General features: G+C 52.6%; 87 protein-coding genes and 2 tRNA genes (1 of these 89 running past the window's edge). 29 read left to right on the forward strand and 60 right to left on the reverse strand.

Annotation, left to right across the window (positions count from 1 at the left end):
* Positions 1 to 527: 527 nt before the first annotated feature.
* From truA to ABDW36_RS00015, 3 genes are all read right to left on the reverse strand, one after another.
* A complete protein-coding gene (gene truA / locus ABDW36_RS00005) occupies positions 528 to 1,268 on the reverse strand; it encodes a tRNA pseudouridine(38-40) synthase TruA (RefSeq protein ID WP_343699825.1) in 741 nt (246 codons plus the stop codon).
* A gap of 86 nt (positions 1,269 to 1,354) precedes the next feature.
* The gene (locus ABDW36_RS00010) at positions 1,355 to 2,860 is read right to left on the reverse strand and encodes a DUF4476 domain-containing protein (RefSeq protein WP_343699826.1); all 1,506 of its coding nucleotides are present in this window, start codon (positions 2,858 to 2,860) and stop codon (positions 1,355 to 1,357) included.
* A gap of 20 nt (positions 2,861 to 2,880) precedes the next feature.
* Positions 2,881 to 3,390, reverse strand: a complete 510-nt coding sequence (locus ABDW36_RS00015) for a biotin/lipoyl-containing protein (protein WP_343699827.1) — start codon at positions 3,388 to 3,390, stop codon at positions 2,881 to 2,883.
* Positions 3,391 to 3,515: 125 nt separating this feature from the next.
* On the opposite strand from ABDW36_RS00015, the gene ABDW36_RS00020 reads away from it, so the two are divergent.
* The 5 genes from ABDW36_RS00020 to ABDW36_RS00040 all read left to right on the forward strand — a co-directional run bounded on the left by ABDW36_RS00020 (position 3,516) and on the right by ABDW36_RS00040 (position 10,974).
* The gene (locus ABDW36_RS00020; RefSeq protein WP_343699828.1) at positions 3,516 to 6,107 is read left to right on the forward strand and encodes a M1 family aminopeptidase; all 2,592 of its coding nucleotides are present in this window, start codon (positions 3,516 to 3,518) and stop codon (positions 6,105 to 6,107) included.
* Between the two features lie 823 nt (positions 6,108 to 6,930).
* Entirely contained in the window at positions 6,931 to 8,256 is a 1,326-nt protein-coding gene (locus ABDW36_RS00025; protein ID WP_343699829.1) for a gluconate:H+ symporter, read from the forward strand.
* A gap of 22 nt (positions 8,257 to 8,278) precedes the next feature.
* A complete protein-coding gene (locus ABDW36_RS00030; protein ID WP_343699830.1) occupies positions 8,279 to 8,743 on the forward strand; it encodes a RidA family protein in 465 nt (154 codons plus the stop codon).
* 10 nt (positions 8,744 to 8,753) lie between these two features.
* On the forward strand, positions 8,754 to 9,893 hold the full coding sequence (locus ABDW36_RS00035; RefSeq protein ID WP_343699831.1) for a D-TA family PLP-dependent enzyme: 1,140 nt from the start codon (positions 8,754 to 8,756) through the stop codon (positions 9,891 to 9,893).
* A 4-nt stretch (positions 9,894 to 9,897) separates the two neighbouring features.
* Positions 9,898 to 10,974, forward strand: coding sequence for a membrane dipeptidase (locus ABDW36_RS00040; RefSeq protein ID WP_343699832.1), 1,077 nt, complete (start codon positions 9,898 to 9,900; stop codon positions 10,972 to 10,974).
* A gap of 107 nt (positions 10,975 to 11,081) precedes the next feature.
* On the opposite strand, the gene ABDW36_RS00045 is transcribed toward ABDW36_RS00040, so the two are convergent.
* From ABDW36_RS00045 to ABDW36_RS00065, 5 genes are all read right to left on the reverse strand, one after another.
* Entirely contained in the window at positions 11,082 to 11,555 is a 474-nt protein-coding gene (locus tag ABDW36_RS00045) for a CHRD domain-containing protein (protein WP_343699833.1), read from the reverse strand.
* Between the two features lie 53 nt (positions 11,556 to 11,608).
* Positions 11,609 to 12,538 carry a hypothetical protein gene (locus ABDW36_RS00050; protein ID WP_343699834.1) on the reverse strand — a complete coding sequence of 310 codons (930 nt, stop codon included), beginning with the start codon at positions 12,536 to 12,538 and terminating at the stop codon, positions 11,609 to 11,611.
* 77 nt (positions 12,539 to 12,615) lie between these two features.
* Positions 12,616 to 13,434, reverse strand: coding sequence for a TPM domain-containing protein (locus ABDW36_RS00055; protein ID WP_343699835.1), 819 nt, complete (start codon positions 13,432 to 13,434; stop codon positions 12,616 to 12,618).
* A gap of 27 nt (positions 13,435 to 13,461) precedes the next feature.
* Positions 13,462 to 13,917: a TPM domain-containing protein gene (locus ABDW36_RS00060; RefSeq protein WP_343699836.1), complete on the reverse strand. Its 456-nt coding sequence runs from the start codon at positions 13,915 to 13,917 to the stop codon at positions 13,462 to 13,464.
* Positions 13,918 to 13,997: 80 nt separating this feature from the next.
* Positions 13,998 to 14,576 carry a LemA family protein gene (locus ABDW36_RS00065; protein WP_343699837.1) on the reverse strand — a complete coding sequence of 193 codons (579 nt, stop codon included), beginning with the start codon at positions 14,574 to 14,576 and terminating at the stop codon, positions 13,998 to 14,000.
* Between the two features lie 326 nt (positions 14,577 to 14,902).
* Between ABDW36_RS00065 and ABDW36_RS00070 the strand changes: the two genes are divergently transcribed.
* Both ABDW36_RS00070 and ABDW36_RS00075 read left to right on the forward strand, forming a co-directional pair.
* Complete coding sequence (locus tag ABDW36_RS00070) at positions 14,903 to 15,367, forward strand: response regulator (RefSeq protein ID WP_343699838.1); 465 nt, start codon at positions 14,903 to 14,905, stop codon at positions 15,365 to 15,367.
* Positions 15,368 to 15,607: 240 nt separating this feature from the next.
* The gene (locus tag ABDW36_RS00075) at positions 15,608 to 16,981 is read left to right on the forward strand and encodes a dipeptidase (RefSeq protein ID WP_343699839.1); all 1,374 of its coding nucleotides are present in this window, start codon (positions 15,608 to 15,610) and stop codon (positions 16,979 to 16,981) included.
* 73 nt (positions 16,982 to 17,054) lie between these two features.
* Here ABDW36_RS00075 and ABDW36_RS00080 read toward each other — a convergent pair whose 3' ends face one another.
* Positions 17,055 to 18,251, reverse strand: coding sequence for a phosphoglycerate kinase (locus ABDW36_RS00080; protein WP_343699840.1), 1,197 nt, complete (start codon positions 18,249 to 18,251; stop codon positions 17,055 to 17,057).
* Between the two features lie 94 nt (positions 18,252 to 18,345).
* Positions 18,346 to 19,362, reverse strand: a complete 1,017-nt coding sequence (gene gap, locus ABDW36_RS00085; RefSeq protein WP_343699841.1) for a type I glyceraldehyde-3-phosphate dehydrogenase — start codon at positions 19,360 to 19,362, stop codon at positions 18,346 to 18,348.
* 143 nt (positions 19,363 to 19,505) lie between these two features.
* On the opposite strand from gap, the gene ABDW36_RS00090 reads away from it, so the two are divergent.
* Positions 19,506 to 19,580, forward strand: a tRNA-Glu gene (locus tag ABDW36_RS00090).
* 259 nt (positions 19,581 to 19,839) lie between these two features.
* A complete protein-coding gene (locus ABDW36_RS00095) occupies positions 19,840 to 20,415 on the forward strand; it encodes an N-acetyltransferase (protein ID WP_343699842.1) in 576 nt (191 codons plus the stop codon).
* 83 nt (positions 20,416 to 20,498) lie between these two features.
* Here ABDW36_RS00095 and ABDW36_RS00100 read toward each other — a convergent pair whose 3' ends face one another.
* The 10 genes from ABDW36_RS00100 to ABDW36_RS00145 form a co-directional block, all read right to left on the reverse strand.
* Positions 20,499 to 21,383 (reverse strand): glycerophosphodiester phosphodiesterase family protein, encoded by an 885-nt coding sequence (locus ABDW36_RS00100; protein ID WP_343699843.1) that lies wholly within the window; start codon positions 21,381 to 21,383, stop codon positions 20,499 to 20,501.
* Between the two features lie 174 nt (positions 21,384 to 21,557).
* Positions 21,558 to 23,408: an FG-GAP-like repeat-containing protein gene (locus ABDW36_RS00105; RefSeq protein ID WP_343699844.1), complete on the reverse strand. Its 1,851-nt coding sequence runs from the start codon at positions 23,406 to 23,408 to the stop codon at positions 21,558 to 21,560.
* 124 nt (positions 23,409 to 23,532) lie between these two features.
* Positions 23,533 to 25,008, reverse strand: a complete 1,476-nt coding sequence (locus ABDW36_RS00110) for a glycosyl hydrolase family 39 (RefSeq protein WP_343699845.1) — start codon at positions 25,006 to 25,008, stop codon at positions 23,533 to 23,535.
* A gap of 68 nt (positions 25,009 to 25,076) precedes the next feature.
* Positions 25,077 to 26,624: a RagB/SusD family nutrient uptake outer membrane protein gene (locus ABDW36_RS00115; protein WP_343699846.1), complete on the reverse strand. Its 1,548-nt coding sequence runs from the start codon at positions 26,622 to 26,624 to the stop codon at positions 25,077 to 25,079.
* Positions 26,625 to 26,631: 7 nt separating this feature from the next.
* Positions 26,632 to 29,694 carry a TonB-dependent receptor gene (locus ABDW36_RS00120; RefSeq protein WP_343699847.1) on the reverse strand — a complete coding sequence of 1,021 codons (3,063 nt, stop codon included), beginning with the start codon at positions 29,692 to 29,694 and terminating at the stop codon, positions 26,632 to 26,634.
* Positions 29,695 to 30,235: 541 nt separating this feature from the next.
* Entirely contained in the window at positions 30,236 to 32,983 is a 2,748-nt protein-coding gene (locus ABDW36_RS00125) for a trehalase family glycosidase (protein WP_343699848.1), read from the reverse strand.
* Positions 32,984 to 33,051: 68 nt separating this feature from the next.
* Complete coding sequence (locus ABDW36_RS00130) at positions 33,052 to 34,515, reverse strand: RagB/SusD family nutrient uptake outer membrane protein (RefSeq protein WP_343699849.1); 1,464 nt, start codon at positions 34,513 to 34,515, stop codon at positions 33,052 to 33,054.
* 31 nt (positions 34,516 to 34,546) lie between these two features.
* A complete protein-coding gene (locus ABDW36_RS00135) occupies positions 34,547 to 37,936 on the reverse strand; it encodes a TonB-dependent receptor (RefSeq protein ID WP_343699850.1) in 3,390 nt (1,129 codons plus the stop codon).
* A 178-nt stretch (positions 37,937 to 38,114) separates the two neighbouring features.
* A complete protein-coding gene (locus tag ABDW36_RS00140) occupies positions 38,115 to 39,200 on the reverse strand; it encodes a FecR domain-containing protein (protein WP_343699851.1) in 1,086 nt (361 codons plus the stop codon).
* A gap of 60 nt (positions 39,201 to 39,260) precedes the next feature.
* Positions 39,261 to 39,857 carry an RNA polymerase sigma-70 factor gene (locus ABDW36_RS00145; RefSeq protein ID WP_343699852.1) on the reverse strand — a complete coding sequence of 199 codons (597 nt, stop codon included), beginning with the start codon at positions 39,855 to 39,857 and terminating at the stop codon, positions 39,261 to 39,263.
* Between the two features lie 219 nt (positions 39,858 to 40,076).
* Here ABDW36_RS00145 and ABDW36_RS00150 point away from each other — a divergent pair, with 219 nt between their 5' ends.
* Positions 40,077 to 40,295, forward strand: coding sequence for a hypothetical protein (locus ABDW36_RS00150; RefSeq protein WP_343699853.1), 219 nt, complete (start codon positions 40,077 to 40,079; stop codon positions 40,293 to 40,295).
* Positions 40,296 to 40,313: 18 nt separating this feature from the next.
* Here ABDW36_RS00150 and ABDW36_RS00155 read toward each other — a convergent pair whose 3' ends face one another.
* Positions 40,314 to 41,216, reverse strand: a complete 903-nt coding sequence (locus ABDW36_RS00155) for an SDR family oxidoreductase (RefSeq protein WP_343699854.1) — start codon at positions 41,214 to 41,216, stop codon at positions 40,314 to 40,316.
* A gap of 92 nt (positions 41,217 to 41,308) precedes the next feature.
* On the opposite strand from ABDW36_RS00155, the gene ABDW36_RS00160 reads away from it, so the two are divergent.
* Entirely contained in the window at positions 41,309 to 42,922 is a 1,614-nt protein-coding gene (locus tag ABDW36_RS00160) for an alpha-amylase family glycosyl hydrolase (protein ID WP_343699855.1), read from the forward strand.
* 5 nt (positions 42,923 to 42,927) lie between these two features.
* Here ABDW36_RS00160 and ABDW36_RS00165 read toward each other — a convergent pair whose 3' ends face one another.
* Positions 42,928 to 44,124, reverse strand: coding sequence for an ROK family transcriptional regulator (locus ABDW36_RS00165; protein WP_343699856.1), 1,197 nt, complete (start codon positions 44,122 to 44,124; stop codon positions 42,928 to 42,930).
* 492 nt (positions 44,125 to 44,616) lie between these two features.
* Here ABDW36_RS00165 and ABDW36_RS00170 point away from each other — a divergent pair, with 492 nt between their 5' ends.
* The 3 genes from ABDW36_RS00170 (at position 44,617) to ABDW36_RS00180 (ending at position 50,369) form a co-directional block, all read left to right on the forward strand.
* Entirely contained in the window at positions 44,617 to 47,529 is a 2,913-nt protein-coding gene (locus ABDW36_RS00170) for a TonB-dependent receptor (RefSeq protein WP_343699857.1), read from the forward strand.
* A 19-nt stretch (positions 47,530 to 47,548) separates the two neighbouring features.
* A complete protein-coding gene (locus tag ABDW36_RS00175) occupies positions 47,549 to 49,153 on the forward strand; it encodes a RagB/SusD family nutrient uptake outer membrane protein (protein ID WP_343699858.1) in 1,605 nt (534 codons plus the stop codon).
* A gap of 178 nt (positions 49,154 to 49,331) precedes the next feature.
* Positions 49,332 to 50,369: a methylated-DNA--[protein]-cysteine S-methyltransferase gene (locus tag ABDW36_RS00180; RefSeq protein WP_343699859.1), complete on the forward strand. Its 1,038-nt coding sequence runs from the start codon at positions 49,332 to 49,334 to the stop codon at positions 50,367 to 50,369.
* A 39-nt stretch (positions 50,370 to 50,408) separates the two neighbouring features.
* Here the strand turns inward: ABDW36_RS00180 and ABDW36_RS00185 are convergent, their stop codons facing one another.
* The 6 genes from ABDW36_RS00185 to ABDW36_RS00210 all read right to left on the reverse strand — a co-directional run bounded on the left by ABDW36_RS00185 (position 50,409) and on the right by ABDW36_RS00210 (position 58,407).
* Entirely contained in the window at positions 50,409 to 53,714 is a 3,306-nt protein-coding gene (locus ABDW36_RS00185; protein ID WP_343699860.1) for an AsmA-like C-terminal region-containing protein, read from the reverse strand.
* 95 nt (positions 53,715 to 53,809) lie between these two features.
* Entirely contained in the window at positions 53,810 to 54,634 is an 825-nt protein-coding gene (murQ, locus tag ABDW36_RS00190) for an N-acetylmuramic acid 6-phosphate etherase (protein WP_343699861.1), read from the reverse strand.
* A gap of 12 nt (positions 54,635 to 54,646) precedes the next feature.
* Positions 54,647 to 56,098, reverse strand: a complete 1,452-nt coding sequence (locus ABDW36_RS00195; RefSeq protein WP_343699862.1) for a sodium:solute symporter — start codon at positions 56,096 to 56,098, stop codon at positions 54,647 to 54,649.
* Positions 56,099 to 56,133: 35 nt separating this feature from the next.
* A complete protein-coding gene (locus ABDW36_RS00200) occupies positions 56,134 to 56,880 on the reverse strand; it encodes a DeoR/GlpR family DNA-binding transcription regulator (RefSeq protein ID WP_343699863.1) in 747 nt (248 codons plus the stop codon).
* Positions 56,881 to 57,034: 154 nt separating this feature from the next.
* Complete coding sequence (locus ABDW36_RS00205; protein ID WP_343699864.1) at positions 57,035 to 57,607, reverse strand: pentapeptide repeat-containing protein; 573 nt, start codon at positions 57,605 to 57,607, stop codon at positions 57,035 to 57,037.
* A gap of 65 nt (positions 57,608 to 57,672) precedes the next feature.
* A complete protein-coding gene (locus ABDW36_RS00210; protein WP_343699865.1) occupies positions 57,673 to 58,407 on the reverse strand; it encodes a CHAD domain-containing protein in 735 nt (244 codons plus the stop codon).
* A gap of 108 nt (positions 58,408 to 58,515) precedes the next feature.
* On the opposite strand from ABDW36_RS00210, the gene ABDW36_RS00215 reads away from it, so the two are divergent.
* Positions 58,516 to 59,370 (forward strand): glycerophosphodiester phosphodiesterase family protein, encoded by an 855-nt coding sequence (locus tag ABDW36_RS00215; RefSeq protein WP_343699866.1) that lies wholly within the window; start codon positions 58,516 to 58,518, stop codon positions 59,368 to 59,370.
* Between the two features lie 73 nt (positions 59,371 to 59,443).
* Here the strand turns inward: ABDW36_RS00215 and ABDW36_RS00220 are convergent, their stop codons facing one another.
* A complete protein-coding gene (locus ABDW36_RS00220) occupies positions 59,444 to 60,118 on the reverse strand; it encodes a hypothetical protein (RefSeq protein WP_343699867.1) in 675 nt (224 codons plus the stop codon).
* Between the two features lie 66 nt (positions 60,119 to 60,184).
* On the reverse strand, positions 60,185 to 61,201 hold the full coding sequence (locus ABDW36_RS00225) for a LacI family DNA-binding transcriptional regulator (protein ID WP_343699868.1): 1,017 nt from the start codon (positions 61,199 to 61,201) through the stop codon (positions 60,185 to 60,187).
* 156 nt (positions 61,202 to 61,357) lie between these two features.
* Here ABDW36_RS00225 and ABDW36_RS00230 point away from each other — a divergent pair, with 156 nt between their 5' ends.
* From ABDW36_RS00230 to ABDW36_RS00255, 6 genes are all read left to right on the forward strand, one after another.
* Positions 61,358 to 64,462, forward strand: coding sequence for a SusC/RagA family TonB-linked outer membrane protein (locus ABDW36_RS00230; protein WP_343699869.1), 3,105 nt, complete (start codon positions 61,358 to 61,360; stop codon positions 64,460 to 64,462).
* Between the two features lie 19 nt (positions 64,463 to 64,481).
* Positions 64,482 to 66,026: a SusD/RagB family nutrient-binding outer membrane lipoprotein gene (locus ABDW36_RS00235; protein ID WP_343699870.1), complete on the forward strand. Its 1,545-nt coding sequence runs from the start codon at positions 64,482 to 64,484 to the stop codon at positions 66,024 to 66,026.
* Between the two features lie 6 nt (positions 66,027 to 66,032).
* Positions 66,033 to 67,973 (forward strand): acetylxylan esterase, encoded by a 1,941-nt coding sequence (locus tag ABDW36_RS00240; protein ID WP_343699871.1) that lies wholly within the window; start codon positions 66,033 to 66,035, stop codon positions 67,971 to 67,973.
* Between the two features lies 1 nt (position 67,974).
* Positions 67,975 to 69,411 (forward strand): Gfo/Idh/MocA family oxidoreductase, encoded by a 1,437-nt coding sequence (locus ABDW36_RS00245; protein ID WP_343699872.1) that lies wholly within the window; start codon positions 67,975 to 67,977, stop codon positions 69,409 to 69,411.
* A 13-nt stretch (positions 69,412 to 69,424) separates the two neighbouring features.
* Positions 69,425 to 70,177 carry a glucosamine-6-phosphate deaminase gene (locus ABDW36_RS00250; protein WP_343699873.1) on the forward strand — a complete coding sequence of 251 codons (753 nt, stop codon included), beginning with the start codon at positions 69,425 to 69,427 and terminating at the stop codon, positions 70,175 to 70,177.
* A 365-nt stretch (positions 70,178 to 70,542) separates the two neighbouring features.
* Positions 70,543 to 73,704, forward strand: coding sequence for a carboxypeptidase regulatory-like domain-containing protein (locus ABDW36_RS00255; RefSeq protein WP_343699874.1), 3,162 nt, complete (start codon positions 70,543 to 70,545; stop codon positions 73,702 to 73,704).
* 65 nt (positions 73,705 to 73,769) lie between these two features.
* Here ABDW36_RS00255 and ABDW36_RS00260 read toward each other — a convergent pair whose 3' ends face one another.
* The 6 genes from ABDW36_RS00260 to ABDW36_RS00285 form a co-directional block, all read right to left on the reverse strand.
* Positions 73,770 to 75,482, reverse strand: coding sequence for a glycoside hydrolase domain-containing protein (locus ABDW36_RS00260; RefSeq protein WP_343699875.1), 1,713 nt, complete (start codon positions 75,480 to 75,482; stop codon positions 73,770 to 73,772).
* 28 nt (positions 75,483 to 75,510) lie between these two features.
* Entirely contained in the window at positions 75,511 to 78,660 is a 3,150-nt protein-coding gene (locus ABDW36_RS00265) for a DUF5107 domain-containing protein (protein WP_343699876.1), read from the reverse strand.
* Between the two features lie 98 nt (positions 78,661 to 78,758).
* Positions 78,759 to 80,573, reverse strand: coding sequence for a RagB/SusD family nutrient uptake outer membrane protein (locus tag ABDW36_RS00270; protein WP_343699877.1), 1,815 nt, complete (start codon positions 80,571 to 80,573; stop codon positions 78,759 to 78,761).
* 33 nt (positions 80,574 to 80,606) lie between these two features.
* Positions 80,607 to 83,951, reverse strand: coding sequence for a TonB-dependent receptor (locus tag ABDW36_RS00275; RefSeq protein ID WP_343699878.1), 3,345 nt, complete (start codon positions 83,949 to 83,951; stop codon positions 80,607 to 80,609).
* 322 nt (positions 83,952 to 84,273) lie between these two features.
* On the reverse strand, positions 84,274 to 85,446 hold the full coding sequence (locus ABDW36_RS00280) for a FecR family protein (RefSeq protein WP_343699879.1): 1,173 nt from the start codon (positions 85,444 to 85,446) through the stop codon (positions 84,274 to 84,276).
* Positions 85,447 to 85,558: 112 nt separating this feature from the next.
* Positions 85,559 to 86,158, reverse strand: a complete 600-nt coding sequence (locus tag ABDW36_RS00285) for an RNA polymerase sigma-70 factor (protein ID WP_343699880.1) — start codon at positions 86,156 to 86,158, stop codon at positions 85,559 to 85,561.
* Positions 86,159 to 86,280: 122 nt separating this feature from the next.
* Here ABDW36_RS00285 and ABDW36_RS00290 point away from each other — a divergent pair, with 122 nt between their 5' ends.
* Positions 86,281 to 86,667: a response regulator gene (locus ABDW36_RS00290; protein ID WP_343699881.1), complete on the forward strand. Its 387-nt coding sequence runs from the start codon at positions 86,281 to 86,283 to the stop codon at positions 86,665 to 86,667.
* Here the strand turns inward: ABDW36_RS00290 and ABDW36_RS00295 are convergent.
* Together ABDW36_RS00295 and ABDW36_RS00300 are read right to left on the reverse strand one after the other, a co-directional pair.
* Positions 86,641 to 87,231 (reverse strand): sigma-70 family RNA polymerase sigma factor, encoded by a 591-nt coding sequence (locus ABDW36_RS00295; RefSeq protein ID WP_343699882.1) that lies wholly within the window; start codon positions 87,229 to 87,231, stop codon positions 86,641 to 86,643. The two genes, ABDW36_RS00290 and ABDW36_RS00295, sit on opposite strands and share 27 nt — an antisense overlap.
* A gap of 245 nt (positions 87,232 to 87,476) precedes the next feature.
* Complete coding sequence (locus ABDW36_RS00300; RefSeq protein ID WP_343699883.1) at positions 87,477 to 88,601, reverse strand: FecR domain-containing protein; 1,125 nt, start codon at positions 88,599 to 88,601, stop codon at positions 87,477 to 87,479.
* Between the two features lie 487 nt (positions 88,602 to 89,088).
* Between ABDW36_RS00300 and ABDW36_RS00305 the strand changes: the two genes are divergently transcribed.
* Entirely contained in the window at positions 89,089 to 89,529 is a 441-nt protein-coding gene (locus tag ABDW36_RS00305) for a hypothetical protein (RefSeq protein ID WP_343699884.1), read from the forward strand.
* 86 nt (positions 89,530 to 89,615) lie between these two features.
* Here ABDW36_RS00305 and ABDW36_RS00310 read toward each other — a convergent pair whose 3' ends face one another.
* Both ABDW36_RS00310 and ABDW36_RS00315 read right to left on the reverse strand, forming a co-directional pair.
* Positions 89,616 to 91,454: a M1 family metallopeptidase gene (locus ABDW36_RS00310; protein WP_343699885.1), complete on the reverse strand. Its 1,839-nt coding sequence runs from the start codon at positions 91,452 to 91,454 to the stop codon at positions 89,616 to 89,618.
* Positions 91,455 to 91,482: 28 nt separating this feature from the next.
* Positions 91,483 to 93,057 (reverse strand): beta-N-acetylhexosaminidase, encoded by a 1,575-nt coding sequence (locus tag ABDW36_RS00315; RefSeq protein ID WP_343699886.1) that lies wholly within the window; start codon positions 93,055 to 93,057, stop codon positions 91,483 to 91,485.
* 75 nt (positions 93,058 to 93,132) lie between these two features.
* Between ABDW36_RS00315 and ABDW36_RS00320 the strand changes: the two genes are divergently transcribed.
* Positions 93,133 to 94,182: a PLP-dependent aminotransferase family protein gene (locus ABDW36_RS00320; RefSeq protein ID WP_343699887.1), complete on the forward strand. Its 1,050-nt coding sequence runs from the start codon at positions 93,133 to 93,135 to the stop codon at positions 94,180 to 94,182.
* A gap of 22 nt (positions 94,183 to 94,204) precedes the next feature.
* Here the strand turns inward: ABDW36_RS00320 and ABDW36_RS00325 are convergent, their stop codons facing one another.
* From ABDW36_RS00325 to ABDW36_RS00345, 5 genes are all read right to left on the reverse strand, one after another.
* Positions 94,205 to 95,068, reverse strand: coding sequence for an RteC domain-containing protein (locus ABDW36_RS00325; RefSeq protein WP_343699888.1), 864 nt, complete (start codon positions 95,066 to 95,068; stop codon positions 94,205 to 94,207).
* A 40-nt stretch (positions 95,069 to 95,108) separates the two neighbouring features.
* Positions 95,109 to 96,299, reverse strand: coding sequence for a hypothetical protein (locus ABDW36_RS00330; protein WP_343699889.1), 1,191 nt, complete (start codon positions 96,297 to 96,299; stop codon positions 95,109 to 95,111).
* Between the two features lie 196 nt (positions 96,300 to 96,495).
* Positions 96,496 to 97,338 carry a hypothetical protein gene (locus tag ABDW36_RS00335; protein ID WP_343699890.1) on the reverse strand — a complete coding sequence of 281 codons (843 nt, stop codon included), beginning with the start codon at positions 97,336 to 97,338 and terminating at the stop codon, positions 96,496 to 96,498.
* A 447-nt stretch (positions 97,339 to 97,785) separates the two neighbouring features.
* Positions 97,786 to 98,871 (reverse strand): acyl-CoA desaturase, encoded by a 1,086-nt coding sequence (locus ABDW36_RS00340; RefSeq protein WP_343699891.1) that lies wholly within the window; start codon positions 98,869 to 98,871, stop codon positions 97,786 to 97,788.
* A gap of 103 nt (positions 98,872 to 98,974) precedes the next feature.
* The gene (locus tag ABDW36_RS00345) at positions 98,975 to 99,715 is read right to left on the reverse strand and encodes a 3-oxoacyl-ACP reductase family protein (protein ID WP_343699892.1); all 741 of its coding nucleotides are present in this window, start codon (positions 99,713 to 99,715) and stop codon (positions 98,975 to 98,977) included.
* An 88-nt stretch (positions 99,716 to 99,803) separates the two neighbouring features.
* Here ABDW36_RS00345 and ABDW36_RS00350 point away from each other — a divergent pair, with 88 nt between their 5' ends.
* The 3 genes from ABDW36_RS00350 (at position 99,804) to ABDW36_RS00360 (ending at position 100,950) form a co-directional block, all read left to right on the forward strand.
* Positions 99,804 to 100,172 (forward strand): helix-turn-helix domain-containing protein, encoded by a 369-nt coding sequence (locus ABDW36_RS00350; RefSeq protein WP_343699893.1) that lies wholly within the window; start codon positions 99,804 to 99,806, stop codon positions 100,170 to 100,172.
* Positions 100,173 to 100,254: 82 nt separating this feature from the next.
* Positions 100,255 to 100,326, forward strand: a tRNA-Glu gene (locus tag ABDW36_RS00355).
* 123 nt (positions 100,327 to 100,449) lie between these two features.
* A complete protein-coding gene (locus ABDW36_RS00360) occupies positions 100,450 to 100,950 on the forward strand; it encodes a hypothetical protein (RefSeq protein WP_343699894.1) in 501 nt (166 codons plus the stop codon).
* Between the two features lie 89 nt (positions 100,951 to 101,039).
* Here ABDW36_RS00360 and ABDW36_RS00365 read toward each other — a convergent pair whose 3' ends face one another.
* From ABDW36_RS00365 to ABDW36_RS00390, 6 genes are all read right to left on the reverse strand, one after another.
* Positions 101,040 to 101,489 (reverse strand): SRPBCC family protein, encoded by a 450-nt coding sequence (locus ABDW36_RS00365; RefSeq protein WP_343699895.1) that lies wholly within the window; start codon positions 101,487 to 101,489, stop codon positions 101,040 to 101,042.
* 166 nt (positions 101,490 to 101,655) lie between these two features.
* Positions 101,656 to 102,120, reverse strand: coding sequence for a hypothetical protein (locus tag ABDW36_RS00370; protein ID WP_343699896.1), 465 nt, complete (start codon positions 102,118 to 102,120; stop codon positions 101,656 to 101,658).
* Positions 102,121 to 102,186: 66 nt separating this feature from the next.
* A complete protein-coding gene (locus tag ABDW36_RS00375; protein ID WP_343699897.1) occupies positions 102,187 to 102,777 on the reverse strand; it encodes a TetR/AcrR family transcriptional regulator in 591 nt (196 codons plus the stop codon).
* Positions 102,778 to 102,877: 100 nt separating this feature from the next.
* Complete coding sequence (locus ABDW36_RS00380; protein WP_343699898.1) at positions 102,878 to 103,396, reverse strand: hypothetical protein; 519 nt, start codon at positions 103,394 to 103,396, stop codon at positions 102,878 to 102,880.
* 56 nt (positions 103,397 to 103,452) lie between these two features.
* Positions 103,453 to 103,911, reverse strand: a complete 459-nt coding sequence (locus ABDW36_RS00385; protein WP_343699899.1) for a DUF6644 family protein — start codon at positions 103,909 to 103,911, stop codon at positions 103,453 to 103,455.
* The gene (locus ABDW36_RS00390; protein WP_343699900.1) at positions 103,911 to 104,264 is read right to left on the reverse strand and encodes a DUF6152 family protein; all 354 of its coding nucleotides are present in this window, start codon (positions 104,262 to 104,264) and stop codon (positions 103,911 to 103,913) included. Before ABDW36_RS00390 ends, ABDW36_RS00385 begins: the two co-directional genes overlap by 1 nt.
* A 133-nt stretch (positions 104,265 to 104,397) precedes the next feature.
* On the opposite strand from ABDW36_RS00390, the gene ABDW36_RS00395 reads away from it, so the two are divergent.
* Positions 104,398 to 105,837, forward strand: a complete 1,440-nt coding sequence (locus tag ABDW36_RS00395) for an amino acid permease (RefSeq protein ID WP_343699901.1) — start codon at positions 104,398 to 104,400, stop codon at positions 105,835 to 105,837.
* Here ABDW36_RS00395 and ABDW36_RS00400 read toward each other — a convergent pair.
* From ABDW36_RS00400 to ABDW36_RS00435, 8 genes are all read right to left on the reverse strand, one after another.
* The gene (locus ABDW36_RS00400) at positions 105,834 to 106,397 is read right to left on the reverse strand and encodes a nucleotidyltransferase family protein (RefSeq protein WP_343699902.1); all 564 of its coding nucleotides are present in this window, start codon (positions 106,395 to 106,397) and stop codon (positions 105,834 to 105,836) included. The two genes, ABDW36_RS00395 and ABDW36_RS00400, sit on opposite strands and share 4 nt — an antisense overlap.
* A complete protein-coding gene (locus ABDW36_RS00405; RefSeq protein ID WP_343699903.1) occupies positions 106,394 to 107,476 on the reverse strand; it encodes an XdhC/CoxI family protein in 1,083 nt (360 codons plus the stop codon). The genes ABDW36_RS00400 and ABDW36_RS00405 overlap by 4 nt, the downstream gene beginning before the upstream one ends.
* 41 nt (positions 107,477 to 107,517) lie before the next feature.
* Positions 107,518 to 108,675 carry a cysteine desulfurase family protein gene (locus ABDW36_RS00410; RefSeq protein WP_343699904.1) on the reverse strand — a complete coding sequence of 386 codons (1,158 nt, stop codon included), beginning with the start codon at positions 108,673 to 108,675 and terminating at the stop codon, positions 107,518 to 107,520.
* Positions 108,672 to 110,798 (reverse strand): molybdopterin cofactor-binding domain-containing protein, encoded by a 2,127-nt coding sequence (locus ABDW36_RS00415; protein ID WP_343699905.1) that lies wholly within the window; start codon positions 110,796 to 110,798, stop codon positions 108,672 to 108,674. The genes ABDW36_RS00410 and ABDW36_RS00415 overlap by 4 nt, the downstream gene beginning before the upstream one ends.
* A gap of 10 nt (positions 110,799 to 110,808) precedes the next feature.
* Positions 110,809 to 111,282, reverse strand: coding sequence for a (2Fe-2S)-binding protein (locus tag ABDW36_RS00420; RefSeq protein WP_343699906.1), 474 nt, complete (start codon positions 111,280 to 111,282; stop codon positions 110,809 to 110,811).
* A 3-nt stretch (positions 111,283 to 111,285) separates the two neighbouring features.
* Positions 111,286 to 113,376 (reverse strand): molybdopterin cofactor-binding domain-containing protein, encoded by a 2,091-nt coding sequence (locus tag ABDW36_RS00425; protein ID WP_343699907.1) that lies wholly within the window; start codon positions 113,374 to 113,376, stop codon positions 111,286 to 111,288.
* A 6-nt stretch (positions 113,377 to 113,382) separates the two neighbouring features.
* On the reverse strand, positions 113,383 to 113,823 hold the full coding sequence (locus ABDW36_RS00430; RefSeq protein ID WP_343699908.1) for a (2Fe-2S)-binding protein: 441 nt from the start codon (positions 113,821 to 113,823) through the stop codon (positions 113,383 to 113,385).
* Positions 113,824 to 113,906: 83 nt separating this feature from the next.
* Positions 113,907 to 114,233 carry a LytTR family DNA-binding domain-containing protein gene (locus ABDW36_RS00435; protein WP_343699909.1) on the reverse strand — a complete coding sequence of 109 codons (327 nt, stop codon included), beginning with the start codon at positions 114,231 to 114,233 and terminating at the stop codon, positions 113,907 to 113,909.
* A 418-nt stretch (positions 114,234 to 114,651) separates the two neighbouring features.
* On the opposite strand from ABDW36_RS00435, the gene ABDW36_RS00440 reads away from it, so the two are divergent.
* On the forward strand, positions 114,652 to 115,221 hold the full coding sequence (locus ABDW36_RS00440; protein WP_343699910.1) for a hypothetical protein: 570 nt from the start codon (positions 114,652 to 114,654) through the stop codon (positions 115,219 to 115,221).
* Positions 115,222 to 115,270: 49 nt separating this feature from the next.
* Here ABDW36_RS00440 and ABDW36_RS00445 read toward each other — a convergent pair whose 3' ends face one another.
* Positions 115,271 to 115,343, reverse strand: partial view of a Fic family protein gene (locus ABDW36_RS00445; protein WP_343699911.1) — the end only. 1,028 nt of this gene lie beyond the right edge of the window; only the last 73 of its 1,101 coding nucleotides appear in the window; its start codon lies off the right edge, out of view; its stop codon occupies positions 115,271 to 115,273.

Consider the following 115,343-nt stretch of genomic DNA (forward strand, 5'->3'; position numbering starts at 1 on the left):
TGTTACAATTGCTTGTAACGTGCTGTTGTTTCCAATCTTTCAAAGACCTTTTCTAACCCCAGTCTGCATCCGCAGTCTATCCCGGTTAAAATTGCAAGATGCCAAGGTTGCGAACCTCCAGACCCTAACGCCTGCATCCTTCATGATGTTTTTAAGAACTTTTTCCACCCTCTACCGCCTCACACCGTTTCGCTCCGTTTTAACGGGAGTGCAAAGGTAGTGAACGTTTTATTTTCAACCAAATTTTTCTAAAGAATTTTTTGACTTTATTTTTTTGTCAGTATCCCCGGAAAACCCCTGCCAGCAACAATTTGAGCTATGCAGAAAGGAAGAAAAATGTTGTAAAGAACTACGTGTTTTCCGTTGTTAGCGGGATGCAAAGGTAGAGACTTTTTCGCTTCACTTCCAAATGTTTTACAAAAGTTTTTCCCCAAAAACTGCCCGGAACAAATTCAGAACAGCTGTAAAGCCCTCCCACAAAGGGATTCAGCAACAATATTTTTTTTGAAAAAAGTATGGGGAACAACTCAAAAAGTGCCTTCGGGATACTTTACCTGCATTAAACACAAACCCTGCGGCGGCACCGCAAAATCTGCCTGCCGGCAATCCTTGCTCTCTATCACCGCCCTGAATTCCGCCAGGGTAAGCTTTCCGCGGCCCACACGCAACATAGTGCCCACCAGCCCCCGTACCATACCACGCAAAAAACGGTTGGCACTCACGTTGTAGACTATACGCCCGTCTCCTTCCGTCCAGCGGGAATGCTCAATAGTGCAGTTGAACGTTTTCACCTGCGTATTCCGTTTTGAAAAAGTGCTGAAGTCGCGGTACTCCTTCACTATCTCCGCAGCGGCATGCAAATCGTCCATGTTCATCCGGTAAGGGAAATAATAACCGCGGTCACGCATGAACGGGTCTTTAAACGTATACAAGGTGTATTCATAAGCGCGGCTGGTGGCGGCAAAACGGCTGTGCACCGCCTCTCCTACCGGGTAAACGCCCTTCAGCACAATATCTGGCGGCAGAATGGCATTCATCTTATACACAAACTGCGGATGCAGCGGCAGCTCCAGATCAAAATGCAGAAAATTCTGCCGGGCATGCACGCCGGCATCGGTACGGCTGGAGCCTGTGGTCACCACCGGCACCCGCATCAGCAGGCTTGCCGCGCGGTCTATTTCAGCCTGCACTGTATGCGCATTTTCCTGCACCTGGAAACCGCTGTAACGTTCCCCCATGTAAGCAACTTCTAAAAAATACCTGGCCATGATGCGCGAAAGTAGGGATTTTAAAACGACAAATGGTGAACAAAGCCAGGCTTCCGTTCACCATTTGCAGTATTGAATGCTTGTGATTATCTTTTGATCAATGCTTTGAAACGCCCTTTGTAATAATCGTCCTTCAGCAGGTCTTCCAGGCCGCCGTAATTCTGGGAATCGTACGTGCGGGGATAGGCCGCGTCCAGCAACTGGTAACGGTTGTCTTCCGTAGATATCAACTGCGTCAGCGCCCGTATCTGCTCCGTGCTCACGCACACGTTGCGGATGCTGCGGCGGAACGCGTCTACCATATCTTCATCTTTCTTTTTACTGTTCATCGTGCGCAGCAGTTTGCGGAAAGCGTCTACTTCCAGCACCTTGCCGCAATCAGAGTTCACCATTTCTATGGAAGGTTTCTTCTCTTTCTCTTCTTTTTTGGTTTTGGTGCTCACCGCTTCGGTATTGCCGTAAAATTCGGCGTTGGCCAGGCTGTCTTTCAGAATAGCTTCCCTGTCTGCCGCCTCGCGCTCCGCCTTTCTTTTCTGCTTGCGGGCCTCACGGGCTTCCTTGGCGCTCACTTCGGGCTTCTCTTCCCCATCTACTGCCACGGGCACTGCTTCCTCCACTGTTTCCGCTGCCTTGGCTGCTGCCGCGGCCGGAGCCGCGCCGGATTCCCCGAAGTCGATGAACTCCGGCTCAGGCGCATCTTTTTTCTTTTTGGCCTTCTTTTCCTTTTTTACCGGTGGAGGGGCCGCTTCTTCGCTAACAGCGGGCTTTTCAGCGGCGGCTTCTGCCAGCGCCTCATCTGCCGCTGCTTTCTTTTCATCTTCCAGCACACTGCTCAGCAGCTCTCTTTCCTCTTCTGTCAGCGCCTCCCGCTCTTTGGAACGGTTGCGTTTATTGCGTGCCGGCTTTTTAGCAGGCGTTTCGGCTACTTCTTCCACCACTGAAACCACGGGCGCCGTTTCTACAGGCGGGGCGGCCGGTTTGGCTTTAGGTTTGGGGGCTTCCAGCGGCATGTTCTCCGGCCGGTCATCTATCACTACTTTATCAAGGGCTTCGGCAAAACTGCTTTTTTTACGGGGACCGCTATCTGCTGATTTGTTCAGCGCAGCCTCCACATCGGCCTGCACATTGTCCATCATGGCCTTTTGCTCCGGCGTGGCCGTATCACTGGAAATACGGGCTACGGTTACGCTTTGGGTTTCCTCAGGCGCTTCCTCTTCCGCAGCGGCGCCGCCGCCGGCAGACTTCAGGGAGGCGAAGGTTTGCAGGTCATACAAGGCATAATCCTTGTCACCATTGCCTTTCAGCAGGAAACCGTAGTCTCTTTTGCCGGTAAGGCGTATCACATAATGCTGCTCCGGCGCCTCATTTTTGGGGAACCCGATGGTAACGGGCACTTTGCCGGCCTGCAGGCGGGGCAGTATCACGTAGCCGCGGGTAGAGGAGCTGAGCAGCTTGCCGTTGAGCTTTACGTAGAAGGGTTGCTGCTTCTCATGCTGGATGTATACAAAATACGACGCGTCCTGCGCCGCCAGGCCGGTGGCTACCAGCAGGCAACAGCACAGATATAACAGTTTCAGTTTAATTCGATCCATAATGTTACTTGTAACAAATATTATTCCAGCACAATTAATACCTCTCCTTTCTCCACGGCAGTGCGCTCCGCCACCCTGATCTCTTTCACCACCGCGTCTGCTGCGGCCTTGAAGACGTTTTCCATTTTCATGGCTTCCAGTATCAGCACCGGGTCTCCCTTTTTGATGGCCTGGCCCGGCGTTACCAGCACTTTCAGCACCATGCCGGGCATGGGCGCCTTGATGTCATTCAGCTTGCGGGAAGAGGCTTCAGAAATGCCCATAGAGGCCAGCAGGCGGTCTATCGGTTCCTGCAGGGCCACCTCATACAGCGCCTGGTTGATCTGGAGCGTAATGGTTTTAGTGTCCGGATCAGTTTTTACCACTTCCGCCACCAGGCTTTTCCCATCCATTAAAATGCTGAAACCTCCTGACGGCAGGGCGGTAGTGCTCCAATCTACTTGTTTCCCGTTACATTCCACATGCCCGGGACCGTCTCCGGCCGGGGTAATTTCAAACGGCCGGGCGCCGTTCACTGTTGCTTTGATCATATATTACCTGTCCTATCCCTACAAAAATAACAATTTTAACCGCTTGCGTCGTATTTGGGCCATTTGTTTAAATTTGACGTTTCCCCTCCCCGCAGGAGGCTATTTTTGTCCAAAATAACAATTGCATGCATCATCAAACCAGAAAATCACTGGGTATATGGCTGGCAGGGCTCGCGCTTATGGGGCTCTGTACCAGTGCTTTGGCCCAGTCGGGAGACAACCGCAAAGACGATCCCGCACTCAAGATCTATCGAGCCACCCCTACCAAAATCAACAACCTTGTTCATACCAAACTGGACGTACGTTTCGATTACGCCAAACGCCACCTCAACGGCAAAGCCTGGATTACCCTGCAGCCGCACTTCTACCCTACTGACAGCCTCACGCTTGACGCCAAGGGAATGGACGTGAAAACCGTTACCCTCATCCAGGGCGGCGGCCCCGGCACCCTCCGCTACCCTACGGAGGCCATGCTCAAAACGGCTAAACAAACGCCCCTCCAGTATAAATACGACGGCCAGGAGATCAGCGTAAAACTTAATAAAACGTATAAATCCGGCGAATCTTATACCGTGTTCGTGGAATATACCGCCAAGCCTGACGAGCTGGAGGTGAAAGGCAGCGCCGCCATTACGGACGCCAAAGGCCTCTATTTCATCAACCCTGACGGTAAAGACCCCAAAAAGCCCATCCAGATCTGGACACAGGGCGAAACGGAAGCTTCTTCCGTATGGTTCCCCACCATAGACAAAACCAACCAGAAAACCACCTCGGAGATCAGCATGACGGTAGACAAAAAATACGTGTCTCTCTCCAACGGTAAGCTGGTGAGCCAGAAAAACAATGCGGACGGCACCCGTACAGATACCTGGCGGATGGACCTCCCCCACGCCCCCTACCTCTTTATGATGGCCGTGGGAGACTTTGCCGTTGTGAAAGACAAATGGCGCAACAAGGAGGTGAACTATTACGTGGAAAAGGAATATGCGCCCCACGCCAAAGCCATTTTCGGCAATACGCCCGAAATGATGACCTTTTTCTCCAAACTGCTGGGGTATGACTACCCCTGGGTGAAATACTCCCAGATAATTGTGAGGGACTATGTATCCGGCGCCATGGAGAACACCACCGCCACCATTCACGGCGATTTCCTCCAGAAAACGGACCGCGAGCTGCTGGACGACGAAGAGCGCCTGGGCGAGTCCGTTATTGCGCATGAGCTGTTCCACCACTGGTTTGGGGACCTGGCCACCTGTGAATCATGGAGCAACCTTACCATGAACGAGTCTTTTGCGGACTACAGCGAGTACCTCTGGTTTGAGCATAAATTCGGGAAAGATGCGGCAGACGAGCACGGCTACAACGCCATGAACAACTACATGGAGTCTGCAGAATACCAGGGAGACCGCCACCTGGTGCGGTTCCACTACCACGACAAGGAAAATATGTTTGACGCCGTGAGCTACCAGAAAGGCGGCCGCATCCTCCACATGCTCCGCAACTATGTAGGTGACGAAGCGTTTTTCAAAGCCCTCAACCTTTACCTGAAACAAAATGCCTTCAAGGCTACGGAATCTCACCACCTGCGCCTGGCCATGGAAGAGGTAACCGGCCAAGACCTCAACTGGTTCTTCAACCAGTGGTACTTCGGCCAGGGCTACCCCACGCTTGATATCAGCTATGACTACAGCCAGGCCGGCCTTGCCAGGGTGATCATCAACCAGAAGGGAGACAAGGTGTTTGACCTGCCTTTTGCCATAGACGTGTACGCGGGCGGCAAGAAGGAACGGCACAACGTCCGCCTCACGGAAAAAACAGACACCTTCGCCTTTGCGGTCAGCACCAAGCCTGATTTTATCAATGTGGACGCGGACAAAATACTGATCCTCAAAAAATCTGACCGCCGTGACCTGAACACCTACGTGTTCCAGTATAAAAACGCGCCCAATTACCTCGACCGCCGGGAGGCCATAGAAGCCGCATTGAAGCAGCATACCGGCAACCCTGCCGCCCGCGCCACGGTAATTGCCGCGCTGAAAGACAAGTACGAAGGCCTGCGCGCCCTCACCATTTCCGGCCTGAAGCTGGATAACAACGAGGTAAGGACCGCCGCCCTGCCCATTCTGCTGGACCTGGCCAAGAACGACCCCGTTGCCTGGGTGCGCGCCGCCGCCATCAAACAGCTGGGCCGCCTGGAAGACGCGCAATATGCGCCCTTGTTCGAAGCAGCGCTGAAAGACCGCTCTTACCTGGTGGAAGGCACCGCCCTCAACGCACTGGCGGAGCTTGACATCAAAAAGGCCTACCAGCTGGCCAAAGCCATGGAGAAAGACGCCCGCGGCATGCTCAGCAGCGGCATTGCCAGCGTGTACGCCAAAAACGGCAATGAGAGCGATGTTCCCTACTTCTCCACCCGCCTGGCCGAAACTACCGGCCAGGAAAAGATCGGCGCAGCCATTCTCTACCTGAATTTCCTTGCCGGCGTAGATAATACCGCCATGGTTACCAAAGGCGTGGATGAAGTGGTAGATGTGGTAACCGGCTTCAACAATTCCTGGGTGAACAGCTACATGGTTAACCTGCTGGGGCCCATTGCCCAGAAGAAGCAGCAAAAAGCCGCCCAGGCCTCCGGAGAGCCGCGCAACGAGCTGAACAAACAGGCGGAGCACATCCTGCAGGCCGTCAAGAAAATAAAAGAAAGTAAAACTGAGGAGTAGTCAGCGGCAGTAAGGCGGCTCAGCCGCCGTTGTGTCACTCACTTCAACCGCAAACCGCTATAGGGCTGATCGAAAAGTAATAATCTGCTTTTCGGTCAGCCCTTTTTAATATCCTTTTCACTGATTTTCATTGTGTTAGCATTCCCCAGCCGGCCCGCTGCGCCACCGCAGGCCGGAAGTATTGCCGCCCACCGGCGCCCACCCTGTCTACACCCTGTTCTCACCCTGCTTTCATTGTGTAGACAGGGTGTAGACAGGGTCAGAACAGGGTCGGAACAGGGTTAGATGGGCCTGAATGGGCGGTGTTCTGCTGACATACTACTGACAACCCTTCGATAACCCCTCGGGGGGTTCGGTTCCTATACGGTTTGAGGATGTTTTGCCGAAGGTTGGTAGCAGCGGGGTGGTAACGGAGATTTGTGACCTGCGCAAGGAATAATGAGTAGCAGCCAGGGGCGGTAACGGGGATTTGCGACCTGCGTAAGGAATAATGAGTAGCAGCCAGGGGCGGTAACGGGGATTTGCGACCTGCGTAAGGAATAATGAGTAGCAGCCAGGGGCGGTAACGGGGATTTGTGACCTGCGTAAGGAATAATGAGTAACAGCCGGGGGTGGTAACGGGGATTTGCGACCTGCGTACGGAATAATGAGTAGCAGCCAGGGGCGGTAACGGGGATTTGTGACCTGCGTAAGGAATAATGAAACAGCCGGGGCTTGCCGACCGGAGCAGACCAGAAACAGGCCAGCGCTTCACCAACAAATCCCCCTCCGGCAAAAAATTCTTCCCTATATTGAGTGGATATACCAAAATTCCACCGTCTCCATGATTTCTCCTGTTTTACTGGTCATACTGTCCATTCTGCTGTTGATTGCGCTGATTATGTGGGTGAAGCTGGACACATTCCTTTCCTTCCTGGTAGTGAGCATTCTGCTGGCATTAAGCTGCGGCCTCAATGGCCCCGAAATAGGCAAATCCATCTCCTCCGGCATTGGCAGCACCCTGGGCTCGCTGGTTACCATCCTGGGCTTTGGCGCCATGCTGGGCAAGCTGGTGGCAGACAGCGGGGCCGCCCAGCGCATCACTACTTCCATGATCGGCCTTTTCGGCACCTGCCGCATCCAGTGGGGCATGGCCCTGGCCGGCCTGCTGGTGGGCATCCCCATGTTTTACACGGCCGGCTTCGTAATAGTGGTGCCGCTCATCTTTGCCACCGGCATGGCCACCCGCCTGCCCTTGCTGTATGTGGGCATACCCATGATATCCGCCCTTTCCACCGCGCACGGCTTCCTGCCGCCTCACCCTTCGCCCACGGCCATCAGCCAGCAACTGGGCGCAGACATTGGCAAAACGCTGTTATACGGCCTCATTATTTCCGTTCCTACTATTGCCATTGCTGGGCCGCTCTTCGGCAGCCGGTTGAAGAAAATGCTCATTACGCCGGAACAGGGGCTGCTCAATATATCCTTCCGGCCCAATGAAGAACTGCCCGGCCTGGGCATCAGCCTGTTCACAGCCTTGCTGCCCCTCATTCTGCTGACCATCACCACCGTGGCAGACCCGTTCATTACAGCGGGCAGCGCGGTGCAAAAAATAATTGCCGTAATCGGAGACCCCAACATTGCCATGCTGCTATCTGTACTGGTGGCGGTTTGGCTGCTGGGCCTGCGCCGCGGGCAGAGCATGAAGCAGGTAATGAAATCTATGGAAACGGCCTTTAAAGACGTGGCGCCCATTATGCTCATTATTGCCGGCTCCGGCGTGTTCATGCAGGTGATCAAAGACGGCAACATCAACACCTACATCGGCGAAGCGCTGCGCCACCTGCCGGTATCTCCGCTGGTACTGGGCTGGATCATTGCCGCGGTGATACGTGTTTGCGTAGGTTCCGCCACGGTAGCAGGCCTCACCACGGTGGGCATATTGCTGCCGCTTATTCAAAACCAGGCTGCGCAGCCTGAATTGATGGTGCTTTCCATCGGCGCGGGCAGCCTGATGTTCTCTCATGTGAACGACGGCGGCTTCTGGCTGTTCAAAGAATACTTCAACCTCAGCCTCAAACAGACATTTGCCACCTGGTCAGTAATGGAAACCATTGTATCTGTTTGCGGCCTGGCGGGCGTATTGGTATTGCAACAATTTATTGGATAACTTTAAAGCAAAAACAGAGGAGATGAACGCAGCAGAAAACTTCGCGGCGCTGGGCCTTGAGCTTCCGCCCGCACCCGCGCCCAAAGGCGTATACAAACCGTTATTGATAGTAGACAAACTGGTATATGTTTCCGGCCACGGCCCGGTGCTGCCCAACGGCGAGCTGCTGTTCGGCAAGGCCGGCCTTGACGTGAACGCAGACGGGGCCAAGCTGGCCGCGCAGCAAGTGGGGCTCACTATTCTTTCCACCCTGGTATCTCAACTAGGCTCCCTCAATAAAATAAAACGGGTTATCAAAGTGCTGGGCATGGTGAACGCCACGCCGGACTTCGGCAAACATCCCTTTGTGATCAACGGCTGCAGCGAGCTGTTCGTGAAGATCTGGGGGCCTGATAACGGCGTAGGCGTGCGCAGCGCCGTAGGCATGGGCTCCCTGCCTGATAACATCACCGTAGAAATAGAAGCGGTATTTGAACTGGCAGATTAATCAAACAACCATGTACGAACTGAAAGAACCGGCCACCCTGGCCTCTCCCGCCCTGCTGGTATACCGCGAGCTGGTGGAAGACAATATCCAAAAAATGATTGCCATGGCGGGCGGCCCGGAGCGGCTGATGCCCCATGTAAAAACACATAAAATGGCGCAGGTGGTGCAAATGCAGCTGAAGCAGGGCATTACCCGCTTTAAATGCGCCACCTTTGCCGAAGCGCAGATGCTGGCGGAAAGCGGCGCGGCAGACGTGCTGCTGGCGTACCAGCTCAACTCCCCCACTGCAGAAGCCTTTGCAGAGCTGACCGTCCGTTTTCCCAAAACGAGGTTCGCTTCGCTGGTAGACAATGAGGCCTCCGCCAACCTGCTGAACAATCTTTTTGAAGACCTCCGGCAATCCCGCAAACCCATCGGCTTTGCCCGTGAGCAAGGCGGTAGCAAAGCGGAAGTGTATATTGATGTTGACAACGGCATGCACCGTACCGGCATAGCGCCGGAAAAAGCGCTGGCCCTCAGCCGGTACATCCAGGCCCTGCCCTTTGTACACCTGCGCGGCCTGCATGTGTACGATGGCCACATCCGCCAGCCAGACCTGGCGCTGCGCACGGCGGAATGCAATGAAGCTTTTGCCCCCGTGGCCGCTCTGGCCGCGGAAATAGGGGATGTTGAAATAGTGGCCGGCGGCAGCCCCACTTTTCCCATTCACCTGCAGCGCCCCGGCGTAACCTGCAGCCCCGGCACCTGCCTCCTCTGGGATGAAGGCTACGGCAGCTCCCTGGCAGAACAGGCCTTTACGCCCGCCGCCCTGCTGCTCACCCGCGTTATTTCCAAACCGCAGGCAGGACATGTTACGCTAGACCTGGGGCATAAAGCCGTTTCAGCAGAAAACCCCATTACCAAACGGGTGTTTTTCCACAGCCTCGGTGAATACGAAGTGGTTTCCCAGAGTGAAGAGCACCTGGTGGTAAAAACACCACAGTCAGACCAGTTGCAGGTGGGAGACATACTGTACGGTACGCCCTGGCACGTATGCCCCACTGTAGCGCTCTACAATGAAGCATTGGTGATCAGCAACGGCGTACATGCCGCTACCTGGCCTATTGCACGCGGCCGCAAAATTCTCAGCACCCGTTTATCAACCAGATAACTATATGCAATCATTCATTTTCGATGCGCACCTGGACCTGAGCATGAACGCCCTGGAGTGGAACCGTGACCTCACCAGGCCGCTGCAGGCCATCCGTGACCGGGAAAAGGGGCTGACAGATAAACCAGACCGCGGCCGCGGCACCGTATGCCTGCCGGAAATGCGCAAAGGGCGTGTAGGCATTTGCGTTGCTACGCAGATTGCCCGTTATGTAGGCCCCGGCAACCCGCTGCCCGGCTGGCACTCGCAGGAGCAGGCATGGGCGCAAACGCAGGGCCAGCTGGCCTGGTACCAGGCTATGGAAGAGCGCGGTGAAATGAAGCAGATCACCAACGCCGCCGAGCTCACTGCTCACCTTCAGCTCTGGGAAAACGCCGCAGACACCAGCTCCCTCCCCATCGGGTTTATATTAAGCCTGGAAGGGGCAGATTCCTTCTTTGAACTGGCCTGCGTGGAAAAGGCCTATGCTGCGGGCCTGCGGGCCGTTGGCCCCGCTCACTACGGTCCTGGCGTATATGCATATGGAACAGATTCCAGCGGCGGGCTGGGTACCAAAGGCCGCGCCCTGCTCAAAGAGATGGAACGGCTGGGCATCATCCTGGACGCCACCCACCTCTGCGACGAGAGTTTCTTTGAGGCCATGGACCATTTCTCCGGCCCCGTATGGGCCAGCCATCATAATAGCCGCAAGCTGGTACCCCACAACCGCCAGTTCTCAGACGAGCAATTTTCCATGCTCATTGCCCGCGGCGCCGTAATAGGCACCGCCTTTGACGCCTGGATGCTGACGCCCGGCTGGCAAAGAGGCGTCAGCCAGCCAAAAGAAATGGACGTTTCCCTGGAGAAAGTGGCAGACCAGATAGACCATATCTGCCAGCTGGCCGGCAACAGCCGCCATGCCGCCATTGGCTCAGACCTTGACGGCGCTTTTGGCACGGAACAGTCTCCCTACGACCTGGAAAGCATTGCCGGGCTGCAAAAAATACCCGGCATTCTCCGCGGGCGCGGCTACAAGGAAGAAGATATTGACAACATCACCCACAAAAACTGGGTGCGCTTTCTGCTGGAAGCGTGGAAATAAAAAAAGGCAGGCCCCGACAAGCCCGCCCTCTATGCCGGTTACCGAAAGCAGCAAGCGTAACCGGCATTTTCTTTTTCGGTTGTTCTCTTCAGTAGGCATTGAACTCTTTAGTACACCAGCTCTATTTGCCCGCGTATTTCCCCACCCGGGTTAGCGGCTGTATGGATATTGACATACCATTTACCCGCCAGCAAGTCTGCCTCCGTTTGCGTGGTACCGTTCAGCACAAAGCTGGTGGTGAAACTGCCAGCCGGCGCCGAGGCAAACAGGGTGGCAAAGTTTTGCAGCACGCCTGCATTCACGCCCTTGGCGGCGGGGCCATGAATATGCATGAGCGTGGCATTACCGGAAAGATTAGACCAGCGGACGGTGATGGTCATTTCTTTTGAATCGGGGTTATAACTGGCATCGAAGCTGCCGGTGCCGGTGGTGGTAACCGCGGGGTTTTCCTGCGCGCCGCTCATGGGAGCGTTCTTGACGGTATACAGGTTGTCTTTCTCGTCTTTGTCTTTTTTGCAGGAAACGGCTGCCAGGCAAAAAATGCCCATGGCCAGAAATACCAGGAGATGTAAATTTTTCATAGCGCTCTTCTTTAGGGGAGTATACGGGAGAACGCTGCGTGGGGTTGCTTGGGTCAGATATGAATTACGCGGCCTTCATCCCCGTCCCAGCGCCAGGGCGTTTGCTCCAGGGGAATACCGCCCAGCCACAGGTTTTGCTGGGTTGCAAAGGAAAGATAGTTTTGTTCATTGTTCAGCACTTCGCGGCCCAGGCTGGTGATGCTCAGCATTTCACTGTCCCGCTGCACTACGCCCGCCCGCTGCAGGCGTTGAATATATATGTCCAGCTGAAAATCTCCGAAACCATAGATCTTTTGTTCATTCCAGAACTGGTAATAGAGCGCTCTTTCGCTGAGTTTACCTAATGCCAGGCGGTCAAGGAAAAAGTGCTCCACTGCGTTCAGCCCATTGGCCGCGCCGGGCAGGCGTTGCAGGTGAGCTTGCAGGGCTTTGCCCAGGTAAGGCAGATGTTTGGCGGAACGGTGGCTGAGGGCTTCCAGCGCCAGGGGATCTGCGCCGCTGTACGCTTCCCGGCTCTGAAGCGCCAGCTGCCAGTCTTCCGCCTGCAGGCGCACCCTGCCTTCAAACAGGGGCGGGAGATGCTCCGGTTTCAGCATGCCCATGCCCCGGAAGCCGGGCACCTCAGGGTGCTCATGCAACTGAACAATACTTACAGGGGGTAATGATATGGAAAGATGGTGCAGGTAATACAATACAAACAGCAGGTTCACCTGGCAAAAGAGGTCAAATTCAAACCAGAGCACAATTTCTTCGTAGGCGGCCGCATTGTTGAGGCGCTGGGTGGTTTCAGGCAGGTCACGCATGTAGGCATCACTGTCTATACCGTATTGCTGCTGCAGGTATGCCGCCCTTTCCCGGAAGAATTGCTGCATATCTGTAGCGGGCGGGGTTTTACCCTCGCAAAGCATTTCCCGCCAAACTACCTTTTCCCCGGGAATACCGCTGTGGTCAAAGATCTCGCGGGTAGCATCGCCATTTAACACATGAAGTATCAATTGTACATGCAGTTAGTGGCAAACGGCGGCATGCGTTTGCCTGGTCACGAATAATATGCCTTCTTCTACCAGCTTCCTCCTGCGCCTCCGCCGCTGCTGGAGCCGCCGCCGAAGCCACCAAAGCCGCCCCCGCCGAAACCTCCTCCACCGCCGCCGAAGCCGCCGCCAAAACCACCACCGCCGCGGCCCAGTGAGCTGCCTATCATGCCGCCCAGGATGCCGCCGAACACGCTGTCTCCCCTGCGGCTGATTACCCGGCCACCGCCGCGCCCGCCGCCGCCACCGCGGCCAAAGAGCACCAGCAGGATGATGATAATGATAATAATGCCCAGTATGTTACCGCCGCCGGGGCCCTGCTTGCTGCGCGGAACACCTTTGTACTCGCCGGCAGCCGCTTTTACCAGCGCGTCTGCCGCTGCATCAAGCCCCTGGTAATAATGCTCTTCCCGGAAAGATGGTTTAATGATCTTGTCAATAATGCCCCAGGCCACCGCATCAGGCACCGCGCCTTCCAGCCCGTCTCCCGTAATGATTCTCACCCGCCGGTCTTTAATGGCGGCAAATATGAGTATACCGTTGTTCTTCTTTTTCTGGCCAATGCCCCAATCCCGGAAAATCTGCAGCGCATAGTCAAAATCGTCATACTCCCCGGTGGTATTGACCAGTACAATGGCAATTTGTGAGGAGGTACTGTCGTCATACGCTACCAGCTTCCTTTCCAGCTCATTTGCCTCAGACTGCAACAGTACATGCGCATAGTCGTTCACCAGCCGCGGCGGATTGGGGCGGGCGGGGAAATCTCGCCCACCGGGAAAATCCTGCGCAATAGCACTACATCCGATCAGTATAAAACTCCATAAAATTAACCAGCGGAAAAACTTCATTTGTTTGTTGCTTATGAATCAATGTATTTATCTCCCGAACACAATGTCGTCCGGCAGCTCATTGGCGTCACCGGCTTCAAAGGGGAAATAATGTAACAGGGATTCTCCGATCTCTTTCACGCATACCTCTATGCCTTCAATGATCTTGTTAGATGAAAAATGGTCTTTCAGCAGGAGGGCTTCCTTTTGCCAGAAATCCGTGCCTACTTTTTCGTGAATCCCCTGGTCTCCCAGGATGGCAAACTGGTGGTCTCGCAGGGCAATGTACAGCAGTACGGCGTTCCGTTGCTTTGTTTTGTCCATGCCCAGTGACAGGAACGCTTCCCTGGCCCGGTCCATAGGGTCTACATATTCACAGCGGTTCTCCACAAACAGCCTGATCTCGCCTGATGTAAGGCGCTCCGCCTGGCGGATGGCATGTATGATCCTGTTTTTTTCCTCTTCTGTGAAGATCTCTTTCTTTCTGAATGAAAATAGGCCCATGGATGCATGATATTACGAACTACGGACCAGGATGCGCGGTGCAAACAGTTGCGGATGACGCATCGTGGTCCGTAGCGGAATTAGAATTGTACTTTCGGGGCTTTCTCAGCGCCTTCGGCAGCCTTGAAGTAGCCCTTGGCGGAAAAGCCCGTGATATTGGCGATCACATTATTGGGAAAGGTGCGTATACTGCTGTTAAAATCGTTCACAGCCCCGTTGAAATCATTCCTGCTTACGGCAATGCGGTTCTCCGTGCCCTCCAGTTGCGCCATAAGGGTCTGGAACTGTTCCGTAGTACGCAGCTCCGGGTATTTTTCTACCGTTACCAGCAAACGGCTGAGCGCGCCGCTTAACTCGCCCTGTGCCTGCTGGAACTGTGCCACTTTTTCAGGTGTAAGGTCTCCGGGGTTAATTTGTACGGAAGAAGCCTTTGAACGTGCTTCAATTACCTTCGTAAGGGTTTCCTGCTCAAAGTTGGCAGAACCTTTCACTGTGTTCACCAGGTTGTCTACCAGGTCAGCCCGGCGCTGGTACTGGGTTTCTACGTTCCCCCACGCTTTGTTTACCGCTTCGTCTTTTGTTGCCATCCCGTTGTACTTGCTGCAACCGAAAAAGCCCAGGAGTACCAGGACAATGATCACAATGATTCCAGTTTTCATATTCTATCTTTTTTTAATAAAGTTAGGAAAGGGTATATTCAAACCTACAAGAAATAACGGAAAGCGCAAAACAAGGTTTAAATACCATAACGATAAACTGGTTAGTTCCAGCGGTTACCAATTAAGTAATAGCGGTCATCGAAAAGTTAAGAACCCGTTAACAAAAAATCTCTATGTTTGGTTCGGATTTCACCGGTCTTGATTTCGTGTGGCCAGGGCCGGTAATTCGTTAAAGGGGAATGCAATGCATGCGGTATATCCGCCCGCAATCATTTTTTCCGACTCATTTATTTTTATTATATTACAATTACTCTACTGCGTTAATAATGAGTGCACAACACATTCACATCCTCTATATCGATGATGAAATACATAACCTGAATGCGTTCAAGGCATCTTTCAGGAGGATTTATACGGTGCAAACAGCCGAATCTGCGGAAGATGCGTACAAATTGCTGGAGGAACATGCATTTCACATCATCATTTCGGACCAGCGGATGCCGAAGATGACCGGGATAGAGTTTTTTGAATCCATCCTGACCAAATACCCGGAGCCCATCCGCATACTCCTTACCGGGTATGCAGATATCAACGCGGTGATAGACGCCATCAACAAAGGCCAGGTATACAAATATTTTTCCAAGCCCTGGAACGATGAGGAGCTGCGCCATAATATAGAAAAGGCCTACGAAGTATACGCCTTGCGCAAGGAAAACCGGGAGCTGACCGAAAAGCTGCTGGACGTGAATGAGAAGCTGGAGTTTTTGCTGCGGCAGAAGCTGATCTCGTAACGGCGGCTGGATGTAAGATCTTTGCCGGCTGAAGGTAGCTTCAGCCGGTTTTTTTGTGGCCGTAATACGCTCAACCCTCCTGCCCGATAGCCCCTCTGCCGTTGAAGTGAGTGACACAACGGCGGCTGACCATTTGTTCCTCCGCCCGTCCCCCCTCTCATCAATTTTCTGCCTTAATTCACGGGCAGTCATCCATTTTCCTTTAAATTGCGTCCATTGTGAACGTTTAATAGCTCAATCATGCAAGTTTGGAAAGATTACCAGGCACAGCATAAAGACCGTTTTCTGAACGAATTGCTGGACCTGTTGCGGATTCCCTCAGTGAGTGCCGACTCCCGGCACAACGATGATACGAAGCGCTGCGCGGAAGCCGTGAAACAAAGACTGGTGGAGGCTGGAGCAGACAATGTGGAGGTTTGCCCCACTGCCGGCCACCCCATAGTGTATGGCGACAAAATTATTGACCCTTCCCTGCCTACCGTGCTGGTGTACGGCCACTATGACGTGCAACCGCCTGACCCGCTTGACCTCTGGACCAGCCCCCCGTTTGAGCCCGTGATCAAAGACGGTAAAATATATGCCCGCGGCTCCGCGGACGACAAAGGCCAGTTTTACATGCACGTGAAGGCTTTCGAGACCATGATCAAAACCAATACCCTGCCCTGCAATGTGAAATTCATGATTGAAGGGGAGGAAGAAGTGGGCTCCAACAACCTGGGCATTTTCCTGAACGACAATAAAGAACGCCTGAAAGCGGACGTAGTGCTGATTTCGGACACCTCCATGATCAGTATGGACACCCCTTCCATAGACACCGGCCTGCGCGGCCTGGCCTATATGGAAGTGGAAGTGACCGGCCCCAACCGGGACCTGCACTCCGGCGTATACGGCGGCGCCGTAGCCAACCCGGCTACCATACTGGCCCAAATGATAGCGTCTCTGCACGATGAGAACAACCACATCACCATACCCGGCTTTTATGACGGCGTGCAGGAGCTGAGCGCCGCAGAGCGGGAAAATCTGAACAAAGCGCCCTTTGATGAGGCGGAATACAAGCAAGACCTGGGCGTAGACGAGCTGTGGGGTGAAAAAGGGTATACCACCATTGAAAGAACGGGCATACGCCCCACGCTGGAGGTAAACGGCATCTGGGGCGGCTATACCGGGGAAGGCGCCAAAACCGTGCTGCCTTCCAAGGCCTTCGCCAAAATTTCCATGCGGCTGGTGCCCAACCAGGACTGGGTTAAAATATCCGACCTGTTTAAAGCGCACTTCGAGAAAATAGCGCCCAAATCCGTAAAAGTGAAGGTAACTGCTCACCATGGCGGCTCTCCCTACGTAACGCCGACAGACCATGTGGCGTTCAAAGCCGCCAGCAAGGCCATTTCCGCCACTTTCGGCAAAGACCCCATTCCCGTACGCGGGGGCGGCAGCATTCCCATTGTGGCGCTGTTTGAAAAAGTGCTGGGCCTGAAAACCGTGCTGATGGGCTTTGGGCTGGATAGTGACAACCTGCACTCTCCCAATGAAAAATATGAACTGGTAAACTTTTACAAGGGCATTGAAACCATTCCCTACTTTCACCAGTATTTTGCTGAAATGAGCCGCCAATAAGGCTCCTGGCATTATAAAGTAAAACGGGCGTACCGGTTATCCGGCACGCCCGTTTTTTATGAGTGCGGGTTTTCTATCCTTTAATGGCCGCAATGCCGGGCAGCACTTTACCTTCAAAGTACTCCAGCATGGCGCCGCCGCCGGTAGATACGTAGCTCACCTTGTCTGCCAGCCCAAACTGGTTCACCGCGGCTACGGAGTCACCACCGCCTACGAGAGAGAACGCGCCGGCAGCCGTTGCTTTCACAATGGCTTCTGCCACCGCTTTGGTGCCGCCCTGGAAGGCAGGCATTTCAAACACGCCCATAGGCCCGTTCCAGAGAATGGTTTTGGAAGCGGCTATCACTTCGCTGAACTTCGCGATAGATTTCTTGCCTATGTCAAGCCCCATCCAGCCGGCAGGAATATTGTCGTTGCTTACTTCCTGCGTGTTGGCGTCTGCCGCAAATTTATCTGCTGCCACAGAATCTTCCGGGATCAGCAGCTGTACCCCGAGAGATTTGGCCTTGGCCAGCAGCTCCAGCGCCAGGTCAAGCTTGTCATTCTCCACCAGGGAGTTGCCTATCTCTTTGCCCTGCGCCTTGAGGAAGGTGTAGGCCATGCCGCCGCCAATGATGATGTTGTTGGCTTTGTTCATGAGGTTTTCTATGATGAGTATCTTGTCACTCACCTTGGCGCCGCCCAGGATGGCGGTAAAAGGCTTCTCTGCGCTGTGGAGCACTTTTTCGGCGCTGAGAGTTTCCGCTTCCATGAGGAGGCCGAACATTCTCCTATCTCCGGGGAAAAATTCAGCAATCACCGCAGTGGAGGCGTGGGCGCGGTGGGCCGTGCCAAAGGCGTCATTTACGTATACGTCTCCCAGTTTGGCGAGCTTTTCAGCAAAGGCCTTGTCTCCTTTTTCTTCTTCTTTATGGAAACGCAGGTTCTCCAGCAGCAGCACTTCCCCCATTTGCAGGTTGGAAGCGGCTGTTTCCGCAGGCTCGCCCACACAGTCTTCCGCAAACTTTACCGTAGCCCCGCCCAGCAGGTTAACCAGGTGGTATACCAGGTGTTTGAGGGAATATTTGTTGGTAGGCCCTTCCTTGGGACGGCCCAGGTGGCTCATGAGAATAACGGCGCCGCCGTCTGCCAGTATTTTCCTGATGGTGGGTACGGCGGCCTGCATGCGGGTATCGTCCGTGATCTCGAACTTGTCGTTAAGGGGCACGTTGAAATCCACGCGGATAAGGGCTTTCTGGTCTTTGAAGTTATGGTCTGAGAACTTGCTCATGATGAACTATTTAGGAATTGTAAGAAAAAAACCCTCCGGAGAGCGCTGTCTGATCAGCGTTTCGCGGAGGGTTGGCAATATCTGTAAGATCCGCTTATTTGCTGATCAGACCTGCAAAATGTTTAACGGTACGTACCAGCTGGGATACGTAGCTCATTTCGTTATCGTACCAGGACACGGTTTTCACGAGCTGGAGGTCACCCTGGGTCATCACCCTGGTTTGGGTGGCGTCAAACAGGGAGCCGTAGTTGATGCCGATGATGTCTGAGCTTACAATTTCGTCTTCAGTATAACCGAAAGACTCGTTGGAAGCGGCTTTCATGGCAGCGTTCACCTCTTCTGCCGTTACTTTCTTGCTGAGGATGGTGGTGAGCTCTGTGAGGGAGCCGGTGATGGTGGGTACGCGTTGGGCGTTACCGTCCAGCTTGCCTTTCAGTTCAGGCAGCACCAGGCCAATGGCCTTGGCAGCGCCGGTGCTGTTGGGCACAATGTTGGCGGCAGCGGCGCGGGCGCGGCGCAGGTCACCTTTGGGATGCGGGGCATCCAGGGTGTTCTGGTCATTGGTGTAAGCGTGGATGGTGGTCATCAGGCCGGTTACGATGCCGAATTTGTCGTTCAGCACCTGGGCCATCGGAGCCAGGCAGTTGGTGGTGCAGGAAGCGCAGGAAATAACGGTTTCGCTGCCGTCCAGGATGTTGTGGTTTACATTGTATACCACGGTTTTCAGGTCGCCGGTGGCGGGGGCTGAGATCACCACGCGCTTGGCGCCGGCGGTGATGTGGGCTTCTGCCTTGGTTTTGTCAGTAAAGAACCCGGTACATTCAATTACCACGTCAATGTCATGGTTTTTCCAGGGAATCTGGGTAGGGTCTTTCTGGGCATATATTTTCACTTCCTCACCGTTTACGGAGATGGAATTGTCACTGTGCGTCACTTCCTGTCCAAATCTACCTTGTGCGGAGTCATATTTCAGCAGATGCGCTAAAACGGCGGGGCTTGTAAGGTCATTGATAGCCACAACATCTATACCGGGCATATTGTAGATCTGGCGGTACACCAGGCGGCCGATACGCCCGAAGCCGTTAATACCAATTTTGAGAGTCGTTCCCATTTTACACTGTAGTTTGTAGATGAAAAAATCGAAAGGCGAAAATACATGCTCTGCCGGTATTAATCAACAGATATTTAGGTTAAGTAAATTTTTTTTGGAAATTGTGAAATGGATTATACCTTTGCAATCCCAAATGAGGGAATGCCGCGTTGGTCAATCGGCTAAGACGCCTCCCTTTCACGGAGGAATGACGGGTTCGACTCCCGTACGCGGTACCAGGAAAAAAGGGCTCTTCATTGAAGGGCCTTTTTCTTTGATTACAGCTTTACTTCAGGAAAACTTCTGCGCCATTGGGGATGTCAGCCCTGCTATTGCTCCTCCCAAATTTCAGTCATTCGGTACGCACCAACCCTAACCGCAGGGTTTGGTATCCCGCAACGGCAACTTTCCGGATTGAACAGACCCGTACTATTAATTGTTACTATTAACAAACACAGGTAGTCGATTTGAAAAGGAAATTTATATAAAGGTGTTGATATGAAAGTTAGAACAGCTTTAGCAGCGGATGAAGCCGGCGCCATTGGCGTATTAACGTTGGCATTCGACGTTGATCCGATGGCCCGGTGGTCTCTGCCTGACCCGGCAAGATATTTGGCAATTTTCCCTTTAATAACTAAGGCTTTCGGCGGAAGCGCATTCGGGAAGGGAACAGCTTACGTTACCGATGGTTTCACCGGTGCAACCCTATGGTTGCCGCCCGGTATTGACTCGGATGAAGAATCTTTAAAAAGACTGTTCAACGAGAACACAGATGACGACATAAGAGAGGATATGCAGATAATTTTTGAGCGAATGGGAAAATTTCACCCGGCTGAGCCGCACTGGTACCTGCCGATGATAGGTGTTGACCCGGTACATCAGGGCGCGGGGATAGGCTCCGCACTGATGACTGAAGCGCTCAAGGCCGTTGACCGTGATGGATTGGCCGCATATCTTGAATCTTCAAATCCCAGAAATATTCCGCTATACGAACGTCACGGTTTCGAGGTTATCGGCGAAATTCAATCGGGCAGCTCGCCTGTTTTACGGCCCATGCTGAGAAAAGCACGGTAAAGGGAAAGCTCGTCAGAACAACGAGCTTTCCCTTTAATATCAACCGCCTGCAATCAAAAAAAGACAAGTAGCCTTCAAGGCTGTTATTTGTTCTTAATTGCAGCAGCCACCTCTATCGGCAAGTCTGATTCCAGGATATCCGCCCCTTCGGCAAAAATAGCGCGATAGCCGCCGGCACGTTCCTTTTTGTCCGTCAATTTGTCTGTTGTGGGCGCTGCGGAAATCATGCACATCACACCTTTGCTGTGTAATAACTTCAAAAGTTCCTTGTTCTCCGGAGTGAATTTCGGACCGATGTAGGCGATCATATTCTTCCATGGGATACCCGCTGCTTCATACGCATCAAAAGCCTTTTTAGAAAGGATATGCACCGAGAACAGGATTTCCGGGTTCTGGTCCAGGTAGAACCGCGCCTGTTCCGGATTATGAATGGTGAGCATCACCAGCGGGTTTCCGCTCTCTTTGATGATCTTGTATATGATCTCGTAAGGTACGCCCTTGTTGTCCAGGTTGAGGATGGTTTTGCCCTTGCTCCATTTAATAGCATCCATCAGTGTGGGAATCCTGAAATTTGTTACATTTCCTTCCGGATCTTTTAAGCGCAATTGCTGCAATTCGGCAAAGGTATGATCAGAAATCTTTCCCTTACCGGTGGTTGTCCTATCTAACGTTGCGTCATGCATCAGCACTACTACGCTATCTTTGGTCATACGGGGATCAACCTCATAGAAAGCACTTGTGTATTTCAGGGTATTCTCAAATGTTTCGATGGAGTTCTCCGGAAAACCTTTTATCATACCGCCTCTATGGCCGCTGATGATCCGCGCATTTTTTCCTTTATAATGAAAAAATTCCTGCGCCTGTTTTAAGGTTTTCATTTTATATGTCCGTAACGCAGAAGTTTGAGCCGACAGGCTTCCGATTGTCGATATTCCAATAAGACAACCCACAACAAGAAATCGTTTCATTTGTTTAATTTTTCTTTTCTAAATGCTATTGATATTCAGTTTTTCAGCGTCGTAATGTCGTTGACATCAGGTTCAGGATAAAAGTATAGACTTATTCACACAGAACAATGGGCTATTATTCGATACACAGGGTCCACGCGGCAACTCATCGTCATCCGGAACGCCAGGTGCGTTTCAGTTGCCCAGATAATTCCTCAATTCCCCGCCGTACTCTGCATAGTTCCAGCGCACCATATCGGCTTTTCCATCACCGGTGATATCAGTGAAAAAAAGATCGGTACTAGCACTTTCACTTGTGCCTCTCAGCGAGTAGATCGGCCCTTTAAAACCTGCATCGGAATAGTATATTTTGGGTTTGCCCAGATAAGCGCTGTGCCTCCAGTATATTTTATCGGCCTTCCCGTCTCCGTTCACATCCGCAAAATGGAATACTGTAGAAGCCACTCCGCTGGAGGCGCCAGAATCGCTAAATGTCGGGGAAGCGGTAAAAGTACCGTCTCCGTCTGAAAGGTAGACCATTACCTTCCCGGAGTTAAGCGAGGGATGCCACAAGGCTTTGTCTGCCTTATTATCACCATTTATATCCGCATACCAGAACTGGGTACCGGCCGTGGTGCTTGAGCCGGTTGTTCCGGATACCACCGTGGGGCTGAAGTTGCCGCCGGAGGTGGCCAGGTAAACACGGGTATGGCCTGCATCAAAGGTGGCGTTCCAATATATCTTGTCAGCTTTTCCATCGCCGTTCACATCGGCAAATCTGAATATTGTTGCGCTGTTCCCGCTGGTACCTTCGGGGTTATTGATGGCGGTTGAACTGAAATTTCCGTTTGAAGTAGCCAGGAATACCCTGGTACGGCCGGAGTTCTGAGTGGGGTCCCAGACTATTTCATCGTCCTTTCCATCACCATCTACATCAGCGTAATAATATCTGGTGCTGGTCAGTGTAGATGCACCGGCAGTGTGAGGAACCACCGTTGTAGCATATGTGCCATTGCCGTTGGACAAATATACCCGCGGCTTACCGCCGTCGAACGTTGCGTTCCAGTAGATCTTGTCCTTTTTACCGTCGCCATTGATATCTCCAAAGGAATATACCGTGTTTGCATTACCGCTGATGCCAACGTTGTCCGCAACGGCGGCCCCGAAAATTGCAGGCATGTAGGTAGCCATAATTGGCCAGTGATCTGAAGCCCAGTCGCCGTTAAAACTGGTCTTAATAATGGTGGGGCCGGTAAAGGCCATGTCCCTCGTACTTGTTATCCAGTCCGGTTTCGAAACGCCGATGCTATCCCATCGATGGTACGTTTCACCTTCTTCATTCAATGCATCAACTACGTCCAGACCGTCCTTTAGGATGCCGATGGCGGTGCTGCCGGCCATGGAATTGAAATCGCCCAATACGATCTCCGGCAAATTCTCCGTATTGTGCTGCTGAACAGCGGCCACCAGTGCAGTGGCATTAATGATCCTGTCAGGTTCAGAATCGAATCGCCAGTGACTGTTACTGACAAAGTACTTTTTGGAAGTCACATTGTCCTGCAGTACCACCCAGGCGGAGGTAGTGAGCGTGGAGCTGGCGCCAAGCTGAACTGTTCCGCTGTCTCGCAGGGTGAAGCGGTCTGTTTTAAAGAAAATGGTTTTGGGCTGGTAGTCAATGGCCCATCTTTCGAAATAGTCCGCATACCCCAAAGCCGCCATTTCTGACCTGAACATGGGCTGGAATGCGTTGCCAGAAAATTCCTGCACGCCAAAAATATCAGGCGAGTTGGCTGAAATGATCTGTACCATGAGAGGGAGGCGCTCGAAGATGGTTAGCGGGTCTGCCGTGCCATTCTGTTTGATGTTGAAAGACATGACCTTGAAGGGGTTGTGATCGGCCAGCGTTAATGGCACCGTTGCCAGGGTGTTGGGGACACCGATTTTTTCTCCCTGTTTTGTTAGCGGGTCCTTTACGCATCCTGCAAGGGAAAGTACCAGGGCCATGCCCAGGACCGGCTTTTTAAGCGTTAAGTTTGTTTTGTTCATTTTGATGTAGTTAATGTAATTAAGTGTGCTTTTTTATACTACGAAACCTAATTCATTACATGAGATACTTCCAGCCAAAGCCACTGAAACTCATTTCACGTCACACATCTAAACAGGTACTATATCATTCCTTTATTTTAATAACAGTCACCGCAAAAGGCTTTACCAGGAAGGTGCTGGCCGTAAGTTCAGCATGAGCTATGGGGTTATCTCCGGTATTCACGTCAACGGTTTGTAAGGTTGCTCCTTCCATGGCGGGGAGCTTAAGGCGGATCTCTTTGTTGGTTTTGTTAATGAGCAGCAATTTTTTGCCGCTTGCAGTAATAAATGCCTGGGCCGCCACATCAGGGTGGTGCGAGCTGGCGGGAACGAGTTTGTCGCCTGGCCCGAAATTATCCCTGAGCAACTTTAGTATCCAATACCTTGCGTTGGGTTTTCCTGTTTTCCAGTTGATCATTGTTACATCCGGGAACTGGGTAGGATAACCTACCAGCTGTGATTCATGAGCGGCATCAATGCCTATTTTACTCAGCTCTACAAAAAGATAGGCAAACATGGCGCCTGACAGGTTCCAGTATTCAGCGGGGATCACCCCTTTATAATCCCTGTTCTCCAGGATGGTGCCGATTTCATTGATGTGAGTGAAGGTATTCGGCGCCAGACGTTTGCGGATATTTTCAATGTACCGTACACGGTCCAGAAAACCATTGGCCTGATCAAAAAAAGAATACTGGTAGCTATCTATCCGCTGGTCTAAAGAAGCCGGCCGACCGTAGAAATGGTAGGAAATACCATCCAGGGGAACACCTGGCTGATGGTTGGCCGGGTTGAGGAAATACTCGAACCACTGCGGGTCGGTTTCCAGGGCCACGGAGATGCCGATAAATTTTGTTTCGGGTGAGATCTTTTTAAGCGCCAAAACAACCGCATCGTAAATTTTTGTATACAGCTGAGGCGACATCTGGTGTTCCAGGTCCGGCTCGTTCAGCACTTCCCAATAAGGAAATTTATAGTAGTGCCCGGATTTATGAAATTTACCCAGCTCATCGGTAAAGCCGCCTTTAGTATACCAGCTGAATACCCTGACAAAATAATCCGCTACTTCTTTACCTGTAGAATCGCGCAGTTCCTTCCCCAACTTGTAACTCCAGAAAGGCAGATCCGGATCGGCAGGATGTTGCACCGGTTCCGCCGTTTTGAACATCCATACCGGTATGGTGCTGAAATTAATCACAGGAGGGTGTCCTTTGGTGGCTTCGATAAAATCGATAAGGGGCGGATCTGCATACTGAAAATCCCAGAAAGTTTCCGTGGCTGTTGGCGCCTTCAGTGCTGCAACGGCCGCTTTGGGATAGGGGTACCAGGGTACATAACGCACGTAATCGGCCTCCAGGTTTTTTAAGGCCTCAAAAGAAGCTTTATGTATCGGGGAGTTCGCACGCAACATAGGGTTGTATACTACCTGCAGCGTGGGTATAGTTTTGGAAACCGTAAGAACATTGTTCCAGTTAACGGTGACGCTTTTTTCCTGCGCGGCAAGCTTTTTAAAAGGTATAAGTACCACGGCAAAGCAGCAAGCCACCCTTAGTCTTCTATACATTTTATGCATATCTGGTCAGTAAGAAAGGGGGCATAACAGGGATGCCCCCTTATGTTAATAATCTCCGTTTAATTACTGTATCCCGGGTTTTGTGTCAGATCGGGGTTTAATCCGCGCTCTGACTGCGGGATCGGGAGCAGGAACTTATATGCCTGAATATTGAACGCAGTAGGTGATAACAAAGGATATGTCGCTTTTGCCTTAATTGCATAGGCCTCCATAATGGCCAGGCCTTTGGGATCTCGCTGCAGATCATTAAAACGTTTGTTTTCAAAAGCCAGCTCTACCCTTCTTTCATGAAAGATAATATCTCTCAATGCCTCTTTATTGGTTTCTGTAATGTCTCCGAGCCCGGCCCTTTTTCGAACGGCATTTAAGGGGGTCAAAGGTGATTTGCCCTGTTCATTCAATGCCTCTGCCAGGAGCAGCAATGCTTCCGCATATCGATAAATTGGCCAGTTGGCGCTGGAGCTGCCGGCTATGAGGAATGGAAGGTCCAGGTATTTCTTAATGTAAGGCTGACCAACTTTCCCGGCGGCAGGCACATAATTTATTATGCTTTTGTTTGCAGACAATGTCATCACGTAACTGTCATCATAAGTGCCTTCCGCAACTGCAATAGAAGCATCGAGGCGTTTGTCGCCCGGTTCATAGGCATCTATCAGGTCCTGTACAGGTTTGTTCCAGCCGCCGGTACTAACTGTGTTGCTCGATGGGGCTCCGGTGATCAGCGTGGTATTGGCCGTTTTGGGAAGGAAAGCCTGCGGGAACGTATTAGGTTGATTGCCGTTGCCTGCTATTGTCTGATATTGTACATCAAACAAGGACTCTTCTTTGTTTTTATTGGCCGGTTTGAATGCATCGGCATAATTGGGAGTTAGCTTGTATCCCATGGCGGGCAGCGTATTTAACAGCGTTTCCGCCTCCGCATATCTCTTTAAAGTGACATATACATCAGCCAGCAATACCGTTGCAGAGCCCTTGGTGGCCTCTCCCGTTTGCGGGAACTTGGCAGGCGGCTGTAATTTTGCGATGGCATCCTGACAGTCTGCAATGATCTGCGCATACACCTCTTCAACACTTGCACGCGGCAAAAAGGCTTCATCCGCCTTGGTTACTTCAGTAAGGTGCAGCGGCACTCCGCCAAAGAGGCGGACCAGCTTATAATAATTCAACGCCCTGATAAACTTGGCCTGTCCCTCAGCCTTTGCCTTGCCCGCCTCTGTGGCTTTCTTCGCATCAGGGAGCCGCCCAATAAGGATATTTGCCCTGGATATGCAGGTATAGCTGTGAAAATAAATGGAATTGATATAGTCATTGGTGCTTTCGTTGTTCCAGTCTGCCCCACTTTCCCGGAATACATTGGCCGATCCACGGTTATTGGGAGAGGGCTGGTAATGGGTATTATCTGCGTGCATCTCCGATGCAAAAAAATCGTTCCAGAGAACATCTCTCAGGGGAACATAAGCCGCTATGGCAGCAGATTGCAGCTGTTCGTCAGTCTGGTAAAAATTTGCAGGAGGCAGGGAGCCTTCCGGTAATAATGAAATATAATCCTCTTTACAGGCTGTTATTGTCAATGCGAGAACAGCGATCAGTATATATATCTTTTTCATGTTTGTACTATTTAAACGTAGAAGCAAAGCCTATTGAGAATGTTCTTGGAACGGGGTAAGCATTTTCATCCACACCAAGGCCGGTTGCCGCATCTCCGCCGGACAAAGAAATTTCAGGGTTGTAGCCGGAATAACCTGTTATTATAAATGCCTGCTGAACCGATGCGTATATTCTGAGATTGCTCAGCATCCGGTTATTTTTAAGATTAAACTTGTACCCCAGTGCAATGTTCTTGGCAGTAAGATAGGTGCCGTTCTCTATCCACTGCGAGTTTACGGAGCGGCCAAGTGCGGTGGTGTTGACTAAAGTCCTCGGATACACTCCTGAACCGGGATTCTCCGGAGAGCGCCAGCGGTCTGCTACGGCGGCTAACGGAACCCTCGAACCATCCATATTGGTCAGGTAGGCCCATTTGCCGGCGGCCAGAATATCTCCACCCACCTGTCCGGCCATTGTTATGCTCAGATCAAAATTTTTATAACTGAAGTTATTGGTAAGGCCAAAAGTAAAGTCTGGTGTAGGATCGCCAATGAATGTCCTGTCATTTACATCATCAATCACGCCGTCTCCATTGATGTCTTTCATTTTCAGCGTGCCTACAGCAGAATAGGTGGAGCCGGACGAATATTTGGCTGACTTGGCCAGGTCTTCCTCATCTTTGTATAAACCCTGGTGCACAAACCCGTAAAATTCTCCAAGACGGTGACCGATCTGGTTCCTGTAGTAATCAGACAAAATCCCGGTATTCCTGCGGATATAGCCCGGGTCTACCAGGTTTTTTATCAGGTTCCTTTCAAAGGAAACGTTGACGTTTGTTGTCCACCTCAGATTACCGGTTGTATTTACGGTAGTGGCCGATAATTCATGCCCCCAGAATTCGAACTGACCGATGTTAAACTGAATGTTGGCAAATCCGGAGGCTCTTGGTAAAGACCTGACTTGTATCAGCCCGTCAGACATTTTGCGATAATAGCCATAGGTGAACGAGATCCTGTTATTCAATAGCTCTATGTCTATTCCCAGGTCCAGCTGTTTGTTCCTTTCCCAGGCCAGCTCCGTATTTCCGAGTGTTCCGATGGTTTGCCCCTGTACCAGCGCTCCATTAAGCAGATAATTGTATTTACTCAGTGACGATATGGCGGTAAAGTTGCCGAAGTCATTATTGCCCGTGATACCATAGCTGGCCCGCAGTTTCAGAAAATTAACCGCTTTGAGGCTTTCCATAAATGACTCGTCGCTTACCACCCAGCCCGCCGATACCGCCGGGAACCATCCGTATTTGCGGTCAGAACCAAATCTTGATGAACCGTCTCGCCTAACTGAACCCTGCAGCAGGTACTTTCTTTTGTAACTATAGTTTAAACGCCCGATCTCGGACAACAACGAGTGTTGTGTCATATTGCTGGTGGCGGAAGTGATCTCTGAAGCTGCGCTTATATAACGGACATCATCAGAAGGAAAACCTGTTGCACTAATGGAATTATTTTCCTCCTTGAATTTCTGTACGGCATACCCTACCAGGGCCTCCAGGTGGTGATTTTCCATAAGGGTTTTCTGATAGTTCACGAAGGCCTCCCCGGTATACGAATAATTATCTACAGATGAGCTGATGGCGGTAGACCTGACAGACAGGTTAGGGGATGTATTTAAGGCCACCTGCGGCAGATACTGGTTACGTGTTTCAGCTCCCTTGTCAACACCGAGGTTGACTTTCAGGGTCAGTCCCGGTAACACCGTATAATTCGCATAGGCATTACCCAGGATGCGGGTGGTCTTATAATCGTCCTGGCTTTCTTTTACCCGGGCCAATGGGTTTACATAAGAGGTCATGCCTGGCGAAAAAGCGCCGATCCGGTAGCTTCCGTCTTCATTATAAGGGCTCAGGATCGGGCTGGACTCCAGTATCTTTGCGTAATATCCTTCTATACCGTCTGATGGAAGCCGGTTGTTGTGGTCCATACGGTAACTCGGCGCCAGGTTGAAACCAACCTTTACTTTGTTGTTAGCTAAAGACATATCATGGTTCAACCGGAGCGAAATAAGCTTGGAACCAGTGTTAATAACCACCCCTTCCTGTTCTTCATACCCTGCTATTACCGCAGATGATGACTTTTCCCTGGCAGAGAGCAGGCTCAGGCTGTAACTTTGGATGGGCGCTGTTTGTGTCAGCAGGTCATGCCAGTCGGTACCTTTCCCGTAACGGGTCACATCACCCTGGTACTCGGCAGGTATTGAGGCAGGATTGAAGTTTTCGTATTTTACTTTATCCTCAAAGCGCTCCTGCATGAACCTGGCCCACTCAGTGCCGTTCATGGTTTTCGGGATACGGTTTTGCATCAGCTTCTGCCAGCCATAATTGGCGTTAAAGTCAATTTTGCTGGTGCCTGCCTTTGCGTGCTTTGTTGTAATCAGTATTACCCCGTTGGCCGCCCGTGAGCCATACAATGAAGTAGCCGAAGCATCCTTCAGGACTGTAAATGATTCGATCTCGTCCGGGTTAATATTATTAATACTTCCTGTGATCGGCATACCGTCAATCACGAACAACGGCTGATAACCGGTAGCCAGTGAGGCGGCGCCACGGATACGGAACGAGATCCCCCTGCCAGGCTGGCCGCTGCTCTGCATTACATTCACGCCGGCAACCTTACCCTGCAACTGCTGACCGAACTGCATAACGGGCATATCTTCCAGGGATTTTGCGTCTATAGTTGCCACAGAACCTGTAATGTCCCTGCGCGATTGTTTGCCATAACTGATCACCACTTCATCCATCTGCGTAACGCCGGTCATACTGAAATTGACCGTCAAAGGTTCACCGGCTACCACCGTCACGTTCTTCTCTATACTCTGAAAGCCTATATAAGATGCTTTCAGTTTGTAAGGGCCTGGCGCGATGTTAAAAGAGTAATTGCCATTTGCATCGGTTTGAGCGCCGATGGTTGTACCAGCAACAACAACAGTAGCTCCTATCAAAGGCCCTGCTTCATCAGTTATCTTGCCTTTGATGACGCCGGTCTTTTCTTGCGAGAACGCAAAATTTGTGAAGAAAAGGAGTACCAAAACCAAACTGCATAGTTTGCAACTATACCGTGCTTTGTAAAAGTGTTTTTTCATAATTGTGTGGATCTTTTTCTAAAAGTACTCTAACCACCTAATAAACCATCCTGTATCATCCTGTTTTTAAACTAATTGAAACTTAATTTAATTGATTTTAAACACTTTATAATGGCAAAAATGAATAAAAAGCAAGAAAATTAAAGATTATTTAATATTGATTTTGCTAAAAATCCCTGAAAATCAGCTTTTGCGGTACGGCTCGAGGAAGTTTTTAAAGCCCAACGATTGAAAGAAAATTTACATATCAAATACTGCAGTGCAGAGGGAGGTTGCGGAGCATGGTGATATCAGGCATACCGTAAAGAGTTGGCGGTGTCGGACAGGTAATGCTATAAAGGGGGCAAGGAGGGTCGTTATCCTGCGTGGCGGGCGCAGTGTTCGTGCATGAAACAGGCTGATGCGTTCAGGAACGGACTTTCAAATCATTTTATAGTGGTGCAATGGTATCAGCGGGGAATCAGGCGGCATGGGTAAATCTAGCCGCCGCAAATTATTCCCGCTCTATGGTCAGCGTTCCGCTTTTATTGGTAGCGGGAAGCGTAACCTGGATCACGCCTTTCTGCAACCGGTCAAGTACAACCGGCTTCCCATTGAACTGCGCCCGGTAGGTATACGCCGGGTTCATTCCCGCCAGTACGGCACGCTGGTGCGGAAGGGTAGCTTCATCAAAGGAAATATCCGCCTTGTAAGAGGTGTAGGCACTATTAAATGACTGGCTGTTGATCCATACTTCAAACCCCGGCGTAATGGTGCCCGTTTTGTAATACGCATCAAACCAGGCCAGCACGGGTGTAGACAAACCGGAGAACTGGTGCCAGCCGGCGCCTCTGCCAGACGCCGCCAGGAAGTGCTCAAATGTGTAATAAGAGGCGTCCGTTTCTTTCTTATAAACGTCCAGGCCACGAGATGCTACTTTATAAGCAAGGTCACTCCTGTTCATATCCAGCATGGCTTTCCAGATAAACCACTGATGCGGCATCCACACCGCCCCGTTCCAGTAGCCGTCTATCCGGTAATAAGGAGCAGACTGGTCTACCACAGTAATGCCGGAAGGGCTCCACATATGTTCGGGAGAAAAGACCTTGCCGGTTAAAATTTCCTGCTGGCTGGCCGTGCACATGCCGGATATCAGCGGGTAAGCGCCGTCAAGCCCCATGTTGAAATTGACCCCGGAGGCCGGGTCTTTAAAAAACCCGGTGGGGCGGCCGGCTGTGTCATGCATCACGTATGAGTAGTAGCCGTTCTCTGCATCCCAGGAATGCTTTTGCAGGGCAGCCGTGAACCGGTTGATATCCCTGTCATATTCCTTAAGGTCTGCAGACCTGCCCAGGGCACGGGCGGCCATTCTCAGTATCTTGGCCACCCTGATGGCATGCGCCGTGGTTACTACCGGTGTTACCTGCTTCGCCAAACGCTGGCTATGTACGCCTGTTTGCGGCGGATAATCGTCCCACCCGCCGGAGTTGTAAAAATAGTCCCAGGTCTTCAACAAACCTGAAGCCAGTACATTGGTAGAAGAGCTTCCATAACGCCCTGCCAGAAATTCATAATACTGCTTAAGCCGCGGATAAAAATAACTGAGCAGCTCCTTTGACTGGGTTTTGTTCCATAGTTCAAGGAACGCATAGACCTGCACAGGCAGCGGCGTGCCATGATGAACAAAGGCAGACTGGCTGCCCGGCGGCGTTACATAAGTATTGATACATTCCGCTGCCAACGCCGGGTTGATGGTTGAAAGCCCCAGCGCAACAAAACCCAGGTCCCAGGTGTACAGGCTGTTCCACCACTTGCCGGGCGTAAAATGCCTGATGAATTGATTTTGCGTATAAACAGGGTATACCACATTTGAAAGCAATGTGCTTTTCAGCAGCTTGTGGCTGAAAAGGTATTGCCTCCCTTCTTCCAGTATTCCCTTTTCTTCCTGCAGGGTATCTTGCAGTTGCGCGGCAAAACGCTCTTTTAGCGGCGAACCGTTTTTCAATGCAGCCAATACGTTGTTGCGCGCTCCACAGCTAAGTAACGCGGTACGGGTCTGTGACGAGAATGGCGCCAGTTCTACCGGTCTGATAAAAATATTGGCGTAGTCTCCTTTCATATTCCCGTTCAGCACTTTAGCCACATGGTTATGCGTTTCATTCCGGAGAAAAATGTCCAGTTCGTCATTTTTAATACTGCGTACCTTAAAAAGCTCGCTGTCCCAGGTAATACCATAATGCAGCGGTGCATCCTGGTACTTCAGCAACAGGGTACGCGCCTGAAGATCTTCTTCCGTTACCGGCGTTTTATGCAGGGGCGCGGGCTCCATTGTAAAAGGCTGGCCGGATGGCGCCGTGGTAACAAGAAAGCCGTTCAGGAGTATATCCCCACCGCCTAGGGAAGTAAGGGTCAAGCTCCGGCTGCCATTGCCTGCAGCGTCAAAAGGAACGTCCACCATGGCCAGCGTATCACCTGGTTTGAAAACAACCTTTTGACTGGTCAACCCTGAAAGCTGCACGGCAGACTCTCTTCCACCGTTCATCGTATAAATAAAAAGCAGCCTGCCTTTTCTGAAGGCAGACGGCAGGTTTACATCATATACCACCTTATCTCCCGGCTGGCGGCCAAATTCCCGGCCAACACCCCGGCCATCAACAAGGCGGGCATCCCTCACCTCGCCGCGCATCCATCCGTCGTAAACAAGATCTGCATTGGGCTTCTTAACGGCGTAAGAAAGCGAACGGTAATTCACGGCATTGTACCATTGCGTCCCTTCCCGGTATTTTAACACCTGGGTTCCATAATGCTCCGGGTATTCTATGGAGGCTATCAGGTTGAGGGAAAGGTTTTGCGGCAGCGCCGTATTGTTGACGCAATGCATTGTTACCAATACGGCCGCAGTATCTATTAATGTATAGGTAACATCCGTATACACCTGGTCTTTCCACTCCAGCTCATACCGGTAAGTAATGGAGCTGAGATCATCTTTCACCTTCCAGGGAAAATAAGAAGACTCAAACCGCACATTGGGCACCAGCAGTTTATTCCTGTAATAACCGGGCAACACGGAAAAATCAAACCGCATACCAGACGCGGCATCCGGAATATGGGAAATACCTGCATACCGTTTGGAATAAGGCCCCCAGGCAGGCAACCGGAGATCATGAGTACCATTTAGCGTTGAGGTATCAAAATCCTGTGCCGCACCATCAGCCGCAAGCAAGCATACAAGGCTGACCATGAACCCTGTTATTAATTTCATAACGGAAGTTTTGGAAAAAATGCCTGCCAATTTCGGGATTTTTCCGGCAATTGACAGGCATTTATTATTTAGTTGGAACCCTCGTTCTGGGTGATCTTCGAGCTATTGATGTCTATCTGGCTTTGTGGAATTGGGAATACCTGGTTTTGCGGGGTAACAGGGTTTACCAGGTTGATCTGTGTCGATTTTCCGTTAAGTACGGTGATGGCACGGTCTGTTCTCACAAGATCATACCAGCGGAGGTTTTCAAAGGCGAACTCCACTCTTCTTTCATGTTCCATGGCCAGCCGGAACGCAGCCTGGTCAGGCACCTCTGCGGCGGTGAGGTCTGCAAGCCCCGCACGGTTACGCACTTCGTTCAGATAATTGAAGGCATCTCCGCCGGCAACATAGCCCGCTTCATTTAAACATTCCGCGTACATCAGCAGCACGTCTGCATAGCGAATGATGGGGATGTTGTTACCATTATCGTTTTTGATTCCCGGTACGTCCCGGTATTTTTTAACGAAGTTGCCGGGAATGGTAACACCGTTGGCATTCACATAAGAAGTGGCAATAGTTGCGTCCTTCCGCTGGTCCCCGGCTTCGTATTCGTTCAGCAGATCATCTGTGGGCGTGTTGTTTCCGTCACCGCCAAACATAATCACCGCATTCCCTGAATTTTGCGGGGCAAAGGAATTGGGCCAGGGGTTCCCCTGCCCGATGCCGCCCGACCGGTACTGTACATCAAAGATGGCCTCCTTGTTGTTCTTGTTATTCACCACGAAGAAGTTTGCGTAAACCGGCACAAGTGCATACTGCCCCAGGTCAATTACGGCCTTCAGCTCTACAGCTGCCGGTGCAAATTTCTTCTGCGCCAACAATACGCGGCCCAGGATAGCCCTTGCGGCGCCTGCCGTAGCGCGACCAACGTCTGCGCCGGTGTAGGAAGGAGGCAGCGCAGCCGCGGCTTCTGCAAGGTCTTTTTCTATTTGTGCATATACATCCGCCTTGGCGTTCCGGCCATATTCATAGCCTTCATTACCGTTGGTGATCTCTTTCAATACCAGCGGCACATCCCCGAAGGTGCGCACCAGGTTAAAATAAAAGAGCGCCCGGAGAAATTTGGCTTCTCCAATGTACCGGGCCTTCAGGGCATCACTCATTGCAACCGGGGCAATACGGTCAAGAATGGCGTTACACCGGGATATGGCCGTATAGCTGTTGCTCCAGCGGTTATTGATGAACGGATTGGTGGTGCGTATGTAAAAGCGGTCAAATTCGTCCTGGTCAGTTACAGAGCCGGAAGCTACAGGCATGGAGTTGTCTGACCTGATCTCCGCAAAAACGTAACTGTCAACGCCATATGTGCCGCCTGTTCTGAGCCCGTTGTAAGCGCCGTTAACGGCGTTTTTGAAATCCTCTTCCGTTTTATAGAAATTATCTGTAGTGATGGTGGATATGGGCTTCAGGTCTATAAAGCCTTTGCCGCAGGAAGACAATAGCAAAACAAGTGCTGCGGCCCTGTATATAATATGATGATTGAATTTCATGAGATATCATTTTTGAAGTTTAACCTGAACATTAGAAACCAACGTTGATACCAAAAGTCACTGTTCTTGCCAGCGGATAGCTCCCATAATCAACACCGCCTGTAAGCGCCCCCTCGTAGTTGCTTACCTCAGGGTTGTAATTCAGGTAATTGGCCCAGGTGTACAGGTTTTGCGCGGAGGCGTATATCCGCACCTGCTGCAGTTTAAGACGGTTAATGACTGACGCCGGCAGCTTATAACCCAGGCTGATGTTCTGGATGCGCAGGTAGGAGCCGTCTTCTACCCAGCGGGAAGAAACGGCATTATTATTACCGGTGGTGCGCGCATTGGCCCGCGGCACTTTGCCGTTGCCGGGGTTTTCAGGGGAGCGCCAGCGTTCAGCCGCTATTGCCAGGTTGTTGCCTCCACCTTCCAGGTTATCAAAGAAGCGGCGGCTCAGGTTAAGTATCTGGCCTCCCTGTGTGCCCTGAATGGAAATGCTGAGGTCAATGTTCTTGTAGGAGAAGCTGTTGGTCATTCCATAAATGAAATCCGGCTGATTGTTGCCAATGATAGTTCTGTCGTTAGCGTCAATTTTACCATCCTTATTTACATCTTCATATTTCACATCTCCCGGGCGGGTAGTATTGTCGTGCGGGTTGGCATGCACGTCTGCAGCATCTGTGAATATGCCCAGTTGCCGGTAGCCGAAAAAGCTGCCAATGGGGTGCCCAATCATGGTGATATTGGTCTCTCCAACACCACTGCCGCTCCTGATAGGGTCACCGGTGGGTCCCAGCGCCAGCACTTTGTTCCGGTTAAATGACAGGTTGGCGTTTGTGTTCCAGGTGAAAGCCCCGGTGAGATTGTAGCTGCTCACGCCAAACTCGAAACCTTTGTTGCTCATGCTGCCGATGTTCTTGAAGGCAGAACCAAAGCCGGTAAGCGTGGGTACGTTAACAGACAGCAGCAGGTCTTTCGTGATACGGTCATAATAATCAACCGTAAGGGATATCCTGTTTTTCAGCAACCCGATATCCACACCAAGGTCCAGTTGCTGGTTGCGTTCCCATTTCAGGTCAGGGGCGCCGAGCGAGCTGATGCCGAGGCCCGTCACTACATTGTTATAAAAGGCGTAGTTAAAGGTGCCCACATTGCTGGCAAAGGGATAAGAGCCACTGAACGCATTGTTCCCGGAAAGGCCATAACTAACACGCAGCTTCAATTCGGACAGCACCGGCAGGTTTTGCATAAAAGGCTCTTCCGTTACCCTCCAGGCTGCAGACGCGGCGGGGAAGTTGCCGAACCGGTTGTCTGGCCCGAAGATGGAAGACCCGTCCCGGCGAACAGATACGTTGAACAGGTATTTGGTTTTGTAGTTATATCCTATCCTGGCAAAGTAGGAAACTGTGGCATTTTCTGTCTGCTGGGACGTTACAGAGGCTGGTTGCCCTGCAGCATTCAGCGTTTGCACAATATCATTGGCAAAGGTATTGCCCGCCGCGTTGGAAGACTGGAACTGCAGTTTGTTGGATTCTGTACCCACCAGCACTTCCAGGTTATGGGCCTCTTTAAAGGATACGTTATAGGTCAATACCTGGTTAACCAGCCAGCTCACCCCCTGCTCTGAATACGCGCTGCCGGTGGCGGCCGTAGGCGGCAATTGCTGGTTAAGCGGCATTTTGGAGGTGGTATAAGCGTTTCGCCGGTTCTGGTACAAGTGGGCGTTACCGGAAACCCTGTATTTCAGGTTGGGAAGGAAGCGGTATTCCGCATATGCGTTAGACAGCAGGTTGATTTCGTGAAACTTGCTGTTATATTCCGTGATGTTGGCAACCGGGTTGGTGATACCGGGCAGATTGTAGGGCGCGGCCAGCTCCGCCATGGAGGAATAGCTGCCGTCTGCCTTGTAAATAGGAGCCATGGGCATGGTATTGAGCGCGGCGTTGATGATGCCGTTGTCTGCCCAGTGCCCGTCTGACCTTACTTCGTCTGTAATTTTATAAGACGGGTTGATGTTCACCCCAACGGTCAGCCTGGGTGCAGCCTTGATATCCACATTGGCCCGGAGGGTATAGCGGTCCATGGCCGATTTTTTGATGATGCCGTCTTGCGTCAGGTAGCCGGCGCTTACAGCGTACTGCACATTGTCGGAGCCGCCCGTGGCGGAAAACTGGTAGTTGCTGATGGGGGCCGTGCGGAAAATGAGGTCCTGGTAGTTGTGATCCGGAAGCGCGGCCACTCTCGCCGGGTCGTCAAAGTTTAACCAGTCATAAAGGTCCCCGCGGGGGTAACGGTAGCGCAGAAAGTTGGAAGGCCTTGCGCTGTTGGGGTCAGATATCTGCGCACCGGCCACATTGTCCAGGTACGCATTGTTAGCCGCGTCTTTGGAAAACTCTGCAAATTGCTGTGAGCTCAGCAGGTCCAGCTTTTTGGTTACCTGCTGAAACCCGGTGAACACGTTCAGGTTCATTTGCGTTTTGCCGGAGCGGCCTCTTTTTGTAGTTACGAGTATCACGCCGTTGGCCCCACGGGAGCCGTATATGGCCGCTGAAGAAGCGTCTTTCAATACGTCAATCTTGTCAATCTCTTCTGCGTTCAGCAAGCCGAAAACAGTCGGTGATACGATGTTACCATCCAGTACGATCAAAGGACCGGTTCCCGCAGTGATGGAACCAAAGCCCCTCACCTTGATGGCCGGCGCCCGGCCGGGGCTTCCGGAATTCTGTTGCAGCACAACGCCAGCTATTTTACCCTGCAGGGCTGTAGCTACGTTAGATACCGGCATATCACCTATCTCGTGCATGGGAACGGAGGAGATGGACGCAGTTACATTTTGTTTCCTTTGTGTACCATACCCTATCACCACCACATCATTGAGGTTGCTGGCAACGGCCACCATGGTCACATTGAGTGTTGTTCTGCCGGCCAGTGCCTGCTCCTGCGGCGCAAACCCGATAAAGGAGAACACCAGGATGTCATTGGCGGAAGAAACATTCAGTGAAAAACGCCCGTTCTCATTTGTTGCAGTGCCAATAGATGTTCCTTTAATATTGATGCTGACACCGGGCAACGGCTGGCCCTGCGCGTCCGTTACCACGCCGGTGACGGTAACCTGGGCATTCTTTGCCGCTTCGCCACTGTTTCCTGATGAAATAACGATCAGGTTATTTCCCATATTCTGGTACCGCAGACCTGAATTTTCCAGCAGTTTATTGAGTGCATCCGAAACCTTTGCATCCTTCACGGAGAAGTCCATCTTTTTGGTTAACAGATTGAGATCATAATTATATAGAAACCTTACTTTGGCCTTTTTCTCGATTACATTCAGAATGGTGCGCAGTTCAACCTGTTCAAAGCTGGCTGTTATAGTTTGGCCGAATACTTTCGCTGCGTTAACCTGGGAAGCAGTAAGAAAAATAATTAACATGGAAAGCTTCATACATAGTAGGAATTTAAGCAGACGTGGCGTCATAACTCCCCTGCCAGGAGGTACGTTTTTTTTCATAACTTTGGATTTACGGTTTAAAAGAAAGAAACCCGCTGATTTTGCCGATCCAGGGTTTCCGGAACATTAGACTTGTCGGGGAATGTGTCAGCATTTCCCGATTTTTTTGCTGTTACTTGTAGATGTTCACTTCATTATTATTGATTTTAAAGGTGAAAGGTTGTGATATCCGTAGGGCGGACAATACTTCGGTGATGCCTTCGCTTTCGAATTTTGCGTGGAATCTGTACCTGGCCACCGTTTCATCGTGAAATAATATTTTTATGTTGTACCACCTTTCCATTTCCGCAGCAATCTCCCGGAAATCTTCCCCGTCAAAAACGAGCTTGTTATAGACCCAGGCCGTTTCCACCATTGCGGTATCCGCAGCGTTTTCTTTAAGATGCTTTATGATCATATCGTTCGGCACACTGGAGGGAACAGATGCGCCTATACTGGCCTGAACATCATCTGACACCCTGTTAACCACCACCTTTTCATGCGGGTGAAGCAAAATACCCTGCTGGCTATTGCCGGCTTTCGATACCTGCACCAACCCGCTGATGAGGGTGGCCTCGGTTTTATTATCTTCCGGGTAACATTTCACATTGAAAACGGTACCCAACACCCTTATATTAATATCCCGGGTATGGACAATAAAAGGCCGTTCGGCACTTTTAGCCACGTTAAAGTAGGCTTCCCCCTCCAGCTCCACTTCCCGCAGGGAGTCCGTAAAACTGGCGGGGTAGCTGATGCGGCTGCCTGAATTGAGCCATACAACGCTTCCGTCTGGAAGTAATATTCTTGACTTGGCGCCGGGTTTGGCAACGGTTTCTATCAGCTCCGGCACAACAGGATGGCTCCCGGACCGGCTTATATACAGCCAGGCGCAACAAACCAACCCCGCAAACACTGCGGCGGCGGCAAGGAGGCGTATATAAACCGGGCCATGCCCAGGCCCGGCTACGGCTTCTAAAGCAGCCTCGCCTTGCGTTTCCTTCGCCGCAGCGTCCAATATATGCCGGAAACGCATCTCGGGGTCTGCATCTTCATCAGCCATGGCTGGAACGGGCGCCTCCCAGTACTCCGCCAAAAGTGAAAGGAAATAGGCATTTTCCGGATACTCCTTTAAAAGGGCATCCAGTTCCTCTATTTCTTCCGGAGACGCTTCTCCAGACAGTTTCCTGGTAATTAATTGTATGATCCTTTCTTTATGCATTGAACCCTGGTTAATGATAAAGACAGGAAAACGGGAAGATGACCTTAAAACAAAAACAAATTATTTTTTGACCGTCTTTTTGGGGAAGGCGGTAAAATGTGCCTGCACTCTTTCGGAAATACGTTTAACGGCAATCACCATCTGGGCGTCTACCGTATTGACGGTGAGGTTGAGTATTTCGGCCACATCCTTGTAACGGAGGCCGTCTTCGCGCACCAGCTTGAAAATCATTTTACACCTGGGCGGCAGAGACTCCACTGCGGAAGTGATCTTTTCCTGCAGTTCCGCGCTGATCATTTTCTGGTCCGGCGCCTGGTCACGGCTCAGCGCTACGTCAATGTGACTGAAGGGTTCCGTGATCAGCCGGTGGGCTTTGGAAGAAAGATAATTAAGAGAACTGTTCTTTACCGCCACATACAGGTAAACGCGGATGTTGGAAATGGAAGACGCTTTTTCCCTTTGTTTCCATAGTTTGATAAAAACGTCATCTACTATTTCAGTGGCTGCCTCCCTTATTTTAACGATGGAATACGCAAACTGGTTGAGGCGGGGGCTGTAGTGCTGAAACAACCGGCGGAAGGCCTGTTCATCGCCATCCGCTATCTGCTGAAGGTCTACAATCGGCTCCTCATTTATATGACGTGGATTGTTCAGCATGCAATCGATTGTTAAGATTTTGATTGACAAACGTGAAACCGTTACTTTTCCGGGGCCGGAAATGCAATGGTTTTGTTAGTTAAATGGTAGTTGTTATCCTATGCCAAAGTACATATTTTTTTACAAAGCGGCAGCCGGTATTATTTGCCGCGGTCTTTACCGCTGCCACCGCTGTTTCCGCTGGAACATATTTTGTGCGTGATCTAAAAACCGAAGATCATGACACGCAATCGCCAAGGCATCAAAGGCAATGATAAAGAAAACCGCACCGGCCATAAAAATCCTGTAGAGGGCGGTTACCGCAAATTGCCTGACAATCCGAAAAACCGTAGTGACGAAAACGTCAGCACACGCAATAACCCGGCAAACGGCAAGTACTCCCGTACAAAGAAACGGGATGAAGATATTGATAACGATAATGTAAGAGGCGGGCAGTAGGGCTACGCCCGCGGCTTTTTATATGGTAGGCGTACCGCCGGTTGCCTGCACTGTGGCGCCAGACATATAGCTGGAATCTTCACAGGCCAGCAGCACATAAATTGGCGCCATTTCCGCTGGCTGCCCCGCCCGTTTTAACGGGGTATTGGAACCGAAATTCTCTACCTGCTCGCCTGAAAAACTGCCGGGAATGAGGGGCGTCCAGACAGGACCGGGCGCTACGCAGTTAACCCGGATGCCTTTTTCTGCCCATAGCTGTGCCAGTGTGGATGTAAAGTTTTGAACAGCCGCTTTGGTGGCCGTGTATGGAATGAGCGTGGGTTTAGGAGTGTACGCGTTTACAGAAGTAGTATTGATGATGGTGCTGCCGGGTTTCAGATATGGCTCTGCGGCTTTACACAAGTAGAACATGGCGTAGATGTTCGTTTTGAAAGTAAAATCCCACTCCTCACTGGTTATTTCCTGCAGCGATTCATGCGCCATCTGGTAGGCTGCGTTGTTCACCAGTATGTCTATCTGTCCAAACTCCTGCACGGCACGTTCCACAATTTGTTTACATTGCTCTTCACTACCAATGTCTCCCGGCATCAGCACAGCCTTTCTACCGGCTTCTTCCACATGTTTCACAGTGTCTTCTGCATCTTCATGCTCGTTTAAGTAAGATATGAGCACATCGGCGCCTTCCCGTGCAAATGCAATAGCTACCGCCTTGCCTATACCCGAATCACCACCTGTAATAACAGCTTTACGACCGGCCAGCTTTCCGCTTCCCTTATAACTGGTTTCCCCATGGTCCGGGCACGGGTCCATTTCTTTTTCAACACCTGGCATTTGCTGCTCCTGCCTGGGGTATGGCGGCTTCGGATATTTTTCAACCGGGTTCTGCACGGCGGCAGCGCCATTATAATTCGTAGTTTCCATAATATCATGATTTTAATGAAAACCGGCTATTATTATGCCAACGGAAAACGATTCTGGCAGAAATGTTGTGCAGTATCCCACAAAACAACAACATGGCAAACACCCAACAACCATGGTGGCAAACAGGCATTATTTACCAGGTGTACCCACGCTCTTTCCAGGATAGTAACGGAGACGGCATTGGCGATCTGAAGGGCATTCAGCACCGCCTGGATTACCTGCAATGGCTGGGCATTGACGCCATCTGGCTGTCTCCGGTGTTCCCCTCTCCCATGGCTGATTTCGGGTATGATGTCAGCAATTATACAGACATCCATCCTATCTTCGGCAACCTGGCAGACCTGGAGGAGCTGCTGGATGCCGTACACGAACGCGGTATGAAACTGTTGCTTGACCTTGTGCCCAACCATACATCGAACCAGCACTCCTGGTTCCTGGAATCCCGCTCCAGCAGAAATAATCCCAAACGCAACTGGTACATCTGGCAAGATGCGCGGCCTGACGGCTCCCTGCCAAACAACTGGCTGAGCGTATTTGGCGGCAGCGCGTGGGAGTGGGACGAGCAAACGCAGCAATATTATTACCACGCCTTTCTCAAAGAGCAGCCAGATCTCAACTGGCGAAACCCAGATGTGCAGGAAGCCATGTTCAATGTAATGCGCTTCTGGCTGAACAAAGGCATAGATGGCTTCAGGGTGGACGTGCTCTGGTTCATTTTTAAAGACGAACAACTGCGTAACAACCCGCCCAATCCGGACTACTCACCGCAGATGCCCACGTACGACCAGTTGTTGCCCATCTATTCTACTGACCGGCCGGAGGTGCAGGAGGTAACGCGTAAGATGCGCAGCGTGCTGGAGGAGTATGAAGGGCACCGCGTGCTGATAGCAGAAGTGTACCTGCCCATCAAGGAGCTGATGATCTATTATGGTGTGGATAACAAAGGCGCACATCTCCCGTTCAACTTCCTGCTGCTCTCATTACCCTGGGATGCCACACAGATTGCTACCACCATTAACCAGTATGAAGGCGCCCTGCCTGTACAAAGCTGGCCCAACTGGGTGCTGAGCAATCACGACAGGCCACGTATTGCCAGTCGCGTGGGTTCTCAGCAGGCCAGGGTGGCGGCCATGCTGCTGCTTACCTTGCGGGGCACGCCTACCATTTATTATGGAGATGAAATAGGCATGCGTGATGTGGCTATTCCTTCAGCTGAAATGCAAGACCCTCAGGGCTTGAACATGCCAGACAAGAACCTGGGCAGAGACCCTGCGCGCACGCCCATGCAGTGGGACGAGGGCAAAAATGCAGGGTTCACGGAAGGCAGGCCCTGGCTGCGGCTTGACAAAACATTTGCCCGCATGAACGTGCAGGCCCAGCAGCATGACCCTCACTCCATGCTCACTCTTTACCGGCGCCTGATACAGCTGAGGCGACGGGAGCCCGCGCTTGCCTCCGGCAATTATGAGCCCGTGTATGCTGATAGCCAATTGCTGGCCTTTATCAGGCGCAGCGAACGCCATCCTTCATTTTTAATAGTGCTTAACCTTACCCACAGGCCCGGCTACTTCCGGCCAGATAATTTTTCCTATAACGGTACTGTAGAAATAGCCACTTCTCCGGAAGTAGAAGGTACCACTGTTAGCAACAGTTTTAGCATAGACGGGGACGAAGGGTTGTTGATCAGGCTGCACACGCCTTCATAAAAATGCTATCCACCCTTGGCCTGCGCAATCATGGCGGAGAAGAACTGGTTGATGCCTTCCGCAGCATACCCCAGCAACCGGGAATGATCTCCGAGGTCAGAAGACACGATCTGTGTTTTTTCCCGGATCTGCGTCATACAATATGTATTGATAGCCTGCTGCATGGGAAGGGTGATGTACTGCCGGGCTTCGGCAATTTTGCCGCTCAGGATGACCAGCTCTGGGTTGAACAGCTGTATGAGGATGGAAATGCCTTTACCCAGGTTGGTACCAATGTTGGACAGCAACTGGATGGAGTACTGATCTCCTTTGTTGGCCGCTTTGATGATCATCTCCGTTTCGATACGGTATACTTCTTTGTTGGAAAGCTCGTTAATGATAGAGTTTTGCCCGGACAAAATACCCTGGCGGGCCATTTTGGAAAGCGTCATGCCGGAGGCTACTGTTTCCAGACAACCGTGCTTGCCACAATAACATAACTCCCCATTCTCCGCAAACGGGATATGCCCCATTTCCCCGGAAAAGCCCGAATTGCCCTGCTGTACTTTACCGTCCATAATAATACCCAGGCCTATACCCCAGTCCATCAATATCACGAGCACATTCTTTTTGCCCACTGCGTGACCAAAGCGCAGCTCTGCGAGTGCAGAGCCTTTCACATCATTCTGGATCACTACCGGCATGCCCAGTTTTTCTTCAAAGGCTGCCTGCAAGCTCATACCGCCGCTTTCATCCAGCAGATAGCTGTAATTCTCACCTAACGAGGGATCAATAAGTCCCGGCATGCCAATGCTGCAACCGATCAGATGATCGCGGTTAATATTGGCGGAAGCAATGAGTTGCTCAACATGGCCCAGCAGCGCGTCAAAAAAGGCGCCGCGGTTGCGTGATAGCGCCACGTGGACCGTTTTCATCGGCGTCATGAAATTATTGTTATTGTCCACGATCACCATGTTCGTTTTAAACAGCTCAATGTCTATGCAAAGCATGAACACTACGTGCTTGCGTAAACGAAAAAGATCGGGCCGGCGGCCGCCGATAGATTCTCCTACTCCTTTTTTCTCAACAATGCGCAAACGCGTCATTTCCGCCAGCAGCTTCACAGCGGTTGGCGTACTAATGTCCAGCGTTTCACAAAGCATGGCCACGGAAGCAGGGCCACACGTATAGAGATGCTGCAAAAGACGGTACTTCAGCTGCAACTGCTTTTTGCTCGCATTTTTATGAAAAGAAAATAGCTCCCGATTTAGCAGATTTATGTTCACTTCTTCATAAATTTTACTATTCGCACCTTGACTTTTTATAAAAAATCATAAAAGTTTTTCCGATTGTGCAAAAAGTGGAAAAACTTTACGGTTTAGGGAAAATAGTCCGCATATTTGAAACGCATACAAGAAATAATGGGAGAATTCGCGGTGGAAAGTTAAATAGAATTACGCAATTATTCGCTTTAATTAATTTAATAATCAAAACAATATATATTATTGTTTCAATTATGTATCATATGCGTTTTGAATAAGTACCAACATTATCAGCCAGGCTTTATATAAAAGAAATCGGGAACTCTCTCACTCCAACAGCGATATTTTTTTGTGAACAATCCTGCGCGGCATGCCGAAGATGCAGGCCGGGCCTGTTATGCCTTTTTATTTATATGTAAGGCCAAAAGACTAGAACCTTCAATCGACCTAAATATGAAGTACTTTATCCTGTTATCGTCGCTAATGCTATGCCTGTTGCAGGCATCAGCCCAGCAAAAAACAATTTCCGGCAGGGTGGCCGACAGCACTGGCGCCCCAATACCCGGCGCCACCGTACTGGTGAAGGGCACTAACATAGGTGTGGCCTCAGGGCCTGATGGCACCTATGAGATCAAAGTGCCGAATGACAATGCCATTCTCATTGTTACCTCCATTGGTTTTCAGGACCGGGAAGTAAGCGTGAAAGGCCAATCCATCATCAATGTGAGGCTCTTGCAGGGCACGCGGGACCTCAGCGGGGTGGTAGTAATGGGCTTCTCAACAGTGGAACGCCGCCACGTGGCCTCCTCCGTTGCCCAGATGGACATGAAGCAAGCCAAAACGCGCCCCATTGCCAAGCTGCAGGAGGCCTTTTCGGGCACCATTCCCGGCGTAACCATGCAACAGGCCACTAACCTGCCCGGCAGCGTGCCCGGCACCATTTCCATCCGCGGCATCAGCACCCTGCAAAACGCAGACCCGCTGGTGATCATAGACGGTATGGAAATGTCTCTCACGGATGTGGACCCCAACCAGGTTAAAAGCATTACCGTGCTGAAAGACGCTGCTTCGGCCGCTATGTACGGCTCCCGTGGAGCCAATGGCGTAATCATTGTGGAAACAGAAAGGGGTGTTACCGGCAAATTCAAGGTTGACCTGAATAGCTGGTACGGTATTTCCAAACCCATTGACCTGCCCAAATTCGTGAACGGTGCAGACTACATGCGCCTGAACAACGAAGCCAGGATCATGCAGGGCCAAACGCCCACCTTTACAGAAGATTCCATTGCCAAAATGGCGTCTGGTCAAATACCCAGCGTAAACTGGCTGGATGAGGTGATCCAAAAGAACGCCACCTCCAGCAATACTACGTTGAGCGTATCCGGCGGCGGCGGTGTAGGTACTTTCAATCTCATGCTGGGCTACCTCAACGAGAACGGCCTCAACAACATTGAAGGCTCACAGAAATTCTCCGCGCGTTTCAACACCAACATCAATATTGCCGATAAATTTGTGCTGTTGGCAGACTTCTACGCACACCGCCTGCAGGTAGACCGCCTGTATGCGAACGATGACGGTGATGGCCTGTATTCCCTGGCCTGGAGAATGAATGCATCACAACAGGTGTATTATCCCAACACAGGCCTGAACATAGACGAGCACTATCAGCTGCACAACAACCTCAACCCCGTGGCTTCCATCAACCGCGGCGGTACCAAAAATTACCTGCATGACTGGAGCACCATCAACCTCCGTCCTAAATATCACATCACCAAAAACCTCAACATTGAGGGTAACGTGTCTTACCTGATCACCAAATCTGCCGAGAAATGGGAGCGCAGGACCTTCAAGTTCTATGACGGTAACGGCAAACCGGTTACCACCTGGGGCAATGCGGTAGATGCTACTCAAAACGTGTCCAGAAGCCAGCTTACTTCACGCCTGCTGGTAAACTACACAGGTAACCTGCGCGGAAGTAAAGACAAGATCTACTTCACCACTGGTGCGGAAGCGATGAACTGGACTTACTCCAACTTCACAGAAATCAGCAAGGCCTCTTTCTTCGGCAAGCTCAACTACTCCTTCGACAACCGCTACATCCTTGAGGTAACCGCCCGCGGGGACGGCAGCAGCAAGTTTGCGCCTAACAACCGCTGGGGCTTCTTCCCTTCTGCGGCGCTTGCCTGGAATGCCAGCAACGAAAGCTTCCTGCAACCGCTCGTAAAAAGCGGCGCCATCAACAACCTGAAGTTCCGTGCGTCTTACGGTCTTATTGGTAACGAAAACGTAGACCCCTACCTCTGGGAAGAGATCGTGAACACCTGGGGCTGGACGATGCGCATGCCTAACCCGAACTTCTCCTGGGAAAAACAGAAACAGTGGAACGTAGGTATGGAACTGACCACACTCAATAACCGCCTGAGCCTGGGTGCGGAAGTTTACAAGAAGCATTCCTTCGACCTGATCTACGACAAGTTCCCCGTACCGCCGCTCACAGGCTCCTATTACCTGGAATCTGCTGTTAACATCGGTGAGGTAAACAACAAGGGCTTCGAGATCAGCGCAAACTGGAGTGACAAGATCGGGGACTTCACCTATAGCATCGGCGGTATGCTCTTCGACAACAAGAATGAAGTACTGAAGGCAGGCTATAAGGCAACCGACACCCTGATCTTCAAAGATAATACCGACAAAATCTGGTACCCCGGCGTAGCCATAGACAATTACTACGGCTACCAATCTAATGGCTACTTCCGCGACCAGGAAGACGTAGACAAAACCGTGGCCAAGCTGCCCAATACATTGCCTGGAGACATCAAGTATATAGACCAGAACGGTGACGGCGTGATCAATAATCTTGACCGCGTAAATCTTGGCGATCCTTTCCCGCATATGAACTACGCAGTTAACCTGAACCTGGGTTACAAGCGTTGGGACTTTGCAGTAATAGGCCAGGGCGTGGGCAAACGTACCGGCCGCCTGGGCGGTATGGAAGGTTACCCTGTACTGGTAGACGGCGCCACCAACGCACTGGGTGCACCCCGTCAATACTATGCAGACAACCGATGGACACCAGAAAACCAGAACAGCCGCTTCCCCCGTGTATGGAACGGCGCCAGCACCAACACCTACCTCAGTGATGTATGGCTGAGCAATGCTTCCTTCTTCCGGTTCAAGATGATACAGCTGGGTTATACGTTCCCGAAAATCGGCACCGCCATCCGCAATGTGCGTGTGTACGTGAACGCCCAGGATGCCATCACCTTTACCAAATGGGAAGGTCTGGAGCCCGAGAGAAACGGCGGTAACGGCAGATACCCCCGTATGGCTGTATTCAGCCTTGGATTGAAAGCCACATTTTTCTAATTGAACTTATTCGCTGCATATGAAGAAACTAGTTTATGCATCCCTGATTTGTGCCACCACTGCGCTGGCCGGATGCGAAAAATTCCTGGATAAAACAGACCCTACCGCCACCCGGTTCTCCGAATTCTTCAATACGGAAGAAGACCTTCGCCGTGTGGTATATTCCAGCATGCTGGACGTTTTCTCAGGCCCGGGCCTTACGGCAAAACTGCCGTACATGGAAGACGGTAAAACGGACAATGCATACAGCCGTAGCGAAGGCCATCACCATCAGCTCATCGCCAACGGCAACTTTAACTCCAACACCACCGCGTTCCTGTACTACTACGAGCTGCACATGAAGCACCTCGGCCGCCTGAACGTGTTCATTGCCAATGCGGATATTCCGTACGTGGAAGATGAGGCCGTGCGTGCCAAGTACAAAGGCGTGCTGGAAGCCATCCGCTGCTGGCACTACTTCTGGCTGGTTTCCCGTTGGGGCAGCGTGCCGTACTACCTGGAGCCGGCAGACCTGGGCTCTGCCACACAAACTCCGAAATCGCAGGAAGAGATCCTTGCAGACCTTTTCCCGATGGCTGAAAATGTGGCCAACAACCTGCCGCCGGACGAGTATACGTCTGACGCCTACATGTTCAACCGCTATTCTCTTAAAGGCATCATCATGCGTTATTACCTGTATTTCGGGCGCTATGAGGATGCTGCAAGGCTGGCGAAAGAGATCATGGACAGCAAGAAATATTCACTGCATGCCAGCTACGCAGACCTGTTCAGCTACAAGGCAGACAAAACCAACAAGGAGTTCATCTTTACCATGGACATGGCCAGCCACGGCAACTCCGCTACCAACTCCTTCCAGCACCTGGCGCCGCAATACCGCACCGGCAATGGACAGTCTTTCGTAGTGCCCCTGAAGTCACTGATTGACACGTACTGGACGCTGCAGGGAGACGCAATTGACAACAGCCCCCAGCACACCAAGGAAGAGTACGAGCTGAACCCGAAACTGAACCGCGACCCGCGACTGACCGCCAGCATCTACATGCCTGGTGACATGTTCGCCACCGAACCGATCAATATCTATGATCCCAATAACCCGATGTATTTTGAACGGCCGCGCGCCAGCCGCTCAGGCTACTGGTTCCGCAAGTTCGTAGATCCGGCAGATGCGTTCCGTTCCGGCGGCAACATGCACTTCCCCTACCTCCGTTATGCGGAAGTACTGCTGACCTATGCTGAAGCCAAGATCATGCAGAACCAGGTAGATGCCCTCGCCAAACAATGCATCAATGACGTACGCCGCCGCGCTGGCCTGGATATGGCGCATGCAGACGTTACCCTGCCCAAATATGCAGCCTACACTCAGCAGCAATGGATAGAGCTGATCCGTAACGAGCGCCGCATTGAACTGGCAGGTGAAGGCCGCCGGTATGACGACATCATCCGCTGGCGCATTGCCGAAAAGGTGCTGAATGAGCCTGCCCTTGGCCACACCCGCATGGTGAACGGCGAGAAAGTAACGCTCAAGATAGAAGACCGCGCTTTCCGCCCCAATAACTACCTCTGGCCGTTCCATGAGAACAGCCTGAAAGTAGAGCCGGGCCTGCGGCAGAATGAAGGATACTAAAACAAGGCACTGGGAGGTTGTTTCCCGTGTTTGCGAAAACCGGGGACAATCTCCAACAAAAAAGGCTTCCATATCTGGAGGCCTTTTTTGTTTGTTGATATATTTGACAGAAAAAATACCTGTTCAATTTCCGGTTGTCCGCCTCCACCAACGGGCCTACCTTTGAAAAAAACATCAGATGCTCACCAGGGAAAGAATGTACCAGGCCATTGTAGAAAAAGACCCTTCCTTTGAAGGCAGCTTCATCACCGCGGTAAAAACAACGGGCATTTTCTGCCGCCCTACCTGCACGGCCAGGAAGCCGAAGCTGGAAAACGTGGAGTTTTTCAACACCACGGCGGAGGCGCTGAAAAAAGGCTACCGGCCCTGCAAGGTGTGTTGCCCGCTTGAAAGGAACGGCGAAACGCCGGCCTTCATCAGGGATGTGCTGCAGGCGCTGCAGGCAGACCCGTCCCGGAAATTCAACGATGGAGACCTGCTGCAGAAGGGCATAGAACCCAGCAAGATCAGGCGCTGGTTCCTGAAAAACCATGGCATCACTTTCCACGCTTACCAGCGCATGTTCCGCATCAACACAGCTTTTAAAAAAATACAGGAGGGAGAGCCTGTTACCTCGGCGGCTTTTGACGCAGGCTACGAGTCATTGAGCGGGTTTGGAGATTCTTTCAAATCTGTTTTCGGGGTGTCTCCATCTAACAGCCGGCAGCAACAGGTCATCAACATGACGCGGCTGGAAACACCGCTCGGTACCATGTTTGCCGGCGCCGTGGAGCAGGGCGTCTGCCTGCTGGAATTTACTGACCGGAAAATACTGGGCACGGAGCTGAAAGCGCTGTCAAAAATGCTGAACGCCCACATCATTCCCGGCCATAACCATCACTTCACGCAGCTGCAGCAGGAACTGGACGAATATTTTGCCGGTACCAGGAAACACTTCACCGTACCGCTATTCACTCCGGGAACACCGTTCCAGCAATCTGTATGGGACCTGTTGCAAACCATTCCCTACGGTACTACCCGCTCCTATAAAGGCCAGGCAGCAGCACTAAACAGGCCGGAAGCTATACGCGCCGTGGCGGCCGCTAATGGCATGAACCGCATTTCTATCATTATTCCCTGCCACCGGGTGATCGGGGAAGACGGGAACCTTACCGGCTATGGAGGCGGCATTTTCCGCAAAAAGTGGCTGCTTGATTTTGAAAGGGCCAACGGGTGAATGTGTGTTTGAACAGCGTTAACGTCAAGCCCACATGTATCAGGATTTCGCCTTACCCAACCCTACCTTGTAATTATCAGGCGTACCGGTTACTTTGATGCTCATGAACCGCGTCTTCTTATCCTTGTCACGGTACTCTATCTCATCTACCTGGTCTATATCCACTTCGCTCTGCTTTCTGCCAAACAAGGCCTGAAAGCCTACCTGCGTCACCATTTTCATTGGCACGCGCATGTAATATTCCATATTCAGGTCTAGCGACTGTTTACCGGATATTTCCATAAAACCCAGGGATGAATTGATATTCATAGCGGGAATGTTGAGCACGCCATTGGTAAAAGTAAGTACGTTACGCAGGGTGTCAAAGCGTACCAGCCTGAGGTTCTTGTCTTTGAAATAACCGGCCATAGCCTGCATGGGAGCAAAATCAACCAGGCTGCCGTTACGTATTTCCACGTCCAGTTCCGCTTTGGTATCATTCATAAGCGGCACCAGGTTGGGGTGTACCTGTACATGACTGCGGATGTGGCCGCTCAGGCGGCCTTTAATGTTTTTGTTGATCACCAGGTCTTGCCCGAAATGGTCCAGCCTGATCATCATTTTCTCCAGGTCAACGTCATCTACATTGATGCGGCTGCGGAAGTAGATCTTTTCAGGATTGTTGCCGTTCAGGTAGCCTTTGATACCTATGGCGCCTCCAGCTACCTTTAAGCCGAGGGTATCTACGTAAATATAATGGTCTTCCTGCATGCGCAGGTGCGCGGTAAGGCCCTGCAACCAGAGGCGGTTGTATTTGAAACGGCCAATGTCTGTTTTTACTTCAAAGTCAGTAAAAGGGATGGTGAAGATGTTGAAAGACTTTGCATGGGCAGCAGAGTCAGGCGCCGCTTTCGCCACTTTTACCGTAGCCGGCGCAGTGGGTGAGGGCTCCGGGACAAAGCTGTAACCACCCAACTGGTCTACGTCCAGGAAGCGGGAACGGAAATAGAAATAGTTGGTCCGTTTCTTCATCTGCTTGTCTTTACCGTTGAAAAGGCGCAGGCTGATGTTGAAGTCACTGCGGCCGATGGTACCTTTCAGCGTGTCTATCTTCAATATCTTATTGGCGCCGTACAACAGGTTGCCGCTGATATTCTCCAGTTGCACCCCATGCTTTTTCAGCGAGCCGGAAATGTTCGCAATATGTACTTTAGCAAATTTAAACGTGGTATCGTACCGGAGGTCTGCCCTTGCGCGCAGCCACACATTGGCCGCTTCTTCCTGCTGGTAACCAGGCGGTACGTATCTACGGCTTACAGGGCCCAGCAGGTCTTCCATGGCAAAGCGGGTTGATTTAAAATCAAAGGCCAGCTGGGTTTTCCCTTTTTTGAAAGGCTGGAACCAAAGCTGATAATTCAGCACCCGGCCGCTGAAGCGGAGGTCAGACCCGTCTATCATGCCGGCAAAATTGCGAAGCAGCAGCGAAGTATCGGTAATAAGCAGTTTGGCGCCAAGATCGTGGAAAGCATGCGGATATTTTTTAAACGAAGCCCGCAATTGTTCCAGCTCAAACTCCCCCTTGGGCAAAGGCGCAGGGTTCCGCAGCTGCTGCACCGTAGTAGCCAGTGACATGCCGATGTGAAAGTTCTTTATCTCTTCTTCCGTTTTTGCGGCCAACGCAGTATCGTAAGCAAACAGTTCCTTCAGCACCAGTTTATTGCTGCTGATGTTGAGATGGAGCGAAACCGGTTTGTTGTGCGCATGCAACAGGGCGGTCAGATCACTGAGAGAGCCGTTCATACGCAGGTCTGAGTTGCCCGCGCGCAGGCGCAACGTATCCAGCACAATCCGGCCGTTCCTCATTTCCGCGTGCAAGTTCATATCCTGCACGGGGTGCGGGTAGCCGGGAATGCGGAAAGACAGGTTTTCTACCGTCAATTCGCTTTGTATGCCTTCTTTCAGTTTGCTGACAAATTGCTCCGGCATGTCCAGATCTGCCAGTTCCTTAAAATCCATATTGAGCTTTACAGTGCCAGTGATGTGCCGCAGATCGGGAATGCCCAGGAACTCACCAATGAACTGCAGCTCCAGTTCAGACCGGAGTTGCATCAGCACATGCGGGTCCGTAAAATCGCGCACTACAAAATTCCCTTCAAAAATGCCCTTGCCCGGCCGTGCCTTCACATTGGTCATATGCAGTTCAGAGGTGCGCAGGGAATGTTCACTGCCATTGGTATAAAAACCCCGGAAACCCAGCTGGTCTACTTTTTTATCTGCCCCGGTGTTCAGGAACCAGGCATCTTCACAGCCAAAAGACACTTCAATGAGCGGCAGCTGGTCTTTCCCGATGGCGCCTTTCACCATGCCGTTAAAATAAATGCGCCCGTCGTACCGGAAAGGTTTAAGCGCTGTGGCCACATCTCCGGGAATGAAGGCCGCCAGCAGGTCTACGTCCGGCTTGTCTCCGCTCACCTTGAAATCTACATGGCTTTGCCCGGCAAAACCGGCCGTGCCTTCTACATTGAACGCGGCATCCTGCAATTTGAAGCCTCCGGCGGTGAGGCGCAGGAAACGTTCTTTTTTATGATAGCTGGCCTCCAGATCAAGCTCTACGTGTTTGTGGCGGAAAAGTACTGTATCGGCAGGACTTGTAAAGTCCAGTTCCATATCACTGTCAAGCGCTACTGCCAGCAGGCTGCTGTCTGTTTTGAAAGAGGAGGTCAGTTTAGCAATGTGTGTACTGATTTTTTGCCCGTTGGTTTTGTCGGAAAAAGACAAGCTGATATCTCTCACCACCATTTTGCGGAGGTCTATTTCAAAGCTGCTGGTGCCGCTGCCTGCAGGAGCGGCAGTAGTATCCGCCTGCATGTTTTTAGCCTCGGCCAGGTTCAGCTGGCCGTTCTTTTCCCGCACCAGCTCCAGGTAACCACCTTTCAGGAAGAGGCGGCGTACGTTGAATTTCTGCCTGAGCACATCTGGCAGGCTGAAGCCCACATACAGGTGGTCTACCTTGTAAAGCGGGCGGCCGGTTTTGGTCTTGTCAGGGAAAAAACGCACCCCGTGCAAGGCTATGGAAACATTCGGGAAATTCTGAAGAAGGGCGATATTGCTTTTTTCGATAGCCAGCTCTCCCCTGAACTGTTTATTCAGCTCTGCCACGGCCATGTTGGTGAGGCGCTGCTGCTGGGTGAAAAGTATTATTACGGCGGTAGCTACTACTACAATAAAAACAATGCCCGCAATCAGCAGGCCCCTGAATATCCACTTCTTTGTTTTAGCAGGCTGGCGCATGGTACGTTTCTCGTTTAACACCCGTTTAAACGGGCCGGCAGCCACCGGTAGATGCACGGCGGCCGGTGTTGGCATTACAGGCTCAAATATATAGCATGACGCGAAATAAACATGTTAACAAAATGCCAAATATGTAACACCAGCGGGTAAACGTAAAAACTTATACCATACTACATTCCCAATGCACTCATGGCCTTTTTTACAGAACCATGCTGCACCAGCAGCACTTTAGCGGCTTCATAGTCTGCCATGCCGGTTTTTTCCATCAGCATTTTCACGCCGCGGTCTACCAACTTTTCATTGGTGAGCTGCATGTTCACCATTTTATTGTCTTCCACACGCCCGAGCTGAATCATGAGCGCGGTAGAGATCATGTTCAGCACCAGTTTTTGTGCGGTACCGCTTTTCATGCGGGTGCTACCGGTCACAAATTCCGGCCCTACTACAACTTCAATGGGAAATTCCGCTACCCGGCTCACAGGGCTGCCGGGATTGCACGAAAGGCTGCCGGTAAGAATGCCATGCTGCCGGCAGGTTTGCAGCGCTCCTATTACGTAGGGCGTAGTGCCGCTGGCCGCAATGCCCAGCACCACATCTTTATCTGTAATATTCCATTGCCGCAGATCGTCCCAACCTTGCGCCCTGTCATCTTCCGCATTTTCTACCGCTCTGCGGATGGCATTGTCACCACCCGCAATGAGCCCTACTACAAGGCCATGCGGCACGCCATATGTGGGCGGGCATTCAGAGGCATCCAGTATGCCGAGGCGGCCGCTGGTGCCGGCGCCGATGTAAAAAAGGCGGCCACCTGCCAACATTTTATCCGCCGCAGCCAGCACAAAGGCTTCTATGGCCGGTATGGATTTCTGCACAGCGGCAGGCACGCCGGCATCTTCTTCATTAATATGTACCAGCACATCATGCACGCTCATTTTTTCCAGGTGGCGGTGGTGTGAGGGCTGCTCTGTCACTTTTATAAATTCCTGTTCACCCATATACGATGTTGTTTATGCCTGTGCTGTTTTCCCCTTAACGAGCCACAAGCCCAGGAAAGTGATCAGGCCGTTAATAAAGAGCAGCTCCAGCCCAATCTGGAAACCGCCGAATAATTGCTGCTGGTAGTGATCAATAATGAAACAGATAACGGGGGATATTACCACCACCCAGGGCACCAGCCTGTCATTCACCGCTCTTTTGGTAAGGATGCCGAAGGCAAAAAGGCCCAGCAGCGGCCCGTAGGTATAGCCTGCAATTTTGAGAATGAGGCCTATCATGCTGGGATTGTCCATCCATTTAAACACCATCACAAACAGCAGGAACACGCCGGCAAAGGCCAGATGCACAATTTGCCGGATGCGTTTCCGTTTGGCATCGCTGAGCGCGGAATTACGCTGAATGCCCAGTATATCTATACAGAAAGACGCGGTAAGCGCGGTAATGGCCCCGTCTGCGCTGGGAAAAAGGGCAGAAATGAGCGCAATGATGAAAATGATAGATACTGCGCCCGGCATGTATTCCAGCGCAACAGTCGGGAACAGCGCATCACCGGTAGCCGCAATGCCCTTGCTTTCAGCGAAGAGGTACAGCAGGCCGCCCAGGAAGAGGAACAGCAGCACCACCAGCATGAAGATCACGGCAAAGGTCATCATGTTCTTCTGGGAATCTTTCAGGGTGCGTACACTGATGTTCTTCTGCATCATTTCCTGGTCCATGCCCGTCATGGTAATAGAGATGAACGCACCGGCCACAATCTGTTTTACGAAGAAAAACCTGCTGTCTGGGTCCATTACAAAAATATTGGAGTATCCCTTGTCAGACAGCGCCTGTACGCCTTGCGGCAGGCTCAGCCCCAGGTCATTGAGAATGTACCACACACACACCAGCAAGCCTATGAGCATACAGGCGGTTTGCAGCGTGTCTGTCCACACAATTGTTTTCACCCCGCCTTCAAATGTGTAGAGCAAGATCATCAGCAGTATCACAAAGGCCCCTACCCAGAAGGGAAGGCCAAAATCTTTGAGAATGGTGAGGTGCAGGATGTTCACCACCAGGTACAACCGTGCGGTGGCGCCCAGTACACGGGAAAGTATGAAGAATGAAGCGCCTGTTTTATAGGAGCGGAAGCCCAGCCTGCTTTGCAGGTAGTTGTAAATGGAAGTGAGCTGCATGCGGTAATAGACCGGCAGCAGCACGAAAGCTACTACCCCATACCCGATGAGGTTGCCGATCACGATCTGGAAATACGTAAAGGCATCTGAGCCTACGGTACCAGGCACGCTCACGAAGGTAACGCCGCTGAGTGAGGTGCCTATCATGCCAAAAGCAACCAACATCCAGTTGGAGCCACGGTTGCCGATAAAGAACGATTCGTTGTTCGCGTTCCTGGAAGTTAGCCAGGCAACGCCCAGCAACAACAGGAAGTAAGCTATAACCAATGAGAACAAGATAACAGGAGACATGCTTTTATTTTGTTTGTGAGTATTCGTTTTCCAGTTTACAATACTTCAATTCCGGCGTCACGGTAGGGCTGCAGGGCCGCATCTTCCGGCGGCAGCTCTGTGATGAGGGTGTTGATGCCGCCAATATCGCACACCTTGAAGCGCTGCGCCGTGTTCAGTTTTTCGCTGATGGCCAGCGGCACCACCCGGTCTGAAGATTCCACTATCGCTTTTTTTACTTCCACCACATCCCAGTCATTGTCTGTAACCCCATGCTGCAGGTCAATAGCGTTCAGGCCCAGGAAACAGAGATCTGCCCGCACCCCTTTGATGCGGGATACTACGCTGCCGCCCACGGCTATCTGCGCGTTCTTGGAGATCTTATCCCCCAGGAAGATCACTTCTATATTAGGATGGTGAATGTACTCATACGCGGCCGGCAGGCTGACGGTGATGAAGGTGGCGGAAAGCTCCGGCGGCAAGGCCTTTGCAAGCTCTATGATGGTAGTGCCGCCCGTGGTGAGCACGTACATCCCGTCTTTAATGAGGCGGCAGGCCTTCATGGCAATGTGTTTCTTGCTGCTCAGGGCATATACATGATCTGAGGCAATAGAGAGGTGGAAAGATTTGGACAGGGCCCCGCCATGCACCTTGATCAGTTTGCCCTGCTCCGCCATTTCGTTGAGATCACGGCGGATGGTATCTTCCGATACGTCCATTTGCTGGCTCAGGTCTACCGACAATATCTTGTTATGCAGGTTCACCTGGCGGAGTATGAAGGATTGCCGTTCCTTTTTTAGCATGGCTAAGCTGATTTTGGTATTGCACAATATAAGCATTAATTTTTACAAACCGGCAAAAAAATGCATTTCAAAGCATAAAATCAGGAATAAACCCGCAAATTTACCTGCAAGCCTGCATTGAACTACAGCAGTTATGGGATCATCGATGTTGGTGTTACGCTATATCTATGTCGTATTTCCCAAGCAGCCCGGGCAGTCCGTCCAGCGAGAACTTCGCTTTTTTGAGCGGGTTCAGTTCCGGGTCTATCTGATAATTATATGCAGTGCGGAAGTCTGCCTTCTGTAAAATGGTGTTGACAAAGGTGGCCCCGGCCAGGTCACATTGGCTGAACACGGTGGCGGTAAGGTCTGCTTCGGTAAAATCGGCTTCATGCAGCGTGCATGTATGAAAACGGGTGTTTTTCAGCTTGCGGCCAAAGAAGGAAGCGAGGTTGAGCACACAGTTCTCAAAATGCACCTCAAAAAGAAAATCGTTACAATGTTCGAAATGCAGGCCCAGCAGCTTGCAGTCCTTAAAGCGCACGTCTTTCAGGGAAGTTTTGTTGAGTTTGGCGAGGCCCAGGTTGCAGGCGGTGAAAGTACATTCAGAAAAGCTGATATTGGAAAGGTCTGCTCCGGCAAAGTTGCAGTTCTCAAAGCTGCAGTTATCATATTCCCCCTTGGGCAGCGTGGTTGCTGAATAATCAATTTTTTCAAACTTTTCGTCTTCAAAACTGGTACGTTCCATGCCTGTTCTTTTTTCAGCAACTTACAAAAAGAATGCGGCAGGCAATGCGTTTTTATGATGGAAATTCAGGCGGTACCGGTAGACGCTTTCTGCATGAAATCCCTGGCCGCCTCCCCTATCCGCCGCTCCTCCGCCTGCTGTGCCCGTTGCAGCCGGGTATGGGCTTTCCCCTCGGGCACCAGCGCAGCGGCCACAACCACATCGTGCCAGCGGCCTATGTGTTCCTGCAAGGCATGCAGATAATCTGTGTTCAGCGGCAACCGTCCCGGCGCCAGGCCATGCACGTACAGCAATGCCTTGATCTTTTTACGTGCGTTGTGTAACTGGCAGGGGAAAGGCGCTGCCAACAACGTTGCGGTTTTTCGCAACTGGTCTTTGAACCAGCGTCTGACGCGGCGGTTGCGGAGGGGCTTCAGTTTTTGGACCAGTATGGCTACCACTTTCCCTGTTTGCCCGCCGTAGTAGGCGGTATATGCGCGGAAGCTGCGTGACCGTTGCTGCAACAGGCGGCTTTGCCCGGCTTCCAGGGTAGTATTGGCGAGGCGGTACTTTTTTATCAGTAGCAGGTTAAGGTCTGCTTCCCTGATCTGGCCCGCCTTGCGGAACATTTTACGAAGGGCTTCCACCGCTTCACCGGCCTTAGGTACGACAAAACGGGCAAAAGCCCTCAGCTTTTTTATTTCCACCCGCAATTGATGCAATGCCTCCGGGCTGGAGGAAGCGGCAAAATCCGCCAGGTAACAACGAATGGCATGCCGTCTTTTCTGCAGGTACTTGCGCTGCTTTTTCTTCTTCAGCATATATAAAGTTACCAATAATTACGCAGGGCATTTAACGCAGCGTTCACATACTACCCGTGAAATATTCTGAAAAGAATCAGATATTTATGCACCGCAAAAACTGATGACATGAAATTCCTTATCACCTGTTTTTTCACCATACTGGCAGTTTCCCTGCATGCCCAATCTTCCCGTGTTGACAGTATCCTGCAGGATTTCAGGCAGCGCCCGGAGCGGGTAATGGTGGCTGCTCACCGCGGGCCGCACCTGAGCCATCCTGAAAACTCCCTGGCCGCCATCCGGGAAGCCATCCGCCTGGGCGTAGACATTGTGGAGCTGGATGTGCGGGAAACGAAAGACGGGGTATTGGTGCTGATGCATGATAAAACCATCACCCGTACCACCGGCCAGCCCGGCGGCACGCAAGATTATACGTATGCACAGTTGCAACAGTTCCCCCTGCTGCACAGCGGCCAGCCTACAGCGGAAAAGATACCTACGCTGGAAGCCGCCCTGCAGCTGGTGAAAGGCCAGATACTCATCGATATTGATTTCAAGGCAGACAATGCGGAGGCCGCCCGCAAAACCTGTGACCTGCTGAAAGCCACCGGCACCAGGGAACAGGCCCTGTTTTTTCTGTACGACTATAAAGAGGCAGCCCAATTACACAGCTGGGACCCGCAAGTGCCCATCATGCCGCGCGCCTACAACCCTGGAGAAACGGCCGCCATCCTGCAAATGGCCAAATTCCCCGCCGTTCATATAGACGAGTCTTTTTACACGGAAGAAGTGGCCGGCAGCATCCGTAAAACCGGCGCCCGCGTATGGCTCAATGCCCTCGGCAAATATGACAAAGCAGAGAAGGAAATACCAGGCTCCGGGTTTGCACAGTTGCTGTCCAAATACCCCGCTGTGAACATTATACAAACAGATCTTCCGGAAGAGTTGATTGCCTTTTTGCGCAAGAAAGGGCTGCACCGGTAGGCTCCCGCTGGCAACATCCCGGCACACCGGTCCGTGTTCTGATTGACCGCACCAGCGCACCAGCGGCCAGGTATCATTTATTCGGAAGTTTCAATAATTCGTCCCTGAAGTACTGCAGCCCCTCAAAATCCGTAATGCCCCATACGGCGCCTTGCACTGCGCTCGACGCTTCACCGTAGGCCTCATCATCTGCCGGATAATCTTCTACGTTGATCTTTTTGTTCTTTAGCAGGTCCAGCAACTCTTTGATCAGCACACTATTGGTAATGGGGCCAATGGTGTATGTAGCACTCGCACTGGAACTGGCCTTGCTGGCATTGATGCAATAGGTGCCAAGGCTGCAGCGGGTGATCTGACCGGCTTTCAGCAAAATGCGCGTTTCCTGCACTACCAGGCCATGCTGGTATCTTTCCTCATCAGCCAGTATAACCAGCCCTGCCGGAACAACCAACGTCACGTCTGTACCGCTGCTATTAAACAGGGCTATACATACCTCTACATGCATGCCGCTACCCCGTTCATACACCGTGTCACAGCTACTACCTGTGATCTTTCCGGCCAGGCTTATACTGGCGGGCAGCTCAAAAGGTGTTCCTTCCGGCGTTCCGGCCATATCTCCCATGCCCTTTATTTGCCCGGGCTTTTCTTTTGGGGCTGCATCTTTCTTGTCTTTTTTACAGGCCGGCAGCACAAAAGCCAGCGTAAGCGTTGCGGTTAACAAAACGAGCGCTTGTCGAAGTTTCATCATGATTTCCTGGTTAGAATTGAAGATTAACAAAAATTTGATCGGCGGGCTACAAACAAAAAGCGTGCCTCAAACTTTGAGGCTGGATTCCCGGACAATCAGCTTGCCGGGCAAAACTACTTCTTTTGGGTCGAAGCGTTTCTTTTTTATGTGATTGAGGAGCAGCTGGCAGCTGATCTTCCCTATTTCAAAAGCGGGCTCTGCAATAGTGGTCAGGGAAGGTGAGATAATAGAAGCCACAGGGTCATTCGTGAACCCTACAACGCCTACCTGCCGCCCTACCTGTACACCCAGTTTTTTCAAGGCCAGCATGGCGCCCACCGCCTTCCGGTCATTCACCGCAAAAATAGCGTCCGGCCGGCTGCGGCACTGCCAGAGCATGGCCGCATCCTGCTCTCCATGCTCCTGGGAAAAGCCGGAGTAAATGATCCATTCCTGCTTTAAGGGCAGGCCATGTTTTTTCAGCGCATCTTTATAGCCCTTCAGCCGGTTGCGCGTAAAGGTCAACCCTTCGGGGCCGGCTATATGCGCAATTTTCCGGTAGCCGTTCTGCACCAGGTGCTCCGTGGCCTCAAAGGCGCCATTATAATCATCCTGCACCACCTTTGAGGTATTCACCTGTTCCGCCACCCGGTCAAAGAACACCACTGGAACGCCATCATCTATCATTGCCTGAAAGCCGCTGCCATCATCAGAATCAGACGAAACACATACCAGCAGGCCGTCAAGGCTGCTCAGCGCCAGGTTGCGGATCATGTCACGCTCGCGCTCTGCACTATCGTTGGTGACGTACAGGATAAGATTATAGCCGCTGTTATAGGCCACTTCCTGTATACCCGTAATAACCGTGGAAAAGTAATAGTTGGTGATACCGGGCAGTACCACGCCCAGGTTGTAGCTGCGGTGCTGCGCCAGTCCCTTGGCATTCAGGTTAGGCCGGTAATTCAGCTCCGCGGCTTTGGCCAGCACCAGCTCCCGTGTTTCGGCCTTTACATCATGCGCGTCCCGCAGGGCCCTTGACACGGTGGCAAAAGAAACATTCAGGGCATTGGCAATATCCTTTATAGTAGCGTAATGTTTGCGCATTCATCCCTCCTTGAAATAACTGTCTGTTCAAATAAATATACGCTGATTTACCGATAACGTTGCCGCTGTTTTTTTTGCACAGCCGGGCAGGTGATTGTACATTCGGATACAATCTCAGTTACAGCCAGAATCATTTAATCAATAATCCTTATTGTTATGAATAGATGCATGTTCCATGCAGGGCATTTCTATTGCCTGTTAATGCTCGCTTTCATACTGCCGGTATCTCTCCCGGCGCAAAACCAGCCCGTCAAAGGCACGGTTAAAGACGCGGTTTCGCAGGCTCCCATACCGGGCGTAAGCGTAAGTGTAAAAGGCGCTACGCAAGGCACGGCCACGGGCGTAGACGGCAGCTTCAGCATACAGGCTGCAGCAGACGCGGTGCTGGTATTCTCCTTTATTGGTTACGAAAAAAAGGAAGTACCGGTAGGCGCACAAACAGTGCTCAATATTACCTTGCAACAGTCTGCTTCGCAACTGGGGGAAGTGGTGGTAACCGCGTTAGGCATTGAACGGAAAACCCGTTCGCTGGGCTATGCCACACAGCAGCTGAACAATACTGATCTTACCGCGGTACGCCAGCCGGGTGCCAATATCATGAACAGCCTGAGCGGCAAGGTGGCGGGCGCCGTTATCACCCCCGCCGCCACCGGCCCGGGAGGCGCTGTGCGGGTAGTGCTGCGCGGCAACCGCTCCATCAGCGGCAACAACAACGCCCTGATAGTGGTAGACGGCGTACCCATTGATAACACCATGACCACCGAACCCGGCGGCAGCGGTTCTGCCAATACGGTGGCCACCCAGCAGAAAAGCATTGCCAGCGGCTACTCCGGCAGTGACGGGGCAGCCAGTATCAATCCGGACGATGTAGAATCTATCACCGTGCTCAAAGGCCCTGCCGCAGCCGCCCTGTATGGCAGCCGCGCTGCTAATGGCGCGCTGATCATCACCACCAGGAAAGGCAAAAGCGGCAAAGTATCTATGAACTATAACGGCGGGGTGGCCATAGACAGGCCTTACCTGCTGATGGACCTGCAAAACACCTACGGCCGCGGCAACGGCGGCGTATATGGCGCACAAGCGGGAGAAAGCTGGGGAGCACCGGCCACTACCTACAAAAACAACGTACGGGATTTTTACAACACCGGCGTTACCCTGAATAACTCGGTGAACATCTCCGGCGGCACAGACAAACTGAAGGGGTATGCTTCCTACACACACAATGCCAACAACGGCATTGTGCCTAAAAACAAATTGGAAAGGAACACGCTGAACCTCCGCCTCACCGGCGAGCTGCTGCCACGCCTTACTACAGACGTAAAGGTGACCTATATGAACCAGGTCATCAAAAACAAACCCCGCCTGGGAGATAACGGTGTCACCAACGAAGCCCTGATCATGCCGCGGGACATGCACCCGGATTCGCTCCGCAATTTCGAGCAGCTTGACAAAGCCGGTCAGCCGGTACCGGTGTACTGGACTACCAGCTCCGCTTTCCAGAACCCATACTGGGATGTACACCGCACCGCGCTCAATGAAGAGCGCAACCGCACTACGCTCATGGGCCTCGCCAAATACCAGCTCACTGACTGGCTGAGCGTACAGGGGCGGTACAGCCTTGACCGGTACGATGATAAAATTACCGGCAGCTATCACTTCGGCACTATCCCCATGCCCACGCTCACGGGCGGCCGCTACCAGGAAGCCTACATTAACCGCTGGGAACGGAATATGGACGTGCTGATTTCAGGCAACAACAAACTGGGCAGCAGCTTCGGCATCAATTATAATGCAGGCGCCGCCGTATTGCGCAACCGCGGATATGTTTCGCAATCCTTCGCCAACGGCCTCAGCATTCCCAACCAGTTCAACCTGAACTTTGCCGCCACCCCGGCATTCGCCAACCTCACGGTAGAAAAAGAGATACAATCGGTGTATGGCAACGCCCAGCTTGATTTCAGGCAACAGTTATTCCTGGACGTCAGCGCGCGTAACGACTGGTCTTCCACCCTGCCGGCACCACACAGTTATTTCTATCCATCCATAGGTCTTAGCGCCATCCTTTCCGACATGTTGAAGTTGCCGGACTGGATCACCTTCAGCAAGGTACGCGCCGCCTATACACAGGTGGGCAACGATGCTGATCCCTACCTGCTGATACAGACCTACACTTATTCCCTTGGCGCGGGCAATGGTTTTGTAGCCAGAGACCAGGTCAAATATATCAGCGATCTCAAGCCGGAAAAAACAGAATCCTGGGAAGCCGGTATGGAGTGGCGTTTCCTGGATGGCCGGCTGGGACTTGATGCCACCGTTTACAAAAGCAATACTTACAACCAGTTGATATTTATAGGCCTGCCGCAGCCCAGCGGCTACAATCAACAGTACATCAACGCCGGCAACATCCAGAACCAGGGCGTAGAAGTAATGCTGACGGGTACACCAGTACGGCAGCAGCACTTCACCTGGAACAGTTCACTCAACTTTGCGCTGAACCGCAACAAGGCCATATCGTTGAGCCCCGGCGTTACGCAGGCCGCGCTCACAACGGCCACCGGCTTCGGCAGCCTGCTGGTGAAGCCCGGCGGCATGTACGGAGACATCTATGACTACGTATGGTCTAAAGACAGCAAAACCGGGCAGTACCTAGTTACCACTGCCGGCCTGCCGGCGGTGACCGCGCTGCAGAAGATCGGTAATTATAACCCGGACTACACCCTTGGCTGGAGTAACCAGCTGCAGTACAAAAAATTCAATTTATCTATGCTGATAGACGGGCGCGTGGGCGGCATAGTGATATCTGGCACAGACGCCATGATGGCGTATTTCGGCATAGCAGACTATACTACGAAATACAGAGACGGCGGCCTGGTGCTGCCCGGTCTGAAGCCTGACGGCACACCCAACACCACCGCTATTACCGCAGAGAAATTATGGACGCAGGTTTCCCAGGGCGGCAGAAACGGGTATGGCCAGTTCTTTGCCTACAGCGCCACCAACTTCCGCCTGCGCGAACTCTCGCTGGGATATGACTTTGACTGGCAAAACAAGCTGGTGAAAAACGCGAGGCTTTCCCTCACGGGCCGCAACCTCTTCTTTTTCTACCGCGGCAAATCCCTGCTTGACATACCCGGCATCGGCAAACGAACTATTCCCGTAGACCCTGAAGTGGCCATCGGCTCCAGCAACTACCAGGGCATAGAGTCCGGCATACTGCCCATCACCCGCAGCATTGGCCTGAACCTCAGCTTGTCATTCTAAAAACCTGAAAGCAATGATCATGAAAAAGAATATGCTTTATTTCCTGCTGGCCGCCACCCTGTTCACCAGCTGCACCGGGAAGTTTGACGACATGAACAAAAACCCCGCTAAATTGTCAGACGCGGGGGCAAGGGAACTGCCCTTCATGTTTACCCGCGCACAGTCTGCCGCCACCATTCACCGGCCATACTATCAAACCATTTCCATCCTGATGCCGGACCTGTATGCGCAATACTTTGCACTGACCACTACCAGTTTTCAGACAGACCGGTACGTGATGAATGATACCTGGCTTTCCCGCCCCGGCATCATCACCTACGTGCTCACCCTTCCACAGTTGCAGACCATCTTCGACAACACAGAGCGCAATTCCGGAGAATATGCGCTGGCAAATATTATGATGGCCTATACATTTCACCGCCTCACGGATTACTACGGGCCCGTGCCCTACTTTGAGGCCGGACAGGCCAAAAGCAGCATTGCATATGACCCGCAAGACAAAATATATGACGACCTCTTCAAGCGCCTGGACTCTGCCGTCACCCACCTGAAAGCCGGCACAGCTGCCAATGTATTCGGCAACTATGACATTATTTACGAAGGCAACGTACAACAGTGGATACGCTTTGCCAATACGCTGCGCCTGCGGCTGGCCCTGCGCATTTCCCGCATTGACCCAGCCCGTGCCAAAACAGAAGCAGAGGCTGCTGTAGCCGGCGGCGTAATGACAGAACCTTCTCATAGCGCCTACATCAAAAGGTCTGCAAAAGGAGATGATGCCAACGGCCTTGCTACCAACGCGGTGAACAACGAGTTTTCCATGAGCTCCACCATGGCCTCTTACCTCAAGGGATATAACGATCCCCGCCTGCCTGTGTACTTTCAACCGGCGGTAGCTAGCGGTCAATTCAAAGGACTCCGTAACGGCTCTTCCGCTACAGATATCAACAAACCCGGCAACCGGCCTGCGCAAACCTCCAATGTAGGCCCCCGCTGGGTAAACTGGAATGGAACTACGTGGATAGGCCAGCTGGAAGCTACGCAGCCGGTTATGCACGCGGCCGAAGCATGGTTCCTGCGCGCGGAGGGGGCGCTGAACGGCTGGAATATGGACGGCTCGGCGCAGGAACTATATGAAAAAGGTATTGCCGCCAGCCTGCGGGAATGGGGTATTAGTGACCTTGCCGTGATTAATGCCTATATTACATCAGCCGCTGTGCCGGCAGCACCGGGAGATGAAGCCGGCTCTCCCGCCGTAGCGGCCACGCCGGTAAAATGGGCTGCCGCAGAAAGCACGCAGCGTTTGCAGATAGGCACACAAAAATGGCTGGCCCTGTATCCGGACGGGCAGGAGGCATGGGCGGAATTCCGCCGCAGCGGCTATCCGGTGATGTACCCCGTGTTGCAAAGCGATAACAGCGACCTGCCGGCCGGTGCATTCATCAAACGCCTGCCCTACTCTTCCGTAGAGGCCTCCACCAACGGGGCAGCCCTTGAAAAAGCGCGGCAAATGCTTGGGGGGCCAGACAATACGGCCACAAGAGTTTGGTGGGACGTAGATTGATCTTGTATGAAACTACCCTTTATCATATTATTTCTTTTAACCGGCATGCACCTCTCCGCACAACAAAGCGATCCCATCCGGCACGCACTGGAGCAACAGGCGGCAAAGGCCTTTCATGCCCGTACCCTGCCCCGTAGCGCAGCCGCCTGGAAGCAGCAGCGCGCTGCCTTGTACCAGAAAATAATGCGGCACAGCGGCGCCGTTACCAATCATACCCTGCCGCCAGACATGCGGGAAACCGGGCGTCTCAATATGCAGGGCTACAGCATTCGCAGCATCTATTTCCAGACACGGCCAGGTGTGTATGCTACCGCCAGCCTGTACGTGCCGGAGGGTGAAGGGCCTTTCCCTGCCGTGGTGCTTACCCACGGCCACTGGCAAGGCGGGCGCAACAGTGAACTCTTCCAGTCTGTTGCGCAGCAGCTGGCCATGCACGGCTACGTCTGCCTGAGCATGGATGCCTGGGGTGCGGGAGAAAGGACCACCATACACGGTGAGCACGAATATCACGGCTCGTGCCTGGGCGCCTCACTGATGAACGTGGGCACATCGCTGATGGGCATGCAGATATCAGATAATATCCGCGCTGTAGACCTGCTTTGTACTTTACCGTACGTAGATGTCAAACGTATCGGCGCAACAGGCGCCAGCGGCGGCGGCAACCAGGCCATGTGGCTGGCCGCTATGGACGAGCGCATCAGGGCCGCCATACCCGTGGTAAGCGTAGGGACGTTTGAATCCTACATCATGAACAGCAACTGCATCTGCGAACTGCTGCCCGGCGGCCTCACCTTTACGGAAGAAGCCGGCGTACTTGCCATGGTAGCGCCCCGCGGCCTGAAGATATTTAATGCGCTGAAAGACAACAACAGGGCCTTTGCACCTGCACAAATGCAACGCAGCTACGCCGGTGCGCAACAGATATTTTCGTTATTGAAAGCACGGGACCAATTGCAGCACCAGTTGTTTGATACTACCCATGGCTACTGGCCGGAAATGCAGGCCGCCATGCTGGGCTGGTTTGACCTGCAACTGAAAGGCCAGGGCAACGGTGCCCCGGTGGCGATAAAGCCGGTTGCCCCGCAGCCAGAAGAAAAACTGATGACCTTTCCCGCCGGCAAGCGGGATACGCTGGTGGTCACCACGGCAGACTACTGCCGGCAACAGGGGTTGCTGCTAAAAAGAACATTCCGGCCCAATGACCATGAAAAACAGGCACTGCGCGAAGTACTGTTACTGCCAGCCCCCGGCAGCATCAAAAAAGCCGTACGCACCGGCAGCGCCGGTGGATGGGACAGCATCAGCATCACTGCCGCCAATAATGAGATCACATACCTGCTGCATCGCGCGCCTCGCAATGGTTCGCACAGCTACATAGTTGTGGCTGGCGCCGCCGTGCCTGAAGATGTGGATGCGGGCGTAGTGATGCTGGACCTCTGGGGCACCGGCCGCGGCCGTTCTGCCGCCGCTACGGCCATAGATGGCAAGCTACCTGCTTTTCACACGCTTTCCCGCTCCCTGCTCTGGCTGGGCAGCACGGTAATGGGAAAATGGGTAGATCAATTGCAACTGGTGAATACCTGGCTGCACCGGCAGGGCGCCACGCATATCAGCACCAGTGCCGCAGGGGAAGCCGGGCTGGCCGCCCTCTTCCAGGCAGCCCTGTATGACAATGTACAGGCCGTTACACTGCAAAACGCCCCTATCAGCTACCTGTTTGACAACCGCGCGGGAGTAGATCACTTTAACATGGCTGCGCACCTGCCGGGCATATTGCAGTGGGGAGACGTATCCATGGCGGCAGCGCTGAGCAGTGCAAACATTACGTTTGAAGCGCCCGTGTCTATGTCAGGCAGAAAAATTACCGGCACCGAGCTGGAGCAATACATACAAGAATTTGAAAAACTGAAAAAGAAGGGAACCGTAAAGTTTCTCGAAAAAATGTAACATGAAGAATAACCGCAGAGATTTCTTAAAACTGACAGGCTTTGCCGCCGGCGCCGCGTTGCTGCCCGCCTGCAGCACCAGCAGTGCGGCAGCGGGGCAATTGGGCCACATCCGCAAAGCGGCTGAAAGCGCACATCCGCAAAGGTTCAACATGTGCGGCTATGCGGCCCCCAAAATTGATACGGTGCGCATCGGGTTTGTAGGTGTGGGCAACCGCGGGTCTGCCGCTGTGGAACGCGTAAGTTATATCGAAGGCGTGCAGATCAATGCCATCTGTGATGTACGCGCCGAAAAGGCAGAAGCGGCAAAAGCCCGCATCAAAACACCTGGCCACCCCGCGCAACTGTACACGGCAGGGCCGGATGACTGGAAAAAGATCTGTGAGCGGGAAGATATAGATCTGCTATATGTAGCCACCCACTGGGCATTGCACACGCCCATTGCGCTCTACGCCATGGAACATGGCAAACATGTAGCGGTGGAAATACCCGCCGCCACCACCGTAGAAGACTGCTGGCGGCTGGTGGAAACATCGGAAAAAACAAAACGGCATTGTGTGATGCTCGAAAACTGTTGCTATGATTTTTTTGAGCTGCTTACGCTCAACATGGCTCGGCAGGGCTTTTTCGGGGACATCGTACACACGGAAGGGGCTTATATTCATGATATACTGGAAAGCATGTTTGACCGCAGCAAGCGGTATGATGTGTGGCGGTTGCGGGAGAATTCCAAACGCAATGGCAACCTCTACCCTACTCACGGTTTGGGGCCGGTTTGCCAGGTCATGAACATCAACCGCGGAGATAGTATGGATTACCTTACTTCCATGTCTGGCAACGATTTTATGATGGGCGCCATGGCCAAACAACTGGCCGCCACAGACGCCTTCTACCAGCCCTTTGCCAATATGCACTTCCGCGGCAATATGAACACTACCACCATCCGCACCAAAAAAGGCCGCACTATTATGCTGCAGCACGATGTTACCTCTCCGCGCCCTTATTCCCGCCTGCACCTCGTAAGCGGAACAAAGGCCACCGCACAGAAATACCCGCTGCCGGGCAGAATAGCCACCAGCCATGAAGGATGGCTGCCCGAAGCAGACATGAAAAAGCTGGAAGAGCAGTACACGCCCGCCATTACCCGGAAAATAGGGGAACTGGCCAAACAGATAGGCGGCCATGGAGGCATGGACTTTATGATGGACTGGCGCCTGATAGACTGCCTGCGCAACGGCCTGCCTGTTGACATGGACGTGTATGACGCCGCCCTCTGGAGTGCCATAGGCCCGCTCAGCGAATGGTCTGTGGCCAACCGCTCCAATTCCATTAATGTGCCCGACTTCACAGCGGGCGCCTGGCAAAACAACCAGCCGGTAGACCTTTCCCTGCAGCAGGGCGGCACTACCGGCGTAAAAGTATCATCATCCAATAAATAATCAATTTCATCAAATGCAAGTCGTTACATCAAACAGCCACCGCGAGCTTGGCGCCGCGGCCGGGAAGGCCGCGGCAACACTGATACGGAATACCATCCGCGAAAAAGGCAGCGCAAACATTATTCTGGCCACAGGCACCAGCCAGTTTGAAACCCTGAAGCAACTGATTGCGGAAGACGGTATAGACTGGAGCAAGGTAACCATGTTTCACCTGGACGAATACATCGGCCTGCCTGTAACCCACCCCGCCAGCTTCCGCAAATATCTGCAGGAGCGCTTTCTTGACAAGGTACCACCCTTGAAAGAGGCTGTGCTGATCAATGGAGAAACAGACCCGGCAGAAGAATGCCGGCGGGTGGGCAACCTCATTACCTGCCACCCCATAGATGTGGCGCTGGTAGGCATAGGCGAAAATGGACACCTGGCCTTTAATGATCCCCCGGCTGATTTTGACACCAGGGTTCCCTACCTGGTGGTGAACCTGGATGCCGCCTGCCGTCAGCAGCAAATGAACGAAGGCTGGTTTCCCAGCGTGCAGGACGTACCGGCACAGGCCATCAGTATGTCTGTACACCAGATCATGCAATCTGCCCATATCATCTGCTCCGTGCCCGGTGCAAGAAAAGCACAAGCTGTAAAAGACAGCCTGACGCAACCGGTCAGCAATATCTATCCCGCCAGCATACTGCAACAGCACCAGCACTGTGTGTTCTATCTTGATGGCGAGTCTGCCGCCTTGCTACAGCAACCTGCACCAGTCAAGTAGATCCTAAACTAAAACACCAGCAAAAGCCGGTCTCTCCATAAGAGGGCCGGCTTTTTTTGATACAGCTGTTTCATCCCCTTATCTTTTTATTTTCCTTTTATTGCATTTTATTTCATTTCTTATTATATTTAATTACGAAAAGCCTATCCGCCGGTTTCAGACAGTTTTTGTGCAGGCGGAGCCATATTTCCCGCGCGAAGGCCCGCGCCGGCCGTCAGGGAACGCTGTGCTGTTGTAATTAACAGGTCTGTATCAGTAAAAACAGATAATTCAGGGCAAGGTGAATTGAATGTGGCCATTCCGCCAACAAGATAACTTGATCAGCACTGCATTTTTATTTAGCACCTTTAATAGTCCAGCATCGTATGAAAAACCACATCTTTATTTTGCTTTGCCTGCTCTGCATGGCCGGCAGCAACGCATTCGCGCAAACCACGCAAGCCTCCATTTACGGCGTAGTATCTGACGAAAACAAACAGCTCATCCCCGGAGCGTCCGTACAGGTGCGCAACGAGTCTACCGGCTTCACCACACGCACCGTTACCAACACAAAAGGGGAATACACCATCCGTGAGCTGCCGCTGGGAGGGCCTTATACTGTAACGGTAACCTACGTGGGGTACGCAGACCTCCGGCGTACGGGCTTTTCACTCAGCCAGGGCGACGCCTTGCGGGTAAACATGGAACTGAAAGTTTCCGCAGTAAATATTAATGAAGTGAAAGTAACAGCCAATGCACTTCGTAACAAAACGGAGAACTTTGGCGCAGCTACTACCGTCACCGCCAGGGATATTGCGAAGCTGCCCGTGAACGGCCGCAACTTCACCACGCTCACAGACCTTTCTCCCCTCAGCCGCGGCAGCAATCTTTCCGGGCAACTGGCCTCATCCACCAACTTTACTATAGACGGGACCACAGCCAGGAACCCTACCTCCGGCGGCGGCTCCAACAGTAGAACGGGCGCCCCCTATATCATTTCCATGGAGGCCATCCGCGAGTTCAAGGTGGTAACCAACCAGTATGATGTAACCTATGGCCGCAGCGGTGGCGGCACCATCAGCACGGTAACCAAGGCGGGCACCAATACGTTTTCAGGCAGCGCCTTTATTTTCGGGCGGGCCGACTGGCTTTCAAGCCCCTATGATATACGCGGCGCCCGCAGGTCAAACGACTTTTCTACGGCACAGTTCGGCTTCACGCTGGGCGGGCCTATTATTAAAGACAAAGCGCACTTCTTTGTAGCGTGGGACAGGCAGGCGGATGCCAGGCCTTTGCTGCTGGCGGAGATCAAGTCTCCCGAAGATGAACGGCGGCTGAACGTTACCCAGTCTACCCTTGACCAATTCCTGGATATTGCCCGCGGCAAATACGGCGTTTCCAACGCGCCGCAGTTCGGCTCTTTCGACAAGAAAAGGAAAACAGACGCCATATTTGCGCGCATAGACTGGCAGCTGAACGAGAAAAACCTGCTCACCATCCGCAACAACTTTATCAATGACCGCAACTACCTGGGCCGTGACGATAATACGGCCATCAATCTTTACGAAGTATACGGAGACGCCAACACCTACAACAACAGCCTGCTGGCCGCTCTGCGTACGGTGCTCAACCCGCGCGTAACCAATGAGCTGAAGCTGCAGCACCTCTATACTTTCGAGGAAAGCGTGCCGGGCAAACAACTGCCTAAAGAAAATATTCCCCGGGCCATTGTGGAACGGGTGGAGTCACAGATAGGCGGCAACAGCGTATTCACCTCCATTCAATTGGGCGGGCAGCGCTATTCCCCGGAACACTTCTACAACAACATCGTTCAGCTGGTAGATAATGTGTATTTCAATACCAACAAAGCCAACTTTACTTTCGGTACAGACATCATGTACAGTCACCTCAATTCCCTGTACGGCAGTGAAATGAACGGGCGCTTTTACTTCACCGGCCTCAACAATTTTAATAATCTTACGCCCTACCGTTATGCGCGTGAAATTGCGCTGGAGGCAAACCCGGCGCTGGACCAGAACATCCTGAACGCCGGCCTCTACGCCCAGATGCAAACCCGGCTCCACCGCGGCCTGGAAATGATAGTAGGCCTGCGTGCCGATTATACTACCTATATGAATGCCGCCAACTTCAACCAGACCGTTTACGATGAGCTGGGCCTCCGTACAGACAACAAGCTGAACACTTTCCAGCTACAGCCAAGAATCCAGTTCAACTGGGATATCAATGAAGCCCATACTGACTACCTGCGCTTCGGTGCGGGTATTTTCGGGTCAGACATCAACAACTATGCAATGATCAACAACATGTTGTTTGATGGCACCAAGGTGCTGTCTATAGATGTACAGGGCGCACAGGTACCGGTGCCCGACTTCCCGGCTTACCGCAAAAACCCGTCTTCCGCGCCGGGCGAGGAGCTGTTTGACCAGCATGGCCTGCCACGCCAGGGCACCATCAACACCAACGCCAAAGATGCGCGCATTCCCGTGGTGTACAAGGCCAACATCTCGTACAATCACCTTTTCTCAGACCGCCTCAAGGCCGGTGTTACTTTCTTTACCAGCATTGCACGGCACAACTACATGTATGTAGACCGCAACATGGTGGAAGAACCTTTCTTCCGCCTGGCCAACGAAGGCAACCGCGGCGTGTATGTACCAGCCTCCACCATCAGCACCTCCAACGGCGCCACCAACTGGATGATGGGCCGCAAGAGTGACCAGGTGGCGCGTGTGCTGGAATTGAACGCGGATGGCAAGGTGAACCAGTTTGCCGTAGTGGCAGACGCTACCTGGCGGTACTTTAAAGATGGGGAGATAGCTTTCAGCTATACCTGGAACGATACAAAAGACAATACCTCCTACAATGGTGACGTGGCCAATACCGCCACCCTCTCCCTGATGGTGAAGGAAGATCCGCGCAACCTTTCCGCCATGACGTATTCAGACAACCAGTTCCGGCACAAGATCGTTTTCTACGGCACGGCGCCCAGCTTCTGGGGCATCAGCGTAGGCGTAAGGTATTCCGGCCTGGGCGGCACCCGCTACTCTCTGGCGGTGAACGGGAACGTGAATGGCGACTTTGTGAACTCCAATGACCTGGCCTATGTTTTTAACGTGAACGATGCTTCCGTACCGGAAAAGATCCGCACGGGCATCAACAACATCCTGAACAACCCGCAGGCCAGCAAGAGCGTGAAAGATTACATCCGCAGCAGTATGGGTACCATTGCGGAAAGGAACGGCGGCATCAACGGCTTCTTCGGTGTATGGGACCTCCGCATTGCCAAAAAATTCAATTTCTTCAAAACGCACAGCCTTGAAGTGTCTGGTGACTTTTTCAACGTGGCCAACATGCTTAATAAAGACTGGGGCACCAACAAGTCTCTGGGCAAACAAAACATCTATTCGCTGGGTGGATTTGACAATGTTAACAACGTATACAACTACAATGTAAACGTGAACACGGGCGTAATATCTCCCAGCGGCAACCCCTGGCAGATACAGCTGGGCGCGCGTTATGCGTTCTGACAGCACATAAAAAAAGAGGCTGCCCTGTGCCTGGGCAGCCTCTGCCAAACATCACACCGTCAAGATCATTCTGATAAAGCTTCCAGCAGTTTTTTGCGTACCTGTCTGAAATAGGAAATGCTGCCGTCGTACTGGTTAAAGTTGGCAATAATATCGCCGGCGAAGGCCTTGGCGCGGGCAGCATTTTTCTTTTCCAGCATTTTGAGGAGCTCGTAATCATAAATACCGTCTCTCATGGCCTCAAAGCGGATGGAGCTGTACAGCTTGTGATAACCGGGATAAACAATGAAACAATCGCCCGCGGGCAGGCGGCCGGAATTGCGCGCCACTTCGCCAAAAGGATCCTTGAAGCCCGTCCAGTAGTTGAGCCCCCAGTGAAGGTAGCCGGTAACATTGTATTTATAGTTGATCCAGTGCAGGTAACGCGTTTGCAGCAGCGGCAGCTCTATGAAACGGTTGGCATAGTTGCCACGCGGGCCTACGCAGGTATAAAACCATATCTCTTTCCCTTTTTGTTGCAGGTCTTTATAGAAATCAAAATCTTTATGCAGCACGTCCAGCACCGGCACCCATACATCTATGGCGCCGGCCAGCTCTTTGGAAGTAAGCACGGCATCAAAAATTTTCACACCGGGCAGGTATTTCTTCACATAAGCGCTGATAGCCTGGTAAGACTCCGCGTTCTTCGCCACCGGCTCATCCGCAATGTGCTGCATATACTTGTGCAGCCACCCTTTTTTCTCCAGGTGTTCTTTCAACGCAGGCAGGAACTGGTCGTAAAATTCCTTCACCCGCGGGTCGCTCAGCGGCACCTTTACCAGCCGCATGCCGTTATTGACTTTATTGGGCGCGGGGCTGGGCTGTAGTTTCCGGTTCTCTTCCGTATCAGGCACCGGTATTTCCACATAGAACGGGTCGTCCCATTTGCCGGAGCGCCAGGCCAGGTGGCCGCCTTCCAGCCGCTCCAGTGCGCCGGCCTTTTCAAATATCTCCGCTTCTTTATCAAACATGGAAAAATCGAAGGTGAAACGGCCGTTCTGCAGGCTGTACGTTGTCATCCATACGGGATAGATGCGGTGTACGTTCTGGCCGTGCGCGGCCATGATGGCGGCATGCTTTTTCAGGAACTCCCAATAGAGCGGCGAATAACTTTCCACGCGCACACCATTGTTCATGTAAGCCAGGTTATCAGGACTGAAATGTGCAGACCAGTTGCTGATCAACAATGACGTTTTGTTAACGGTAACCGGGTACACGCGGATGTAAAAGTCTTTCCGGTAACGCCCGGCCTTACGGCCATTGCCGGCCGTAACAAGCGTTGTTCCTTTATAGAGGCCCGGTTCAGCGGTTGCAGGTACGGGCACGGTGATCCACAACGGTTGTACGTCTCCCTGTTCCATGCTGATGCTGGTGTCTGTAAGAATCGGATCAGGAAAGTAGTCTGATGGAGAACGCAGCAGATCGCGGGAGGGCGGGTCGTACTTGCGGTTTACCTTTACGTAACCCAGCCAGCCGGGTACGCTGTTAGGCAGCGTGGCATTACCGCTGGAGGGCGCCGTTACGGCCGCCTCCACTTTCCCCAGCTCCTGCCGGGCTTTCAGCACCAGTTGTATAGAAGCTGTTTCTCCCCGCGCTACGCGGATGGTGTCTGTCTCGTCTTTAAAATAGCTCCGGTCTTTCAATACTTTTTCAAGCGGGTCTACCTGGTAGATGTACAGGCTCTGGGCGTGTGCAAATGTGCCTAAACACAGCAGCATAGCAGTAATGATCTTTCTCATGAATATCTTTTTGGTATGATTTTAAAATTTAGAACAGGCGGGCGTCTTCCTGTGCTGAAATGGCGCGGAACAGGAAGGTATACTCATCGTTCCCCGGCGCCGCCCCATGATTGCGAATAAAAGCCTCTCCCTCCGCCGCCACGCGGATGTTTGCCTGCAAGCCACCCCACTCCTTTAACAAGGCTGCAGCTGCAGCCTGTTCTCCCAGCCGTTGCAGGGCCAGGCACTGCACCAGCGTGTTGAGAGACGCCTTGTTATGCGGCGCTGCTTTTACCTGTTGCAGGTATTGCTGATAACTTTCCCTCTTGCCCAGCCCCTCTGCCGCCAGGGCTGCCATCCAGTCTTCCAGGCGGCTGTCTGTCACCTCTTCGTAAGGTTTACCTACACCCAGGTTACGCGGCCACAGGCGCGCTTCCGCCGCTTTGGCAGCTGCCAGCTTGTAATCTTTAGCCCGAAGCGCCTGTTGTGCCAGCATCAGTTTTGTTTCTTCATATAACCTCCTGCCGTCTGAGGCGCCTTCAAAGGGGAGGATGCGGATTTGCTGCAACGCTTTTTCCGCAGCCGTGTATTGTCCGTTGCGCAACAGGCAGCGGGTGTAGAGCATGCCGGTGATATAGTGCCCCGGCGCTTTGCGGTAATACGGCGTGATGGTTTTTAAAGCCATCCCGAAATTTTTTCGCTGGAGATAATAGCGGGTGAGGTAGTGGCCGTAGCGCCATTCCGCAGGTTCCAGCGCGGCGGCAGCCTGCAGGTCTTGCAGCGTACGGGCAGAATCTGCCACAGGGCGCAACATGGCGCGGGCTATGTAGAATGGCGCAAAATCTACACGGCGCTGCACCTGGCTGAGCAGCGCGGCGGCTTCTTTTTTGTTGTTCTTCGCGTTGTGGACCAGCGCCAGAAAATAAGCCGGTTTCCAGTCAGTACTTTTTTGCATGGCCCATTGCATCACGGCTGCGCTTTCTTCCCGGAAAGGGAATACCCGCAAGGCGCTGCTGGCGTTGGCACGGGAAAGATATTCTGCATCATGAGGATGCAGCCACGCCCGCCAGTACAGCACTTCGGCATTTTGAGGCGCCAGGGCCAGTACTTCATCACACTCCTGCATGCGTTGCAGGCCGGCATACCAGCAACCCAGCTCCAGGTAAGTTTCTACGGGCAGCTCATTCCGGATGAGGCCCGTGAATGCTTCCCGGTGTTCCGGGCGCCGGCTGCTGACGTATGTTTCAAAACGGATGAAATGGTTCAGCGGGTCCAGCTGTAATATGCGTTTCCTGGTGGCCTCCATCACTTCGTTGTTACCGCCCAGGCGCGCGGCCAGGTATTGCAGCTGCAGCCCGTCCGTGTTATTGCCTTGCTGCTCCAGGCTGCGGGCCGCATAGGCGGCGGCCTGCGGTATGTTGCCACGGCGGAGGTATTGCCGGCTCAGGGCCGTGTAGGCGGCGGAACGCCAGGCGTCAGATAACGACGCTACTTCCAGCCCGTCCAGCGCATCATACCAGTGTTGCAGCTGTGCTGCCGCCAGGCCGTAATAATAATTGGCCGCCCCGTGATAGGTATCAATGGCCAGGGCTTTTTGGGCGTAGCGGAAGGCGGAATCGTAGCGCATGCCGCTGTAATGCAGCTGCGCCATTTGCACCAGCGCGGGCAGCAAAGTACTGTCTGCTTCCAGTGACGCCCGTATCTTTTGCTCCGCCTGGGCAAACAACCTGAACCGGAACAGGTCACGGCCTTGCAGGTAAAGACCGTAGGCAGATTGCGGATCGTAACCGGGCAATATGCTTACCGGGCGCTGCAGGTTGGCTTGCCCTTCAGCTATATTCAGGTCTTCACTGATATTATTCAACACCAGGCGGGCCGGCTGCTCCCCCGGTGGCAGGGAAATAGTCATGCTAAATGACTGGAGCGGCTGCGCCGTAACCCTGCCACTGTGCAGCAGTTTGCCTTTGCTGCTGTAGACGCGGAGCGTGTCCGCAATAACCTGTACGGGGCACATGAACAACTGCAGCTGATTGCCCTGCAGACTGATGCGGGTGGCGCCGTTGAGATTGGCAAAGGTGATGCCGCCGGTTTGATGGAAGGGGTACCAATATTCCGTCCAGCTGTCAGATGCAAAGGGTGCAAACCCCGCCTGCCTGAAAGGGGTGAAGCTGCTCATGGGCTGGTTCTGGTTAAACAGGCGGCCGCTTTGCAGCTCTACGTACTGGCCATCCTTGTCTGTCAGCAGCTCCTCCCATATCTTGCCCTGGTCAGACAATGCCCAGGAGAATATTTTTTTCCCCAGTTTGTCTTCCCTTGCCGCGTAGTGTATCATGCCGGCATCCTGCAATTCCCGCCATGAGCCAAAATAGTTGCTGTGCGTGCCTAATACATGGTAAGATTTTGAACTGATGTAGTTGTTCTCTGCAAAGCGCGCCAGGTTCTTGCCCCGCGCACTGTCCAAAGGCCACGCTGCCGCATCTCCGTTGTGACCAATACGCTGGTTGCCGGGGTAGAGGAACTGCAGGTCTTCCGCCGCGGGTACAGCGGCGTTCATCCAGGTGTAATAGGCCTGCTCCTGCCCGGTGCCGTTATGCCAGAAAGAACGGGTGGTGAAAAAGGCCTTGTCTTTCGGCAGGTTGATCTCCATGCTCCAGCGTGTGCGCGTGAGCAGGTCCAGCGTGCTGATAATGCAGCTTGCGCTGCCGTCTTCATTGGTGCGCACCAGGTAATCTACGGGAGTGGAGCAGTTGGGCGTATGGCCAATAATGCCGTAATTGGCTTCCAGTCCGCCGCTGGTCCACGGGCCACGCATGGCTATGTCCCGGAACTTCACCACGCTGTTTTCATAAAAGAACGGGCGGTTGTTCTTTTTGTCTACCGCCGTCCATATTTTTCCGCCTATTTCGGGCATCACCTGCACGCGGATGTAATTGTTCTCCAGCTCTACCACCTTCCACTCCCTGTTCTCCGGTTTATCTGTAAACCCGTCAAAACGGAAGTAAGGGTATATGCGGCCGGAGTTGGGAACGGGGTCAGGGTCTGTAAAACCGTAGGTGCGGTATGTTTTTTTGAACTCTTTTATGGTTGCCGGCCGCGCGGCCGGCTGCTGCGCAGCAATAGCGGCAGGCCAGAACGCCGCCAGTAAAAATAAACGGACATGCCGGTTCTTCAGCCCCGGCAATGGGCTCCAGGTGTGCATAGTTGTGTTTTAAGCGTACATAATCCTGCGCGGTGCCGCGGGCTGACGGTATATGCAGTCAGCCCGCACCGCAACATGGTTTCCCTGTATTACTATCCCTACCAATTAGGCGTTTGGAACAGGTTGGCTTCCGACTTGTCATATTCCGTTTGCAATATGGGCCAGAAGTACATTTTCGGGTTTTCGAACACCCGTTTTTCAATCTGCATGCGTTTGTAGAACACATCATCTTTCAGTGAGGTGCCGGCCTGTACGTTCATACCGTACACCGGTGCATTAAACACGTCTGCGGCCACCTTCCAGCGGCGGCAGTCGAAATAGCGGGCCGTTTCAAAAGCCAGCTCCACACGCCGCTCATGCCATATCTTTTCCCGCATCTGCTGTTGAGAAAGGCCTGCTGGCAAAGCCGGGAGGCCGGCCCTGTCACGGATGGCGTTCACGTATTTATACACGTCTGCCACGGGGCCATCCGCTTCATTGAGCGCTTCTGCGTAGTTGAGGTATTGCTCGCCCAGCCGGAAGTAGATCCATACCCGCAGGTTGGGGAACTGGCCTCGGGCCACGTCTGCCGCGGGGTCTGCATACTTCCTGATGAGGTAGCCGGTTTTGGTGTATTCGGTTTTATTATGGCTGAAACCGTCTTTGCCCGTGTTCCAGAACTCAATGCCGCGGTCTCTCCACTTCTGCCCGTTGAAGTTGATGCTGGCGTAGAAACGCGGCTCACGGTCTACATACATATTACGCACCCCGGCGGGCCAGTAACCCTTGGGGCTGGCAGTGGCGGCATAACCATCTTCCTGGTAGCCGGAAGCCGGGTTGATAATGGGCGTTCCGTCTGCATTATAACCCAATACAGGCGCTTCACCATTGGCCATTTCATAGGCGTCCACAATATTCTGCGTAGCGCCGTAAATAGACACGGTACCCCCGGCATACCCGTTGGGCGTAGTGCATACTGGCCACAGGCCAAGGCGGCCGCGGTTCATGGCAAAAATGGTCTCCTCGTTCCAGGCGGCAATGAACAGGTCCTGGTAAGACTTCATCGGATCGCCATTGGCGGCTTTATATAGCCCGTAGCCATTGGCCTCCAGCTGGTCTATACAAGCCTTTGCCGCATCTGCGGCCTGCTTCCAGCGCTCCTGTTTAAAATCCGCAATGAACATGCGCTGCCCTTCGTACTGAAAATCTTTATAATCAGGATTGCCGTTGTACAGGGGGCTGGCCACATACAGCAGGGTGCGAGCTTTCAGGGCCAGACAAGCGGCACGGGTAGCGCGGCCAATGTCTTGCGAAGCGGATTTCCATTCAAGGTCCGGCGCGGCCTCATCACATTCTTTCAGGATGTAGTTCACCACCTCTTCTACCGGCCTGCGGTGGAAGTTCAGGTAGTTGTCATTCGGCGTGATCACCGTGTCCATAATAGGCACGGGGCCATACATGCTGAACATCCTGAAATAATAGAAGGCCCGCAGAAAACGCGCTTCCGCCTTCCACCTTGCGCGTTGCTGCTCTGTAAAGTCATGGCTGAGCGGTACTTTGTTGATGTTGGAAAGGAAGATGTTCACTTTCCGGATCACCTGGTAAGGCCACGTCCAGAAACGTTCAGAGCCGCCCCAGCCTCGGGAAAGAAAACGGCCCCAGGAACCGTTGTTGAGGTCTGTGCTCATTACCCAGGCATAGCTGTGCTCCATTTCGTCTGAAGCGCCGGTGAAAGGCTGCCCTTCATAGTTGGACAACTCATCGTCAGGTGGCAGCTGGGAGTAGATGTTGGTGAGCCATTGTTCCGCGTAAAGGCGGTTGGTAAATACATCATTAATATTCAGGTCCTCATCCGGCGCCTTGTCAAGATACTTTTTGCAGGAGGCGCTCCCCAGCAGCAGAAGGATGAGTATGATACTGTACTTGCTTTTCATGTTAACCATCGTTGATCGGTAAAAGAAATTCTGTTAGAAATCCGCCTGTATGCCAAAGTTCACGGTGCGGGATATAGGATACCCGCCGGTGCCGTTGTTCGCTTCCGGGTCTATAATACGGATCTTGTCAAACGAAAGCAGGTTCAACCCGTTCACATACGCCCGTATGTTGCTGGTGCCTATTTTTTCCACCCAGCGTTTAGGCAGTGAATAGGCCACTTCCGCGTTGCGCAGCTTCAGGTAACTGGCATCCCGCAACCAGAGGGTAGACGCATAGTAGTTGTTGATGTTATTCCCGTTCCAGATGCGGGGATACTTTGCGTCGGGGTTTTCCGGCGTCCAGCGGTTTTCATAGTATTCCCTGAAAACATTGCCGGTGGCTATGCCCAGGTTAAACGGCGTCATGGCGCCTGCACCACGGCCGTCTCCACCCATAAAGGTAAGAGAGGTACGGGCGGCACCGGAAAAATATACGCTCAGCTCTAAGCCTTTATAAGATACCGTGCCTCCAAAGCCGTACACAATTTCCGGAGTGCGGGGATACCCTACGGGCATCACGTCGTACTGGTCTATTTTACCATCGTTGTTTACATCTTTAAACTTCACATCACCCGGCCGCAGGCTTGACTTGGCCATCCAGTCCACGGGAAGGGAATTGTCTACGTCTGCCTTGTCTTTATAAAACCCGTCTGCCACCATCATCCACTGCTGGCCAATGGGCAGGCCTGCCTGCACCAGGTGCGGGAATTTGGGCTTTGGCTGGTCATTGTATACCACGGTGCTGTGGGCATAGGTGAAGGTGCTGCGGAAGCTGTAGAGCAGGTCTCCCTTCTGGTTGGCGCCTTTAAACTCCAGCATGGCGTCTACACCTTTGTTCTCTGCCACGCCCAGGTTGCCGTAGGGCGCTGTACCCGGCAAGAAGCCCATGATGTCAGGGATGGTCTGGCGGGCAATAAGCAGGTTTTCCCTTCTTTCCCTGAACCCGTCTACCTGCAGGGTGAGGCGATTGTTGAACATACTAACGTCAACGCCTATATTTGATTTGGTTGCAACTTCCCAGGTAACGTTGTTGGTGCCAATGGGCCCTTCCTGCAGGCCGGCCCAGCCCTGCTGTCCCGGCCCGAAGCCGTAACCGCCGCCACCTACTATTTTGGTAAGGAAAAGGAAGCGCCTGCCGGGCAACTGGTCATTCCCCACCTGCCCGTGTGAACCGCGCAGCTTCAATGAGCTGATCACGTTGTTCTCCGTCCAGAATTTTTCGTTGGAAACTATCCAGCCGGCAGATATGGACGGGAAAAACCCGAAACGCTGCCCTGCCGGGAAGTTTTCAGAACCGTTATACCCGAAGTTAAACTCCGCCAGGTAACGCTCCTGGAAGTTGTAGGACAATCTGCCCGCAATACCCAGTTGCCGCCTGGGCAGCCCGTCTACAGAATTGCCGGCCGTAAGGTTCAGCGCTTCACGGGCATTGGCCAGCGCCATGGCATTAACAGTATGTTTCCCGAAACTGCGGCTGTAGTTCAGCGATACGTCGAAGTACTGCGTCCGGTTGGCGCTGTTGCCCAGGCTGTAACCCAGAGGCTTTTCTTCGCGCAGCACTTTATACTGGTCTGCGCCGGAAGGGTCTTTGCCCAGGTACTGTTTCACCCCGAAGGTTTTGGGACGGAAAATATCGTTATAGCCGTAAAAGTCGTAAGAGAAGGTAGACCGCAGCGAAAGGCCTTTGGTGACGAGAGACGAAAGGTCCCACTTGGCCACGAGGTTGCTTTGTATCCAGTTTTGCGATTTGTCGTCATACCCTGACTGTGTGAGCCTGGCCCAGGGGTTGTCTGCATAGAACTGGCCTACGCCGGAAATAGAACCATCTGGGTTCCGCACTGGGTATGCAATGGGTGAAATGCGCCACAGGGCCAGGTTATAAATGTCTGACGCCGCGCTGCCAGGGTAATGCTGGCGCTGAATAATGCCGCTGGTACCGAGAGATACGGTGAAGGTCTTGCTCAGGTTCACATCAAGATTGCTGCGGAAGTTGTAACGCTTGAGGCTGGCGTTGGTTTCATATTTACTGGCGGGGTCTTCCCTGTAAATGCCGCCCTGCATGATATAACCGAGTGATACATAATAACGGATCACGTTGTTGCCGCCGTTTACAGACAAGTAGGCGTGTTGCTGGCTGGTGTTTTTCCTGAATATTTCATCTGCCCAGTTTACGTCCGGATAAAGGTAGGGGTCAGACTGGTCTTTGAACTTCTGCAGCTCCGCTTCTGTAAACATGGCCTGCTGCCCTACAGATTCCCTGGCTTCATTGGCCAGCAGCGCATATTCGTAACCATTGATAAAATCAGGCAGGCGCCAGGGCGTATTCACGGCAGACTCTACCCGCAGGGATACGCGGGGCTTGCCAGACTTGCCGCCTTTGGTGGTGATCAGGATAACCCCGTTGGCGCCGCGTACACCATATACCGCGGTAGCAGAGGCATCTTTCAGGATGGAAAAACTTTCCACATCGTTGGGGTCAACAAAGTTCATATCTCTTTCAATACCGTCTACCAGTACCAGCGGAGCAGTAGAGCCGGTAAAGGTGCCCAGGCCGCGTATCCATACGGAAGCCTGATCGTAGCCCGGTTCCCCGCTTGACTGGCGGGTAACAATACCGGGGATCTGGCCGGCCAGGGAGTTGGACAGTTGTACCGCCGGGCTGCGTACCAGGCTTTTCACGTCCATGGAAGATACGGCGCCCGTCATGGTCACTTTTTTCTGTGTGCCATACCCCACTACCACCACTTCGTTAACACCGGTATTGGCGGGTTTCAGGGCAATATCTATACGCGCTTTTCCGCCCACCGGCATTTCCACTTTTTCATACCCTACAAAAGATATCAGCAGCACCCCTTTTTCATCCGGCACGGTGATAATGTATTCCCCGTTTTCGTTGGTGATAACACCGGTGCTGGTGCCTTTAACCTGTATGGTAACGCCGGGAAGCGCTTCTCCTTTCTCATTGGTGATCTTGCCTTTCACCACTATTTCCATGGGCAGCAGCGCCGGAAGAGGCACCGGGGCAGCCGGGGGCGTGTTTTCTGCTTTGGGTTGTATGACCACTGTTTTACCTACTATGGAATAGGTCAGCGGCTGGTGTTCAAAACATTGCCGCAGCGCCTCCGGAAGCGGTGCATTTTTTACGTGGATGCTCACCGGGCGGGCTTTTTCCAGCAGGGCATAGTCACAGAAAAAGGCGTAGCCGGTCTGCTTTTTAAGCGACCTGATCACCGTTTCCAGCCGTGCGTCTTTCAGTGACATGGTCACCTGCTGCCCGTAGCCGGCGGCGTGAATGTGCAAACATGCGGTAAACAATAACAGTACAGTTAACTTCATCATCTTCCATAGTTTACGTAGACGAGGGTACTCCCTCCTTTCCCCTGCTTCCTTTCCGGGTGGAATAGCGTACAGGAGCTGCGCGCCGGGGGTGTTTTGGCGCCAAGCATTTAAAATCATACTTTTGATTTTGGGTGATTAAATAATTGTTCAGTTACATGACATTGTTAATTGCCTTGCAGCCGGTACTGTAGCAGCAGTACCCGGCCACTCCCGTTCCGGCGTTGCGCCAGGGCGGGATTTTTTTTGTGGATTTGACCCTGTTAGTGAATTGCGTAATTAGTGGTGGTTGACGGTGTTTTTTAGGTGAATAATATGGTATGTATTATGGTGTTACGACGATCTTTTTCCCCTCTATCCTGAAATGCACCCCGCTTGTTTCCAGTACTTTCAATACTTCCGCAATACCGGCATCCCGTGAAATGTCTCCCCAGAACTTCCTGTCCCGCACCCGGCCTTCATAGCTGATCTCCACATCGTACCAGCGGGCAATTTGCCGCATTACGGCCCTGATGTCTGCCTGGTTGAACTGGAAATACCCGTTTTTCCATGCCACTACTGCTTCCACATCCGTTTCCCTGACGGTTATGCCCGCTGCCGCATTGCCGGGTTCCATCTGGGCCTGCTGGCCGGGGCGCAGCGTTTTGTGTTGCCCGCCGGCCGCAATGCTGACGGCGCCTTCCAGCAGGGTGGTTTTTTGCAGCTCTTCGTCTGCATAGGCGTTGATGTTAAAATGCGTTCCCAGTACCAGCACTTCTCCCCCGCCCTGCAGCGCTACCTTGAAGGGCATGTTGCTATTGCTTTCCACTTCAAAATAGGCCTCGCCGGTCAGCTCCACTTTTCTTTCCCTGCCGGTAAATATAGTGGGGTAGCGGATAGAAGAGGCCGCATTGAGCCATACCCGGCTGCCGTCAGGTAAAGTGACCCTGAACTGCCCGCCGCGGGGGGTGGCCAGGGTATTATACGCCATGGCGGCGGAGGCGTTGCCGGCGTCTGCGCTGTAGGCGAGGCGGCCGCTGTCTAGTTTCAATATTTTTACACCGCCCTGCTGTGCCAGTGTGCCATTGGCCGCGCTGTCAAGCGGAATCACGGTACCATCCGCCAGGGTGAGCAGGGCGCGGTCTCCGCCGGGCACTACCTTGTAGGCTACCTCCGGAGGCAGAACAGGCTGAGGGGTGTTCCGCCACCACCAGGCCCCGGTAGCCAGCACCAGCAGCACCGCTGCGGCCACAGCCAGGCGCCGCCATGGGCGGCTGCGGTAGGGTTTTACAATAGCTTCTGGCTGCACAATGCGGCCGTACATATAGTCCCAGTCAATGGCCGGCATTTCTGCGGGCAGCGGCAGTTCTTCCATATACCGGTATGCCAGGGCATCCAGCTCTTCTTTCCAGGCAGGGTCTGCCGCATAGGCAAAAAACTCGTCTGCCTCCGCTTTGGTGCATGCGCCGATCACATATTGTTGAAACAGATAGGCCAGCCTGTCCGCGCTTTGTGTCATCCCATAGCATTTTAATACATCAATACAGACTGTTGGGAAAGGCGATAGTACCGGGTAAGTGGAAAGATTTTTTTGGGGCGGTGCTGACGTGGCATTTTCCGGGCCCGGCCCCTCAGAACACCAGGTACCCCGCCTGTATCCAGAAAACAAGGGCCAGCAGCTCAGAATGCCGCAGCAGGTGGGCTTTGATGTGTTTGAGAATTTCTGTGAGGATATTTTTGACGGTCTGTACGGAAAGGCTCATTTCCCGGGCTATTTCCTGGTGGCTGCGCCCTTCCTGCCGGCTCAGGCGGTAAATGGCCTGTTTTTTTTCGGGAAGGGACGCTATGGCCTCACTGATCAGCTCCCGGCTTTCTTTGGCGTTCAGCAGGTCTTCCGTAACGTTATGCCCCTGTGAAATATTGGCCCAGGCCTGTGTTCTGAGCCGCTTGTCACGGGCAATCCTGCTCAGCTGGTCCAGCGCTCGGTTGCGGGCCATGGTGTAGATGTATTTGCGTGGATGGTCTACCCGCGCCAGGGCGGCGCGGTTTTCCCAGAGTTTCATAAAGATGTCCTGCACTATTTCCTCCGCCTCTACCGTGGAATGGGAAATATGCCAGGCAAAGACGAACAGGCGCTGACGGTAACTGTCGAATATAATCCGGAAAGCGGACTCGTCGCCACCGGCAACGCGCAGCAGCAGATCTTTTTCATGGTCTAAATGTTCATGCATGCGTGATAGTTATCCCGTTACTTCATTTTGGCTGATCGTAGTATTCACTAAAGTAATAAATATTGCTGCCAGCCTTCAAAAAAAATACAGGATAAATTTCACAAACGCTTAACTTGCACGGTATGAAGGTATTGGTTATTGAAGATGAGCCTATTTATCAGTTATACCTGCGGAAATACCTGGAGAAACTGGGGCTGAACGTATTCACCTGCGAAACCGGCATGGCCGGTATTCAAACGGCCCGGCGGGAGCTGCCGGACTTTATTATCCTGGATATGGGCCTGCCGGATATGATCGGCACGGATTGCCTGGACATGCTGAAGAAAGACCCGGACACGGCCGCCATTCCCGTTATTGTGACCACGGCAGACGCTACGGACGAATTCAAGAACGAAACCCTGTACCTGGGGGCGCATGTATATCACAGAAAACCCATCACGCCTGACCAGCTTACGTTTTACGTGCAAAAGATCAGGGACGTGCTAGAAGAAGAAGTAGGCGATCATTAGGGTGCTCAACATAGACTGGAACAGGGCCTTGTATTTCTGTATGCTTTTTCGGGCAATGCGCAGGTGCGTTTTTACAGAATTGACACTGATGTTCATGATACGGGCAATGTCGTGATAACGGCAGCCCTCAATGTATAACAGCCGCATGGCCGTTTGCTGCTGGGTTGTTAGGGATGCCAGCACCTGGTACAGCATTTCCGTTTCGTAAGATTTCATTTCCGGCTGCATACTCACCGGCTCGCCCGTGTTGGGAAACGCAGACGCTTCATCAGTAAAAAACTGCTGGTTCTTCTCTCTCATTCTTTTCTCCCGGGACAGGGCAATCAAACAATTATGGTAAATACCGCGCAGCAGGTAGGCCTTCAGATCGCCCACGCGGTCCCACTTACGGAAGGGCAGCAACTGGTGCACAAAAAAACTCTGTACCACCTCTTCAGCCTCCTGGGGATTTTTCAATATGGTGTATGCCCGCGCAAACAACAGTTTGGCATACCTGGCATGCAATGCCTCAAACGCGCCCGGCTTTCGACTGATCAGCCTTTGTAAGATTTCCGCATCTTCCATATAGATTCAATTATATGCATTAGTAAAAAAAGACCTTTCTCCCGGAAGGATTTGTCTAATGCCGCGAAGGAGAGAAAAGACAGAACATCCACTGGTTGGTTACTGTAAAGAACGATAATTAAAAAAAGTGCTCATGTTAACCTAAAGTTAAGAAGAAAACTGTAAATAATGAAAGGAGCGTTTGGCGGCGAAAGATGCCCAGGTGAGGAAAACCATCCGCCTTGGTTGCACAGGTATAAACGCTGTTATCTGCAGTGCAGCGTACCGTTATCCCAGTAAAAACTGATGTTGCCGGTTGTGCTCAGCTGGTTCATAAAAGCATGCAACCCCTGGCTGCGGTGCAGCTTGCCGCGGAAGGTCTGTTCCCGCGCACGGCGGCTGTCTGTCACCATTTTTACATTAAAGCAGCGTTGTACAACGGCGGCTATTTCGGGTACGGAGGCATTCTCAAAATAATAAACACCTTCCCGCCAGGCCAGCAGCTCCGGGTTCAATTCCCGTACCCTGATAGGGCTGCCGGTACGCGTAACCGCTTCGTTACCGGGTTCCAGCAAGGTTTGCTCTCCGTCTGCATGCACGGCAACCTTGCCGCTCACGAGGGACGTTACTATTTTGCCGGGCAGGTACGCATTGATGTTGAATTCCGTACCCAGCACCTTTACCACGGTAACGCCGCTGTGCACTATGAAGGGCCGGTTTACGTCGGGCGCCACCTTGAAGTAGGCCTCTCCCTCCACATACACGCGGCGCACCCCTTCTTCAAAACTGAACGGAAACCTGATCTTTGAGGCACTGTTCAGCCAAACCCTTGTACCGTCTATCAGCTCAATTTCATAATTTTTGCCCGCCGGTACAGACAGGGTATTCCAGCCTGCCCCCTCTTTTCCCCGGCCGCCGGTGAAACTGAGCTGGCGGTTGTGATTGCTGAGCACAGTACCTTTCAGGCTTATCTGCTGATGGCCGCTATCTCCCAGGGTGAGAGAACGGCCGCCGGCCAGCTTCAGCACTATGGCGTCAGGCGCGGACGTGGCGGCATATGGCTGCGGGGCTGACGGGCGGTTCAGCAGGAACAAGAGCAGGCCGGCGGAAAATACCAGTATGGCCGCTGCCGACCGCAGGAACCACTTCCTTCTTTGCCCGGCCAGCCAAGCCGCCCGGGCCGCCAATATGTTCTCATAGCCCTGCTCCAGGTTAAACAAACGCATGGCCCCGCGGGCCTCATTTTCCGGTACCTCCCGGCGTATTTCGCTCCGCATTTCCCTTGCTTCCTCATAATACTCCAGCAACATATCCAGCTCTTCCCGCTCTTCAGGGGTAAGTAAACCATAGTGTTCTTTAAGCACCAGTTCTTGTACGTGTTGTTGGTTCATGGGAAAAACAAAGGGGTTACATAGTAAAAAGATGCAAAATTGATACGGTGCGGGTGAACTGCCGTTTGTTAATGAAACCGCGCAAACACGCATGTGTAGCGGTTTCCTTCGTTAACAAACAGGATACAACAAGGGCCGCCCCTGATGGAACGGCCCCCTTTTTTCATAAGCATAACTCTTCTCATATTAACGCTCCTGCCCTCAAAATGTTCGATTTTGAGATAAAGTGTCCGGTTTTGAAAATCAGCGTTCCGGGCACGCCGGTGGTCACCATCCCCAACCGTTCACCGTTTTGCCCCCATATTCGCCCATATGGCCCGAAATCCGCTGTACATGCGGGTGTCCGCTAACTGTCCGATTTGGGACAGCGCCCGTTTGTCAGCCCCATTCCTAACTATTCGCTTGCCCTGCCCTGCATGCGGGGCTAATTTTACATCATCATTCAACGCGAAAAAAGATTTTAAAGAAACTTATAAAACACATTATCATGAAAAAGATCATCGCCCTTCTCGCCATCGTTTTTGCTGCACATGCAGGTTTTGCAAAAGACAATACGATCAGCAACAATAAAGTGCTGGACGCCTTCCGCCAGGAATTCGGCAACATTGAAAAAGTAGAGTGGCATAAAACAGATAACAGTTTTGTGGCCAAATTTTCTCTGAACTCCTCCCGGATAACGGCGCATTTTGATGAAGACGGCACCCTGCTGGCCACCTCCCGTAATATTTCCGACACGCAATTGCCTACCCGTGTTATTACCCGGCTGATTAAAAAATATCCCGGCCAGATCATTCATAACATTGTGGAATATGTTTGCGAAGACAACACCCGTTACATCATTACGCTGGAAAGCAACAGCGCCTGGACAGTATTGAAGGCGGAAGATACCGGCAGCCTGTCTGTGCTCAACAGGCTTGTCAAAATGTAGGCTCTCCTTCCGCCGGAAACAGCAAGCGGGTGCTCCCATACAGGGGCACCCGCTTGTTTATTAATGGCTTCTGCCGGCAGCGCACGTTATTTCACCAGCTTACCCAGAGATTCCTGGGCCAGCGGGTGATAATTGCGCTTGTACTGGTTGAATATTCTCCGGGCCATGTCTTGCCCTTTGGGCGTTTTCATCATTTCAGCATAAAGCGGCGTAAGGAATTTGCGGCGGCCTACTTCACTGAGGAATTTTTCCATATTGGCGTAAGCGGGCGTGTAATCTGCCGCTACTGCCATAATGAACCACTGGTCAGCTACCTCACTGTTGCCGGTGGCCGTGAAATGGAAGGTTTTGTCCAGCTGCTCCATTTGCGCCATCGTTAAAGGTTTGGGCATTTTGCGGAGGAAGTGGAGCCACTCGTGAGAAGTCCAGCCCTGCGTGTTCAGCGCAGCCGGCGCCGTACCCTCAAGGAAACGGGTGCGCCCGGCATCTACTTTTTCAAAACGTTTCTGCGGTACACGGGGACAGTTAGCCGGTATGCCGGGGCCATACACCCAGGCCTGCACGTTTACCGTGGTATCTCCTTTCAGCAGGTGTTCATCCAGGTATTGCAGGAACTGGGCCGTATGCATGGTTTTAAAAGCATGGCCGTCAAAATAGCCACGCAGAAAAGTGTCCATACGGGCGCGGCCCATTTTTTCCTCTACCAGGCGCAGAAAATGCGCGCCTTTTTCATAGGCAATATCCGTAAGGCCATCATCAGGGTGGCGGTTGGAAAGGTCCAGCTTCAACCAGGTATCTTTACTTTCGGGGCCAAGGCTGGTTACCGTCTCCTCCATATCCTGGTACCCCAGTTCCCAGAGCATGTCTGCATAATCCGCGCCCATCATGGCTTCCATAATGCGGCGCTCAAAATAGACGGTGAAGCCTTCGTTCAGCCAGAAGTCCTCCCAGGTAGCGTTGGTCACCAGGTTGCCGCTCCAGCTATGCGCCAGCTCATGTGCTATCAGCGATACAAGAGAGCGGTCTCCCGCTATAATAGTAGGCGTACAGAACGTGAGGCGCGGGTTTTCCATGCCACCCAGGGGAAAGCCCGGCGGCAACACCAGCACATCATAACGCCCCCAGCGGTAAGGCCCGTACAGTGATGCTGCGGTGGTCACCATTTTACCTACTTCCTCAAATTCATGGCGGGCCTTCTGCAGCATGGCCGGCTCTGCGTATACGCCGGTACGCTCGTCTATAGACGCAAAGGCAATATCTCCCGCCGCCAGCGCCATCAGGTAGGCGGGCACAGGCTGCTCCATTTTGAAATGGTATACACCGCTGTCATTACGCTGCTGCGGATTTTCGGCGCTCATCAGCGCCATCAGGTCTTTGGGAACGGTTACCCGCGCATCGTAGGTAAAACGGATGCCCGGGCCATCTGCACAAGGAATCCAGGTACGGGCGTAGATGGATTCGGACTGGGTATACAGGAAAGGATGTTTTCTGCCAAGCGTCTGCGAAGGCTCCAGCCATTGCAATGCGGTGGCCTTGTCACCTGTTTTGTACCAGATGGTTACTTCCTTTGTGTTTGCGGCCACCGGAATGTTGAGACGGCTGCCCAGGTGCGCGGTGGCGGTATCAAGACTGAAATCTTTTCTTTCGCCGTTAACCGTTACGCTGTCTATGGCCAGTTCGTATGTGTCCAGGTGAAGCGTAGATGCGCCGGTTTTATTTTGAATTGCCCAGGTAGCGCGGCCGCTGATCTGGCGTTTGTCAAAGTCCACTTTTATGTCAAGGGAGAGGTGCTGCGGCGTAACGCTGTCTGCATTAGACAGGGTATGGCGGTCTCTCACCTCCTCCACCGTACCGGCCTTTTCCGCTGCCGGCTGGTTACAGGCCGCAGCTGCCATCAGGGCCGCGGCAAACAATAGATATTTCATGTAGCAGGTTTTGATGTATGATGAATGATTACCGTATGGGCTCCGGCGTTTTGGCGGGAGTGTCCATATAATAAATGCCTTGCTGTTTAAGCAGCGGCAGCGCATCTTTCAGCCTTGTTTTGAACTGCGCGAAGTTTTTCCTGTCCGGCTGCGTCCAGGCGGCTTCAGCCAGCGCTATCAACCGCGGGAAGGTCATATAGTACATGCGGTCTGCAGATTGTATCGTTTCCGACCACAGGTTGGCCTGTATCCCTTCAATGAGCGGGCTTTTGCCGTTGATGCCCGCAGGCAGGGAAGCCGTACTGAAATTGTACACGCTTTCCAGGGGCGCAAAAGCGCCGGCCCAGCGGCGGCCTACGAGGTTGGTGCTGTCCTGCACAAAATCGAAATAAAAGGGTATACGCGGGCACAATACCACCTTGTAACCTTTATCTATGGCGTTCTTCAGCTGCTGCGGCTTCTCATGCCGCCACCAGAACACAATAGTCTTTTTAGCTGGCAGGGAAGCGGCCGTTACCTCATCCCAGCCCAGCACCATGGAGTTGAGTTTGATAAGCGTATCTGCCATGCGTTTAATGAAATAATGCTCTACCTGCTCCAGTGTGCTGATCTTTTCTTTCTGCATCAGCTGCTGTACGGCGGGGTCTGTTTTCCATTTTTCGTTGCCGAAGCTCACTTCGTCCCCGCCTATATGGATCATGCCGGAAGGGAAGAGCACATTCACTTCTTTGAGAATATTGGTGAGATACTGATAGGTTTCTTCCTTGCCGGGGTTGAACGTAAACTCCGGGTATTTGGCGGAGCCGCCGCCGCTAAACTCGGGGTAGGCCCTGTTGGCGGCAGTGGCATGCCCGGGCATATCTATTTCCGGGATCACGGTGATGTGGCGTTCGCGGGCATACGCTACAATTTCTTCGATCTCGTCCTGCGTATAATAGGCAGCCGGTGTATTCCGGTTATGATGGTTGCCGATGCCGCCCACATAGGCGAGGCGGGGATATTGTTTGATCTCTATCCTCCAGCCAGGCTCATCTGTGAGGTGCCAGTGAAAGCGGTTGAGTTTGTAGAAGGCCATTTCATCCAGTATCTTTTTCACTTCGGCCTTGCCGAAGAACTGGCGTGATTCATCCAGCATAAAACCGCGCCACTGGTAAAGAGGGGCGTCCTGGATGTTCCAGCAGGGTACGCGGATGGCCGCCTCTTTGCCCTGTGCCTTGCGGGCCAGTTGCAGGAAAGAAGCCAGCCCGTAAAAAAGGCCTTCGCCCGAGGGGGCGCTCACCGTAACACCTTTAGGGCTCATCTTCAACGTATAGGCGGCGGGGTTGCTGCCTTTTTCCAGCCTGAGCGTAATGGCCGGGCGGTTGCTCTGCGGCTGCACGGCTACCCTCACCCCGGTAAATTTCAATAATTGTTTCTGCAGCATCTGCGCTTCAGGCATAGCTGCGGGTGAAGCCACAATGAGCGGCGTATTGTCATCCAGGATAAATTCCCCGGCGGCCTGGGCGGCCTTGACCGGCATGGGTATTACGGGACAAAGAGACTGCGCGGAAGCCAGCTGGCCCAATACCAACAGCGCCAGCAGGAGCGGCAAAGATCTTAGCATATTACAACAACTATTTATTTAAGGGATTAAAGATAATAATCTTCTCCGAAGGGGTATATTTACTATCTTGCCAATATGTTGAACCTCCGGCTGAATTACCCTTCCATACCCCGGGAGGGAGATGTATTCCAGGCCTACTGCCAGGCGCTTACCGATACAAAAAAATCGGATTTACTGCACCCGCCCTACCAGGCACTGAGCAATGACGGCGCCCGCACGGTGCTGCAATGGCTGCATGCCCGGGAAGGCATTTCCAGGATTGTGCCGCTGCCCAGCGCCAACAACGGGCTGTATTGCGTGCTTGACTGGTTCCGTGGGAAAACGCCCCGCATAGCCTGCGAGCCTTTTACTTTCCCCGGGTTCAAGATGGCCGCCAGCCATCACGGGTACGAGCTGGCTCCTATTGCCAGTGATGAAGAGGGCATATTGCCAGATGCGCTGGAGCGTTGCCTGCAGGAGCGTGACTGCAAGCTGGTATATTTGCAGCCCACCGTACATAATCCCACCTGCAGCGTGATGTCGCTCGCGCGCAGGGAAGCCATTGCTGCCGTAGTCCGTCGTTTCAGCGGCGTTTATATCCTGGAAGATGACGCCTACCGCTTTTTGCATCCCGATCCTCCCCCGTCTTTCCTGCAATTGCTGCCGGAACAAACGCTGCATGTATATAGTCTTTCCAAAGCCTTCAACCCCTTGTTGAAAAGCGCTTACCTGCTGCATCCTGAAGGGGTATTGCAGGGGATAGACAACCTGGTACGGCTCACCACCAGCGGCGTTTCCCTTCTTTTTACAATGTTTGGCCTGGAATTAATGAACGGGCCATTGCTCAAAGACATCATCCGGGAAAAACAAGCAGTCGGGCAAACCTGGCATCAACGGTGCGAAAAAATTTTTGAAGGGTTAAGCTACCGCATGTTTCCCGGCAGTTTCCACCTCTGGCTGCAGGTGCCTGACCCCGCCGCGCTGAGCCGTCAATTATACACGCAGCAAATTGATGTGCCGGACGGAGCGGAATTTGCAGTAGGCAGCGGCGCCCGCTATGTCAGAATAGCCTTGGGCACCGTGTGGGAACGGCCTGAATTGCCGGCTGCCCTGGAAAACATTGCGGATCTGGTGAGGCGGCAGTAAGAATACCGGAAGGCCGCCAGCGTTATGGCCCGGATATCCCTCCCTTGCTCCTGGGCTCCACTTCCATTTCCTCAATGCGCCGGAGCAAGCTGTCTTTCAGCCGCGTCAGAAAAGTGGCCATCTCTTTCTTGCGCATGCGAATATCCCTGAAATGGCTGTAGGCGTTGTTAAAATCTATGTCCAGCGAGTTTTCCAGCCATTCAAAGATCTGCTTCAGATCTGCCACCCCGTTGTTGAAGCTGCCCGTGCAATACAGCGCATATACCAGTTCTACCAGGTCAGTCTTGGAATCTGTCCATTTCAGTTTGGGCTTATAGGCCATATTGCGCGGGAGGCCGTACAACTGGTCCAGTTTCAGAGACAGGTAGCTGCTCACTTCTTCCAGCGCAATCAGCTCCGCCAGCTTGAAAGAGGTTACTGTGCAGAAGCGCGTATCCAGCATGCCGTCCAGGTCAACCGGGTATTCATTGTTATAATGGCTGTTCCGGAGAAAATACTGTTCGTCCTTGTCTGCAGACCCTCCACGGAAATAGAGATATAGTGCATTATGTACTTCAAAGAACATCGTGATGCGCTGCAGCTCCTGGTCAAGGAACTTTTTATAGTCTTCGCGGATGTTTTTGGGCCGGTCTGCCTCAATCCTGAACAACTGGCTGTAATAGATCTTCTTGCTCAGGATGCTGGGCTGAATGTGCTTGAAAAAATAGATCTCGTCTTCTTTTGACTCGAAAGCCGCATCCAGCACCAGTTGCTTCAGCTCTTCCTCTGCCCTGTCCGCAATCTGCGCACCCGTTTTAAACCGCTCCAGTACATTCGGGATGTTTGCTTCCACCTCGGCCAGTTCCCTCTCCAGCGTTGCCTGCAATGCCATTAAAGTTTCTTTCATCAATGATAGTGTTAGTGTTTATGTAAAATGCCGGAGCGCATCAGTCAACATAAGCCCGCATCTTCTTCTCGTGGTCATTCAGCCGTTCCATTAACCGGCCTACCCAAAGCTTGCAGGCGGTGATGGTAGACAGGCTGGGGTTGTCATATTTTGCCTCAAAGCTCTCTTCCGCCATGGTATCTGGCCGCCTGACCTTTACAAAGCCGGACACAAAAAACAGCACCTGCCGCAGCGAAGTGCGTATGATGATGCCTTCTTCAACATAGATCCGAAGCATCAACGCCAGCTGGGACACGGTCAGGCTGGTCTGCAGTTTTTCCCCGGCCTCCCTGCCGGCAGCTTGCTGCAGTTTTTCTTCATGCACATTTCTCAGGAAGATCCGCTCTTCCTCCAGCCAGGCGTACAATTGTGCGGCAATGGGACTGCTTTCCGCATGCAGGGCCGCCGCGCTGTTCTTTAGCGGAATGCTCCTGATCTCCTTGATACACCAGGTAAGGCCCGTGATCCTGTCATGCAGGTGATGGTATCCCTTCAGCCATGCCCGCAACTTGTTGATGCAATACAGGTAATACTCTATAGCATTGAAGTTGAGATGGATGAGGATGGCATGCAACTGGAGGTGCAGCTCGTTCCCATCCGCCCGCAGGGTACCCGTTACGTACAGCTGGCTCAACAGTTCCCGGTAGTAGGCCAGGGAGCGGAAGCTGATCCGTTCTTCAGGATTGAGCAGGAATTGCCTTACCGGGCGCAGCACCAGTTCCAGCAACGCCCCGTCCAGCGGCAGTTCTCCCAGTAATACTACCAGCTCGTTTACCCGTACCTGCAGCTGCCGCCGTGCCCGGGCGGCATAGCTGAAAGGCAGGGGCAGTTCCGGCAACAGGCATTCCGGGAAGTGCTGTTCAAGCCCGATCAATACTTCGTGGAGCATATCCTCTACATCGCGGTAGAGCCGCATTTGCTCATCTGCGCCGGTTTGCATGGAGCGGGCAGACTGGTAACTGAGCCGGTAATAATGCAAAACGTCCAGCAGGCGTACCATATCCATTTGCAGGCCCTGTACAAAAGCCGTTTTCTCCGCGGCTGCCGGCGCACAGGAAATTTCCAGCAACCGGCAGGTGATCCGCAGTTTCTCCGCGCGCACCTTTTCCCGGTACTGCTGCAGGTTGCCGCCGGTATTTGCAAGGGCTTCGGGGCTTAGCTGCATCGTTACAAAATCATTAAGTGTACTCATACATACAAGGGCAACAGATCATAAATACAAATTTGTTTGTCTTACTAAACAGGATGATATGCAACTGATACTAACAAAGTAAATTTGAGATTATTATTTTGAAAGAATTAACAGCTTTGTCACAGGTGTGAGATTTTTTTTCGCTTTTTTTTAAAAAGCAAGCTGTGGGTTAACGTCCGGGAGTGATATGGGCGGGTCAGGACGCTGAGGCGGTTAACAAAGTTTGCTGGAAATATTTTTCTTCCCTGAGCCAGGTAAGCATCTGCTCCCGCAGGCCTCCCTTTCCCGGGAATAGTGATACCCCGTGGCTGTTCATATTCCGCAATTCCTTTTCATACCAGGAAAGCAGCCCTTTCTTTTCCTGCAAGGTGCGCAGGCGGGATATTTTTTTGCGCAGCTGCGCGGTGCAGTACATAAAGTAGTCTTTAGAGTTGAAGTTGTACTGGTGGAGCGTATAATGCACCCTTTCCGTCAGGTCTATAATAAAAGGATGTACATTTTCGCGCAGCTCCAGCAGCAGCCGGCGGTAGTACATCACCATTCCGAAAGTGATATAGGGATGCTGATGATGCAGCGGCCTGATCACCAGTTCCAGCAGCCGCCTGTCTACCCGCCTGTCACACAGGTATTTTTCCGTATCCCTGAACCGTTCTTCCAGTTGCTCTATCACCTGGATAACATAGCCTTTCGGCATAAAAACGTCTTGCGCCAGGTATTCCGGAAAATGCTGTTCCAGGGCAATCAACAGTTCTTCCAGGATGGCGGAGGCTTCAGTATAAAATGCTTTCACGGCAGGGTCCGCATGATGCTGGTATTGCTCCAGCGCATCCAGCAGCAACACTATCTGCACCTGGTATTTGCGGATCACCTGTGCCTTGTATTCCCAGGGCGCTCCGTGTTGTGACAGCTCCCGCATAGAAGCGGTGATCTTCATCTTTTCCGCCTGCACCTCCCGGAGATAGGTATGTCTTTTTTCTGCTGAAGCGGCCAGCACGCCGGGAGCAAAATGTTCGTAGATTAAATGGTTGAGTTTGTTCATGGTGCATGTTTTGGTATGTGCGTCTGCTAAACTGCTGCTTCGGGGCAACACAACAATTGTATATAAGAGGATCACCAAACGGGGAGCAGCGGGTGAAAAAACACTGTCATTTTTTTTGTGAGAACATGCAGCCGAACCGCCATGGAAACTGAAGGGTAAAAACAACCAGTTGCCTGCATGGCAGGCAAAAGCGCAATTTTTAAAAAATAGGTACGCAGGAACGTTAAATGCCTGTTAACAGCGAATAATTTATGGCAGGCAAAAAAAAATTTCAGAGGCCGTTCACCCTGACCCCGTTTTCTTTGCGTCGTATAGTCAGCAGGGCATTCCTGCACCCACTCACAAGGGATGTGTAGATTAATGATAACACTCCAGTAAGGGTTAAGGCATTCAAAAACCGCTCCCGTAAGAGCGGTTTTTTGATGTATGGCGCAGTTATTTTATTCTTCAGGCAATGGCCGGCACAGGCTTCATGCCCAGCATGCGCATAAAGCGGAAATGTGACCGCACAGCGCTCATCATGGTTGGCATACTGTTGTACTGGATGCCGAACTCCTGACATTTTGCTTCCACTATTTTACTGATGGCCGGGTAATGCACATGACTGATGCGGGGAAAAAGATGGTGCTCCACCTGGTAATTCAGGCCGCCTACGAACCAGGAGATCAGTTTATGGTCAGGCGAAAAATTAGCTGTGGTCTTCACCTGGTGAATAGCCCATTCATTCTCGATCTGCAGATCGTCCTCACCTACCGCTTCAAAGGAGGTTTCCTCCACCACATGCGCCAGCTGGAATACAATAGCCAGTGTAAAGCCCATTACCAGGTGCATGGCCACAAACCCGACTATCCAGGCCTCTACGCCCACAACATAAACAGGCAGCGCAATGTAAAAAATTATGTACAGCACCTTGCTCATCCAGAACACAAAATGGTCAGCCGGTCTCATTTTCTGCAAAGGCGTTCTGTTCACTTTGCGCTGCAGGTATTTGGCAAAGTCCATAATAAATACCCACGCAAAAGAGGAAATGCCATACACCAGCACCACATAAAAATGCTGGAGCCGGTGCATGGGTACCCATTGCTGCGTGCTGCACTGGCGCATCAGCGGGCTTTTGGCAATATCATCGTCCATACCATCTACGTTCGTATAAGTATGATGAATGATGTTGTGCTTCTGTTTCCAGATAAACGCATTTCCGCCCAGCGCGTTCAGCGTAAGGCCCAGCGTATCGTTCACCCATCCCTTGCGTGAGTAGCTGCCGTGGCAGGCATCGTGCATCACGTTAAAACCGATGCAGGCCAGTACAAAACCCAGGAGAGCGCTGAGCACAATACCGGCTACCGCATGCAGCGGGAATACCAGCAGGCTCACGTACAGCAGCAACGCTGCCGGTATCAGCACAATTGTTTTAAGATATAATTGAAGGTTACCGGTCTTCGCTTTCTGATTGGATTTAAAGTACTCCTCCACCGCCAATTTCAGGGAAGGGAAAAACAGGGCGTTCCTGTTGTTGAAAGACACCTTTGGCATAAGTTCGCAATATTACAGTTGCAGGTTGATACCCGTTTTGTAATAGTAGACAAAATATCCCGTGATTCGCGGAAATACCTGCTGCGGAAACGCTATAATTATGTTAAATATTGGTGCCGCCGTCTATGGTAAGGCTCGCACCGGTCATGTAGGCGCTCTCTGGGCCAGCAAGATAGGCCACCAGGGCGGCTATGTCTTCCCCCGTCCCAAATTCGGGCAAAGCCATGATGGAACGCTCATAATCCGCGTGCGGACCGTTGGCCGGGTTCATATCCGTATCAACAGGCCCCGGCTGCACATTGTTGACCGTAATGCCCAGCGGCCCCAGGTCTCTCGCCATGCCTTTTGTGAGGCCAACAATGGCTGTTTTGCTCATGGCGTACAAGGCGCCGCCGGGAGTAGGCATTCTCTCCGCCTGGCAACTGCCGATGTGGATGATGCGGCCGCCCTGGCCCATGTAATCCAGCGCCGCTTTGGACGCAGCAAACACAGCCCGTACGTTTATGGCGGTAATGAGGTCAAAATCTTCAAGGGTAAGATCTTTCAGTTCTTTATAAAGACCGATGCCCGCGTTGTTGACAAGAATGTGCAGGCCACCCAGTTCCGCTGCGGTGCGGTGTACCGCGGTGATGACCGCCTGCGGGTCTGCACTGTCTGCCCGGATGGCGAGAGCCTTCACGCCGAGTTGTGTTATTTCCGCTACTACAGCTTCCGCCTTTTGAGCTGAAGCGTTATAGGTGATGGCCACGTTGGCCCCTTCACGGGCCAGGCGCCTTGCAATGGCGGCGCCTATTCCGCGGCTGCCGCCTGTAACGAGTGCTGTTCTGTTGGTCAATTTTCCCATATTCTGATTTTTATGTTGCAAAGCTACCGGGAAGCCACTAGATTTGTAAGTACTGTAAAAATTGTTAAGTACTAACAAAAAGGTAAGTATGCGTAAACAGGAGTCTACAAACGCCCAGAACGAGGCCAACATTATCCGTAATTGTGGAATGGCCTATACCTTGTCTGTTATCGGCGGCCGGTGGAAGCCCACCATCCTTTTCGGCCTGCTGAACGGCAGAATGCGTTACAGCGAGCTCCGCCGCTCCATTGACGGTATCTCGGAACGCATGCTGGTAGCGCAGCTGCGGGAACTGGAAGAAGCCGGGCTGGTACAGCGCATCATTTACCCGGAAGTGCCGCCGCGGGTGGAATATGAGCTGACGCCGGCGGGCGTGTCTACCGAACCGATGCTGCAATGTATGTCTGACTGGGGTAACCGGCTGCGGGAAAAAAAAGGGAAGCTGGCGGTGAGGTGATGCAGGCAGGCTGGAAATTCCGGAAAATATTTTTGGATTATTTGATAAAAGCTCTACCTTTGCCATCCCAAAAATGACCAATGCCGCGTTGGTCAATCGGCTAAGACGCCTCCCTTTCACGGAGGAATGACGGGTTCGACTCCCGTACGCGGTACAAAAGGAAACGGGTTGCTCATTACGGGCAACCCGTTTTGCTTTTACGAGCCGGCAGTTTTCCCTATATTTATTGTGTTAACCAGCCAAACTGGCTGCATTTTTAACCCTGTAAATACTATTTATGAAATCCATTTTAGTGCTGACATTCACCTGTCTTTCCACATTCTTGCGCCCCGAATCCGTACATGCCCAATCCAATTGTGAAGAGCTGAAAAAAGAAAATGAATACCTGAAAAAAGCGCTGAATATAACAACACCGATAAAAACGGTCACCACGGCCAATATAGATTTCAATATCTTGAAAGTGGAAGGAAATACGAAAGACCAGACCGTTACCGTATCCATGACCTTCGTAAATCACGATGCAAATGAAGCGATCCAGTATTATAATACGCAGGCAATCGATGTAGAGGGGAATGAGTATAAGGGATCAAACCATTCGATTGGGAGCGAAGGCAGCAGGAACACGCTTTTTACCGATACTCCGGTCAAATCGACTATTACCTTTAAAAAAGTCTTGCCTTCAGTGAAAATAATGAAGCTGATACATCTCCATCTTCTTTATAATAAACCACCGAACGTGAAACTTGAATTTAGGGACTTGCCAATAACCTGGAAATAGGAAAACGACAAAGCGAGAAAGAACCTTGATTCTTTCCCGCTTTGTATTTCCGACTAATTACTGCCATAAATAGCCCACCCATCACCTGATCATGCATCCGGTATCTCAGGCTCTACCAGCTTGGCCAGCTTTTCCAGAGATTCCTGCCAGCCCAGGTAGCACATTTCTACCGGTATAGCAGCAGGAATGTTTTCCTGGACGATTTTTATTTCCGTACCTGCTATGGTTTTCCGGAGCCAGACAGAAGTCATCATCTCGCCAGGCATGTTAGGATCATCAAACTGGTCTGTATACTTCAGGAACTCATTCGGTTTGAGCTCTACGTACTTCCCGCCGAAAGAATGACTGTTGCCGGTGGAAAAATTCTGAAAAGACATTTTATAAGTCCCCCCCTGCTTTACGTTCATCTCGTGAACGGTACAGAGAAAACCGTACGGGGGAAGCCATGAAGCAATGGCCACAGCTTCGGTAAATGCTCTGTACACCTTTTCCGGGGAGGCTTTGAGCACGCGGTGCAATGAAACAGTGTTATCTGACATAAGATCATTTTTTTGTTCCCTACTCATCTGGCTTTTCGGTACCGCCCGTTTTTTTTCGTGGTTGCTGCTCCACAGATCATGATTGCCTTGCCATACAAAAGTGACAAGAAAATCTGATTCTGATAGAGGCAGCATCCGACATTTAAGGGGTCAATTGCGACCGGGCTCAAAACATTCTTAAATAGGGCCTGGCAGACAATGGAGAAAACGGCCAAGGTATAGCTATAACGATGACAACCAGCACAATAGCATACCAGATCAGTATCGTTCTGAACTTCTCCCTGTCTTCCAGCTTGCGTTTGGCCAGCGCGGAACCCGCCGTCAACAGCACAATAGCGGCAAACATCAAAAGGATATGTATCACAGCAAAGAATGAAATGTTCAACGGTGCGGGCGCCGTCCGGCTGCCAGACCAGAAATACTGCACTAAGGGGCTCTTTGCATACAGCACCATCCCTATCATCAGCTGTATGTGGGCTACCGTGGCCGTCCAGTGGCGGAAGGCATCATCCGTTTTGGAGAACGGCCTGTGCTGCATCAAGCCAACACAGCAACGGCATATGGTATATACAATAAAAACCACCACCAGCCAGCGGAAAACAGAATGTGCTACCAGCAAATAAGGATACATTGTCCAGATGTTATGCCTGCAAATGTAGATAAAACATACTAATTAGTATGTTTTACAGCAAAAAAATTATTGCAGCCCTTTCAGGTAGTTTTTTAACTCTTTTAAATAAGGAAGATAAACGGAGCGGCTGTTTTCCAGCTTGCCGAAGTTGCGGATGCCCCAGTAACCAGACATGATGAACAGCACCACCTGCTTTGCTTTTACATCCTTGCGGACAACACCGTCTTTCTTTCCTTTCTCAATTGCGGCCGTCATCACTTTCATCCACTGGTCTGTCAGCTCATCCAGCGCCTGTCTGAAATCAACGTTCCAGGGCGTCATTTCCTGCGTAAAATTAGCGGCGGGGCAACCGTATTCTACTTTCAGGAACTCATTTTTCATCAGCAGGTGATGCATCAGGCTGTAAATGGCATCCAGCGGGTTTGGTTCCTGCTGCAGGGGTTCTGTAAAACTGCGGGCAAGTGTTGGTTTGAGAATTTCGTTGATAATGGCGAGGCCCATTTCGTCCTTATTTTTGAAATGGTAGTAGAAAGCGCCTTTAGTTACTTTGGTGGTAGCAATAATATCGTCAATACTGGTTGTCTGGTAACCTTTGACGTAAATCAGCTCAAACGCTTTCTGCAGTATGTTCTGTCTTGTTGCCTCTGCTTTTTTCATGAAAAGATACCATCTGGTATTTCAGCAAAGAAATGAAATCCCGGCAACTTCCGCAACTCTATGCTGCATACCGGAGAGAACGGTGTATGACACCCGCTGATCAAAGTTTTTCAATAAACCCGATAGAAATGCCCCTGAAACAGTCATCCTGGCAACCATTAGGCACATAGCCGCAGCTGGAGATCATGCCGTTGTTCCTGGTTTCAAAATAGGTCTGGGCGTCTTTCCTCTTCAGCAACCAGTCTGTTTTTGCACGTTGATATATTTCATCCAGGGTGGCGGGGGCAAATCCCTTTTCATGCGTGCCCAGGCTGCCTGCATCCTCGCTCCATTCTTCACGCACAACCACCTGGTTGGTGGTACGGTCTGCAAAGTCTTTGGCTACAAAAGAGCGGGCCACTACTTTTCCTTTTTCAACAGTGATCACCGTTTCTGTACTGTAACCCGTCCATGACCCGAAGGCAACCATATAGCGGTAAGAATCACCGGAAGCGGCCTTGAAATGCTGCCATGCCTGGTAGCTTTTGTCATACTGGTTTCCGTAAGCCATGTCTTTCTTGCAGGATGCAAATGCTATTCCCGCAAGCAGCAAGATGAATACGTAGAATTTTGATTTCATGCGGGTTAAATTATTTCTTGTTTAAACGGGGAGGCAGCCAGAATGTTACAGCTGTTCTAATAAGCCAGCAAGCGGCCGCAGGCAATTACGGCCAGCCACAGCAGCAAAGAGAGCACGGCCACTGTTTTAGCCCTGGCAGATTCAGCCGGCGGAGCCACCCTGCGGAAGAACAAGGCATTGCCTCCCGCCGCCGCCAGCAGGGCCATCTTTGTCCAGAAAACCGGGTCGTACCCCAGGGTGGAGGCATTGGTGATGAAGAGCAATATGCCGGAGGGCACTACCAGGAGCAGGCCTCTGACAGACCATGTGAGTAAATGACGGCCAAGATCGCCGGCGGGAAGATGTTTGGAAAAGCCCAGCAGGCGGAGGTCAAACATAAAAGCGGCCCCTACCAGTATAACAATACCGGTGATATGTACAATTTCAAGAAAGGGGTACAACCAGGCAGACTGCCGGATGGCCAGGGCCCAGGAGCTGTTTTCCAGCAGCCGCAGCCACTCAGCAACGGGCATCATCAACGCAGCTCATATTTGGTGCCGTTAATGAAGATCCTTTCCGCGCGCATTTCGTCTTTTACTTCCTTGTGGGGGTAACCCACCACGCGCACGGAACTGCCTTTTTTGATCATGTCTGCAGAAACGCCGCGGGCCTGCATGCGGGTAACGGGGGCCAGTATCACCGTCCAGATCTTTTTGTCCTGGTTAATTTTGATGGTGCTGTGCGGGTTCTCATACACGGAGGCGGATACGGTGCCCGTGTAGTCGATGGTTTTGGTCTGGTCATAATTGGCCCAGCCATGGTGTAGCGGGGTAAAGGACGTACAAAGCAGGAAAAGCAGGGCGGCGGAGATATTTCTTAGTAAGATCATACGGAATGTATTTAAGGGTTTACTAATAAATGCCTTTATAAAGATACCTCATATTTTCCCTTCCCCTCCAAGAAAAAACACCCGATTCTCCGGAAATTACTTCATATTACAGCCCTATACCAGCTTCTACACCTTGAAAACAACAATTGAGCAACCACAACAGCAGCGCCTCAAGCGGGGCCTGCAAAACCGCCACATCCAGCTTATAGCCCTGGGTGGCGCTATTGGCACCGGGTTATTCCTGGGCATCGGGCCTGCCGCGGTACTGGCAGGGCCTTCCGTGATACTGGGATATGCCATGGCGGGTATTATTGCCTTTTTTATTATGCGCCAGCTCGGAGAAATGGTGGTGGAAGAGCCCGTATCGGGCAGCTTCAGCCATTTTGCCTACAGATACTGGGGACAGTTTGCCGGGTTCGCTTCCGGCTGGAACTACTGGGTGCTCTATATCCTGGTGAGCATGTCTGAATTGACGGCCATCGGCATCTATGTACAGTTCTGGTGGCCGGAAATTCCGCTCTGGGCTTCCAGCCTGTTTTTCTTCATCTCCATCAATGCCCTGAACCTCAGTTCTGTGAAAGTGTATGGCGAAGCGGAGTTCTGGTTTTCCATCATCAAGGTGATAGCCATCATTGCCATGATCGTATTTGGCGTTTACCTGCTGATGAGCGGCACGGGCGGAGAGCAGGCGCGCCTGCAGAACCTCTGGAACGACGGCGGCTTCTTCCCGAAAGGTTTGCTGGAACGGGACAGCCAGGGCGCCTACCAGGGGCTGTTTGCGGCCATTGCACTGATCATGTTCTCTTTCGGCGGGCTGGAGCTGATAGGCATTACAGCGGCGGAAGCGGAGCGGCCGGAAAAAACCATCCCCAAAGCCACCAACCAGGTCATTTACCGCATCCTCATTTTTTATGTGGGCGCGCTTGTCATACTGTTCTCCTTATCTCCCTGGAAAGGCATTACTACAGACAGCAGCCCCTTTGTGATGGTATTTGAGAACCTGAAAGGTGTCCAGTTCAACTTGTTCGGGAAGACGGTTTACTTTACCAGCCTTATTGCCAATGCGCTGAACCTGATAGTGCTCACCGCAGCGTTGTCTGTGTACAACAGCTGCGTATACAGCAACAGCCGGATGTTATACGGGCTGGCGGTACAGGGGAACGCGCCTGCTTTCCTGTCCAGGCTCAACCGCCAGCATGTACCGGTACTGGCCACGCTGGTTTCCGCTTTATTTGTGGCCATTTGCATTGTGATCAACAAGCTGATGCCTGAAAAAGCGCTGGAAGCGCTGATGTCACTGGTGGTATCTTCGCTGATCATCAACTGGCTGATGATAAGCGTAGTGCATCTGAAGTTCAGGAAAGTCAAAAGCGAGGAAGGGCGCCATACCAAATTCCCGTCTTTCCTTTACCCCTTGTCCAATTACATATGCCTGGTGTTCCTGGTGGGCATCCTGGCCCTGATGTGGACTACAGGCATGCGCCTGCCGGTGGAGCTGATACCGGTATGGCTCGTGTTCCTGTTTTTGTGTTACCAGTTGATAAGAAGGAGAAGGAAATTGCAGCAGGCTTAACCAAGAGCGTTGTAGGCCTGCTCCGTGTCAATATCTACAGCGCCGGCAGGAAAGGGAACGATGACGGCATTTGCCGCATGTTTTTCAATTACCTGCCGGGCGCCCACGTCTCCCCTGAGGGCCAGCAGTTCCGGGAAAAGGCTTTTATCAAACAAGGCGGGCACGCCTTTTCTGCCTTCATAATAGCTGGCGGCTATTTTGGCGCCGGTGGTTTCCTGTTGTAGCAGCAGCGCCGAAAGATGCGCGGCATCCACATACGGCTGGTCGCACACCATGAGCATGATCTTGTCTGCGCCCTGCGCCATCATATATTCTACGCCGCAACGGATGGAAGAGGCCATTCCTTCCTCATACGCCGCATTGATCACCACGGGCACTGTAATACCTTGTTGCACAAGCTCAGCCGCCGCGCCCAGCACTACCGCCACAGCATCTACATTTGCTCCCAAAGCCGCTTTCACCGCATTATTGAGCAGGGTATCCCCCTTGTAGAGCAGCAGCTGTTTGGGCCTGCCCAACCGCGTGGAAGCACCGGCAGCCAGTATAACGATCCCTTTCATTCTTTTGCCACAATTTCCGTGTTACGTTCATGGATGCTGCCGGTGGCATGACGAAGGCTGCCGCCTTTCCTCCCGGCAAATACGGCCTTGATTTCCGCCAGTACGGCCAGCGCAATTTCTTCCGCAGTGTCTGCGCCAATGTCCAGTCCAACGGGACTATACACCCGCGCCGCTATTTCCTGCGAGAAGGCCATCCCTTCCTCTTCCAGCTCCGCCTGCATGCGGGCCAGCTTCTTTTTAGGCCCCAGCATGCCGATGTAGTGAACGGGCAGTTGCAACAGGCTTTTTAACAAGGCCTTATCGTAGTTATAATTATGCGTCATCAATACTACGGCGGTCTGGTCATCTACCTCCAGGTTTTGCAAGGCGGCGGCCGGGTCTGCCACTACCAGCCGGCAACCGGGGAAACGGCGGGTGCTGGCGTAATTGGGGCGGCCGTCTACCAGCGTTACATCCCAACCCAGCACGGCGGCCATCTGCACCAGCGGCAGCACGTCATTGCCGGCGCCGGCCACTACCAGCGCCAGAGGCGGGGTGATGTATTCCACAAAGGCGGACAGCTGGCCAGGGTATTCTATGAAGGCAGTGGCCTTATTTTCGAAGGCAGCGGCTGCATCCGGCATGGCGGCGGCCGGCAGCGGGGCGGCCTGCAACATTGTACCGTCTGCTTTCAGCAGCAGGCGGGTACCTTGTTGTTCAGCCCATTTGTTATGCAGGGAAAAAAAGGTCAACAGCACTGAAGGTTCCCTTTTCTGCACTACCTGCTGCAAAAGGGCAACAGGGTTGGACGCATGCTCCGGTACCACCGGCTCGATCAACACCCTGATAATGCCACTACAGCCAAGCCCTACCCCTATCACCGCGTCATCTTCATCAGATGTATCGTAGGTGGCCAGCATGGGCTTGCCTTCCATCATCACGGCCAGCGCTTTCCGCAAGGCGTCCCCTTCCAGGCAGCCTCCGCTGATAGCGCCGGTGAGCATGCCCGTTTCCGTGATCAGCATGCGGGCGCCGGGGCCGCGGTAGGAAGAGCCTTCCACGTGCACCACCGTTGCCAGCGCCGTTTTTTGATTCTTCAAACAGGCCTGTTCAAAGGCTTGTATAATTTGTTGCAGCTCTTTCATACCTGCGCATTGATCTGTTGTAATTCCCGCACGGCGCTGCTTAATACCGCCACGGCAGTGTTTATTTCATCTGCTGTGGTAAACCGCCCCAGACTGATGCGTACGGCCCGCAAAGTTTCTTCGCGCGTAAGGCCCATGGCCATCAGCACATGCGAGGGTTGCTGCACCAGGCCGCTGCAGGCGCTGCCGCGGCTGAGGGCCAGCCTGGCTGACACGGCCAGCAGCAGCTGCTCGCTGTCTATACCGGGAAACAGCATATTGCTCACATGCGGCAGGCGCGGGCCGTTGCCGTTCACGGCAGTACCCGGAACGAGGTCTTGCAGCTCACGCTCCAGCCTGTTCCGCAGCTGCCGGAGCCGCTTTGCATCCGCTGCCATTTCCTGCCGGCAAATGTCTGCCGCCAGGCCAAACCCAACAATGCCGGGGGTATTGAGCGTGCCGCTTCGCCTGCTGCGCTCATGCGCGCCGCCATGCTGTTGCGGCAGGATGTGGCGAACGTTGCTGACATACAATGCACCAGCGCCCATGGGGCCATACAGCTTGTGGGCAGAAAAGGCCATGAGGTCTATGTGATCTTCCACTACAGACACCGGGATTTTGCCCGCGGCCTGCGTGGCATCGCATACAAAATAGACATTGTGCTTTTTAGCAAGGGCGCCAATTTCGCGAACGGGGTGAATAACACCAGTTTCATTATTGGCATACATCAGGGCTACGCAGAGCGTATCTTTCCGGATAGCCTGCGCCACATCCTCCGGGCGTACACAGCCGTCTGCATCTACATCCAGCAGGGTAATGGAAAACCCTTTTTCTTCCAGCCAGCTGCAGGTATCCAGTACAGCGCGGTGTTCCGTTTTAGCGGTAATGATATGTTTGCCTTTATGCGGACAGGCTTCCGCCAGGCCTTTCAGCGCCAGGTTGATGGCCTCTGTAGCGCCGGAGGTGAACACTATCTGTTGTGGACCGGCCTGCACCAGCGCGGCCACCTGTTCACGGGCCTGCTCCACAGCCTCTTTCGCCATCCAGCCAAAACTATGATCGCGGCTGGCCGCGTTGCCGAAGCGGCTGGTAAAATGCGGCAGCATGCCCTGCACCACCCGCGGGTCGCAAGGGGTGGTGGCACAATAATCAAGATATATGGGCGCTGCCATCATGCAAACAAGCCGCTTTTGATAAAAGGTTGATTCCGGAGCCGTACGCCTGATGCTGCAAATACAGCATTGGCCAGTGCCGCGCCGGCGGGGGGCAGGCAGGGCTCTCCCAAACCGGTGGGGGCTACGCTGCTCTGCATAAAATGAATTTCCACCGCTGGCGCTTCGCGCATGCGGATCATCCGGTAGTTATGGAAATTGGACTGGTCAGGGCGGCCATTGGTGAGTGTCAGCTCCGCATACATGGCATGCCCTATCCCGTCTATGATGCTGCCTTCTACTTGCGTTTCCGCACCGCTGGGGTTCACCACCGTTCCGCAGTCTACCACGCAGTACACTTTTTTCAGCCTGAGCTTTCCGTCTGCCTGCTTCTCTACTTCCGCTACCTGGGCCACATAACTGGCAAATGAAAAATGCGCGGCAAAGCCCTGGAAAATGTTTTCGCCTTTGGATTTTCCCCAGCCGCCTATTTCCGCCGCTTTTTTTATGACGGCAGCAAAACGGTCAGGCTCATAATTCACCTTGCCCACCGGGTTGGCCTTGGCCTGCTCCAGCAGCTCAAGCCGGAAAGCTACGGGGTCTTTCCCCGCCTGCCGGGCAATTTCATCGAGAAACGACTGTTCCGAAAATGCAATATAGTTATGGGTAGGGCCGCGCCAGGGCGCGGTAGTAACCGGGGATTTATACGTATGCGCATCCACTTGCAAATTAGGAACAGCGCCGGCGGGGAAGCTGTCCGGACTGGCGCCGCCGCCTGATACGCCGGCGGAATAGTGATGCCAGGCAACAAGCTGGTTGTTACCGTCCAGCGCCGCCTTGTACCGGTAGCTGCACATGGGCCGGTAAAAGCCGCCCGTCATATCATCTTCCCTTGACCATATCACGTTTACGGGCACGTTGCCGGCCAGGCGGGATACCATGGCCGCTTCTTCCACAAAATCCGTCATCAGCCTTCTGCCAAACCCGCCGCCCATGCGCGTCATCATCACGGATATTTTTTCTTCCGGCAGCTTGAGCAGCTCCGCAATGCGGCCGCGCGCGCGTTCAGGCGTTTGTATAGGGCCGTACAGCTCCGCGCTGTCTGCCTTTACATGCGCAAAGAAGTTCATGGGCTCCATGGTATTATGGGCCAGGAAGGGCGCATCAAATTCCAGCGCTATCACTTTGGCCGCTTTGGCAAAGGCCTGGCCAATGTCGCCATCCTGCCTGCGGGGCTTGTCTTCCGGCTTTTTGGCCAGTATGCCGTGCAGTTTTTCCGTGTAATCTGCCGTGCTTTCCAGCGTGCCTTCTTCTTTCCATTGCGGCTTCACTTTTTTGGCCGCCTGCATCACCTCCCAGGTAGAGCGGCCCAGCACGGCTATCTTGTTATCAAAGCGCAGCACCTGCTGCACGCCGGGAGATTTTTTTGCTTCCGCGTCATCAAGCGCTTCCAGCGTCATGCCAAAGGCCGGGGGCCTGATGATGGTGGCGTACAGCATGCCTTCCCGTTTGGTGTCAATACCGTATTTGTATTGTCCGGTAACAATAGCATGATTATCTACATTGCGGGTGCGCTGGCCTATGATGCGGAAAGATGCGGCAGGTTTGACCGGAACATCTTCCGGCACTTTCAGTTTGGCGGCCTGTTCCACCAGTTCTCCATATGCTTTTTTCTTGCCTTTATATACTACATAGCCGTTTTCCGTGGCGCATTCCCCGGCCGGTACGCCCCAGGCTGCCGCAGCGGCGTTGATGAGCATTTGCCGGGCAGTGGCGCCTACCTTGCGGAAAGATTCCCAGCTTTCGCGCACGGAGCCGCTGCCGCCTGCAACCTGGCGTTTGTAGTTCACCGTATCCAGCCCGGCCTGTTCTATTTTGATCTCTTTCCAGTCCACATCCAGCTCTTCGGCTACCAGCATGGGCAGCGAGGTTTTTACGCCCTGACCCACTTCAGGGTTGGGGCTCATAATGGTAACGCGGCCTTTGGTATCTATTTTCACAAAAGCGTTCAGATCAATGACCTGGCCGCCGTCCTGCGAAGTAGAGCAGGAGCTGAGGAAATAATTGAAGCCCAGCACCAGGCCACCGCCGGTGAATGCGCTGATGCGGATAAAATTCCTCCTGTTCAGTTTTGCCTGTTCCTGCATATCATACGTTTTAAGCGTTCGGTATGGTTATTTTGTTGCCTGCCGCCTGGCCAATGGCTTTTTTGATGCGGTTGTACGTAGCGCAGCGGCAAATGTTGGTCATGGCGTTGTGGATGTCGTTTTCAGACGGGTGTGGATTGCTTTTCAGCAACGCGGCTGCGGCCATGATCTGCCCGCTCTGGCAGTAGCCGCACTGCGGCACGTCTACTTCCTCCCAGGCCAGCTGCAGCGGGTGGTCCCCTTTCTCAGACAGGCCTTCAATAGTGGTTACTTTTTGCTGGCCCACGTTTTCTACCGGGTACATGCAGGCGCGTACCGCCGCGTCTCCCACGTGTACGGTGCAGGCGCCGCACTGTGCAATGCCGCAGCCGTATTTGGTGCCGGTTAGGCCAATCACGTCCCGTATCACCCACAGGAGTGGCATCTTGGGATCTACGTCCACATCATGCTTTTTGTTGTTGATCGTTAAACTGAATGCTGCCATGGTTCATGAATTTTTTTTAAGCCCATGCGGAATCAGGGGCAATGTATTGAGTTGGATGCCCGTTGCGTTGGCAATGGCATTGCGGATGGCGGGGGCAATGCCTACAATGGGCGTTTCGCCGGCCCCGGCCGGCTGTATGTCTTTCCGGTCAATAAGTACAATATCCAGCGGCGGAATATCCGCAAAACGCGGTACGCGGTAAGCAGACAGCGAGGGGTTGAGAATGCGCCCGGCCTCAAAGTCGATCTCCTCGAACAACGCACCGCCCAGGCCCTGCAGTATGCAGCCCATCACCTGGTTCTCCAGGTGAAGCGGGTTGATGATAGCACCGCAATCGTACGCCGCCACCACCCGCACTATTTTCACTTCGTTGGCCGCCGCATTGTACGCCACCTCCACGCAGGTGGCTATGTAGGAGTTCTTCACAAAACCGCCCGCAATGCCGTGGCCATGGCCGGCGGGTTTATTTTTACCCCAGCCGAATTTCTCGGCCGCGGTCTGCAATACATTTTTCAGGCGGCCGTCTTCCAGGTTCTGCAGCCTGAACTGCAGCGGATCTTTTTTCAGCTTCAGGGCCAGGTCATTCATCACGCTTTCTATGGCAAATACATTGGCGGTGGCCGCCAGTCCGCGGTAAGAGCCCTGCTTCAGCGGGGTTTTGGAAGGATGATGCTGAATATGTTCAACGGCGGCCTTGTAAGGCAGGTCAATGCCCGCGCTGCCGGAATTATAGTTATGAAATTCCCAGGAAGCAAGCTTACCATCGTTCCCTGCGGAGGCCGTCACTTCAATGAGGCCGCCGGGGCGCAGGTAGGCCCATTTAAATTCTTCTTCCCTCGTCCACACCACCTTTACCGGCTTGCCTACGGCCTTTGCGAGGCGGGCCGCTTCCACGGCCGCTTCTCCGCTGTGTTTGCCGCCATAGCCGGAGCCGGTGTCTGGCATGATGACCCGTACTTTTTCCTTGGGCATGGAAAAGGCGCGGGCCAGTTCTTCCTGCACGCCAAAGGGCCGCTGCGTGCCCGTCCACACCGTCAGCTCCCCGTTTTCCCAGGTGGCCACGGCCGCGCGCGGCTCCAGGGGCACGTGGGCAATGTACTGCACTTCAAAATGCTGCTTCACCTGCACGGGTGCGGCGGCAAATGCCTGTTGCGCGGCCGCGGCGTTCTCACCGATGCCCCGCTGTTCTGAATTATTTTTAAGATAGGTGAAGATATCCTTTTTGGCCGGCTGCGGCGTGGTATTCCACTGCGCTTCCACCCTGGCCAGCGCATTGGCGGCCGTTTGCGGGTCTGGCGCCGTTACGCCTATAAAATCCTTGTCTCTCACCACCGTAACGCCGGCGGCGGTACGCGCCTTTTCCACGTCGGCATCAGCCAGCGATGCGCCATAGGCCGGCGCCCGCAATATCTTGCCGTACACCATGCCGGGCAACACCATGTCTGACACATACTTGTGGCTGCCGGTCACAAAACTCCGGCCGTTCACTTTGGGCACCGGCGTGCCGGCCACCGTCCATTCCGTGGCGGCAGTGAGCTTTACGTTCTCATTCAGCGGCAGCACTATTTTCTGTCCTTTGCTGAGGGCTTCGTAAGAAAGCGTTTTGCCGGAACCGGTGTGTACCACACTACCGTTTTTCACGCGCAGCACACTTTTGTCTGCTTTCCATTGCACGGCGGCCATGTCAATCAGCGCCTCTTTCAGCGAAGCGGCGGCCTTGCGCAGCTTCGGCCCCATGGTAGGCGTGGTGAGGCTGCCGTAAGTACCCCTGTCATACGGCGTCAGCCGCGTGTCTCCCATCACCATCTCAATACTGTTCACCGGCACCGCCAGCTCTTCCGCCACCACCTGCGCCAGCGAGGTGCGGATGTTTTGCCCCACCTCCACCTTGCCGGTGAATACGGCAATTTTGCCATCCTCCCCGATCTGTACCCAGGCCGCAATAGAATTGTCGTCTGCGCGGCGCGCCAGCGGCCCGGCCCAGGCATCCAGGTCAGACCAGGTGAGCGCCACGGCAATGCCGCCGCCCAGCAGTTTGATAAAATGCCGGCGGTGCATGCCTTTCGGCTCCGTGTGTTGCAGTGTTTTTTTCATGGGCCGTTATGCTTTACTGATGGCATTGATGATACGCGGATAAGCGCAGCAGCGGCAAATGTTGCCCTGCATGGCGTCAATGATTTCCTGTCTGCCTGGGTTCGGGTTTCTTGATTTCAATGCAACAGCGGCCATGATCATGCCCGGAGAGCAATACGCGCACTGGAACGCGTCTTCATCCAGGAAAGCCTGCTGCACGGGGTGCAGCTTGCCGTCTTTTTCCAGCCCTTCAATAGTGATCACGGATTTGTGCTGCACGCTGGCCACCGGCGTAATGCAAGAGGGCACCGCCCGCCCGTCTACCAGCACCTTGCAGGCCCCGCAGGCCCCTTCGCCGCAGCCGTATTTGCTGCCGGTCAGGTTCAGATGTACCCTTAACGCATCCAGCAGCGTGGTATTGTCCGGCACGTCCAGCGTATATTCCGTGGAATTGACGTTGATTTTCATAAGAGGCAGTTGAGGTGAAAAACCAGTATTCCAAATATAACAATTCTGGGATAGAAGAGGCGTTATAATGGATGGGCGGTTTTTTACTTCGCCTCAATAATATTCAGCCGCTTGATCAGCTCAGGGTAAAACCTCCTGGATACCGGCAGCATGACGCCGCCTATCTTCACATTGTCTTTCCCTATTTCTTCCACATGATGGATAGCCACCGCAAATGAACGGTGGATCTTCACAAACCGGTTTTCCGGTAAACGGCTGACAGATGCGTCCAGCGATACGCGCACCATGTAGGAATATTGCAGGGCCAGGAATTTGGTGTAGTTGTCAGCCGCTTCGAGTATTAATATCTCATCCAGGTTAATCCTTGTCAGCCCCCCGTCTTGCCTGATAAAAAATGGTTGGTTGATCATAGCGATATTATTTGGGTATTATCCGTATTTCATAACTGGCTTATAGTCAAATATAACTGATTTTAACCACATAGACGACACTACTGACACCCTCCTGCCATCCTTCGGTGATCCTTCGGTTGCGTTCGGTAGCAGTACGGGTTTGAGGGTGTTTAACCGAAGGTTGACCGAAGGATCACCGAAGGATGATCGAAGGATTTACCATTCACCCCAACCTTCATCGAAGCTCACCCCAATTTTGGATATCCGCCGCCACAAATTTTATCATCGTGTAGGCGTGCTTCCTAATTTTGAAATTGTTGATCGCCGCAAAGGGAGCATCGCTTAAGCCAACGGGGAGGAGCGACTCCGGCAACTTTCTCCTGCTGCGGGGATTAACAGGGTTCAATTATTTTTTTAACTATTTAAAACATTTTTTATGGCAAATATTAACGACAACCTGCTTGTAAAAGGAGCAAGAGGTAACGTAGGTAAACAATTCGTTTACCGCAAGCACGGCAACAATACGACGATTGCGCGTATGCCGAGAATGAACGAAAACGCGGTGCCTTCCGCGGAACAGCTGGATGCACGCGAGCTGTTTGCATCAGCGGCATTGTATGCACAGGGCGCTATGGCGGACGCTGTGCTGAAAAAAGAATACCGGAAAAAAGCGCCCGCGGGTAAAACGGCCTTCAATATGGCCATGCGGGACTTCATGAAACCGCCGGTAATCAAAAGCATCCACACCGGTCAGTACAACGGTACGCCGGGCGCTGTTATCACTGTTCAGGCAAAGGACGATTTCAGGGTGGCTACGGTAAAGGTGGGTATTTACACCGCTGCCGGCAGTCTCCTGGAAGAAGGCAATGCAGTGCTGGACCCGATCAACAGGCTGCAGTGGACCTACACGGCCGTACAGGCAAATTCCTCGCCGCCTGGCTCGGTGGTGAGGGCCGTAGCTGCGGACTTGCCGGGTAACACCGCTATGCTGGAAGTGCAGGTATAAACCGGCACCTGGCACATCCACCTTCCCGGTTTTCCGGGAGGGTGGATGTTTATATGTTCAAAACGTAATGCGTACTGCGCCCCCCTCCTGCTACCAGCAGTACGGTTCCCTCCACCATTTCT

Source organism: Chitinophaga sp., from assembly GCF_039596455.1.
In the GTDB taxonomy this organism is placed as follows: Bacteria; Bacteroidota; Bacteroidia; order Chitinophagales; family Chitinophagaceae; genus Chitinophaga.

Coding starts and splice junctions, on each gene's coding strand:
- ABDW36_RS00390 (WP_343699900.1), bottom strand. CDS start 104,264: ATGATCTTACTAAGAAATATCTCCGCCGCCCTGCTTTTCCTGCTTTGT.
- ABDW36_RS00350 (WP_343699893.1), top strand. CDS start 99,804: ATGCGTAAACAGGAGTCTACAAACGCCCAGAACGAGGCCAACATTATC.
- ABDW36_RS00365 (WP_343699895.1), bottom strand. CDS start 101,489: ATGTCAGATAACACTGTTTCATTGCACCGCGTGCTCAAAGCCTCCCCG.
- ABDW36_RS00265 (WP_343699876.1), bottom strand. CDS start 78,660: ATGCACACCTGGAGCCCATTGCCGGGGCTGAAGAACCGGCATGTCCGT.
- ABDW36_RS00280 (WP_343699879.1), bottom strand. CDS start 85,446: ATGACACAAAGCGCGGACAGGCTGGCCTATCTGTTTCAACAATATGTG.
- ABDW36_RS00330 (WP_343699889.1), bottom strand. CDS start 96,299: ATGAGTACACTTAATGATTTTGTAACGATGCAGCTAAGCCCCGAAGCC.
- ABDW36_RS00150 (WP_343699853.1), top strand. CDS start 40,077: ATGACACGCAATCGCCAAGGCATCAAAGGCAATGATAAAGAAAACCGC.
- ABDW36_RS00195 (WP_343699862.1), bottom strand. CDS start 56,098: ATGTCTCCTGTTATCTTGTTCTCATTGGTTATAGCTTACTTCCTGTTG.
- ABDW36_RS00045 (WP_343699833.1), bottom strand. CDS start 11,555: ATGAAAAATTTACATCTCCTGGTATTTCTGGCCATGGGCATTTTTTGC.
- ABDW36_RS00300 (WP_343699883.1), bottom strand. CDS start 88,601: ATGAACCAACAACACGTACAAGAACTGGTGCTTAAAGAACACTATGGT.
- ABDW36_RS00295 (WP_343699882.1), bottom strand. CDS start 87,231: ATGGAAGATGCGGAAATCTTACAAAGGCTGATCAGTCGAAAGCCGGGC.
- ABDW36_RS00410 (WP_343699904.1), bottom strand. CDS start 108,675: ATGATGGCAGCGCCCATATATCTTGATTATTGTGCCACCACCCCTTGC.
- ABDW36_RS00100 (WP_343699843.1), bottom strand. CDS start 21,383: ATGAAACGATTTCTTGTTGTGGGTTGTCTTATTGGAATATCGACAATC.
- ABDW36_RS00425 (WP_343699907.1), bottom strand. CDS start 113,376: ATGAAAAAAACACTGCAACACACGGAGCCGAAAGGCATGCACCGCCGG.
- ABDW36_RS00200 (WP_343699863.1), bottom strand. CDS start 56,880: ATGCTAAAAAAGGAACGGCAATCCTTCATACTCCGCCAGGTGAACCTG.
- ABDW36_RS00035 (WP_343699831.1), top strand. CDS start 8,754: ATGTACGAACTGAAAGAACCGGCCACCCTGGCCTCTCCCGCCCTGCTG.
- ABDW36_RS00110 (WP_343699845.1), bottom strand. CDS start 25,008: ATGTATAGAAGACTAAGGGTGGCTTGCTGCTTTGCCGTGGTACTTATA.
- ABDW36_RS00070 (WP_343699838.1), top strand. CDS start 14,903: ATGAGTGCACAACACATTCACATCCTCTATATCGATGATGAAATACAT.
- ABDW36_RS00125 (WP_343699848.1), bottom strand. CDS start 32,983: ATGAAATTAATAACAGGGTTCATGGTCAGCCTTGTATGCTTGCTTGCG.
- ABDW36_RS00370 (WP_343699896.1), bottom strand. CDS start 102,120: ATGTATCCTTATTTGCTGGTAGCACATTCTGTTTTCCGCTGGCTGGTG.
- ABDW36_RS00210 (WP_343699865.1), bottom strand. CDS start 58,407: ATGCTGAAGAAGAAAAAGCAGCGCAAGTACCTGCAGAAAAGACGGCAT.
- ABDW36_RS00420 (WP_343699906.1), bottom strand. CDS start 111,282: ATGGCAGCATTCAGTTTAACGATCAACAACAAAAAGCATGATGTGGAC.
- murQ (WP_343699861.1), bottom strand. CDS start 54,634: ATGGGTGAACAGGAATTTATAAAAGTGACAGAGCAGCCCTCACACCAC.
- ABDW36_RS00065 (WP_343699837.1), bottom strand. CDS start 14,576: ATGAAAACTGGAATCATTGTGATCATTGTCCTGGTACTCCTGGGCTTT.
- ABDW36_RS00255 (WP_343699874.1), top strand. CDS start 70,543: ATGAAAAACCACATCTTTATTTTGCTTTGCCTGCTCTGCATGGCCGGC.
- ABDW36_RS00345 (WP_343699892.1), bottom strand. CDS start 99,715: ATGGGAAAATTGACCAACAGAACAGCACTCGTTACAGGCGGCAGCCGC.
- ABDW36_RS00055 (WP_343699835.1), bottom strand. CDS start 13,434: ATGAAGTTTTTCCGCTGGTTAATTTTATGGAGTTTTATACTGATCGGA.
- ABDW36_RS00245 (WP_343699872.1), top strand. CDS start 67,975: ATGAAGAATAACCGCAGAGATTTCTTAAAACTGACAGGCTTTGCCGCC.
- ABDW36_RS00385 (WP_343699899.1), bottom strand. CDS start 103,911: ATGATGCCCGTTGCTGAGTGGCTGCGGCTGCTGGAAAACAGCTCCTGG.
- ABDW36_RS00180 (WP_343699859.1), top strand. CDS start 49,332: ATGCTCACCAGGGAAAGAATGTACCAGGCCATTGTAGAAAAAGACCCT.
- ABDW36_RS00145 (WP_343699852.1), bottom strand. CDS start 39,857: ATGCTGAACAATCCACGTCATATAAATGAGGAGCCGATTGTAGACCTT.
- ABDW36_RS00380 (WP_343699898.1), bottom strand. CDS start 103,396: ATGAAATCAAAATTCTACGTATTCATCTTGCTGCTTGCGGGAATAGCA.
- ABDW36_RS00175 (WP_343699858.1), top strand. CDS start 47,549: ATGAAGAAACTAGTTTATGCATCCCTGATTTGTGCCACCACTGCGCTG.
- ABDW36_RS00430 (WP_343699908.1), bottom strand. CDS start 113,823: ATGAAAATCAACGTCAATTCCACGGAATATACGCTGGACGTGCCGGAC.
- ABDW36_RS00080 (WP_343699840.1), bottom strand. CDS start 18,251: ATGAGCAAGTTCTCAGACCATAACTTCAAAGACCAGAAAGCCCTTATC.
- ABDW36_RS00130 (WP_343699849.1), bottom strand. CDS start 34,515: ATGAAATTCAATCATCATATTATATACAGGGCCGCAGCACTTGTTTTG.
- ABDW36_RS00225 (WP_343699868.1), bottom strand. CDS start 61,201: ATGCGCAAACATTACGCTACTATAAAGGATATTGCCAATGCCCTGAAT.
- ABDW36_RS00215 (WP_343699866.1), top strand. CDS start 58,516: ATGAAATTCCTTATCACCTGTTTTTTCACCATACTGGCAGTTTCCCTG.
- ABDW36_RS00440 (WP_343699910.1), top strand. CDS start 114,652: ATGGCAAATATTAACGACAACCTGCTTGTAAAAGGAGCAAGAGGTAAC.
- ABDW36_RS00140 (WP_343699851.1), bottom strand. CDS start 39,200: ATGCATAAAGAAAGGATCATACAATTAATTACCAGGAAACTGTCTGGA.
- ABDW36_RS00015 (WP_343699827.1), bottom strand. CDS start 3,390: ATGATCAAAGCAACAGTGAACGGCGCCCGGCCGTTTGAAATTACCCCG.
- ABDW36_RS00415 (WP_343699905.1), bottom strand. CDS start 110,798: ATGCAGGAACAGGCAAAACTGAACAGGAGGAATTTTATCCGCATCAGC.
- ABDW36_RS00205 (WP_343699864.1), bottom strand. CDS start 57,607: ATGGAACGTACCAGTTTTGAAGACGAAAAGTTTGAAAAAATTGATTAT.
- ABDW36_RS00075 (WP_343699839.1), top strand. CDS start 15,608: ATGCAAGTTTGGAAAGATTACCAGGCACAGCATAAAGACCGTTTTCTG.
- ABDW36_RS00060 (WP_343699836.1), bottom strand. CDS start 13,917: ATGGGCCTATTTTCATTCAGAAAGAAAGAGATCTTCACAGAAGAGGAA.
- ABDW36_RS00095 (WP_343699842.1), top strand. CDS start 19,840: ATGAAAGTTAGAACAGCTTTAGCAGCGGATGAAGCCGGCGCCATTGGC.
- gap (WP_343699841.1), bottom strand. CDS start 19,362: ATGGGAACGACTCTCAAAATTGGTATTAACGGCTTCGGGCGTATCGGC.
- ABDW36_RS00160 (WP_343699855.1), top strand. CDS start 41,309: ATGGCAAACACCCAACAACCATGGTGGCAAACAGGCATTATTTACCAG.
- ABDW36_RS00025 (WP_343699829.1), top strand. CDS start 6,931: ATGATTTCTCCTGTTTTACTGGTCATACTGTCCATTCTGCTGTTGATT.
- ABDW36_RS00185 (WP_343699860.1), bottom strand. CDS start 53,714: ATGCCAACACCGGCCGCCGTGCATCTACCGGTGGCTGCCGGCCCGTTT.
- ABDW36_RS00170 (WP_343699857.1), top strand. CDS start 44,617: ATGAAGTACTTTATCCTGTTATCGTCGCTAATGCTATGCCTGTTGCAG.
- ABDW36_RS00230 (WP_343699869.1), top strand. CDS start 61,358: ATGAATAGATGCATGTTCCATGCAGGGCATTTCTATTGCCTGTTAATG.
- ABDW36_RS00155 (WP_343699854.1), bottom strand. CDS start 41,216: ATGGAAACTACGAATTATAATGGCGCTGCCGCCGTGCAGAACCCGGTT.
- ABDW36_RS00220 (WP_343699867.1), bottom strand. CDS start 60,118: ATGATGAAACTTCGACAAGCGCTCGTTTTGTTAACCGCAACGCTTACG.
- ABDW36_RS00250 (WP_343699873.1), top strand. CDS start 69,425: ATGCAAGTCGTTACATCAAACAGCCACCGCGAGCTTGGCGCCGCGGCC.
- ABDW36_RS00105 (WP_343699844.1), bottom strand. CDS start 23,408: ATGAACAAAACAAACTTAACGCTTAAAAAGCCGGTCCTGGGCATGGCC.
- ABDW36_RS00275 (WP_343699878.1), bottom strand. CDS start 83,951: ATGATGAAGTTAACTGTACTGTTATTGTTTACCGCATGTTTGCACATT.
- ABDW36_RS00360 (WP_343699894.1), top strand. CDS start 100,450: ATGAAATCCATTTTAGTGCTGACATTCACCTGTCTTTCCACATTCTTG.
- ABDW36_RS00270 (WP_343699877.1), bottom strand. CDS start 80,573: ATGAAAAGCAAGTACAGTATCATACTCATCCTTCTGCTGCTGGGGAGC.
- ABDW36_RS00135 (WP_343699850.1), bottom strand. CDS start 37,936: ATGAAGCTTTCCATGTTAATTATTTTTCTTACTGCTTCCCAGGTTAAC.
- ABDW36_RS00400 (WP_343699902.1), bottom strand. CDS start 106,397: ATGAAAGGGATCGTTATACTGGCTGCCGGTGCTTCCACGCGGTTGGGC.
- ABDW36_RS00020 (WP_343699828.1), top strand. CDS start 3,516: ATGCATCATCAAACCAGAAAATCACTGGGTATATGGCTGGCAGGGCTC.
- ABDW36_RS00260 (WP_343699875.1), bottom strand. CDS start 75,482: ATGAGAAAGATCATTACTGCTATGCTGCTGTGTTTAGGCACATTTGCA.
- ABDW36_RS00435 (WP_343699909.1), bottom strand. CDS start 114,233: ATGATCAACCAACCATTTTTTATCAGGCAAGACGGGGGGCTGACAAGG.
- ABDW36_RS00305 (WP_343699884.1), top strand. CDS start 89,089: ATGAAAAAGATCATCGCCCTTCTCGCCATCGTTTTTGCTGCACATGCA.
- ABDW36_RS00285 (WP_343699880.1), bottom strand. CDS start 86,158: ATGCATGAACATTTAGACCATGAAAAAGATCTGCTGCTGCGCGTTGCC.
- ABDW36_RS00335 (WP_343699890.1), bottom strand. CDS start 97,338: ATGAACAAACTCAACCATTTAATCTACGAACATTTTGCTCCCGGCGTG.
- ABDW36_RS00235 (WP_343699870.1), top strand. CDS start 64,482: ATGAAAAAGAATATGCTTTATTTCCTGCTGGCCGCCACCCTGTTCACC.
- ABDW36_RS00315 (WP_343699886.1), bottom strand. CDS start 93,057: ATGCTAAGATCTTTGCCGCTCCTGCTGGCGCTGTTGGTATTGGGCCAG.
- ABDW36_RS00030 (WP_343699830.1), top strand. CDS start 8,279: ATGAACGCAGCAGAAAACTTCGCGGCGCTGGGCCTTGAGCTTCCGCCC.
- ABDW36_RS00240 (WP_343699871.1), top strand. CDS start 66,033: ATGAAACTACCCTTTATCATATTATTTCTTTTAACCGGCATGCACCTC.
- truA (WP_343699825.1), bottom strand. CDS start 1,268: ATGGCCAGGTATTTTTTAGAAGTTGCTTACATGGGGGAACGTTACAGC.
- ABDW36_RS00290 (WP_343699881.1), top strand. CDS start 86,281: ATGAAGGTATTGGTTATTGAAGATGAGCCTATTTATCAGTTATACCTG.
- ABDW36_RS00375 (WP_343699897.1), bottom strand. CDS start 102,777: ATGAAAAAAGCAGAGGCAACAAGACAGAACATACTGCAGAAAGCGTTT.
- ABDW36_RS00115 (WP_343699846.1), bottom strand. CDS start 26,624: ATGAAAAAGATATATATACTGATCGCTGTTCTCGCATTGACAATAACA.
- ABDW36_RS00010 (WP_343699826.1), bottom strand. CDS start 2,860: ATGGATCGAATTAAACTGAAACTGTTATATCTGTGCTGTTGCCTGCTG.
- ABDW36_RS00310 (WP_343699885.1), bottom strand. CDS start 91,454: ATGAAATATCTATTGTTTGCCGCGGCCCTGATGGCAGCTGCGGCCTGT.
- ABDW36_RS00040 (WP_343699832.1), top strand. CDS start 9,898: ATGCAATCATTCATTTTCGATGCGCACCTGGACCTGAGCATGAACGCC.
- ABDW36_RS00325 (WP_343699888.1), bottom strand. CDS start 95,068: ATGAAAGAAACTTTAATGGCATTGCAGGCAACGCTGGAGAGGGAACTG.
- ABDW36_RS00320 (WP_343699887.1), top strand. CDS start 93,133: ATGTTGAACCTCCGGCTGAATTACCCTTCCATACCCCGGGAGGGAGAT.
- ABDW36_RS00340 (WP_343699891.1), bottom strand. CDS start 98,871: ATGCCAAAGGTGTCTTTCAACAACAGGAACGCCCTGTTTTTCCCTTCC.